Origin of the sequence: Pantoea sp. MQR6, from assembly GCF_022761075.1 — a bacterium.
Lineage (GTDB): Bacteria > Pseudomonadota > Gammaproteobacteria > Enterobacterales > Enterobacteriaceae > Pantoea > Pantoea phytostimulans.
Genome location: NZ_JAKYXB010000001.1, coordinates 2,066,471 through 2,168,610, shown reverse-complemented (window position 1 = coordinate 2,168,610; position 102,140 = coordinate 2,066,471). Strand labels below are relative to the sequence as shown.

The 102,140-nt window shown below is 51.9% G+C and carries 96 protein-coding genes, 1 tRNA gene and 1 pseudogene (1 of these 98 cut by a window edge); 63 read left to right on the top strand and 35 right to left on the bottom strand.

Annotated elements, in window-relative coordinates:
• Nucleotides 1-159: 159 nt before the first annotated feature.
• Genes MUG06_RS10205 through MUG06_RS10195 form a run of 3 tightly spaced genes read left to right on the top strand, consistent with a single transcriptional unit; the run spans nucleotide 160 to nucleotide 1,998 of the window.
• Nucleotides 160-774 (top strand): methylthioribulose 1-phosphate dehydratase, encoded by a 615-nt coding sequence (locus MUG06_RS10205; protein ID WP_215847527.1) that lies wholly within the window; start codon nucleotides 160-162, stop codon nucleotides 772-774.
• A complete protein-coding gene (gene mtnC / locus MUG06_RS10200; RefSeq protein WP_243078466.1) occupies nucleotides 771-1,454 on the top strand; it encodes an acireductone synthase in 684 nt (227 codons plus the stop codon). The genes MUG06_RS10205 and mtnC overlap by 4 nt, the downstream gene beginning before the upstream one ends.
• Before the next feature lies 1 nt (nucleotide 1,455).
• On the top strand, nucleotides 1,456-1,998 hold the full coding sequence (locus MUG06_RS10195; protein ID WP_215847525.1) for an acireductone dioxygenase: 543 nt from the start codon (nucleotides 1,456-1,458) through the stop codon (nucleotides 1,996-1,998).
• 154 nt (nucleotides 1,999-2,152) lie between these two features.
• Here the strand turns inward: MUG06_RS10195 and mtnA are convergent, their stop codons facing one another.
• Nucleotides 2,153-3,175, bottom strand: coding sequence for an S-methyl-5-thioribose-1-phosphate isomerase (gene mtnA / locus MUG06_RS10190; RefSeq protein ID WP_243078465.1), 1,023 nt, complete (start codon nucleotides 3,173-3,175; stop codon nucleotides 2,153-2,155).
• Nucleotides 3,176-3,297: 122 nt separating this feature from the next.
• Here mtnA and mtnK point away from each other — a divergent pair, with 122 nt between their 5' ends.
• The gene (gene mtnK, locus MUG06_RS10185) at nucleotides 3,298-4,497 is read left to right on the top strand and encodes an S-methyl-5-thioribose kinase (protein ID WP_243078464.1); all 1,200 of its coding nucleotides are present in this window, start codon (nucleotides 3,298-3,300) and stop codon (nucleotides 4,495-4,497) included.
• A 60-nt stretch (nucleotides 4,498-4,557) separates the two neighbouring features.
• Here the strand turns inward: mtnK and fadE are convergent, their stop codons facing one another.
• On the bottom strand, nucleotides 4,558-7,005 hold the full coding sequence (fadE, locus tag MUG06_RS10180; protein WP_243078463.1) for an acyl-CoA dehydrogenase FadE: 2,448 nt from the start codon (nucleotides 7,003-7,005) through the stop codon (nucleotides 4,558-4,560).
• Between the two features lie 253 nt (nucleotides 7,006-7,258).
• On the opposite strand from fadE, the gene lpcA reads away from it, so the two are divergent.
• Both lpcA and MUG06_RS10170 read left to right on the top strand, forming a co-directional pair.
• Complete coding sequence (gene lpcA, locus MUG06_RS10175; protein ID WP_215847521.1) at nucleotides 7,259-7,837, top strand: D-sedoheptulose 7-phosphate isomerase; 579 nt, start codon at nucleotides 7,259-7,261, stop codon at nucleotides 7,835-7,837.
• Between the two features lie 48 nt (nucleotides 7,838-7,885).
• Nucleotides 7,886-8,653: a class II glutamine amidotransferase gene (locus tag MUG06_RS10170; RefSeq protein ID WP_243078462.1), complete on the top strand. Its 768-nt coding sequence runs from the start codon at nucleotides 7,886-7,888 to the stop codon at nucleotides 8,651-8,653.
• Here the strand turns inward: MUG06_RS10170 and dpaA are convergent.
• Nucleotides 8,624-9,364, bottom strand: a complete 741-nt coding sequence (gene dpaA / locus MUG06_RS10165) for a peptidoglycan meso-diaminopimelic acid protein amidase (RefSeq protein WP_215847519.1) — start codon at nucleotides 9,362-9,364, stop codon at nucleotides 8,624-8,626. The genes MUG06_RS10170 and dpaA overlap by 30 nt on opposite strands.
• A gap of 245 nt (nucleotides 9,365-9,609) precedes the next feature.
• On the opposite strand from dpaA, the gene dinB reads away from it, so the two are divergent.
• Nucleotides 9,610-10,665, top strand: a complete 1,056-nt coding sequence (gene dinB / locus MUG06_RS10160; RefSeq protein WP_215847518.1) for a DNA polymerase IV — start codon at nucleotides 9,610-9,612, stop codon at nucleotides 10,663-10,665.
• Between the two features lie 261 nt (nucleotides 10,666-10,926).
• On the opposite strand, the gene MUG06_RS10155 is transcribed toward dinB, so the two are convergent.
• The 4 genes from MUG06_RS10155 to pepD form a co-directional block, all read right to left on the bottom strand.
• Nucleotides 10,927-11,994, bottom strand: coding sequence for a sugar ABC transporter substrate-binding protein (locus tag MUG06_RS10155; protein ID WP_243078461.1), 1,068 nt, complete (start codon nucleotides 11,992-11,994; stop codon nucleotides 10,927-10,929).
• Nucleotides 11,995-12,051: 57 nt separating this feature from the next.
• Entirely contained in the window at nucleotides 12,052-13,053 is a 1,002-nt protein-coding gene (locus tag MUG06_RS10150) for an ABC transporter permease (protein WP_215847517.1), read from the bottom strand.
• On the bottom strand, nucleotides 13,050-14,555 hold the full coding sequence (locus MUG06_RS10145; protein WP_243078460.1) for a sugar ABC transporter ATP-binding protein: 1,506 nt from the start codon (nucleotides 14,553-14,555) through the stop codon (nucleotides 13,050-13,052). The genes MUG06_RS10150 and MUG06_RS10145 overlap by 4 nt, the downstream gene beginning before the upstream one ends.
• Before the next feature lie 260 nt (nucleotides 14,556-14,815).
• The gene (pepD, locus tag MUG06_RS10140; protein ID WP_243078459.1) at nucleotides 14,816-16,273 is read right to left on the bottom strand and encodes a beta-Ala-His dipeptidase; all 1,458 of its coding nucleotides are present in this window, start codon (nucleotides 16,271-16,273) and stop codon (nucleotides 14,816-14,818) included.
• A 256-nt stretch (nucleotides 16,274-16,529) separates the two neighbouring features.
• Here pepD and gpt point away from each other — a divergent pair, with 256 nt between their 5' ends.
• The 3 genes from gpt (at nucleotide 16,530) to crl (ending at nucleotide 18,817) form a co-directional block, all read left to right on the top strand.
• Nucleotides 16,530-16,988, top strand: coding sequence for a xanthine phosphoribosyltransferase (gene gpt, locus MUG06_RS10135; protein WP_215847515.1), 459 nt, complete (start codon nucleotides 16,530-16,532; stop codon nucleotides 16,986-16,988).
• A gap of 116 nt (nucleotides 16,989-17,104) precedes the next feature.
• The gene (gene frsA / locus MUG06_RS10130) at nucleotides 17,105-18,355 is read left to right on the top strand and encodes an esterase FrsA (RefSeq protein WP_243078458.1); all 1,251 of its coding nucleotides are present in this window, start codon (nucleotides 17,105-17,107) and stop codon (nucleotides 18,353-18,355) included.
• A 60-nt stretch (nucleotides 18,356-18,415) separates the two neighbouring features.
• Nucleotides 18,416-18,817, top strand: a complete 402-nt coding sequence (crl, locus tag MUG06_RS10125; protein ID WP_215847513.1) for a sigma factor-binding protein Crl — start codon at nucleotides 18,416-18,418, stop codon at nucleotides 18,815-18,817.
• 108 nt (nucleotides 18,818-18,925) lie between these two features.
• Here the strand turns inward: crl and ompC are convergent, their stop codons facing one another.
• Nucleotides 18,926-20,047 carry a porin OmpC gene (gene ompC, locus MUG06_RS10120; protein WP_243078457.1) on the bottom strand — a complete coding sequence of 374 codons (1,122 nt, stop codon included), beginning with the start codon at nucleotides 20,045-20,047 and terminating at the stop codon, nucleotides 18,926-18,928.
• Between the two features lie 240 nt (nucleotides 20,048-20,287).
• Here ompC and proB point away from each other — a divergent pair, with 240 nt between their 5' ends.
• The 11 genes from proB (at nucleotide 20,288) to MUG06_RS10065 (ending at nucleotide 29,430) form a co-directional block, all read left to right on the top strand.
• On the top strand, nucleotides 20,288-21,391 hold the full coding sequence (proB, locus tag MUG06_RS10115; protein WP_215847511.1) for a glutamate 5-kinase: 1,104 nt from the start codon (nucleotides 20,288-20,290) through the stop codon (nucleotides 21,389-21,391).
• A 10-nt stretch (nucleotides 21,392-21,401) separates the two neighbouring features.
• On the top strand, nucleotides 21,402-22,655 hold the full coding sequence (gene proA, locus MUG06_RS10110) for a glutamate-5-semialdehyde dehydrogenase (RefSeq protein ID WP_243078456.1): 1,254 nt from the start codon (nucleotides 21,402-21,404) through the stop codon (nucleotides 22,653-22,655).
• A 360-nt stretch (nucleotides 22,656-23,015) separates the two neighbouring features.
• Nucleotides 23,016-23,747, top strand: a complete 732-nt coding sequence (locus tag MUG06_RS10105; protein WP_215847510.1) for a S24 family peptidase — start codon at nucleotides 23,016-23,018, stop codon at nucleotides 23,745-23,747.
• A gap of 425 nt (nucleotides 23,748-24,172) precedes the next feature.
• Nucleotides 24,173-24,451 carry a hypothetical protein gene (locus MUG06_RS10100; protein ID WP_215847509.1) on the top strand — a complete coding sequence of 93 codons (279 nt, stop codon included), beginning with the start codon at nucleotides 24,173-24,175 and terminating at the stop codon, nucleotides 24,449-24,451.
• Between the two features lie 200 nt (nucleotides 24,452-24,651).
• Complete coding sequence (locus tag MUG06_RS10095) at nucleotides 24,652-25,119, top strand: glycoside hydrolase family protein (RefSeq protein ID WP_243078455.1); 468 nt, start codon at nucleotides 24,652-24,654, stop codon at nucleotides 25,117-25,119.
• Nucleotides 25,116-25,463 carry a hypothetical protein gene (locus tag MUG06_RS10090; protein ID WP_243078454.1) on the top strand — a complete coding sequence of 116 codons (348 nt, stop codon included), beginning with the start codon at nucleotides 25,116-25,118 and terminating at the stop codon, nucleotides 25,461-25,463. Before MUG06_RS10095 ends, MUG06_RS10090 begins: the two co-directional genes overlap by 4 nt.
• Complete coding sequence (locus MUG06_RS10085) at nucleotides 25,460-25,753, top strand: hypothetical protein (protein ID WP_215847508.1); 294 nt, start codon at nucleotides 25,460-25,462, stop codon at nucleotides 25,751-25,753. The genes MUG06_RS10090 and MUG06_RS10085 overlap by 4 nt, the downstream gene beginning before the upstream one ends.
• Nucleotides 25,754-25,958: 205 nt before the next feature.
• The gene (locus MUG06_RS10080; protein ID WP_243078453.1) at nucleotides 25,959-27,707 is read left to right on the top strand and encodes a glycosyl hydrolase family 28-related protein; all 1,749 of its coding nucleotides are present in this window, start codon (nucleotides 25,959-25,961) and stop codon (nucleotides 27,705-27,707) included.
• A 231-nt stretch (nucleotides 27,708-27,938) separates the two neighbouring features.
• Nucleotides 27,939-28,014 (top strand) — tRNA-Thr (locus MUG06_RS10075).
• A gap of 1,026 nt (nucleotides 28,015-29,040) precedes the next feature.
• Entirely contained in the window at nucleotides 29,041-29,253 is a 213-nt protein-coding gene (locus MUG06_RS10070) for a cold-shock protein (protein ID WP_215847506.1), read from the top strand.
• Nucleotides 29,254-29,262: 9 nt separating this feature from the next.
• Nucleotides 29,263-29,430 carry a cold-shock protein gene (locus MUG06_RS10065; protein ID WP_243078532.1) on the top strand — a complete coding sequence of 56 codons (168 nt, stop codon included), beginning with the start codon at nucleotides 29,263-29,265 and terminating at the stop codon, nucleotides 29,428-29,430.
• A gap of 85 nt (nucleotides 29,431-29,515) precedes the next feature.
• Here MUG06_RS10065 and MUG06_RS10060 read toward each other — a convergent pair whose 3' ends face one another.
• The 4 genes from MUG06_RS10060 to MUG06_RS10050 all read right to left on the bottom strand — a co-directional run bounded on the left by MUG06_RS10060 (nucleotide 29,516) and on the right by MUG06_RS10050 (nucleotide 33,438).
• Nucleotides 29,516-30,034: an SRPBCC domain-containing protein gene (locus tag MUG06_RS10060; RefSeq protein WP_243078531.1), complete on the bottom strand. Its 519-nt coding sequence runs from the start codon at nucleotides 30,032-30,034 to the stop codon at nucleotides 29,516-29,518.
• Between the two features lie 314 nt (nucleotides 30,035-30,348).
• Nucleotides 30,349-31,914 (bottom strand): methyl-accepting chemotaxis protein, encoded by a 1,566-nt coding sequence (locus MUG06_RS10055; protein ID WP_243078452.1) that lies wholly within the window; start codon nucleotides 31,912-31,914, stop codon nucleotides 30,349-30,351.
• A gap of 309 nt (nucleotides 31,915-32,223) precedes the next feature.
• Entirely contained in the window at nucleotides 32,224-32,355 is a 132-nt protein-coding gene (locus MUG06_RS22805) for a hypothetical protein (protein ID WP_256449279.1), read from the bottom strand.
• A 120-nt stretch (nucleotides 32,356-32,475) separates the two neighbouring features.
• Nucleotides 32,476-33,438 (bottom strand): chemotaxis protein, encoded by a 963-nt coding sequence (locus MUG06_RS10050; protein ID WP_215847504.1) that lies wholly within the window; start codon nucleotides 33,436-33,438, stop codon nucleotides 32,476-32,478.
• A 168-nt stretch (nucleotides 33,439-33,606) separates the two neighbouring features.
• On the opposite strand from MUG06_RS10050, the gene MUG06_RS10045 reads away from it, so the two are divergent.
• Nucleotides 33,607-33,999 carry a NirD/YgiW/YdeI family stress tolerance protein gene (locus MUG06_RS10045; RefSeq protein WP_243078451.1) on the top strand — a complete coding sequence of 131 codons (393 nt, stop codon included), beginning with the start codon at nucleotides 33,607-33,609 and terminating at the stop codon, nucleotides 33,997-33,999.
• A gap of 53 nt (nucleotides 34,000-34,052) precedes the next feature.
• On the opposite strand, the gene dbpA is transcribed toward MUG06_RS10045, so the two are convergent.
• The 3 genes from dbpA to MUG06_RS10030 form a co-directional block, all read right to left on the bottom strand.
• Nucleotides 34,053-35,435: an ATP-dependent RNA helicase DbpA gene (gene dbpA, locus MUG06_RS10040; RefSeq protein WP_243078450.1), complete on the bottom strand. Its 1,383-nt coding sequence runs from the start codon at nucleotides 35,433-35,435 to the stop codon at nucleotides 34,053-34,055.
• 989 nt (nucleotides 35,436-36,424) lie between these two features.
• Nucleotides 36,425-37,798 (bottom strand): amidohydrolase, encoded by a 1,374-nt coding sequence (locus tag MUG06_RS10035; protein WP_243078449.1) that lies wholly within the window; start codon nucleotides 37,796-37,798, stop codon nucleotides 36,425-36,427.
• 88 nt (nucleotides 37,799-37,886) lie between these two features.
• Nucleotides 37,887-38,747 (bottom strand): LysR family transcriptional regulator, encoded by an 861-nt coding sequence (locus tag MUG06_RS10030; RefSeq protein ID WP_215847501.1) that lies wholly within the window; start codon nucleotides 38,745-38,747, stop codon nucleotides 37,887-37,889.
• A gap of 87 nt (nucleotides 38,748-38,834) precedes the next feature.
• Here MUG06_RS10030 and MUG06_RS10025 point away from each other — a divergent pair, with 87 nt between their 5' ends.
• From MUG06_RS10025 to yniD, 6 genes are all read left to right on the top strand, one after another.
• The gene (locus MUG06_RS10025; RefSeq protein WP_243078448.1) at nucleotides 38,835-40,001 is read left to right on the top strand and encodes a cyanate transporter; all 1,167 of its coding nucleotides are present in this window, start codon (nucleotides 38,835-38,837) and stop codon (nucleotides 39,999-40,001) included.
• Nucleotides 40,002-40,223: 222 nt separating this feature from the next.
• Nucleotides 40,224-41,879 (top strand): L-lactate permease, encoded by a 1,656-nt coding sequence (lldP, locus tag MUG06_RS10020; protein WP_243078447.1) that lies wholly within the window; start codon nucleotides 40,224-40,226, stop codon nucleotides 41,877-41,879.
• On the top strand, nucleotides 41,876-42,664 hold the full coding sequence (gene lldR / locus MUG06_RS10015; protein WP_243078446.1) for a transcriptional regulator LldR: 789 nt from the start codon (nucleotides 41,876-41,878) through the stop codon (nucleotides 42,662-42,664). The genes lldP and lldR overlap by 4 nt, the downstream gene beginning before the upstream one ends.
• On the top strand, nucleotides 42,661-43,848 hold the full coding sequence (lldD, locus tag MUG06_RS10010) for an FMN-dependent L-lactate dehydrogenase LldD (protein ID WP_215847499.1): 1,188 nt from the start codon (nucleotides 42,661-42,663) through the stop codon (nucleotides 43,846-43,848). Before lldR ends, lldD begins: the two co-directional genes overlap by 4 nt.
• A gap of 58 nt (nucleotides 43,849-43,906) precedes the next feature.
• Complete coding sequence (locus tag MUG06_RS10005) at nucleotides 43,907-44,335, top strand: OsmC family protein (RefSeq protein ID WP_215847498.1); 429 nt, start codon at nucleotides 43,907-43,909, stop codon at nucleotides 44,333-44,335.
• A gap of 125 nt (nucleotides 44,336-44,460) precedes the next feature.
• Nucleotides 44,461-44,568 carry a small membrane protein YniD gene (gene yniD, locus MUG06_RS10000; protein ID WP_243078445.1) on the top strand — a complete coding sequence of 36 codons (108 nt, stop codon included), beginning with the start codon at nucleotides 44,461-44,463 and terminating at the stop codon, nucleotides 44,566-44,568.
• A gap of 116 nt (nucleotides 44,569-44,684) precedes the next feature.
• Here the strand turns inward: yniD and MUG06_RS09995 are convergent, their stop codons facing one another.
• From MUG06_RS09995 to MUG06_RS09985, 3 genes are all read right to left on the bottom strand, one after another.
• The gene (locus MUG06_RS09995; protein WP_215847497.1) at nucleotides 44,685-44,915 is read right to left on the bottom strand and encodes a hypothetical protein; all 231 of its coding nucleotides are present in this window, start codon (nucleotides 44,913-44,915) and stop codon (nucleotides 44,685-44,687) included.
• Nucleotides 44,916-45,014: 99 nt separating this feature from the next.
• The gene (locus MUG06_RS09990) at nucleotides 45,015-45,185 is read right to left on the bottom strand and encodes a hypothetical protein (protein WP_215847496.1); all 171 of its coding nucleotides are present in this window, start codon (nucleotides 45,183-45,185) and stop codon (nucleotides 45,015-45,017) included.
• A 116-nt stretch (nucleotides 45,186-45,301) separates the two neighbouring features.
• Nucleotides 45,302-45,952 carry a type II CAAX endopeptidase family protein gene (locus MUG06_RS09985; RefSeq protein WP_215847495.1) on the bottom strand — a complete coding sequence of 217 codons (651 nt, stop codon included), beginning with the start codon at nucleotides 45,950-45,952 and terminating at the stop codon, nucleotides 45,302-45,304.
• A 218-nt stretch (nucleotides 45,953-46,170) separates the two neighbouring features.
• On the opposite strand from MUG06_RS09985, the gene MUG06_RS09980 reads away from it, so the two are divergent.
• The 3 genes from MUG06_RS09980 to MUG06_RS09970 all read left to right on the top strand — a co-directional run bounded on the left by MUG06_RS09980 (nucleotide 46,171) and on the right by MUG06_RS09970 (nucleotide 49,852).
• Nucleotides 46,171-48,774, top strand: coding sequence for an EAL domain-containing protein (locus MUG06_RS09980; protein WP_243078444.1), 2,604 nt, complete (start codon nucleotides 46,171-46,173; stop codon nucleotides 48,772-48,774).
• A 301-nt stretch (nucleotides 48,775-49,075) separates the two neighbouring features.
• A complete protein-coding gene (locus MUG06_RS09975; protein ID WP_243078443.1) occupies nucleotides 49,076-49,372 on the top strand; it encodes an I78 family peptidase inhibitor in 297 nt (98 codons plus the stop codon).
• A gap of 168 nt (nucleotides 49,373-49,540) precedes the next feature.
• Nucleotides 49,541-49,852 carry a hypothetical protein gene (locus MUG06_RS09970; protein ID WP_243078442.1) on the top strand — a complete coding sequence of 104 codons (312 nt, stop codon included), beginning with the start codon at nucleotides 49,541-49,543 and terminating at the stop codon, nucleotides 49,850-49,852.
• Nucleotides 49,853-49,867: 15 nt separating this feature from the next.
• Here the strand turns inward: MUG06_RS09970 and MUG06_RS09965 are convergent, their stop codons facing one another.
• Nucleotides 49,868-50,119 (bottom strand): biofilm development regulator YmgB/AriR family protein, encoded by a 252-nt coding sequence (locus MUG06_RS09965; RefSeq protein WP_215848328.1) that lies wholly within the window; start codon nucleotides 50,117-50,119, stop codon nucleotides 49,868-49,870.
• Nucleotides 50,120-50,555: 436 nt separating this feature from the next.
• On the opposite strand from MUG06_RS09965, the gene MUG06_RS09960 reads away from it, so the two are divergent.
• Nucleotides 50,556-51,830, top strand: a complete 1,275-nt coding sequence (locus tag MUG06_RS09960; protein ID WP_243078441.1) for a multidrug efflux MFS transporter — start codon at nucleotides 50,556-50,558, stop codon at nucleotides 51,828-51,830.
• Here the strand turns inward: MUG06_RS09960 and MUG06_RS09955 are convergent.
• Nucleotides 51,712-54,849, bottom strand: coding sequence for a beta-galactosidase (locus MUG06_RS09955; protein ID WP_243078440.1), 3,138 nt, complete (start codon nucleotides 54,847-54,849; stop codon nucleotides 51,712-51,714). The genes MUG06_RS09960 and MUG06_RS09955 overlap by 119 nt on opposite strands.
• A gap of 263 nt (nucleotides 54,850-55,112) precedes the next feature.
• Between MUG06_RS09955 and MUG06_RS09950 the strand changes: the two genes are divergently transcribed.
• From MUG06_RS09950 to MUG06_RS09935, 4 genes are all read left to right on the top strand, one after another.
• Nucleotides 55,113-55,268, top strand: a complete 156-nt coding sequence (locus MUG06_RS09950; protein ID WP_215847490.1) for a hypothetical protein — start codon at nucleotides 55,113-55,115, stop codon at nucleotides 55,266-55,268.
• Nucleotides 55,269-55,478: 210 nt separating this feature from the next.
• Nucleotides 55,479-55,733: an anti-adapter protein IraP gene (gene iraP / locus MUG06_RS09945; protein ID WP_215847489.1), complete on the top strand. Its 255-nt coding sequence runs from the start codon at nucleotides 55,479-55,481 to the stop codon at nucleotides 55,731-55,733.
• A gap of 120 nt (nucleotides 55,734-55,853) precedes the next feature.
• Nucleotides 55,854-56,156: a PsiF family protein gene (locus tag MUG06_RS09940; RefSeq protein WP_243078439.1), complete on the top strand. Its 303-nt coding sequence runs from the start codon at nucleotides 55,854-55,856 to the stop codon at nucleotides 56,154-56,156.
• A 305-nt stretch (nucleotides 56,157-56,461) separates the two neighbouring features.
• Nucleotides 56,462-57,988 (top strand): apoptosis inducing factor family protein, encoded by a 1,527-nt coding sequence (locus MUG06_RS09935; protein ID WP_243078438.1) that lies wholly within the window; start codon nucleotides 56,462-56,464, stop codon nucleotides 57,986-57,988.
• Between the two features lie 235 nt (nucleotides 57,989-58,223).
• Here the strand turns inward: MUG06_RS09935 and proC are convergent, their stop codons facing one another.
• On the bottom strand, nucleotides 58,224-59,036 hold the full coding sequence (gene proC / locus MUG06_RS09930; protein WP_215847487.1) for a pyrroline-5-carboxylate reductase: 813 nt from the start codon (nucleotides 59,034-59,036) through the stop codon (nucleotides 58,224-58,226).
• Between the two features lie 91 nt (nucleotides 59,037-59,127).
• Between proC and MUG06_RS09925 the strand changes: the two genes are divergently transcribed.
• From MUG06_RS09925 to MUG06_RS09915, 3 genes are read left to right on the top strand one after another with little or no spacing between them, the layout of a single operon-like run.
• Nucleotides 59,128-59,637 carry a hypothetical protein gene (locus MUG06_RS09925; RefSeq protein WP_243078437.1) on the top strand — a complete coding sequence of 170 codons (510 nt, stop codon included), beginning with the start codon at nucleotides 59,128-59,130 and terminating at the stop codon, nucleotides 59,635-59,637.
• Between the two features lie 9 nt (nucleotides 59,638-59,646).
• Nucleotides 59,647-60,090 carry a YetF domain-containing protein gene (locus MUG06_RS09920; RefSeq protein ID WP_243078436.1) on the top strand — a complete coding sequence of 148 codons (444 nt, stop codon included), beginning with the start codon at nucleotides 59,647-59,649 and terminating at the stop codon, nucleotides 60,088-60,090.
• 9 nt (nucleotides 60,091-60,099) lie between these two features.
• Complete coding sequence (locus MUG06_RS09915; protein WP_215847485.1) at nucleotides 60,100-60,549, top strand: YaiI/YqxD family protein; 450 nt, start codon at nucleotides 60,100-60,102, stop codon at nucleotides 60,547-60,549.
• A 2-nt stretch (nucleotides 60,550-60,551) separates the two neighbouring features.
• On the opposite strand, the gene MUG06_RS09910 is transcribed toward MUG06_RS09915, so the two are convergent.
• Entirely contained in the window at nucleotides 60,552-61,220 is a 669-nt protein-coding gene (locus MUG06_RS09910) for a DUF2076 domain-containing protein (RefSeq protein ID WP_243078435.1), read from the bottom strand.
• A gap of 284 nt (nucleotides 61,221-61,504) precedes the next feature.
• On the opposite strand from MUG06_RS09910, the gene aroL reads away from it, so the two are divergent.
• From aroL to ppnP, 7 genes are all read left to right on the top strand, one after another.
• Entirely contained in the window at nucleotides 61,505-62,029 is a 525-nt protein-coding gene (gene aroL, locus MUG06_RS09905) for a shikimate kinase AroL (RefSeq protein ID WP_215847484.1), read from the top strand.
• A gap of 116 nt (nucleotides 62,030-62,145) precedes the next feature.
• Complete coding sequence (locus MUG06_RS09900) at nucleotides 62,146-62,337, top strand: YaiA family protein (protein ID WP_215847483.1); 192 nt, start codon at nucleotides 62,146-62,148, stop codon at nucleotides 62,335-62,337.
• Between the two features lie 275 nt (nucleotides 62,338-62,612).
• Nucleotides 62,613-63,365: an IclR family transcriptional regulator gene (locus MUG06_RS09895; protein WP_243078434.1), complete on the top strand. Its 753-nt coding sequence runs from the start codon at nucleotides 62,613-62,615 to the stop codon at nucleotides 63,363-63,365.
• A gap of 197 nt (nucleotides 63,366-63,562) precedes the next feature.
• Nucleotides 63,563-65,122: an OPT/YSL family transporter gene (locus tag MUG06_RS09890; protein WP_215847481.1), complete on the top strand. Its 1,560-nt coding sequence runs from the start codon at nucleotides 63,563-63,565 to the stop codon at nucleotides 65,120-65,122.
• Nucleotides 65,123-65,136: 14 nt separating this feature from the next.
• Complete coding sequence (locus MUG06_RS09885; protein WP_243078433.1) at nucleotides 65,137-66,069, top strand: DUF1177 domain-containing protein; 933 nt, start codon at nucleotides 65,137-65,139, stop codon at nucleotides 66,067-66,069.
• 1 nt (nucleotide 66,070) lies between these two features.
• On the top strand, nucleotides 66,071-66,748 hold the full coding sequence (locus MUG06_RS09880) for an AroM family protein (protein ID WP_215847479.1): 678 nt from the start codon (nucleotides 66,071-66,073) through the stop codon (nucleotides 66,746-66,748).
• A gap of 106 nt (nucleotides 66,749-66,854) precedes the next feature.
• Entirely contained in the window at nucleotides 66,855-67,145 is a 291-nt protein-coding gene (ppnP, locus tag MUG06_RS09875; protein ID WP_009091800.1) for a pyrimidine/purine nucleoside phosphorylase, read from the top strand.
• 30 nt (nucleotides 67,146-67,175) lie between these two features.
• Here ppnP and rdgC read toward each other — a convergent pair whose 3' ends face one another.
• Nucleotides 67,176-68,087, bottom strand: a complete 912-nt coding sequence (gene rdgC, locus MUG06_RS09870; protein ID WP_243078432.1) for a recombination-associated protein RdgC — start codon at nucleotides 68,085-68,087, stop codon at nucleotides 67,176-67,178.
• A 146-nt stretch (nucleotides 68,088-68,233) separates the two neighbouring features.
• On the opposite strand from rdgC, the gene mak reads away from it, so the two are divergent.
• A complete protein-coding gene (gene mak, locus MUG06_RS09865) occupies nucleotides 68,234-69,145 on the top strand; it encodes a fructokinase (protein WP_243078431.1) in 912 nt (303 codons plus the stop codon).
• Between the two features lie 230 nt (nucleotides 69,146-69,375).
• Here mak and MUG06_RS09860 read toward each other — a convergent pair whose 3' ends face one another.
• Nucleotides 69,376-70,770, bottom strand: coding sequence for a PTS transporter subunit EIIC (locus MUG06_RS09860; protein WP_243078430.1), 1,395 nt, complete (start codon nucleotides 70,768-70,770; stop codon nucleotides 69,376-69,378).
• A 283-nt stretch (nucleotides 70,771-71,053) separates the two neighbouring features.
• On the opposite strand from MUG06_RS09860, the gene MUG06_RS09855 reads away from it, so the two are divergent.
• Nucleotides 71,054-72,253 (top strand): enolase C-terminal domain-like protein, encoded by a 1,200-nt coding sequence (locus MUG06_RS09855; protein WP_243078429.1) that lies wholly within the window; start codon nucleotides 71,054-71,056, stop codon nucleotides 72,251-72,253.
• A gap of 2 nt (nucleotides 72,254-72,255) precedes the next feature.
• Here MUG06_RS09855 and MUG06_RS09850 read toward each other — a convergent pair whose 3' ends face one another.
• Together MUG06_RS09850 and eat are read right to left on the bottom strand one after the other, a co-directional pair.
• Nucleotides 72,256-72,972 carry a GntR family transcriptional regulator gene (locus MUG06_RS09850; protein WP_243078428.1) on the bottom strand — a complete coding sequence of 239 codons (717 nt, stop codon included), beginning with the start codon at nucleotides 72,970-72,972 and terminating at the stop codon, nucleotides 72,256-72,258.
• A 153-nt stretch (nucleotides 72,973-73,125) separates the two neighbouring features.
• Complete coding sequence (gene eat / locus MUG06_RS09845; protein WP_215847476.1) at nucleotides 73,126-74,490, bottom strand: ethanolamine permease; 1,365 nt, start codon at nucleotides 74,488-74,490, stop codon at nucleotides 73,126-73,128.
• Nucleotides 74,491-74,748: 258 nt separating this feature from the next.
• Between eat and MUG06_RS09840 the strand changes: the two genes are divergently transcribed.
• Both MUG06_RS09840 and MUG06_RS09835 read left to right on the top strand, forming a co-directional pair.
• Nucleotides 74,749-75,753: a phosphotransferase gene (locus MUG06_RS09840; RefSeq protein WP_243078427.1), complete on the top strand. Its 1,005-nt coding sequence runs from the start codon at nucleotides 74,749-74,751 to the stop codon at nucleotides 75,751-75,753.
• Between the two features lie 155 nt (nucleotides 75,754-75,908).
• Complete coding sequence (locus tag MUG06_RS09835) at nucleotides 75,909-76,976, top strand: AraC family transcriptional regulator (RefSeq protein ID WP_243078426.1); 1,068 nt, start codon at nucleotides 75,909-75,911, stop codon at nucleotides 76,974-76,976.
• Here MUG06_RS09835 and MUG06_RS09830 read toward each other — a convergent pair.
• The 3 genes from MUG06_RS09830 to sbcD are packed head-to-tail and all read right to left on the bottom strand — an operon-like array spanning nucleotide 76,969 to nucleotide 82,185.
• Nucleotides 76,969-77,310, bottom strand: coding sequence for a cell envelope integrity TolA C-terminal domain-containing protein (locus MUG06_RS09830; RefSeq protein WP_243078425.1), 342 nt, complete (start codon nucleotides 77,308-77,310; stop codon nucleotides 76,969-76,971). The genes MUG06_RS09835 and MUG06_RS09830 overlap by 8 nt on opposite strands.
• 10 nt (nucleotides 77,311-77,320) lie before the next feature.
• Nucleotides 77,321-80,995: an AAA family ATPase gene (locus MUG06_RS09825; RefSeq protein ID WP_243078424.1), complete on the bottom strand. Its 3,675-nt coding sequence runs from the start codon at nucleotides 80,993-80,995 to the stop codon at nucleotides 77,321-77,323.
• Nucleotides 80,992-82,185 carry an exonuclease subunit SbcD gene (gene sbcD, locus MUG06_RS09820; RefSeq protein ID WP_243078423.1) on the bottom strand — a complete coding sequence of 398 codons (1,194 nt, stop codon included), beginning with the start codon at nucleotides 82,183-82,185 and terminating at the stop codon, nucleotides 80,992-80,994. The genes MUG06_RS09825 and sbcD overlap by 4 nt, the downstream gene beginning before the upstream one ends.
• 335 nt (nucleotides 82,186-82,520) lie before the next feature.
• Here sbcD and phoB point away from each other — a divergent pair, with 335 nt between their 5' ends.
• The 6 genes from phoB to proY all read left to right on the top strand — a co-directional run bounded on the left by phoB (nucleotide 82,521) and on the right by proY (nucleotide 89,893).
• Entirely contained in the window at nucleotides 82,521-83,210 is a 690-nt protein-coding gene (phoB, locus tag MUG06_RS09815) for a phosphate response regulator transcription factor PhoB (protein ID WP_215847472.1), read from the top strand.
• A 14-nt stretch (nucleotides 83,211-83,224) separates the two neighbouring features.
• The gene (gene phoR, locus MUG06_RS09810; protein ID WP_215847471.1) at nucleotides 83,225-84,538 is read left to right on the top strand and encodes a phosphate regulon sensor histidine kinase PhoR; all 1,314 of its coding nucleotides are present in this window, start codon (nucleotides 83,225-83,227) and stop codon (nucleotides 84,536-84,538) included.
• 18 nt (nucleotides 84,539-84,556) lie between these two features.
• A complete protein-coding gene (locus MUG06_RS09805) occupies nucleotides 84,557-85,483 on the top strand; it encodes a PstS family phosphate ABC transporter substrate-binding protein (RefSeq protein ID WP_243078422.1) in 927 nt (308 codons plus the stop codon).
• 173 nt (nucleotides 85,484-85,656) lie between these two features.
• Nucleotides 85,657-86,760, top strand: a complete 1,104-nt coding sequence (locus MUG06_RS09800) for a cobalamin-independent methionine synthase II family protein (RefSeq protein ID WP_215847470.1) — start codon at nucleotides 85,657-85,659, stop codon at nucleotides 86,758-86,760.
• A 391-nt stretch (nucleotides 86,761-87,151) separates the two neighbouring features.
• A complete protein-coding gene (brnQ, locus tag MUG06_RS09795) occupies nucleotides 87,152-88,471 on the top strand; it encodes a branched-chain amino acid transport system II carrier protein (RefSeq protein WP_215847469.1) in 1,320 nt (439 codons plus the stop codon).
• Nucleotides 88,472-88,540: 69 nt separating this feature from the next.
• Nucleotides 88,541-89,893 carry a proline-specific permease ProY gene (gene proY / locus MUG06_RS09790; protein WP_243078421.1) on the top strand — a complete coding sequence of 451 codons (1,353 nt, stop codon included), beginning with the start codon at nucleotides 88,541-88,543 and terminating at the stop codon, nucleotides 89,891-89,893.
• A gap of 753 nt (nucleotides 89,894-90,646) precedes the next feature.
• On the opposite strand, the pseudogene MUG06_RS09785 reads toward proY, so the two are convergent.
• From MUG06_RS09785 to MUG06_RS09770, 4 genes and pseudogenes are all read right to left on the bottom strand, one after another.
• A pseudogene (locus MUG06_RS09785) lies at nucleotides 90,647-90,946 on the bottom strand (histidine-type phosphatase); the annotation flags it as partial.
• Nucleotides 90,947-91,028: 82 nt separating this feature from the next.
• Nucleotides 91,029-91,841 (bottom strand): inositol monophosphatase, encoded by an 813-nt coding sequence (locus MUG06_RS09780; protein ID WP_215847466.1) that lies wholly within the window; start codon nucleotides 91,839-91,841, stop codon nucleotides 91,029-91,031.
• Nucleotides 91,842-92,027: 186 nt separating this feature from the next.
• Nucleotides 92,028-93,278 carry a mechanosensitive ion channel family protein gene (locus MUG06_RS09775; RefSeq protein ID WP_243078420.1) on the bottom strand — a complete coding sequence of 417 codons (1,251 nt, stop codon included), beginning with the start codon at nucleotides 93,276-93,278 and terminating at the stop codon, nucleotides 92,028-92,030.
• A gap of 85 nt (nucleotides 93,279-93,363) precedes the next feature.
• Nucleotides 93,364-93,945, bottom strand: coding sequence for an ACP phosphodiesterase (locus MUG06_RS09770; RefSeq protein WP_215847464.1), 582 nt, complete (start codon nucleotides 93,943-93,945; stop codon nucleotides 93,364-93,366).
• 104 nt (nucleotides 93,946-94,049) lie between these two features.
• Between MUG06_RS09770 and queA the strand changes: the two genes are divergently transcribed.
• From queA to secF, 5 genes are all read left to right on the top strand, one after another.
• Nucleotides 94,050-95,120: a tRNA preQ1(34) S-adenosylmethionine ribosyltransferase-isomerase QueA gene (gene queA / locus MUG06_RS09765; RefSeq protein WP_215847463.1), complete on the top strand. Its 1,071-nt coding sequence runs from the start codon at nucleotides 94,050-94,052 to the stop codon at nucleotides 95,118-95,120.
• A gap of 168 nt (nucleotides 95,121-95,288) precedes the next feature.
• Nucleotides 95,289-96,437: a tRNA guanosine(34) transglycosylase Tgt gene (gene tgt, locus MUG06_RS09760; RefSeq protein ID WP_215847462.1), complete on the top strand. Its 1,149-nt coding sequence runs from the start codon at nucleotides 95,289-95,291 to the stop codon at nucleotides 96,435-96,437.
• On the top strand, nucleotides 96,437-96,769 hold the full coding sequence (gene yajC / locus MUG06_RS09755; RefSeq protein WP_215847461.1) for a preprotein translocase subunit YajC: 333 nt from the start codon (nucleotides 96,437-96,439) through the stop codon (nucleotides 96,767-96,769). The genes tgt and yajC overlap by 1 nt, the downstream gene beginning before the upstream one ends.
• 25 nt (nucleotides 96,770-96,794) lie before the next feature.
• A complete protein-coding gene (gene secD / locus MUG06_RS09750; protein ID WP_215847460.1) occupies nucleotides 96,795-98,642 on the top strand; it encodes a protein translocase subunit SecD in 1,848 nt (615 codons plus the stop codon).
• Nucleotides 98,643-98,652: 10 nt separating this feature from the next.
• A complete protein-coding gene (gene secF / locus MUG06_RS09745; RefSeq protein WP_243078419.1) occupies nucleotides 98,653-99,621 on the top strand; it encodes a protein translocase subunit SecF in 969 nt (322 codons plus the stop codon).
• Between the two features lie 54 nt (nucleotides 99,622-99,675).
• Here the strand turns inward: secF and MUG06_RS09740 are convergent, their stop codons facing one another.
• Both MUG06_RS09740 and lysM read right to left on the bottom strand, forming a co-directional pair.
• Nucleotides 99,676-100,245 (bottom strand): DUF3251 domain-containing protein, encoded by a 570-nt coding sequence (locus MUG06_RS09740; protein ID WP_243078418.1) that lies wholly within the window; start codon nucleotides 100,243-100,245, stop codon nucleotides 99,676-99,678.
• A gap of 16 nt (nucleotides 100,246-100,261) precedes the next feature.
• A complete protein-coding gene (gene lysM / locus MUG06_RS09735; protein WP_215847458.1) occupies nucleotides 100,262-100,705 on the bottom strand; it encodes a peptidoglycan-binding protein LysM in 444 nt (147 codons plus the stop codon).
• A gap of 186 nt (nucleotides 100,706-100,891) precedes the next feature.
• On the opposite strand from lysM, the gene nrdR reads away from it, so the two are divergent.
• Complete coding sequence (nrdR, locus tag MUG06_RS09730; RefSeq protein WP_215848327.1) at nucleotides 100,892-101,341, top strand: transcriptional regulator NrdR; 450 nt, start codon at nucleotides 100,892-100,894, stop codon at nucleotides 101,339-101,341.
• A gap of 3 nt (nucleotides 101,342-101,344) precedes the next feature.
• Nucleotides 101,345-102,140 carry the 5' portion of a bifunctional diaminohydroxyphosphoribosylaminopyrimidine deaminase/5-amino-6-(5-phosphoribosylamino)uracil reductase RibD gene (gene ribD, locus MUG06_RS09725; protein WP_243078417.1) on the top strand. The gene runs 308 nt beyond the window's last position, so 796 of the gene's 1,104 nt are visible here — the first part of the coding sequence; the start codon lies at nucleotides 101,345-101,347; the stop codon falls past the right edge of the window.

The window sequence follows — 102,140 nt, the reverse complement described above, 5'->3', positions numbered from 1 at the left end:
TTTAGGATATCTATCCGTCATGCTTCGCGCTGCAGATGCGTTGGCTGCCTGCATTTCACCCCGGTCACTTACCTGAGTAAGCTCCCGGGGATTCATGCGTTTGCCGCCCTATTAAAATAGGTATTATCAAGGCCATAAACCCATCGCACAGGATATTGTATGTCTGACACTCAACAGCTCGATCAGCTCGTCGCCGCTTGTCACTGGATAGGCGCTAAAGGCTGGGCACCCGCGACTGGCGGTAATATGTCGGTTCGTCAGGATGAACATTTCTGTTTGCTCAGCGAATCGGGCAAAGACAAAGGTGGCCTGACGCGTGATGACTTCATCCAGGTTGAAATTGCTTCTAATCTTGCGCCTTCTGGACGCAAACCTTCTGCCGAAACCGCGTTGCACACCTTAATCTATCGACTATTTCCCGAGGCGGGCGCGGTTCTGCATACGCACACCGTTAACGCCACCGTCTTGTCTCGAGTGGAAGAGGGCGCTGCACTGCTGCTGTATGGCTACGAAATGCAAAAATCCCTGACGGGTCAGCACACGCATGAAGATACCGTGGCGATTCCGGTATTTGATAACAGCCAAGACATCGCTGCGCTGGCGTCAGAAATTGAAGATTATGCCGCCCGTTTTCCGCTGCGTTACGGCTTTTTATTACGCGGTCACGGCTTAACCTGCTGGGGCGAAAACGTCAATGAAGCACGACGTCATCTTGAAGGGTTGGAGTTTTTATTTGAATGCGAACGTCAACGTCGCCTGCTGGAGAGCAAATGATCCGCGCTATTGTCACTGATATCGAAGGCACCACCAGCGACATCCGCTTCGTGCACAACGTACTGTTTCCTTACGCCCGCCAACACTTAGCTGCCTTTATTCGCGAAAATCAGGATAACGCAGAGGTTGCTGCCGCGCTGAATGCGGTACGCATCGAAGCCGAACTGCCGGAGGCCGATCTCGCCACGATCACTGAGATCCTGTTCAGCTTTATGGATCAGGATCGTAAATCCACCGGCTTAAAAGCGCTGCAAGGGATGATCTGGCGCGCGGGTTACGTTAACGGCAGTTTTACCGGGCACCTTTACCCTGATGTTCTGCCTGCTTTAAAGGCATGGCAGCAGCAGGGTATAAAACTCTACGTATATTCTTCCGGCTCGGTTGCGGCGCAGAAATTGTTATTTGGCTACAGCGACGAAGGTGATATTACTGGCCTGTTTAGCGGTTATTTTGATACGCACGTTGGTGCCAAGCGTGAGGTTAACGCTTATCACTCTATCGCCGCCGAAATCGGCCTGCCGGCTGACCAGCTGCTGTTTCTTTCTGATATTTATCAGGAACTGGACGCAGCGGCTGAAGCCGGTTGGCAAACCCTGCAGTTGATTCGTGGCGACGCGGATAATCAAAGCCGTCATCGTCAGGTCAATAATTTTTCCCAGATTAACCCGGAGTCGATTTGAGATGAGTGCACTGACCATTTTTACTGAGAGTGAAGCCAGCCAGCCGGTATGGCACAGCACCGATGCTGAGGCAATCCGTGAACGTCTTAACGCTAAAGGTGTACGCTTTGAGCGCTGGGAAGCGGATCGCGAACTGGGTGAGAATCCTGACGCCGAAAAGGTAATTAACGCTTATCAGCATGCCATTGATCGTCTGGTCGCCGAAAAGGGTTATCAAAGTTGGGATGTCATCAGCATGCGTGCCGACAATCCCCAGAAAAGCGTGTTGCGCGAGAAGTTTCTTTCAGAGCATACCCATGGCGAAGACGAAGTGCGTTTCTTTGTTGAGGGCGCAGGATTGTTTTGCCTGCATCTGGATGGACAGATCTTGCAGATCCTGTGTGAGAAAAACGATCTGATCTCCGTTCCGGCGGGAACGCCGCACTGGTTTGATATGGGATCGTCGCCAAACTTCACTGCGATCCGTATTTTCGATAATCAGGAAGGTTGGGTAGCTAATTTTACTGGCGACAAGATTGCCGATGCTTATCCACGGCTGGATTAGCTTTTGCCTTTGCGCGTAGAGATTTGACCTCTGCGCGTTAGATGTTGGCCTCTACATACGCGGTTTTGACGTGTGTGCACTGTCCCCACCTCGGTCCCTCCCCATCAAAACGGGGAAGACCGGGAAGGGGACAAACGACCTCGCAACGCAGGAATCACTGTGGCTGAAACGCACCCAATTTTACCTGCTCTGGCGTGACCACACCGGTATTCAACACCCAACCGCTGATCAATGCAGCAGGCGTCACGTCAAATGCCGGGTTATAAACAGCCGCATTTTCGGGTGCCCATTGAACATTGCCAAAACTGCCCGCTACGCCGGTGACCTCGCTCGCCGCACGCTGTTCAATCGGAATCGCTGCGCCGTTCGGACACAAACGATCCAGCGTGGTGTGTGGCGCGGCAACATAAAATGGAATGCCATGGTAATGCGCCAGCACTGCCAAACTGTAGGTGCCAATTTTGTTCGCTACATCACCGTTCGCAGCGATGCGATCGGCACCGACCCAAATCGCATCAACCTGCTTACTGGCCATCAGGCTGGCGGCCATGGAATCGGTGATCAACTGATAGGGTATCGCCAGCTCACCCAGTTCCCATGCAGTCAACCGCCCACCCTGCAATAAAGGACGCGTTTCACCGACCCAAACATTTGCTACTTTACCTTGCTGATGCGCTCGGGCAATCACGCCCAGCGCGGTGCCTACGCCTGCGGTGGCTAATCCGCCAGTATTGCAATGTGTCAGCAAGCGGCTGCCAGGCGTGACCAACGCGCTGCCAGCGTCAGCGATATCGTCACACAGCTGCTTATCTTCTTCCACCAGACGCAGCGCTTCTTTTACAAGCGCGTCGACAAACGTCTCCTGCGCTAGCGCGAGCTTCATGCGATCAAGATTATTCATTAGGTTCACAGCGGTCGGACGCGCCGCGCGCAGGATTTCCAGCGCTTCTGCCAGCTGATCGCGCGTTTGCCCGTGCTCCGCCAGCAGCGCCAGCAGCAGCGACGCAGAAAGGCCAATCAACGGCGCACCGCGCACGCGCAAGGCATGAATATGTTCAACCAGCTGCGCCACGCTGTGCGCGGGTAGCCAGTTTTTTTGCTGCGGCAGCGCTTGCTGATCGAGGATCCAAAGCTGATTGTCACGAACCTGTAGGCTGGTGGTTTGAAGTCTCTGCATTGTCTGTGAAATCCATGTTGCGTTAATGGCGGATATTGTGCCAACATGCTTGGCGGATGTATAGACGTCTGAACGGCTTATGGCTATTTGATCCTCAAGTCTTTTGTTTATAAGGAATGGCAATGTCGCAATACCGTACCTTCACCGCTGCTGACGCTGTGGAATATGCCAAACAATTTGGCGGAGTGGACGATCCTTCTACGCTGGTCAGTGCGGAAGAGATTGGTGATGGTAACCTTAATCTGGTGTTTAAGATTTATGATAACCAAGGCAAAAGCCGCGTGGTGGTTAAGCAAGCGCTGCCCTACGTACGTTGCGTGGGAGAATCCTGGCCGTTAACGCTGGATCGTGCCCGTCTGGAAGCGCAAACGCTGGTTGAACACTATAAACATTGTCCGCAGCATACCGTTCAGATTACCCATTACGACGCAGAATTGGCCGTGATGGTGATGGAAGACCTTTCCAGTCACCGTATCTGGCGCGGCGAGCTGGTACAAGGCGTTTATTACCCGGAAGCATCGCGTCAGCTGGGTGAATATCTGGCGCAAACCCTGTTTCACACCTCTGATTTCATTTTGCATCCTCACCAGAAAAAAGCGGAGGTTGCCCGCTTTATTAACCCGGAAATGTGCGAAATCACCGAGGATCTGTTTTTCAACGATCCCTACACCGATCATGAGCGCAATAAATACCCGGAGGCGTTGGAGCCGCTGGTCGCCAGCCTGCGTCATGATGATGCGTTACGCATTGCGGTGGCGGGCCTTAAGCATCGTTTCTTTGCCAATGCTGAAGCGCTGCTGCATGGTGACATCCACAGCGGATCGATTTTTGTCGCTGACGGTAGCCTAAAAGCGATTGATGCTGAGTTTGGTTATTTCGGTCCGATTGGCTTTGATGTTGGCACCGCGTTGGGTAATTTGCTGATCAACTACTGTGGTCTGCCAGGCCTGCTGGCGCCGCGCGAAGCCGCCGATGGTCGTGAACAGCGTTTAAGCGATGTGCGCGACGTCTGGATTGCCTTCGCCCATCGCTTTCTTGAACTGGCTGAAGCCAAAACCACCGATGTTGCCATGGCATATCCAGGCTATGCGCAGGCGTTTTTACGTAAAGTATGGGCGGATACGATTGGCTACTGCGGTACCGAGCTGATTCGTCGTACTGTGGGCATGTCTCACGTTGCGGATATGAAGCTCATTAAAGATGAGGCGATGCGCACGGAGTGTATTCGTAACGCCATCACGCTGGGCCGCACGCTGATTCTGGCCGCCGATCATATTGAGGATGTGGAAGCGCTGCTGGCCCGCATTCGCCAGGCTGTCTGAAAAAGCGGATAAAAAAGGCCGACATTGCGTCGGCCTGTTAGGGAATGATTCATCGGATCATCAAGCGGCTTCGCTGGCACGACCCGGTTTCTGCTCCGCCGCTTTAGCCGGCACCGCCAACGCATCTGCAGCAAACTCATCAACGTTAATGGAGCGCAATCGACTCGCTTCGGCGCGTTTCAGCACCTCAGCTTCTTGCACATCAATTAAGCCCTGTTCCAGCGCCTGCGTTGCCAGCGCATCAAGCCGGGTAAAAGAGAGATGCTTTTTAGTCTGTTTGCATAGCCGATCGTGAATCACTTCCGCCGCCATCACATCCTGCAAGGCTTGCTCCAGCTGTCCTGCCGGATTATGTTCACTCGGCGTCAGATATTGGCCGCGACCTAAACGAGTACGCGTCGCTGACGGCAGCTGCAGCAATCTTGCGAGCTGGTGATCGAGACGATCAGAAGGCGCTGGACACTGTTTGCCGCCGGCAAAAATCACCAGGCGGAGCACGCCTGAAACTAAGCGATTCGGGAAGTTACGCAGCAGATCATCCATGGCATCTTCCGCCTGATGCAAGGCATCCTGTACGCCCCAATGCACCAGCGGCAGATCGGCTTCGTTGCGGCCCTCATCGTCATAACGTTTCAGCGTTGCGGAGGCGAGATAGAGCTGGCTCAGCACATCACCTAAACGGGCTGAAATGCGTTCGCGACGTTTCAAGCTACCGCCCAGCACTGCCATCGAAACATCTGACAGCAAAGCGAGATTAGCGCTGATGCGGTTCAGGTGCTGATAATAGCGGCGCGTTGCATCACGCGTTGGCGTGGCGCTGGTGCGGCCGCCGGTTAAACCCAACCACAAACTGCGCACGTGGTTACTGCCGACATGACCTATGTGGCTGAACAACGCGTTGTCAAAAGCACTGACATCATTGTTGGCTGCTGCTGCCATCTCTTGCAAAACATAAGGATGGCAACGAATCGCGCCCTGACCAAAAATGATCATGCTGCGCGTCAGAATATTCGCGCCTTCAACCGTAATCGCGATGGGCGCGCCCTGATAGGCACGGGCGAGAAAATTGCTGTTGCCGAGCATGATGCCTTTGCCGCCTGCAATATCCATGGCGTCGATAATGGCGCGCTGACCGCGATGGGTGCAGTGATATTTGACGATTGCAGAGAGCACCGCCGGTTTCTCGCCCTGCATAATACCGGTGGTAATCAGCGTCGCGGCTGCATCCATCACATAAGCATTTCCGGCGATCCGCGCGAGCGGCTCTTCAATTCCTTCCATTTTACCGATTGGTAATTTGAACTGGCGACGAATATGCGCATAAGCACCGGTTGCCAGCGCCACGCTTTTCAGGCTGCCGGTAGAGTTTGATGGCAATGTAATACCGCGCCCAACCGACAAGCATTCAACCAGCATCCGCCAGCCTTGTCCGGCCATTTCTGGGCCGCCGATAATAAAATCGATCGGTACGAAGATATCTTTGCCGCGTGTTGGACCATTTTGAAACGGGACGTTTAACGGGAAGTGTCGATTGCCAATTTCAACGCCTGGCGTATGGGTGGGGATCAACGCACAAGTAATACCGAGTTCTTTGGTTGCGCCCAGCAATCCTTCAGGATCGCTGAGTTTAAATGCCAGCCCCAGCACGGTGGCAATGGGGGCCAGCGTGATATAACGCTTATTCCAGGTCAGACGCATACCCAGAACGTGCTGGCCTTGCCAGTCGCCCATGCACACCACGCCGGTATCGGGAATAGCGCCTGCGTCCGAACCCGCTTCCGGGCTGGTCAGAGCAAAACAAGGGATCTCTTCACCACGCGCCAGACGCGGTAAATAGTGATCTTTCTGTTTGTCGGTGCCGTAATGTTGCAGCAGTTCACCGGGGCCAAGTGAGTTCGGAACGCCGACGGTAATGGCTAAAATGCCCGACACGCCAGCCAGTTTTTGCAGCACACGCGCTTGTGCATACGCTGAGAATTCCAGTCCGCCATACTCTTTTTTAATGATCATGGCGAAGAAGCGATGCTGTTTTAAATACGCCCAGAGTTCAGGCGGCAGATCGGCCATTTCATGGGTGATCTGAAAATCATTTGCCAGGCGGCAAGCTTCTTCAACCGGGCCATCGATAAAGGCTTGCTCGTCGGCGGTCAGACGCGGCTGCGGATAGTTGTGCAGCTTCTGCCAGTCTGGTTTACCTTGAAACAGATCGCCTTCCCACCAGGTTGTACCGGCCTCAATCGCCTCTTTCTCGGTGCGCGACATCGGTGGCATCACTTTCTGAAAACGCTGTAGCATCGGTTTGGAAAAGAGATCACGGCGCAACGCGGGCAAATTGAAAGGCAGCAGGATAATGGCTAACGGCAGCAGCAACCAAGGTGTCCAGAGCTGAGCCGCCGCCAGCGCGCCGGTCCACAGCAGCAGAATCAGGCTACTCAACCGCAGCGAAATGCGGTGATAAAACAAGGCGCTAATCAGCACCACCGTCGCAAGTATCGAAACAACCATCATAATGAACCGCCTGTAAAGTAGTAAGAGGTCTGACCTGTTATGAGTAGATCTTTAGAGCAGTTGGTTTGATTTAGCAATTCGTTTACATCGCAGTTACGACCTTCCTCACAAAATCGTTGCGCGCGGTTTTTTCCGGGCAGAAGTCCCGCCAAATTTTCGCGGGGAAAGGGGGACGGATAGGGTGCGGTGCTTTGCGCTGACCGGCCATTCCGTTAAACTTGCTGCGATAAACCTCCCTTTAAAGGACATCCCTATGTACCAGGACATTATTCGTTCAGAACTTAATGAAGCCGCCGATACGTTAAATAATTTTCTGAGCGATGAAGCCAATATCCATGCGATTCAACGCGCTGCGGTGATGCTGGCCGACAGTTTTAAAGCAGGTGGAAAAGTGTTGTCGTGCGGTAATGGTGGCTCGCATTGCGATGCGATGCATTTCGCTGAAGAGTTAACGGGCCGCTACCGCGAAAATCGTCCTGGTTATCCGGCGATTGCCATCTCTGACGTCAGCCATCTTTCCTGCGTCAGCAACGATTTTGGTTACGACTATGTGTTCTCGCGTTACATTGAAGCCGTGGGGCGTTCTGGCGATGTACTGCTGGGCCTGTCTACTTCCGGTAACTCTGCCAATATCATTAAAGCGATTGAAGCCGCGCGTGCACAAGGCATGAAAGTCATTACGCTGACCGGCAAAGATGGCGGAAAAATGGCGGGAACAGCCGATATTGAAATCCGTGTGCCGCATTTTGGCTATGCTGACCGTATTCAGGAAATTCACATAAAAGTGATTCATATCCTGATGCTGCTGATTGAAAAAGAGATGGTGAAGTAACAGCATTGCCTCCTGCTCGACGGGAGGCGTTTAACTAAGGCGGTTGCTATGTGCGAATTGCTCGGGATGAGCGCCAATGTACCAACGGATATCTGTTTCAGCTTCACCGGTCTGGTGCAGCGCGGCGGTGGAACCGGGCCACACAAAGATGGTTGGGGCATTACGTTTTACGAGGATAAAGGCTGCCGCACGTTTAAAGATCCGCTGCCCAGCTATAACTCGCCAATTGCGCGCTTAGTGCAGGAATACCCCATCAAATCCCATTCGGTGGTGGCACATATTCGTCAGGCCAATCGCGGACAGGTATCGCTGGAAAACACCCATCCGTTTACACGTGAATTATGGGGACGCAACTGGACCTACGCTCACAACGGCCAACTCAAAGGTTATCGTCAGCTGGAAACCGGCACTTTCCGTCCGGTGGGTGAAACTGACAGCGAAAAGGCTTTTTGCTGGATTCTGCATAAGCTGGCGACACGTTATCCGCGCACACCAGGTAACTGGCCTGCGGTATTTCGTTATATCGGTGAATTAGCCGGCGAGCTGCGGCAGAAAGGCGTGTTCAATATGTTGCTGTCAGACGGACGTTATTTGATGGCGTTCTGTTCCACCAATCTCTTTTGGATCACGCGCCGTGCGCCGTTTGGCCGTGCGCAGTTGCTTGATCAGGATGTTGAGGTTGATTTTCAAGAACACACTACTGCCAATGATATCGTGACGGTGATAGCGACGCAGCCGTTGACAGGAAATGAAACCTGGCACCGGATAGTGCCAGGTGAATGGGCATTATTCTGCCTTGGAGAGCGCCAGGAATGATTTGGACGCAGCTTCGGGATTGGTTATCACCGGGCTGTTGTTCATGACATATTTACCGCTGGTCACGTTAACCGTGGGTGGCTGGTGGTATTTGTCGAAATACGCATAGCCCGGTTGCAGCTCACGCCAGAAATTGGCGTAGGTTGAGTAACGATGACGCTGCATGTTGCTTTCAGTCATGCGGAACGGATAGATGCTAATGCTCACCTCTGGTTGCCCATTGCGCAGCGCCGCATCCACATAATTAAAAATTTCATCCATGTAGGCGTTGGTCATGGCGTAACAGCCAATCGATTTGCAATCACCGTGGATCATCAAATAGTTGCCGTTGTAGCCCTGATCGCGATCGTATTGGTTCGGAAAACCAATGTTAATAGCGCGATAGAAGCGGCTATCGGGCTTCAGCTGATTCAGCTTAACGTTATAAAATCCTTCCGGGCTTTTGAAATCGCCTTGACGACGTTTCGGGCCGAGGCCGCCAGAAAAATTACAGATGCGATAGGTGTCCAGTAGACGGTATTCATTACCGATTTTACCGTACAACTCTAACGTACGTTCTTCCTTGAAAATCTGGATATAAACTGGCGTGCCGAGTAACTGTTTCTTTAATTCTTTATTCACCGGCGCCAGTTGTTGAACGGGTTCAGGTGTCATTGCCATGCTGAGGGCTGGCATCAAAATCATCGCAAACAGGAGTGCGATTTTGCCCATGCTGTGTGTACCTTGACGTGAAGAAGAACAATGACGCCGAACAGCGTCTCTGCTTGCATTATCGGAAAACTCCGCTACCGCTGCGCAACATTAACATTGTCTGTTTTTTTAGCAAGACTATGTCCTGGAAAATGGCAGTTTCCTAAAGGGAATACGGCCAAAAATTTGTAAACTTTAATGCCTCGCTCAACAAATATTGCAGTTACTTTTGCCGACTGTATACTTATCCAGTATTGGAGGAGGGTATGCGCAAGATTATTCATGTTGATATGGACTGCTTTTATGCCGCGGTTGAAATGCGTGATGATCCCTCATTACGCGATATCCCTATCGCTATTGGCGGTAGCCGTGAACGCCGTGGCGTAATCAGTACCGCCAACTATCCTGCCCGAAAATATGGTGTGCGTAGCGCAATGCCTACCGGAATGGCGCTGAAATTATGCCCTCATTTACGCCTGTTACCGGGCCGCTTTGCTGCTTATAAAGAAGCATCAGCGCAAATTCGCGACATCTTCTTGCGTTATACCCCGCTCATTGAACCGCTTTCCCTGGATGAAGCCTATTTAGATGTCACCGACAGCCTGCACTGTCACGGCTCCGCTACGCTGATCGCTAAAGATATCCGCGCCACAATCTATCGTGAAACCCAGTTAACCGCGTCTGCGGGCATTGCGCCGATTAAATTTCTCGCCAAGATTGCTTCCGATTTGAATAAGCCAGACGGGCAATATGTGATTACACCGCCAGAGATGGCGGGGTTTTTATTGACATTACCGCTGGCAAAAATTCCCGGTGTGGGCAAGGTGTCCGCAAAGAAGTTGGAAGAGATGGGCCTGCATACCTGCGGCGATGTGCAGAAAGCAGATTTGGCGCAACTGTTAAAGCGGTTCGGTAAGTTTGGTCGCATTCTTTGGGAGCGCAGCAACGGCATTGATGAACGTGGCGTGGTGGTGGAGCGTGAACGCAAGTCGCTGGGCGTAGAAAGAACGCTGGCGGAGGATATTGAGAGTTGGGAAGCCTGCCTGACCATCATCGATTATCTCTATGAGGAACTGGATCGCCGTTTGACGCAGATCCGACCCGATAAATTAATCGCTCGTCAGGGCGTTAAATTAAAATTTAACGATTTCCAGCAGACGACGCAGGAACACATTTGGCCGGTGCTGAACAAGGAAGATATGATTGCGGTGGCGCGTAAAACCTGGGACGAGCGACGGGCGGGAAGAGGCGTTCGGCTGGTGGGATTGCACGTCACGCTGGTGGATCCGCAGCTTGAACGGCAGTTGCTGTTGGGTTTGTAGTTTAGGGGAATGCGCGCGCTGTCCCTCATCCTAATCTCTTTAGGTTAGGCGTCGTTTATTTCCCATCTTGGTCCCTATAAGTGCGAGGCCGTTTGTCCCCCACCTCAGTCCTCCCCCATAAATGGGGGAGGAAGATGCTGCTTTATGTGAGTATTTAAGCTGCATGTGGCAGCGTCTCCTTCCCCTGTCAAAACGGGGGAAGGCCGGGATGGGGACAAACGACCCCGGACTCAATAAGACCAGGGAGGGACAAACGACTTCTTACTTCTTATATTTCGCTTCCAGCGTGGCAAACCACGGTGCAACGAAATCGTCGTTGCTGCCCCAGCCCGGAATGATTTTGTTCAGCGAAGCCACGTTAACCGCACCTTGCTGACTGTTGAGCTGCTGCTGAGAAATCGAAGCGGCTTTAAATTCGTAAGTCGCGGGCGTTTCTTCACCGGCAATCTTCTTCGCCACCAGACGCATATTCACGGCGCCAATGGTTTTTGGATCCACCGCGAACGTTTGCACCCACGGGCTGCCTTTCTCACGCATCAACTGCAAATCCTGGTTTGAGACGTCAATGCTGTACAGCTTGATCTCGGTACGACCATTTTCCTGCAGCGCTTTGTATGCGCCCTGACTAAAGGCATCCCATGCGCCCCAAATGGCATCAATCTGACCTTTTGGATACTTCGCCAGAATAGCGCCGATTTTATTGGCGGTATCGCCCTGTACGTCCGTAGAAACCGCACCAATCGATTCCAATTGATGAATGCCCGGGTTGGCTTTCAGTAATTTTTCATACACCACCTGACGACGTTCCATTGCGGGGAATCCGGCCACCCAAAGCTTAACGATATTCGCTTTACCGTTGAAATCTTTGATTACCTGCTCCAGCGACAACTGTGCCAGAGAAGCATCATCCTGCGCTGTCACGGTAACGCCGTTAATCGGCGAATCAACCGGCGTATCGAAGACGGAAAGCTTGATGCCGGAATCAGCGATGCGCTTCACCAAACCGTTGGCATAGGGCGCTTTACCGTGCGACAGGATAATGCCGTCATATTTTTGGCTGATCGCCTGATTAACGAAATCCTGAAAACGCGCATCATCGCCATTGCTCAGAAAGGTACTGACCTTAAAGCCCAGCTTGCGACCTTCCTGAATTGCACCAGCCACAAACTGCGTGGTGTTGTCATCGGAACCCAGGTTACGGATTACTGCGATGCGGATCGGACCGTCGTGATTAGCGATAACAGCAGGAACCGGCGTCACGGTGGCGGCAAATACAGCGCTGGTATTCAGCAGGCTTACAGCCAGCAGCGAGAGCGTGATTTTTTTCATTATTGTTAACTCCAAAAGGATAAATTTAGGCCCGTTAATTCAGTAAGAATGCGCGCCTCAGCGGCGCTGCATGTAAGTCATCGCCAAGGCTAACGCCAGCACTAAGCCTTTAATGATATCCATGGCGTAATAGGGCACCGACAGCATCACTAAACCGTTTTGCAATACGCCCAGAATGACCGCACCGACCAGCGTGCCCAAGGCGTTGGGTTTACCCGAACCGGCCAGCGAAAGGCCAATCCAGGCTGCCGCAACGGCATCCATCAGATAGCCGCTACCCGCATTGACTTGGGATGAGCCGATACGTGAGGCCAGCAAAATGCCACCCAGTCCTGCCAGCAGCGAGGCAATAACGTAAGCCAGCACGCGATAGCGCGTGGTGCGAATACCGGAAAGGCGCGCCGCTTCAGGATTGCCGCCCAATGCGTACATGCGTCGCCCATGCTTAGTCAGTGACATCGCCAACTGTGCCACGACCGTCACCACTAACATGATGATCACAATGGTCGGAACCTGGCCAAGCAGGCCAAAAGCCGCGGGAATGGTGCCTTCCGCCATATCGCCGCTGGGCAACACCATGTTCTCGGTGATCGAGCCGCCAAAGCTGTAAGTCATCGCCACGCCCTGAATCACAAACAGCGTTGCCAGTGTGGCGAGCATGTCTGGAATGCGCAGAATAACGATCAGAAAAGCGTTAAACAGACCCACCAGCGTACAAAGCGCCAGGGTGATGACGATCGCTTCGGTGGTGTTGAAGCCGTACCAAACGAACAGCGAGATGACCAGCGCATTGGCCAGTGAGGCGGTTGCGCCAACAGAAAGATCAAAGCCGCCAATGGTCAACGAGATCGATACGCCAACAGCAATCACCGTCACGATCGCAATGGATCGCAAAATATTGATGATGTTATTGGGATCGAGAAAGCTGTCAGATGCCAGACCAAAGGCGGCGATCAGGATCACTACCGTCAGTAACATGCCCCACTTATAGAGGAAATCGAACAGGCGATGGCGCAGCGAAGGCGACGCGGGATTCAGGGATAGTTCTTTACTGCTCACGCTGGGGTTCCTCCGGTGGAATAAAGCAAAAGCGTCTCTTCTGTGACCTCACGCGTGTCCAGTTCTGCCACGATGCGTCCGTCCCAAAGTACACAAATGCGGTCGCATAAGCCGACCAGTTCAGAAAATTCACCCGACGCGTAGATAACACCTTTGCCTTCACGCGCCAGGCCATCAATCAGGGTAAAGAGTTCGGTTTTGGCTTTGATGTCGACACCTTTGGTCGGCTCATCAAAAATCAGTACGTCTGCGTTGTTACGCAGCCATTTACCGATAGCCACTTTTTGCTGGTTGCCGCCTGAAAGGCGACGCAGCGTTTGCGCCGGGCCGGTGGTGCGCACGTTGAGGCGGCGAATAATCTCTTCTGCCCAACGCCACGCCTGACGATGACCAAACAGGCTCCAGCGGGAAAAGCTACTGTCAGCGCTTACGCTCAGATTCATCGCGACGGATTCATCAATAAAAATCCCTTCTTTACGTCGCTCTTCCGGCACCAGCGCCATACGCTGCGACACGGAATCATAGGGCGATGTGGGTTTCCAGGCTTTGCCGTGCAGTTCACCACGCGTGATGCGGCTTTTACTGGCACCAAACAGCGCTTTGCACAGTTCGGTTTTGCCCGCGCCCGCCAGGCCTGCAATGCCAAGAATCTCGCCTTTATGCAAGCGTAGCGAAATGTCTTGCAGCAACCGCTCATCATGCAGACCTTCAATTGCCAGCAACACGGGCTGGTGCTGGCGTTCACGCCGGGCTGGATATATATCGGTGAGTTGATGACCCAACATTTTTTCGACGATTTGCTCACCGCTCAGCGTTGCCATTGGAGCGCTTTCGATCAGGCAGCCATCGCGCAGCACCGTCAGGCGATCGCAAATCGCTTTCAATTCGTGAATACGGTGGGAAATAAACACCACACCCATCCCACTGGTCTGCAAGCGGCGCACAACGTTGAACAGACGCTCGCTTTCGTGTTGGTCCAATGGCGCGGTAGGTTCGTCCAGAATCAGGAAACGGCAGTGATGCGACAACGCGCGCGCCAGCAAAATCTGCTGCTTTTCAGCAAGCGAACAGCGCTCAACCAGACGATTGACGTCAATCGCCACATCGAGCTGAGCGAGCAGGGCGCGAGCCCGTCGACGAATTTCACCCCAGCGATAAGCGTGTCCCGGCTCCGCCAGCTGATCTAACAGAATGTTCTCCGCCACGCTTAACTGCGGCACCAGCGCCACATCAACTTCCTGCTGCACCAGGTGAATACCGAGCTGTTTGGCATCACGCGGGCTGCGAATCGACACCGGCTGACCATCCAGCAAAATTTCACCGCTGTAATGGCTATGTGCGCCAGACAACACCGCCATTAACGTTGATTTTCCTGCGCCGTTGGCACCCGTCAGCGCATGAACGGAATGACCTTCACTGACAAAATCTACCTGCGTCAACGCGGCGAATCCGCCGAAGGCGATGGAGATGTTACGCATCTCAAGGCGGTTTAACACGCGCATTGAAGGAAGTCTCCATAAGAAATAACTGGCCGCATTTTTTCCTGAAGTATCAGGCGCAGCAACAGTCGAAAGCGCATAAGCTAGCACAAAATCTTATTAGCCATCCAGACATCTGGACATAATGGCGGCTATAACTGGTTGGGCGTTGTAAGCTGGTGATTTAAGGTGGGGAGACGCATTAACGCAGCGTTTTATGCTGCTTCTGACGCGCAGGCATAAAAAAACCAGGCCGTAGCCTGGTTGATTATTTTGTAACGAAATTACTTTTCTGGAATCACATTCAACAAGGTTGTCAGCAACTTCCAGTACAGGCCCACGCTTTCGATATGAACCTGTTCGTCTGGCGAGTGCGGCCCGGTGATGGTTGGCCCAATAGAAACCATATCCATGTTTGGATAGGGCTTCTTGAACAAACCACATTCCAGACCTGCATGAATCACCTGAATATTTGGCGTCTTGTCGAACAGCGCAATGTAGGTTTGACGGGTCAGCGCCATGATCGGCGAATCTGCGTCTGGCTGCCAGCCCGGATAGCCGCCTTTCGGCATCGTCTGCGCACCAGCCAATTTGCCAAGCGAGGTCAGCATCTGCACCACGTAATCGCGACCGGTATCGATCAATGAACGGATCAGGCAGTTGATTTCAGCTTTATCAGCGTCCATCGTCACTACACCAATGTTCAGTGAGGTTTCAACCACGCCAATGGCCACGTCAGAGTTGCGAATCACACCGTTTGGTGTGCTGTTCAACAAGTTCAGGAAGCGATCACGGCTGTCAGCGGTCAGCGCCTGGCCTTGATGCGCCAGCGGCTCGGTAACCAATGCAATGTTCTTCTCTTTTACGCCATGTTCGTTCTGCAGTGCAGAAAGAAAATGCGCAGCGGCCGCTTTCAGGGCATCAACCTTGTGGCTTTCAATGGCCAGCGTGGCGAAAGCTTCACGTGGGATGGCGTTACGCAAGGTGCCGCCGGTGAATTCCACCAGACGCACATCCAGCTCTGACGCATGCGAAGCCAGAAAACGCGCCAGCAGTTTGTTGGCATTGCCCAGACCTAAGTGAATGTCGGCACCGGAGTGACCGCCTTTCAGGCCCTTAAGCGTCATTTTCAGGGTTTCGAAATCTGCGGGAACTGCTTCACGCGTCAGCGGCAGCGTAGTAATGAAATCAATACCCCCCGCGCAGCCCATGTAGATCTCACCCTCTTCTTCAGAGTCGGTGTTGATCAGGATGTCCGCTTGCAACCAGTTCGGTTGCAGGCCAAATGCGCCATCCATGCCGGTTTCTTCGGTCATGGTCAGCAGCACTTCCAGCGGGCCGTGAGTCAGCGTGTTATCTGCCAATACCGCCAGCGCTGATGCCATACCAATGCCATTATCCGCACCCAGCGTGGTACCGCGCGCTTTCACCCATTCGCCATCAACATAGGGTTGAATCGGATCTTTGGTGAAGTCGTGAACGGTGTCGTTGTTTTTCTGCGGCACCATATCAAGATGCGCCTGCAGCGCGACCGGCTTGCGATTTTCCAGCCCAGCGGTGGCGGGTTTGCGAATCAGGATGTTGCCGACTGCGTCGCGTTCACACCAGAAACCTTGTTCTTTAGCCCAGCCAACGATGTAGGAGGCGAGTGCTTCCTCATGGAAAGAAGGGTGCGGAATCGAGCAGATCTTAGCGAAAATATCCCACAGCGGCTGTGGCGAAAGTTGAGACAATTCAGACACGACAAGTCTCCTGTGTCAGTGCGCCGGATGTACCAGAGGGCGCGAGTTTCCAGTGAAAGATCGCCGTCAGAGAATCTGACGAGATGGACCCGAGAATATCACTGTTTATAGTTGGGTGTGCAATCAGACGCACTAAAAACCGGCAACCAGTGCGCGGGTGCTGGTTTTTAGCGCGTCATATCCTTATAATCTCGCGCAACCTTTTCCCCGTTGCATATTTTTTAAGCCAATCCTGTTGGCTGGGAACCTATTTATTATGAGCGAAAAATACGTCGTTACCTGGGACATGCTGCAGATTCATGCCCGTAAACTGGCTCAGCGCCTGCTTCCTGTTGAACAGTGGACAGGCATTATCGCGGTCAGCCGTGGTGGTCTGGTACCGGCTTCGCTGCTGGCGCGTGAATTGGGTATTCGCTATGTCGATACCGTCTGTATCTCAAGCTACGACCACGATCATCAGCGCGAAATGAAAGTTCTGAAGCGTGCTGAAGGTGATGGTGAAGGCTTTATCATCATTGACGATTTGGTTGATACCGGCGGCACCGCTCAGGCGATTCGCGACATGTATCCCAAAGCGCGTTTCTGCACCATCTTTGCTAAACCTGCCGGTCGTGAACTGGTGGACGACTATATTGTCGACATCCCACAAAATACCTGGATTGAGCAGCCGTGGGACATGGGCGTGGTTTATGTGCCGCCGATTGTCAAAGGCTGATTGATTTACCACAAACAACGCCCGGTTTTCCGGGCGTTGTGCTTTCTTCGCCTCGCACCTTGTTATGCCGTGCAGTACACTTAGCCATCGCCGCGTTTACCGCAGGAGAAAGTTGTATGCCGAGCAACAACCTAAGCGAAGAGCTGTTCAAGCCACGCTTCAAACACCCCGAAACCTCTTCACTGGTTCGCCGTCAACATCACGCCACGCGTGCTGTGCATTCCACCCTTGATGGTAACAGTCAGCGCGGCTGGTATCGCATGCTCAATAAACTGATGTGGACATGGCGCGGCCTGACGCCGCAAGAGATCAGCGAAGTGCTGGCGCGTATCGCCATCAGCAACGTCGAACACACGAATGAGAGCTTGCTGGATACGGTGATTGGCTATCGCAGCGGCAACTGGAATTACGAGTGGTGTAAACAGGCTGCACAGTGGCAGCAAAAAGCGCAGGAAACTGAAGATGACGATCAGCTGGCGGGTAAACACTGGCTGCACGCTGCACATCTCTATAGCCTTGCCGCCTATCCTTATATAAAGGGTGATGAATTAGCCGATCAGGCCCAAGTCCTGGCCAATCGCGCTTACGAAGAAGCGACGCAACGGCTTCCCGGTGAACTGAAGGCGCTGACATTTCCAATAAGTGGTGGCAGCCCGGTGAACGGCTTTCTGCACATGCCGCCTGGTGTTCAGGCACCGTATCCGACTGTGCTGTTTTGTGGTGCGCTGGATTCACTGCAAAGCGATCACTACCGCCTGTTTCATGATTATCTCGCCCCACGTGGTATTGCGATGTTGACCATTGATGTGCCATCGGTGGGGTATTCGGTGAAATGGACGCTGAATCAGGACACCAGCTTTTTGCACCAGCAAGTGCTGCGCGAGCTGCAAAACGTGCCTTGGGTTGATCATACCCGCGTAGCGGCGTTTGGATATCGCTTTGGTGCCAATGTGGCGGTGCGGCTGGCGTATCTCGAAGCATCGCGGTTGCGTGCGGTAGCGTGTCTTGGGCCCATAGTGCACAGTTTATTTACGCAGCCGGCGCTGCAAAATGAAGTACCAGACATGTACATGGATATGCTCGCCAGTCGCCTGGGGATGTCATCCACATCTGATAGCGCGCTGCGCACTGAATTGAACCGCTATTCGCTGAAAACCCAAGGTTTACTGGGCCGACGCACACCTACGCCAATGCTGGCAGGTTACTGGTCAAAAGATCTCTTCAGCCCAGAAGAAGAGGCAAAATTGATCGCGAATTCATCTTCTGATGGAAAAGCGATGTTGATTCCCGTCACGCCGATGATGGCCAGCTTTGATCGCGCGCTTAATGAAATTTGCGACTGGCTTGAGAAGCGGTTAAAAAGGTAACTGGCAAAATTTACAGTATTTGCTACAACTACTAGCGGTCAAAACTAATGGAGATTTAGCATGACGTTACCGAGTGGTCATCCCCGCAGTCGCCTGCTTAAGCGTTTTACCGAGCTGGGACCGTACATCCGCGAAGGAAAATGCGAAGAAACGCGTTTCTTTTTCGACTGCCTGGCTGCCTGCGTCAATGTGAAACCGGCACCGGAACTGCGTGAATTTTGGGGCTGGTGGATGGAATTAGAAGCCCACGCCGATCACTTTACCTATGTCTATCATATCGGCCTGTTCGATAAAGAAGGTGACTGGTCTGTGACGACGATTAAAGGCAAAGAAAACACGCAACGAGTGGAAGAAACTTTGCGTAATTTCCACACTCGCCTGAAAGCGATGTTGAAAGACCACGAGTTGGGTCTGGAACCGGCCAGCGGTTTTGATGAGAAACCCGTGAAATTAAGTGCCTGATGCGGGATGAATGAGAGAAGGGCGAGCTGAATAGCTCGCCCTTTTTTTATGCCATTTTCACACTACGCGGGGTGCATAACAGCCCAAGGCATCGGCTTCGACAAAAGCTTAGAATTGGTAAGTCACACCCACGGCAACGATGTCGTCATTGTTGATGGAGAGCGCGTTATCGTCATCCAGTTGGTTGATTTTATAATCAACAAAAGCTGACATGTTTTTATTGAAATAGTAGGTTGCGCCCACATCGATATATTTCACTAAATCGACATCACCGATGCCGTTTTCAATCTCTTTGCCTTTGGTTTGCACGTAACCAATGGAAGGACGCAGGCCGAAATCAAACTGATACTGCGCCACCAATTCAATGTTTTGCGCTTTGTTTGCGGCACCCGCAACCGATAAACCGGTATCACGGTTCGTTCCGCTAATGGGCGTCATGTTACGGGTTTCGGTGTAAATAGCGGCGAGGTAAACGCTGTTGGCATCATATTTAACGCCAGCGCCCCATGAATCTGCTTTATCACCACTGCCGTAAGCGCGGGCTTGCTGTTGGTTAGTGCGGTCGGATGAGGTGATGGCACTCATTAAGCTCACGCCACTGTCGCCCAGCGAATAACCCAACGAAGCCCCGTAGCCGTCGCCATTCTGGCGAGCCGTATCTGTTGCGCTACCGCGCGCGTTCGCGCTGCCAGCATCATTTTTACCCTGATATTGCAGGGCGAAGCGCAGACCATCAACCAAACCAAAGAAGTTGTTGTTACGGTAAGTCGCTACGCCAGTGGCGCGTTGAGTCAGGAAGTTATCGGAACGCGCGGTTCCGTCACCCCCAAATTCGGGGAACACATCGGTCCAGGCTTCAACGTCATAGAGCACGCCATAGTTGCGGCCATAATCAACCGAGCCGTAATCAGCGAATTTCAGACCAGCAAAACCCAGTCGTGTTTTGTTGCCGCTGTTGGCATCGCTGCCTTCTGAGTTATTAACGTTGTATTGGTATTCCCACTGGCCATAACCGGTCATCAGATCGTTGATCTGCGTTTGTCCTTTAAAACCAATACGCACATAGGATTTATCGCCGTTTGAGCTGTCGTTATCGCTCATATAGTGTTCGGCTTTAACCTTGCCGTAGAAATCCAGTTTGTTACCTGACTTATTAAAAACCTCAGCGGCCTGTGCGGTAAAAGAGAGAGCCAGAGCAGAGACGATCAGTGCCAGTGTACTTTTCTTCATTTTGCTATCAATCCCGGTTATTAAAATTTTCTTGCTGTGAAAGGTTTTGTAAAACAGGGACTTTTTACCGATAAGTGATGAAAGTTTTATGACACTTTTCCGGTTTTCTTGTTAATCACGAACAAGTGGTCTACGCCATTGCCCGGGGATATTTGTGCTTTTCCCCCACTGGCTGTTGGCTTCCTCAACGACTCCTGTTAAAACGTCCTTTCGCATAAATTTTTCACTACGGCAGGAAATATGAGTGGTAGTCAGACCCTCGTGGTCAAATTGGGAACCAGCGTTCTTACCGGCGGATCGCGCCGGTTGAATCGAGCGCACATGGTGGAATTGGTTCGTCAGTGTGCGCAGCAGCATGCAGCGGGCCACCGCATTGTGATTGTCACTTCTGGCGCGATGGCTGCCGGACGTGAACATCTTGGTTATCCCGACCTGCCGCCTACCATCGCCTCAAAGCAGCTGCTGGCTGCGGTGGGGCAGAGCCGTTTGATTCAACTGTGGGAACAGCTGTTCTCTATTTATGGCATCCATATTGGTCAGATGTTGCTGACTCGCGCGGACATGGAAGATCGTGAGCGTTTTCTTAATGCTCGCGATATGTTGCGCGCACTGCTGGATAACCATATCGTGCCGGTCATCAATGAAAACGACGCGGTCGCCACCACAGAAATCAAAGTGGGCGATAACGATAATTTGTCTGCGCTGGCGGCGATGCTGGGCGGCGCAGATAAACTGCTGCTGTTGACCGATCAAGAAGGATTGTTCACGGCCGATCCGCGCAATAATCCGCAGGCTGAATTGATCAGCGATGTGCATGTTATTGATGATGCACTGCGTTCGCTGGCCGGTGGCAGCGTGTCGGGGTTAGGAACGGGCGGAATGTCGACCAAGCTTCAGGCTGCTGACGTTGCCTGTCGCGCGGGGATTGATGTGATCATCGCCGCTGGCAGCCGCAGCGGTGTCATCGCTGATGTGATAGATGGCAAGCCGGTCGGTACCCTGTTCCATGCCCAACAATCTCCGTTGGAAAACCGTAAGCGCTGGATCTTTGGTGCGCCGCCTGCTGGTGAAATCACCGTGGATGATGGTGCGCTCTCCGCTATTCTTGAGCGCGGCAGTTCCCTATTGCCTAAGGGCATTCGTGACATTCAGGGTAACTTTTCACGTGGCGAAGTGATCCGCATTCGCAGCCTGCAGGGGCGCGATATCGCACATGGCGTTTCGCGCTACAACAGCGATGCGATACGTATGATTGCCGGGCATCACAGCCAGCAGATCAGTGAAATTCTGGGTTATGAATATGGCCCGGTGGCGGTTCACCGCGACGATATGATTGTCAGTTAAGGAGCGGACAATGCTAGAAGAAATGGGAAAAGCGGCGCGTGCCGCAGCTTATAAGCTGGCCGATCTGTCGACCGCTGAAAAAAATCAGGTGCTGATGACCATCGCGGATCGTCTGGAAGCGGAAAGCGCTGACATTCTGGCAGCCAATGAATCTGATCTGGCCGATGCTCGCCAGAATGGCATGAGCGCCGCGCTGCTTGATCGCCTGACGCTTAATCCTCAGCGTCTGAACAGCATTGCAAATGATGTACGCCAGGTGTGCCAGCTAGCCGATCCGGTAGGGCAGCTGATGGATGGCGGTCAACTTGACAGCGGCTTGCGCATTGAACGTCGCCGCGTGCCGTTAGGCGTGGTGGGCGTGATATATGAAGCGCGTCCGAACGTGACGGTAGATGTGGCCAGCCTCTGTTTAAAAACCGGCAATGCAGCGATTCTGCGCGGCGGGAAAGAAACCTGGCGTACTAATGCTGCCACGGTTCGCGTAATCCAAAACGCGTTGCAGCAGCACGGTTTACCGGCTGCAGCAGTCCAGGCGATCGAAAATCCTGATCGTGAGTTGGTTAATCAGCTACTGAAGCTGGATCGCTATGTAGACATGCTGATTCCACGCGGCGGAGCGGGCTTGCATAAACTGTGTCGTGAAAACTCCACTATCCCGGTGATTACGGGCGGCATTGGCGTTTGTCATATTTATATTGATGAAACCATGGAGATTGAGCCAGCGCTTGACGTGATTGTTAATGCCAAAAAGCAGCGGCCAAGCGCCTGTAATTCACTGGAAACGCTGTTGGTGGATCGCGCGATTGCCGATCGCTTCTTGCCTGCATTCACTGCCCGCATGGCGCAAGAAGATATCCCACTGCACGCTGATGAAAACGTGTTTGCGCAATTACAGCAAGGTCCGGCGCGCGTCACAACGATTCAGCCAGGCAATTATGATGATGAATGGTTATCACTGGATTTGAACGTCAAGCTGGTGGCTGATATGGATGAAGCGATTGATCACATCCGCACTCACGGCACGCAGCACTCCGACGCCATTCTGACGCGCAGTACTAAAAACGCGACACGCTTTGTGAAGCAGGTGGATTCCTCAGCGGTGTACGTTAACGCCAGCACCCGATTCACCGATGGCGGACAGTTTGGACTTGGCGCAGAAGTTGCGGTTAGCACACAGAAACTGCACGCTCGCGGACCGATGGGTTTAGAAGCATTAACCACCTATAAATGGATTGCCTGGGGCGACGACACGCTGCGTGCCTAACATCCATTTTTCTTAACAAAACGGGAGTCTTTTCAGGCTCCCGTTTTTTTTATGCCTTCATTTTCGATCCAGCTATTTGTAGAGCTTTAGTAACTAAAAATTATTTTATCGATTAAGCGCGTCCAGTGAGGGATGAACAGCGGATGAATTTTACGCAATTCCTTACGGAACATTCTTGAAAGCCCCGGTGGTAGCGGCTGTTAAGTGATATTTTTTGGCGCGCTCAAAGGTGAAGGAGATAATGATAATTAGAAATGCTTGAGAAACCGGTTAGGTAGTAAACGGACGGTAATATAAAATGAACTGGTAGCAATAATGAAAATAACATCCAGTACCTCTTCAATGGCTGATTATTAACTGATGGTTAAAAAAGAAAGTACGAGACAAGCTTTCACCGCCAGGCTCATCGCCGCTTGCGAAAGCGCTGGCATTGTCGGACACGGACGAAACAAACAGGTTGCTAAGGCGTTAAAAGAGCAGGGCTGTCAAATATCAACGCCGGGGGTGTGGAAGTGGTTTAACGCGCAGTCAGTGCCGGATAACGGCAATTTGCTGGCACTCAGCCGTCTGCTTGGGGTCAGGGTTGAGTGGTTACAGTTTGGCATGGAACAGGCGCCTGAACCGCCGTCGTTAAGCGCGTGGGCTAGCCATAAAAATGTTTTCCGAGTAGACAGCCTCGATATTGGTCAAAAAACGGCGGCAGGTATTCAGGCCCGGGATGAATTTGTCGAGACAATTCACGCGATCGAATACGGTCAGGATGAGGCGCGGGTGTTATTCAATGGGCGCCCAGCTGAGAATATTCGGCTGATCGCTGTTAATAACGACTCAATGGCGGATACCTTTGCCCCGCGCGATCAGCTGTTTGTTGATATCAGCGTGCGCAGGTTCGACGGTGATGGTATCTACATTTTTACGTTGGATGACCAGCTGTACCTGAAAAGGCTTCAGCTACAGCATCGCAAAATTGCTGTTATTTCAGACAATAAGCGCTACGAGACTTGGTATCTCAACCGTGACGAAGTCGAAAGCCTAAAAGTGTTGGCAAAAGTCATCATGAGTCAGGCAAGGCAATATCAAATTTTGGGCTAGCCAGACTCTCAAACCCGCTTTTCCAATAAGACGTCGAAAAAAATAATCGACATAAATTCAAAAATTTAACCAATAGTAAATAAAAAATTAACTGTCAGTGTTTGATAAAGCATAAGAACCTGTTAATAATTTGAGCATGGACGAACGAAGTTGTTTTCTCAGGGATGAGCCGCTCTTAAACAATTGAGGCGCTGCACAAGCGCGAATCATACCACCCAAAAGTCAGTGAACTTTGGGATGGGGTGGATGCGCAAAATGCAGCGTCGTCAGATGCCGTCTGTTTCCCTTACCTTGCCTTCCACCTGACTGTTTATTCAGTCAGGTGGTAAGCGTGTGAGCGTTAACAGCGGTATTCGGGCCCGTTCGGTACGCCGAAAGCTCGCGCCTGCCACCCCATCGCCAAAGACTCATTCACAGGAGGAGTTATGGCGATTATCCACTATGGCAAAAGCGTTTTTACGGGCAATGCACGCACTCGTCGCCATCGGCGACGCCAACCTCTCAGCCGTCTGAAGCAGAGTATCGACCAGGCGCTGAATTACGAACCTGAAACCCTTTCCCTTCGACGCGCAGAACAGATATGTCAGCGTCAGGTTACACCTCGCGTGGACCGCGCAATCACTGCGCCGCGTTCGCAAAACCAAGAAACACCTTCTTTTGATAATTGCTGCCTGCCGCACGTTCATCTCTACGCCGTCCGCTGAGCAGTAAAAATCTCATCCTTTGAACACCCGGCTCCTGCCATTTTCCAGTTTTCGCTGGACGCAATTTTTTTCCCTACTCTTCAGTTCCTCTGCAGCTTCAGCACTATCTGCTGCTGCGCTTACTTTGGTACTGATCAGTGGTTGTTATGTGTTTAGTTTCGCAGGGCCTGAGTTGCCTGTGCCGTCATTGAGGAGTTTTTATGAGTCAGATTATTGCAGTGCTGAATTTTGAGGAAGGCTACGTGGATACCCCTTATTTCGACACGCTCGGTTTTCCGACTGTCGCCGGGGGAATTCGCATCGGGCCAAAAGGTGCATCACTCAGTAACTATGCGTTTCGTGTGCCGCGCCGCGTAGGTGATGTGTGGAAGCAGTGCATCCTGGAAAACAAAATTCAGGAAATGCAGGCACGTGAGCCGATCAAGCGCGCTTTAGCAAATTGCAACGAGGCGCGAACAGATGTGTTGCTAAGCATGGCGTATCAATTGGGGGTAGATGGCGTCAGTCAGTTCAAAAATATGCTTAACGCCATTGCTGAAGAGAACTTTGCTGAGGCGGCTAACGCCATGCTTACCAGCTTGTGGGCACGTCAAACTCCAGGACGCGCACGTCGTCATGCTGAAGTGATGCGTACCGGCACTTATGACGTCTACAGGGGGCTGCTATGAAATGGTTACTTTTTCTTATCGCCGTGCTCTCAGTCATTATCATCGTCTTGCTTTTACAACGTTTTACCACCCTTCAGTTTGTTTCACATGCACGGCTGTTATTTAAAACCTGGTCGGTTTGGCTGGCTTCGCTTGGCTCAATGCTCAGTGCCTGGGTGCAATCTTTTCCGTCATCGGCGCTGGATGCATGGAACACCTTGCCGGAAGACGTTAAGTCGATTCTTCCCCATAACTATCTCGGTCTTATCGGCGCTTTCATGGTGGCGATGGGGGTTATTGCGCAATTTGTTCGTCAAAAAACATTGCTGAATGAGAAGCGTCAGGTGGAGGGGATCAAATCATGACTTTTCTTTCCACATTGCTGGGCGGCGGTTGGCACTGGTTAGCTGCGCTGGGCGCGATTATCGCTGCGCTAGGTGCCAGCTATTTTGGCGGTAAGAAAATCGGCAAGGTGCAGCAAAAAGCAAAATCCGATGTCGACAGCGCGCATAAAGAAGCCGAGCGCGTGGCAGATATTGCCCATCAACAACAACAGAACCGTGAGGAGGCGAACCGTGTGGAAACTGAAAACAGTAACCTTGATGACGCTGCTGCTCGCGACAAGTTGCAGCAGTCGAAATACAACCAACCCTGAGCCGGTGGCCATCACCGACTCTGCCTGCGTGCTTTTTTCCCCCCATTCATACCCACGGTGACGATGCTCAGAAAATAGACATCCGAACCGTACGCGCCATCAATACCCACAACGACATGTGGGACACCTTATGCGGCCAAGCGGCCAAATCGAAGTAACTCGCTGATAAACAGCGTTTAATCTAAAACATCCTGAGGAGGATACCATGATCGAAGTTAACTCTTTTGCAGAACTGCGTACCACGGCTCCGACCAAATCTGGTGATGTAGCGATTTTAAAACGTTACTACGACAAAGACTCCACTTTCCGTGGCGGCGGCGATTTCGTCGGCTTTACCGGCACCACCACATTGATAGATGATGGCGGCACGGTGGCGGTGGGAAGCGGTTTCTACTGGAAGCGTGCAATTAACGATCCTACGGAAGTGAACATTCTACACTTTGGTGCCAAAGGCGATGGGACAACGGATGATACCGACGCCTTTAACCGTATGTTGACCTGGACGCAGACATACAACACCAATATAAAGGATCTCCCGGTTCGTTTTCCTGGTGGTAAGTTTTTAATTTCGCCCATTGATCTCAGCGCCTCAGAAATTGCCTTTTTTGGCTTGTTGGGTGATGACCTGGAGTTGGGATCGCTTCCGCGCACGACCATTGTTTCAAATAAAAGTGCCAGTCCAGTGTTCAAGGTAAAGGCGCGCCGCACAGCCATCAAAGGCATTACCTGGAATGGTCAGGCCAGCGCAGATATTACTACCAACAAAAGCACCATCACCGCCGAGATGTGCAGCAACGTGCAACCGTTCTTCGAAAATACCTGTATAGAAGGAGAGACGGTCAATATCAGCTGTTTCCGCGCGCAGGGTACCGGCGGCACCGTCATCAAAATTCTCGATACGCTCGACAGCAAGTTTGACCAGATCTATTCGCTGAATACCTATTCGCGCGTTTTTGATGTGGGCTGGTCAAACTCGCCGAACGGTGTTTGGGATCACTCAACCGCGATTGAATTAAGCAACGCCAATTTCCAGACCGGTTATGGTGACGCCACGCTGTATATGCCACGCGTCACGCAGGGGATTATGCGCAATGTGTGGATTGAACATACGCGTAACCCGGGCGATCTCTCTGATGGCGGCTGGACGATCGATACGTTAAACATTGAGGACTGTAGCTCTGCTTTCAACCTCAACAATGCGCGTGTTGTGATGCGTCAGATTAACCTGCAATCCGGTGCAAAAATCAGTAATGACCTGGTCGCCGGTAAATGGTTATCCACCTTTGAATATGGTTTCCGCCGCGATGAAAGCTTCGGCAGCTATATGACGGGTTCGCTGCGTGCAGGGTATTTCAGTGGCTATAAAGTCACGAATAACACCGCGACGGATAACTGGTATCGACTCGGCCAGTTCTTTTTCCCCAACGCAAATCAGCAATGGGTGATAGAGCTGATTGGTAAAGCGGATGCCACTACGCCTTCAGGCACTGCAGGATCGCCGGTGAATCTCTCCGGTACCGGTAAAACCTGGATTAATTTGCAACGACTGGAAACCGTGTGGGCTGATGCTTGCCACATGGGGCAGCCAGCAGTGCAGGATATCCGCTATGGCCGGGTTGGAACAACGTATGCAGTGGTATGGGTGAAGCTGAAAGCCAACAGCGGTGACACCATGTTTAACCTCAAAAATACGGGGCCGACGCGCTTTGATACGGGCTCCTGCTCGCTGTTCCAGTCTGATCTTTCTGTAGTGACCGATACCACTACAATGGGCACGTTGAAACCGGCGGCACGCTTCGGTTTGCATAATGGATTGGCCGGTATTGGTGCCAATGAGAAAGGTGTACTTACGCTCGCGACGACCGCGGGTACACCGACGAATAAAACGACGCCAACGGGCTTTGTGTTGGTCAATATCAACGGCGTTGACCGCAAGGTCGCTTACTACGATTGATGATCGGCACGTTTTTGGCGAGGCTGCGGCCTCGCCTTTTTTGCTTTGTGCGCTTGATGTGGCCTGAGAGGGAAATCCCAAACACTAACGAAAGGACTTTCGTCATATAGAACAAGGCTTTCCAGGCAAAATCCCTTGCAAATGGCGATAAAAACGGCACTCGCGCTGTTTCGGTCTTGACTCAATTTGTGATTTTTTCTAACGTAACGCCCCGCAGTATCCCACCACAATGCCGGTATAGCTCAGTTGGTAGAGCAGCGCACTCGTAACGCGAAGGTCGCAGGTTCGATTCCTGTTTCCGGCACCACGTTTTATCCTTCCGTATTGATCATGCAATATTGGATTGTCGATACACATCCTTCCTTATTTATTTTTTTTCGCTTTTATAAGTTATTATTTAGTGGGTTGACGGAATCATTAGACGTTATTCATTACCATTCAATTTTTCATGGGTTTAATTATTTTCTTATTTTGGTAGGGATATTTATTTTAATGTCGTTATCATAACCATTTGTGTGTCATTATTTAATTTGCGCATTACTTATTTTCTTGTAACATACTTATTTAATAAGGCTTTTTATCTGCAAATTAACTCGATCTTGTCAATGTCAGAGTAGAGAATGAATACACTGCCGATCCGCCTCTGGTGCAGTCATTCATTAGGGATTTCGCTTTCTTTAATAATGCAAATGACAAGGGTTTTCATTATTTTTTAATTAAAGTGCAGGATAATAATTTGTTGCCTGTTTACTCTTATGGAAATCAAAAAAGAGCAGGGCACATCTATTTTAGCAAGCAAGCTAGCTAAGGTGGGTTTTTATCTGACAGCGCCAAACACCACAGTAAAGAGGGTGAGAAGTAGATTAAGCACATCATAAATGCGCCAGATCGCTAAGCCACATCACCAATCCCTCCAAAAGATCAGGCGAAGCGTAATGCATTACCTTTCTTCTATACCGTCACTGAAACCTGTATGACAAAAACGCTCAACTGTGCTCGGTAGCCTGAGTTTTATTGCCTTTTTTATCGAGTCGTTTGAGAGAAACCTCTTTTTTTGCCGCCGAATTGACTCTTTTTATGAGGGTGCGATTCACGCCTCGGTTTTTCAGACAATAGATTTAAGTTAAGAAAGCGCTTGCATCACTTCGCTCAATATGAGCTAATGCATCCGTCGGTTTGATTGACAGACACTATCAAAGTAAGTACCCAAAGCAGTTCTCATCTCTAAGTTTGTCGTGAGACATCCCTTCTTTTTGAGTCTTCTCTTACGTTCTGATTAAAATCTGTTCTCAGGCCATTTACGCCGGAAGGCTCAAATATTAAGGAATTAAACATGTCTAACAAAATCCGCGGCACCGTAAAATGGTTCAACGCAGAGAAAGGTTTCGGTTTCATCTCTCCAGCAGACGGCAGCAAGGACGTATTCGTCCATTTCTCTGCTATCCAGGGTACTGATTTCCGTTCACTGGATGAAGGTCAACAAGTTGAGTTTACAGTAGAAAATGGCGCTAAAGGCCCATCTGCTGCAAACGTTGTTGGTCTCTAAGGACTTAAAATTACTCGTTTTAAATGTCTACACTGTAATGGCTCACAGTACCGCACATCACACTTTGATGTGACGAGAGCCAACCCGCATGGAGCGAAATGCATTTTCTGCAAATCTGTCGTTGTTCAAATTAACACGGCAAGGATTGCATATCAGAGCAGGCCTTACGCCCTCTGAGAAAGGCTAAGTGAGCTTTATAGCGTTGTTGCATAAACGATAATTTGAAAGGCTGCCGATTGGCGGCCTTTTTAGTTTTTGGATTTTATAACACGCGATTCGCTAGAGCTGCATTAACCAGTCCATCCAACCAATCCTGATGTCCATTGATCATCGGATTCGGCTTTGCCTTCGCTAACGCTACTGCTGGTTTACCCTTTTGGGTTTCCTGCGTCAGGATACGTACGCGATTGCCAGGTAAATCCTCAATTAGCCAGGCGTGCAACACATCTAAACGTTCATCACTGCCTTCTTCTCCCGCCCAACCATGCCAGGAAATACGAGCAGCTTCGCCCTGTGCAGGCGCGACATATTCTGTGACGCGAGCCTCAACTGGAAAACCAAAGGTTTCAAAATAGAAGCGGACATCTTGTTCCAGTTCGGGGCCTTTATCGTCATAAAAACGCGCATTTGCTGAGTTTTGATAATAAGTCGGCCATACAGCAGGCTTGCTCAACAGCGGCCAAATATCCTGAGTTGTCAGATTTGCTACGATCATTTCATTAGAGCAAAAATTGTCGGTAAAACCGGGTAAAAAGCCATCTGGCCAGTTAATCGCATGCATTTTCATTAAATAATTCTCTGCTGTAGTGGGTAATCTGCTCATAAGAAAGCAGTTAAATCGTGGGAACGATAATGGCAGTTGCAAAGTTATAAGACTAATCGCCATTTATTATTTTAGTTATCACGTGAGGTGATATTAATAATGCGATGTTGACTGACAAAACAGAGCAAAGTCGTGCCAGAAAGCACGATGTGGATGAGTGAAGTGGAATAGAACGTCAGGCGTAGAAGGTAGTTTGTAAGTGATACGCGTTAGAAGTAAAAAATATCCCGGCAAGTTCGACCTGCCGGGAAAAAAAAGAAAGCGTAGTGGAATTAATTTAACGACATCTTTCCTACTTTAAATACGCTCATCGCTTGTGCCATCCGCTCAGCCTGATCTTGCAGCGCCTGCGATGCGGCAGAAGCTTCCTGCACCAGCGCGGCATTCTGCTGCGTTACTGCTTCCATCTGGGTAATCGCCAGATTGATTTCGCTGATACCGCTGCTTTGCTCGCTGCTGGCAATCGTAATTTCACTCATGATATTCGCCACGCTCTTCACGCTGTTGACCACTTCGCCGATGGTTGATCCGGCATGCGTCACCAACTTGCTGCCCTCATCAACTTTCGCCACTGAGTCTTCGATCAGAACTTTAATCTCTTTAGCGGCAGAAGCAGAACGCTGCGCCAGATTACGTACTTCTGTAGCAACTACGGCAAAACCGCGTCCCTGTTCACCAGCGCGAGCCGCTTCCACGGCGGCATTCAGCGACAGAATATTGGTCTGGAAGGCGATGGAATCAATCACGCTGATGATGTCGACAATCTTTTTGGACGACAGCGCAATCGCTTCCATTTTTTCAATAACTTGCCCCATCACTTCACCGCCTTCGCGCGCCACGCTTGAAGTGGACGCAACCAGCTGATTGGCTTCACGCGCGTTTTCGGCATTGTGTTTGACGGTGGAGGTTATTTGCTCCATCGCTGAAGCGGTTTCTTCCAGCGAACTGGCCTGTTGCTCGGTACGCGTCGAAAGATCAAGGTTCCCGCTGGAAATTTGATTTGAAGCGACGGCAATGGTGTCAGAGCCGGTACGAACTTCGGTAACGATGGAAAGCAGATTGTCATTCATGCGCTGCAGCGCCTGCATCAGCACGCCAGTTTCATCACGCGTAGTCACCTGAATTTTCGAGCTAAGATCGCCTGCTGCAACACTTTCCGCTACGCTAACGGCCGCAACCAAAGGACGTACGATTGAGCGAGTAAGGAAAAAGCCGAGCAGAATCGCGGCCACAATGGCCAGCGCTGAGAAGATCAAGGTGATGGTAATCGCCGAAGAGCCATTTTCGACAATACTTTGTCCTTCAGCACGCAGCTGTCCATCTTGTGAATTGGCAAACTTTATCGCATCGTCGAGAAACTTATTCTGCGTCGGCGTCATGGATTTGAGTGCATATGTGCTGGCAGCTTCAAAATCACCGGCTTTTATCAAGGCGATCAAATCACCTTTCACTTTTTCAAATGCTTCGGCAGAGGCGAGCATGCCAGCAATTTTCTTTTTACCAATCTCAGTAACTTGAATATCAGCAATTTTCTTCATGGCGACATTGGTACGCTGGGTCGCTTCATCCAGTTGACCATAGCGCTTAACGTTATAATCAGGATGGGTCGTATCGATCACCATGCCGCGCAGGTATTTGATCTGATCGTTGACGCCATCGCGCACATCAAATGCCAAGCGCACTTTCACATAACGATCGTCGACGATCGAGGCGATGCCACTTTTAATACTGTTAATTTTTGTGATAGATGTCACGCAAATCACAATCAATAGCGCGACGACAATGCCAAAGGCGGCGGCGAGCCGGATGCCAACCTTCATATTCTTAATACTGAACATGTCTTCTTTCCCCGTTTTTCTTATTAAAATACAGTTATTCCAACAGTTAATATTTACTGCTTCTCCGCTCACAGCCCGACATTGCGCGTAGCTTTACAGGTGCAAGGTGAAATGGTGATCCAGCGCACACAGTTATCGGAGTTAAAAACGTTAACTTTAATATTTTTGATGGAATTCAAGCGGAAGCAGGCAGGGAAAAAGGATTAATGCACAGTGCTAATGATTTTTTAAAAGGTTAACCCGTAGAAATGACAAAGCGGGTCGTCAAACGTTGTTGGCGACCTCGCAAGCAGCTAGATAACAAACAAATTAGAAAATGAAAACCAGCAGGCTACCCCAAAAGAGCGCGCTAAAGGCAATGATCGCCAGCCAGCTAAGCTGACGTAAACGACCACGAAGGAAACCACTTGATTGCTGAACAGGTAACGTTTCGCTGCGCATAATTTTTTTCCAAGGTTGGTAAAAAAGAAGCCGCCAAACAGCGGCAAAAAAGTGCTGAGTCTGAATCAAGCGACACTGGCTATTCGATACTTAAATCGCCTTCCGCTGCTTTGATTTACCTTAACGAGCCGCTTCCAGCACGTTGAAGATCACGTCTGATAATTCATTCAGCTCGAACTTGGCCACATAACCGTCTGCGCCAACTTTGCGCACGTGATCTTCATTGGCGCTACCGGAAAGTGAAGAGTGAATCACTACCGGAAGATGCTTGAGGATTGGGTCACGTTTGATGTTACGCGTCAGGGTGAAGCCATCCATTTCAGGCATTTCAAGGTCGGTCAGCACCAGCGCGATTTTATCGTGGATCGATTCCCCTGCCGCTTGCGCCTCTTGACTCATCTGCTTGATTTTTTCCCACGCATCCAGACCGGTGTTGTACATCAGCGCCGGAATGCCCATGCTTTTCAGCCCTTGTTCCAGCAGCTGGCGCGCCACTTTAGAATCTTCAGCAACAATCGCCACTGCACCCGGCTGATATTTAAATGCACGCGGTCTGGCGGCTTCCGGCTCTACACCGCGCACTGACGGAATGATGTCATACAAAATTTGCTCAACATCCAGCACCATCGCCAGATTATTGCTTTGCTTGTCATTATCCAGCGAGGCGATGCTGGTGATATTACGTCCGCCGATGCCCGCTTCGGCGGTATGCACTTGACTCCAGTCGAGACGCACGATGTTATCGACTGACTCCACCGCGAACGCTTGCGTATTACGCGCATATTCTGTCACCAGCAGCAGATTCAGTCCCGTTTCCGGTACGCAACCCGCTACCGCAGGTAAATCGATAACCGGAATAAACTGACCGCGAATACTGGCCATGCCAAGCAGCGGCGATTTCATACCTGCTGCTTTGGTAATTGTCGGCATCGGCACGATTTCGCGCAGCTTAAAAACGTTAATCCCGAACAGCTCGGATTTTCCTTTTAGCTGATCTGAGCCTAAGCGAAACAGCAGCAGCTCAAATTTATTCGATAACGCGAGGTTCGCTCTCTCATCTATCTCTTTTTGAAAATTATCCATTGTTGCCTCTGCATCAGCGCAGGTAAGGAAAGGGGTGTGATGAAGTTATCGGCAGCGACGTGAAAAAGGTGAGGGCAAGAGAGGCGAAATAAAACGCGGTCTGATAATTGTGCCAGGATTAACAGTGAATTGAAAAAATGGATAACCTTTCTGAATAAGGAGCGCGTAATGAAAAAAGTCATTTTAACGACACTGTTAGTTATGTTGAGTTCGGGTGTTTACGCTGAAAAGGGCGGCTTTGAGGGCGGCGAAGCGCCACAACCTCAATCGAAGCAGGATGCAGGTTATAAAGGTTCTGAGGATACCGGGCAGACGCACATCAATCAGATTCGTGATTTTCGGCAGGACGGTTACGTCACGCTTGAGGGTTACATTCTGAAGAAAGAGCAGGGCGATAACTATCAGTTCCGCGACAGCACCGGAACCATCACTATTGTGGCACCGGAAAAAGCGTTCAAAGGTAAGAAGTATGCTGCGGACGATCAGGTTCGCATCAGCGGTAGAGTGCACGGTAAAGGTGAAAATACCACCTTGCACGCCACAGAAATTGAAGAACCTTAACAGTGATTGGGCGAGGTTTCGCCTCGCCCAGCATGCCTGGATGCGTTAGTAAATCAATCTTTCAACAGGATCGCGCGGCAGGCTTTGCCTTTGATTTTGCCTTGCTTGAGTTTGACCAATGCCGATTTCGCCTGAGCCGCTTCAATAGCGACATAAGCGTGCGTTGGGGTCAGATCGATCTTACCAATTTGGTCAGCGCGGTAGCCCGCTTCACCCGTTAATGCCCCCAGTATATCTCCCGGACGAATTTTGGCTTTGCGGCCGCCATCAATGCACAACGTCATCATTGCGGCGGGTAACGCTTTGCTGCTGCCTTTTTTCAGCGTGCTGGCAGAGACCCACGGCAGCGACTTCTGTAAAAAATCTTCCAGCGCGTGCGCGCGAGCCATTTCATCGGCGGCGACAAAACTCACAGCAGCACCTTCTTCACCCGCACGTGCGGTACGGCCAATGCGGTGTAAATGCACTTCGGGATCCCACGCCAGTTGGTAATTCACTACCAGCGCCAGCGACTTAATATCCAGGCCACGCGCTGCTACGTCAGTAGCAACCAACACGCGTCCGCTGCCGTTGGAGAAGCGGATGAGTACGCGTTCACGGTCGCGCTGTTCCAGATCGCCATGCAGCGGCAAGGCGCTGATGTCACGATCGTTAAGGGCTGCCGCAACATCATCGCATTCGCGTTTGGTGTTACAAAAGACCACACAGGATGAGGGCTGGCGTTCGCTGAGTAGCGCAATCAGCAGTGATAGCTTTTCGTTGTGGCTGGCTTCAATAAACTGTTGATCAATGGAGGGCAGTTCACTGACTTCTTCTGTTACCACGCTCAGAGCATCGCGCTGAAACCGGGTGCTAATGGCGGCGATTCCTTCAGGCCAGGTCGCAGAGAACAGCAGCGTTTGACGCGATGCTGGTGTAGCTTTAATGATGGTTTCCATATCATCACGGAACCCCATTTCCAGCATACGATCCGCTTCATCCAACACCAGCGTGCGCAGATTCTCAAGCTTTAACGTTTCACGTTTGAGGTGATCAAGAATACGGCCCGGCGTGCCGACCACAATATGCGGAGCGTGAATCAATGAATCGCGCTGAGCGCTCATCGGCTGGCCACCGCACAGCGTCAAAATTTTGATATTACGCGTGAAGCGCGCCAGTTGACGCAACACATTGCTAACCTGATCCGCTAATTCACGCGTTGGGCACAGGATCAGCGCCTGCGTCTGGAACTGTGCGCTGTCGATATGTTGTAGCAAACCAATGCCAAAGGCTGCGGTTTTACCGCTGCCGGTTTTCGCCTGCGCACGCACGTCGCGACCCTGCAAAATGGCGGGCAGCGTGGCGGCCTGAACCGGCGTCATGCTGGTGTAGCCCATCTCGCGCAGGTTATCGAGTTGGCTTTCGGGAAGCGAATTGAGGGTTGAAAAAGCAGTCACGGCGCGGCCTCTGAGGCTAAAAAAGTAGGGCATTATTGCGCGCGCAAGTCTGGCAGAAAGCGCGTCCAACAGCAACGGCAACCTCGTAGGTTAAGGCTGTGAATCTTTTAACGTGCAGGGCATTAGGAATAACCTGAAGTTTTTCGAAAATGGTTGGTAAATTTTAATCAGTTAAGCGTTAAATTTCGATAATGGTCTGGAGCGAAGAAAAAATAAGGCCATAAATAACTTTATAACATGCCGATTTGAAAAGTTTATTCCTATGTTAATCAGATAAATCCTTTTTATTTACTCCAGTAATACAATTAATCATTAAAAAATTACCCTTAAGTTGCCGATAAAAATCTTAAGACAATTGCTTTATATTTAGCGCGCCATACATCTATTACAACGACCGTTAGAGGGTTTTTCATTGAGTAATAGTCTCCAGGGATCACATGAAGATGTACTTAAAATAGTGGGCCGCGCCGTGTTGACGCTGCACGTTCATGGGGAAAGCTTATCAGCTGATAAGATTGCTTCAATGATCGGGTGTTATGCGGAAGATGAGCCCTGTGATCAGGAAGATCGTCGTTTATATGCGTTGGCAATGGAATTAATGTCAAAAGGTTGCAAAGCTAAAAGCGTGTAACGCTGCTGCTTTGTCTGTCTGATTAAAGCCTCCTGCGGGAGGCTTTGTCATTTTTACCCGTCATACTTCGCGCTGCAGCTGCGTTGGCTGCACGTGCTCACCCCGGTCACTTACCGGCGTAAGCTCCCGGGGACTCACACGCTTGCCGCCTTGCTGCAACACGAATTATTTAGGGTATCTGAGCGTCATGCTTCGCGCTGCAGCTGCGTTGGCTGCACGTGCTCACCCCGGTCACTTACCGGCGTAAGCTCCCGGGGACTCACACGCTTGCCGCCTTGCTGCAACACGAATTATTTAGGGTATCTGAGCGTCATACCCGTCATACTTCGCGTTGTAACTGCGTTGAGCATTGGAGCAATTAAACGTGTTGCAGTGCGAACACCGCTTTGCCGCGTGAGAAGGTGGCAACCACTGGCGAGATGCGCGAAACGGCTTCAGCTGAGCAGCTCGCGGCAACTATCATCATATTGGCGTCATCACCTTGCTGTGGCCATTGACGTTGACCTTCTGCTGACAGCGGCAGCAAATCATTGGTCGCAATCGCCAGTGCACGCGTCAGTGAAAACTCATCCGAACCACGATAGAGCTGCGCATAGAGATTGGCTTTTTCCAACATACTGCCGGTGCCAAACGGCGACCAGTGATCGACCACGCTGTCGGTGCCGGTCATCACCTTAACACCCGCTGTCTGCAACTGCGGAATCGGCATGGTCAGCTTGCCAATCGGCAGCGTCGACGCCACGCTAAATTGCTGCTCAACCAACCCTTGAATCATTTTATCCAGCTCAGCGCCTTCCAGCGTCGCCAGCGCAAAGCCGTGACTGATGGTCACTTTGCCTTTCAGCGCCGGGTTCTTTGCCACGGTATCGATCATATAGCGAATCGCCGCAACGCCGGCTGGCGAGGTTTCATGCAGGTGGATATCCACGCCGCGTTGGAAATCGAGCGCGATCTGGAACATCGCATCCAGCGACTTTTCCATCGCGCCATCGACATTCGTCGGATCCAGTCCGCCGACATACTGCACGCCGTGCTGCATCGCTTCACGCATCAATCCATCGACCTGCGAATGCAATAAACCGTGCTGCGGAAATGCCACGATTTCGCAGGGAAATTCAGGGTGCTTCGCCAGCGCGGTTTGGAGATGCTCCAGGCTTTTCAGACCGCTGACCGGGTCGATATTGCAATGGCTGCGTGCCTGAGTCGAACCCTTGGATTGCAACAAGGCAATCAGACTTTCTGCTCGCGCGACTGAGGTGGGCAGTAACTGCGGGATCAACACCTGCTCACGGGCTATCATATCCATAATGGTTTTGCCCTGACGTGGACGCGGTGCCTGCCACGGGCCGCCATAAAATGTTTTATCGAGATGGATATGCATATCGTGAGTGGAGGGCAGCAGCAGCGCACCTTGCGCATCCCAGGCCGTCAGTGAAGCGTCACCCTGACCGGCTGGGTGTAACTGATCAAATTTACCATCACGAATGCTGATGTCATACAGCCCAGTTTTAGTCGCAACGATCTCTTCGCCTTCACGCTCAAAGCCTTCTTCAAGGCGAACATTCCGCAGTAAATAGTGATCGGTACTGGGCAAAGCAGCTGGCGAGTGAGATGTCGTATTGGCGGCAAAACTGGTCTGGCTCATGCCAGCAGCCAGCAAACTCCCTGCGGCTGCCCAGCGTGCGCCGTTACCAAGAAATTCACGACGGCTTGAAGAAGGGGAAATAGTCATCAGAGGCTCCTGCAAAAAAGAGAATCTTAATCTGACAAAAGCTGGCGGCGGCCGCTGCGCTATTTTCCACTGCTGGCTATTTGAAAAATCACTGCCAGCTCAGCTGGCCGAAATCGACCAAAGCCTGCGCCAGTTGATACTGCAAATTCTCTTCGGGATGACGGCAAAACAGCGCCAGCTCAAAAATATCGATCTCCGGCAAACCCTGTTCGCGCCCTAGCACCCGATGTTCGGGTAAGCGACAGCTGGCGGGCAACAGGGTTAACCCCAAGCCTTGTGCGCTCGCTGCCGCCAAAGCAACCAGACTCGCGCTGCTATAACCAATACGCCAACTGCGGTCCATCGCATCCAGCGTCTGGCACATCTCTTCACGGTACAAACCCTGCTGAGGAAACAGCACCAGCGGCACTGGCGTTTGTTCAAAACAGGGATAGGCGGCGCTGTCGAGCCAGAGCAAGGGTTCCGGGCGCGCCGCCAGTGGACGTTCGCCGTAAGGCTGTTTGATCAGCATGATGTCCAGCTCCTCACGCTGCCACGCACGGCGCAATTCAACGTGCATGCCGCTCATCACATCGAGTCGTAAATGCGGATGTTGACGACTGAAAGCGGCTAACAATCCTGCGGTAGGTGCGGCAAAATCTTCCGGCACACCAAGACGTAGCACGCCGTCACGCCATTTGTCGCTTAATACGTCATGCGCTTCGCCGTTCAGCGCAATGATGCGCCGGGCATAGCCCAGCAGCTTTTCACCTTCTTCGGTAATCTGCACCTGATGCGAAGAGCGTTCCAGTAACGCTTTACCTACCATTTCTTCCAGCCGCCGCACTTGCTGACTCACAGTGGATTGCGACAAATGCACACGATCGGCAGCGCGGGTAAAGCTGGTGGTTTCGCAAACGGCAACAAAACTTAACAACTGTTGAGGCGTAAACATCGGCTGTCGATTCATTTTCCCACTATCAATTAGAGCAATATTTAATTTCCAAATAGTAACCAGCGCTGTCAGGCTGGCAATCTTTAATTATTTGAGTTGTGGATGAAACGACAGACAGAAATGATGATGCTTATCGCGTTGGTATTGGCGGGCCTGAATATGCGCCCTTTAATGACCTCGGTGAGTCCGTTGCTCGGCCAGTTACGTCAGACCATTGGGCTGACGCCATTAGCCGCGTCTTTACTGCCCGCTATACCCATGATGATGATGGGAGCGATTGCGCTGTTAAGCGCACCCTTAATGCAGCGCATCGCTGTCCGTAAATTGCTGACAGGCGGATTGATGTTACTGAGTTTGGCGACATTCAGCCGCCTGTTTATCGCTCAGGGCAGTCTATTAGTCTTTAGCACCATTCCGGGTGGATTAGGCATTGGTGTGGTGCAAATGGCGATGCCGGGATTGATTCGCCAACGCTTTGGTGAGCGCAGCGCAGCGATTACGGGATTATGGGCTGGAGCGTTGATGGGCGGTGGCGGCCTGGCTGCCGCCTTAACGCCGTGGCTGAGCGCACAGATGGGGTGGCAAGGTGCGTTAAGCAGTTGGGCGATACCGACGCTGTGCGCGATGCTGTTGTGGCTGTTTATTCCCACTGCCGCGCCGGAGAAATCTACGCAGCGGGCAATACCTGCACTGTGGCGCAAAACGCGGGCGTGGACGCTGGCGCTGAGCTTTGGGTTGGTCAATGGCGGATATGCCATCTGCGTCGCGTGGCTGCCCGATTTCTATCATCAACAGGGCTGGAGCGCGCAGGCGGGCGGCAGCTTGCTTGCTATGATGATCAGCTGTCAGGTGGCCGGGGCATTGTTGCTACCGCTGCTGGCTCGCGGAGCCGATCGTCGGCCATTATTACTGCTGGCATTGGGCATGCAGTTCTGCGGCATGATGGGATTTCTGTTTGCCCCGCAGGCCGCACCGTGGATCTGGGCAGGCGTAGCGGGATTCGGTCTGGGCGGCGCCTTTCCGTTAGCCTTGGTACTGGCGCTGGATCATCTGTCTCATCCCCATGCGGGGGCACGTCTGGTGGCATTTATGCAAGGCGTGGGATTCATTATCGCAGGGTGTATGCCGTTTATCGCCGGACAGTTGCATACATTAACCCACAGCTTTGCCAGCGTTTGGTTGATGCAAGGTGCGGTGACGCTGCTGTTGATTGTGTTAAACCTCTGTTTCCATCCACGCAGTTATCCGCACGCTTTCCCAGAAAAGTAATTTTTTGGTCCTACCAATTAAGCCGAAAAATTTTCCTGCTTCACAGAACAGGAAAATTCACGGCTTTTTTATTGCCTGAAGTTAACAAAACATTAACCATCTGTTGCCAATAAGCCTCAGCATCTTAAATGTGGTCTGACCAAAAAAGATGTTAAAGAGGCTAGCGTGCGCGCCCTACAACCTATGCGCACGATTTTCTGGCTTTCCTCTGGAGATACCCGCATGCAGATGTGGCAACAAAATTATGATCCGCTCGGCAATATTTGGCTATCTAGCCTGGTTGCGCTGATCCCGATTCTGTTTTTCTTTTTCGCGCTGATAAAACTGAAGCTGAAAGGCTATGTCGCCGCGACCATCACCGTGGGTCTGGCGCTGCTGGTGGCGCTGTTTCTTTATCGTATGCCAATCGGGCAAGCGTTAGCGTCGGTGGGATATGGCTTTTTATATGGTCTGTGGCCGATTGCGTGGATCATTGTTGCAGCAGTATTCGTCTACAAAATTTCGGTAAAAACCGGGCAGTTTGACATTATTCGCGCCTCGATCTTATCGATCACGCCAGATCAACGGCTGCAAATGCTGATTGTCGGTTTCTCGTTTGGCGCGTTTTTAGAAGGCGCTGCAGGTTTTGGCGCGCCGGTTGCGATCACCGCTGCGCTACTGGTCGGCCTGGGATTTAATCCGCTGTATGCCGCCGGTTTATGCCTGATCGTTAACACCGCGCCGGTGGCATTTGGCGCGATGGGAATTCCAATTATTGTTGCCGGGCAAGTTACCGGACTGGACAGTTTCGCCATCGGGCAAATGGCCGGCCGTCAATTGCCGTTACTGACCATCATCGTTCTGTTCTGGATTATGGCGATCATGGATGGTTGGCGTGGCGTCAAAGAAACCTGGCCTGCGGTGCTGGTGGCGGGCGGATCCTTTGCGATTGCTCAGTTTCTTAGCTCTAACTTCCTTGGCCCGGAACTGCCAGACATCATCTCTTCGCTGGCGTCGCTGGTCTGTTTAACCTTGTTCCTGCGTCGCTGGAAGCCGGTTCGCATCTTTCGTTTTAACGATGTTGGCGCATCGATGGTTGATCAGGATCTGACCCGCAAAAAATACAGCGCTGGGCAGGTGATCCGCGCCTGGATGCCTTTCCTGTTTCTCACCGCGACCGTAACGTTGTGGAGCATTCCGCCCTTCAAAGCGCTGTTTGTCAAAGGCGGGGCGCTAGCGGATTGGGTCTTCAGCGTGCCGGTGCCGCTGCTGAATGCGCTGGTGGAACGCATGCCACCGGTAGTGAACAGTGCCACGCCCTATCCGGCAATCTTTAAATTCGACATCATTTCTGCCACCGGCACCGCCATTTTGCTGGCAGCGATTGTGGCGATTGCTTACCTGCGCATGAAGCCGAAAGCGGCTATTCAGACGTTCGGCGAGACCTTAAAAGAGTTGGCGTTACCGATTTACTCGATTGGCATGGTGCTGGCGTTTGCTTTTATCTCCAACTATTCCGGCCTGTCGGCCACGCTGGCCTTAGCGCTGGCGCATACGGGGCAAGCCTTTACCTTTTTCTCTCCGTTTTTGGGTTGGTTGGGTGTCTTCCTTACCGGATCGGATACCTCCTCAAATGCGCTATTCGCCGCATTACAAGCCACTACCGCGCAACAGATTGGCGTTTCAGATGTGTTGCTGGTTGCCGCCAACACCACTGGTGGCGTCACCGGGAAGATGATTTCTCCTCAATCGATCGCCATCGCCTGCGCCGCAGTGGGCCTGGTCGGTAAAGAGTCCGATCTGTTCCGCTTTACGGTTAAACACAGCCTCATCTTTACCTGCATGGTAGGCGTCATTACCACGCTGCAGGCTTACATCTTCCCGTGGATGATTCCATGACTGCGAACTCGCCGCCGCTGGCGGCCCATCTGGTGGTACGGCTAAAGGCGTATATCAGTGAACATCAGCTGGAACCCGGCATGCGTCTGCCTGCCGAGCGGCAGTTATCTGCCGAACTGGGCGTTTCGCGATCATCTCTGCGTGAGGCGATCCAGCAGCTGATCAGCAGCGGTATGTTGATCAGCCGACGCGGCGGGGGAACCTGGCTGCGTCAGCAGCTTGCGCCGTGGTCGGAACAGCGCATCGTTGCGCCTATTCGCCAGTTACTGGCGGACGATCCCGATTACCGTTATGACATTCTCGAAGCGCGTCACGCGATTGAAGCCAGCACGGCCTGGCATGCGGCATTACGCGCGACAGAATCCGACAAAGAGAAGCTGCAATATGCGTTTGACGCCACGCTCAAAATGACCGAAAGCGACGATCCCGATCTCGCAGCACAAGCTGACGTACGCTTTCATCTGGCGATTGCGGAGGCTTCGCATAACGTGGTGCTGCTACAAACCATGCGCGGCTTTTTTGACTTGTTGCAATCATCGGTGATGCAAAGCCGCCAGCGGATGTATATCCAGCCGGTGATTTTCGCCCGTCTGACTGAACAACATCAGGCCATTCTCAACGCCATTCTCGCCGGTGACGCTGAAGCGGCGCGGCAAGCGGCGATGCAGCATCTCGGCTTTGTTCATACCACGATGAAGGGCCTGCACGAAGATGAAGCGCGGCAGGCTCGCATAACCCGCTTGCCGGGCAACGAATTCAGCAACCGTAAGGAAAACGACTCATGATCATCTCTGCTGCCAGTGACTATCGCGCCGCCGCGCAACGTATTCTGCCGCCGTTCCTGTTTCACTATCTTGATGGCGGCGCTTATGCCGAACACACGCTGCGCCGCAATGTGGACGATCTGGCTGACGTTGCGCTAAGACAGCGCATTTTAAAAAACATGTCTGATCTCAGCCTTGAAACCAAATTGTTCAATGAAACGTTGTCGATGCCGGTCGCGCTGGCACCGGTGGGTTTATGCGGCATGTATGCACGGCGTGGAGAAGTGCAGGCCGCCCGCGCTGCGGCGCTGAAAGGCATTCCCTTTACCTTATCGACCGTTTCCGTCTGCCCAATTGAAGAGGTGGCACCGGCAATTAATCGTCCGATGTGGTTCCAGCTCTATGTGCTGCGCGATCGTGGCTTTATGCGTAACGCGTTGGAGCGAGCCAAAGCTGCAGGTTGTTCCACGCTGGTGTTCACCGTGGATATGCCAACACCGGGCGCACGCTACCGTGATGCGCATTCGGGCATGAGCGGCAACCATGCGGCGCTGCGTCGCTACTGGCAAGCCGTGACGCACCCACAATGGGCGTGGGATGTCGGCATGCAGGGGCGTCCGCACGATCTCGGGAATATTTCTACCTATCTCGGCAAACCCACCGGCCTGGAAGATTATATCGGCTGGCTGGCGAACAACTTTGATCCCTCTATTTCATGGAAGGATCTGGAGTGGATTCGTGAATTCTGGGATGGCCCGATGGTGATTAAAGGGATACTTGACCCCGAAGATGCGCGTGATGCGGTGCGCTTTGGCGCGGATGGCATTGTGGTGTCTAACCATGGCGGACGCCAGCTTGATGGCGTGCTCTCCTCGGCGCGTGCGCTGCCTGCTATCGCCGATGCGGTAAAAGGTGACATCGCGATTCTGGCCGATAGCGGCATCCGCAGTGGTCTTGATGTGGTGCGCATGATTGCGTTAGGCGCAGATACCGTACTGCTGGGCCGCGCCTTTATCTATGCGCTGGCAACACACGGACAGCGCGGCGTGGAGAATCTGCTCAACCTGATTGAGAAAGAGATGCGGGTAGCGATGACGCTGACCGGCGCAAAATCGATCGGTGAAATTACCCGCGATTCACTGGTGCAGGCCAATGCGCTGCTCAATGAGCAAGTCATACCTGCTCGCCCGCGTGCGGTGAGCTGATCCGGCGAAATCGAATGTATTGTCTATACTTACCCTCTTTACCAACAGGAGGAATGACATGACCATTCATAAGAAAGGTTCGGCGCATTGGGAAGGCGATATCAAGGGAAAAGGGACTGTAAGCACTGAGAGTGGCGTGCTGAGCCAGCAACCTTATGGTTTCAAAACCCGTTTTGAAGGTGAAAAAGGCACGAATCCAGAAGAGCTAATCGGTGCTGCACACGCAGCGTGTTTCTCTATGGCTTTATCGCTGATGTTAGGCGAAGCAGGTTTTCCGCCGAAAAGCATTGATACCACGGCGGATGTTTCTCTTGATAAGAAAGGTGAAGGTTTTGCGATCACCAAGGTGGCGCTGACCAGCACCATCGAACTGCCAGGCATTGATAACGCAACATTTGATGAAATCATCAATAAAGCTAAAGCGGGCTGCCCAGTTTCACAGGTTCTGAATGCTGAGATTACTCTCGACTACACCCTGAATAACTAAGCCTGTAACGCGGGTCGCCTTTTAACGGCGTGAGCGTTATGCTAAATCAGCGCGGTCCTGATACTGACCGTAACAGATGCGCCTTTGGGCGCATCTTTTGCTTTCTGGCTGAGAGGAAAATAAAGGTGGCGCGATATTTGGCTGCGAAGAAGTATTGGAAAATGGTGCTGGTTCTGCTTTGTATCTGCGGTGCGTTAATGCTGATTCGTTGGGCAGCGATGATATGGGCCTAAAATCATGGGTTTGTAACCATAAACTGGGCGTATTAGTGATGGTTGTCTTGCTGCTCGAACTCATTCATTACTTACTGACAGCATCCTGGCTGCCGTGGGAATGGCAGTAATCCTCTCTACACATATTCCGTTTCGCGACGCTTAGTACGGACGTCACTGCGTGCAATGCGATACGCCTTATTGGGATCGCCCGCCACAAATTCAAATGTCGGTGAGTAATAAAAAGGCAGCCAGCCGCCGTAGCCGCTTTCCCACTCCCAGCGAACGGGGCACGGCCACAATATGCCGTCATACAAAATGTAATAGACCCAGCGTCCGTTTGGACGACGGGGGCGTGATGTTTTCATGGGATTCACAACGATAATAGTGAACAATAGCTTATATTTTGTACGCTAAAGCGCCACCTTGCAACTTAACGGCTGCGCTTTGTTATTTTTGGCCCTGCATTAACGATGCACTTCACCACAAAGCAGGACCACATTAGGCCGTACTTTATGAATGCGATTTGCCATCTGTTCGCAATCGATTTTTGTTGGATAAATCCGTTCCGATACCGGTAAAGCATCACAGGCATCATGGCCGCAAGCACTGACTAACAATACAAATCCTATCAACATGGCTCGACTCCTTTACACGGTCTGGTGGTCCGGACTGTGGTGCTTAATATCCCTTTTACTGTTCCAGTATAGACAAACGTGTCGACGAGGCATTATCACCCTGAGCGGTGAAAGCGTTAACCTGAGAAATACCAGGCAGGAAGCAGCGCGATAAGATTGTTTAGCGTGTGCAGGAAAATGGGCAGCGCCAGGCTGTTGCTGCGCAGGCGGGCGTAACATAATAACAGCGAAAACAGTGTCAGCGCGATAATGGTTTCCCAGTGAACATACTGAGTGTGCATCATGGCGAACAGCAGTGAAGTCAGCAACATGCAGGCAAAGCGACTGCGTGGTGCCCACAGCAAAAATGCCTGTAACAGAAATCCACGAAACAGGACTTCCTCAAACACCGGTGCTAACAGCACCGCCGTCAGCAACAAAATCAGCAGCGAATTACGTCCTTGCTGCGCCTGCTCAACCAGCCAACCTTCCGGCTGCAAAAATTGGGTTTGCGCCGCCATTAAAATAAACAGTACGCCAATAAACAGCAGCGTTTGCAGCGGACGTAATTCGCCCAGCGGCAGGTCGCTACGACGTTGACAATAGAAGCGATAAAGCGGATAGATCACGGCAAATTCAAACAGGCAGAGCACCGGCACCAATAAGCCGTCATTACGCAGCACGCCATAATTAGGAAACAGCGTGATAAGCATAGTCACGAGGTAATAGACCACAAAGCTGCCGACGTAAAACAGCGTCAGCGCCACTCTGTCGGAATTGGTGTTCATAAGCGACCCAGCCAGCGAAGGTTAGCGCATAGTAACAACGCGCCTGATCGCTGTCGAGTCACCCAACAAGACAATATTTGTACGCAAATTTACCTTATTAGGCTAAACCGCAAGCACACCGAGCCGATAACTGAGGAAATGAATTCGGGTAAGTCAGCATAGTTTGCTGTCAGGCAGAATCCCGAACCGAACTTTTCGCTTTGTTGTGAGCTTTCTTAATGACTTTTGTACCTCAGCAACCGCAGCTGCGTCCTTTTATAAACGGAGCAGAAGATCGCACTGTTCGCTTTACGCGGCGGAGTCTACGCACGCTTACACTGCTGTTGTTCGGCGTATTGCTTCTTTCCATGCTGATGGTGCTGACCATTGCCCAGCATCAAAACAAGTTATCTGTTGAACACGATCAGATATTGATGCAGCAAGCGTGGGAAGGGCGTAAAGAGGCGATGATAACTGACATCCGCGATTACGCTTTCTGGGGCGAAGCCTGGCGTAATCTGCACATCACGATGAATAGAGTCTGGGCCTTCGATGAAGAGAACTTCGGTCCGGGTTTGTATGAGGAATACCATTATGAAGGCGTTTTTGTTGTCGATGGCAACGATCACACCACCTATTCAGTCATCGACGGTAAGCTGAGTTCTGTTTCGCTGGAAGCCTGGATAGGAAAAAGCAGCCGGATGCTGATTGCCCACGCACGCTTATTGAATAATGCGGCGGTAGCACGCAATGCACTGGTGAATGGACAGCCGGCTATTATCGTCGCCGCGCCAATCACCACCGGTAAAGTGCCCGGCTTGCCGCAAAAAGCGGGGCCACCATCAGTGATGGTTTTCGTCAATATGTTCACGCCTGCCAAGCTAAAAGCGTTAGGCGACACGCTTGGCGTAAGTAGTCCGCGTTTTGCCAAAAACGAAGTCGATGCCAAAATTGAGCCGCGAATGGTGGAAGAGGTGCCGGGTGGCGAGCCGCTAGTCTTACGCTGGACGCCAAAAATGCCCGGCATGGGGTTGATCTGGTTTCTGCTACCGTTGCTGTTAATCATGGGCATCATCATCGCGTGGATTACTCGTCGGGTAAGCCGCCATGCGCTTCACAACGCAATATTATCCGATCGCCGATTCGCCATGTTAGCGGTCAGCCAGCAGGAGTTGGCAAGCAGCGAGGCGCGTTTTCGTGACCTGGCAGAAGCGGCTTCAGACTGGATTTGGGAAACCGATGAAGAAGGGCGGCTGATCTATTTGTCGTCTCGCTTCAACACCGTAACCGGCCACGAAATTAGCGTTTGGCTAGGAAGACACCTCGACCATTTGCTGACCCATCCCAGCCACTCTTTAGTGACCTGGCTGATGCGTCAGGAAGCGGAACCCCAGCAAATGCCGCTGCGTTGCCAGTTTATGTCGGCACAGGGCGATCGTCGTATTGGTCAGTTGGTGGCTAAAACGGTCTGGCACAATGGCAGATGCATCGGTTTTCGCGGCACGGTCTCTGACATTACTCAAGGCATGGAAGCGGAAGCGCGCATTCAGTTCTTGTCACGTCATGATGTGTTAACCGGGTTGCCAAACCGGCTTCAGTTGCAAGAGTATCTCACCAGCCATCTTGAACAATTCAACATGGATATTCCGCTCACCATCATCAGTATCGATCTGGATCAGTTCAAACCGATCAATGAAACCTGGGGCCACGCTGCGGGTGATCTGGTTTTGAATCAGATGGCACAGCGCATTAAAAATTGTATAGGACCCCATGAGCTGACTGCGCGACTCGGCGGTGATGAGTTTGTCGTGATTTTACGCGAAGGGGATCGTGACAAAGTTGATGAACGCTGTGCGCAGCTGCTGCATGAAGTTCAGCAGCCAATTACGACCGGCCAGCACGTTCACTATTTAACCGCCAGCATGGGTATTGCCTGTGCACCGCAGGATGCTGCCCATCCTGAAGCGTTGCTGCGGATGTCTGACATCGCGCTAAATGAAGCCCGCGAATCGGGGCGCAATCAATGGGTTTGGTACGCCAATGAAATGGCTAACTTGCGCGAAAGTAAGCGCGATATGGCGCGCCGCATTGAGCGAGCGCTGAAAAATGATGAATTTCGTTTGCATTATCAACCGCGTTATCAACTCTCTGGCGGACAACTGGCAGGCGCAGAAGCGCTTATTCGCTGGCAAACTGCGCCTGATCAATGGATCACGCCGGATCGATTTATTCCGCTGGCAGAAGAGAATGGTTTAATCGCCACGATCAGCGATTGGGTATTGAAGCAAGCCTGTGAAGATGCGTTGGCGTGGGGTGGCGACCGTTATGTTTCCGTTAACATTTCGCCCATTGAGTTTCGTACCACCGATTTAGTGCAGCGGGTAGCCAATGTGTTAAAAGCGAGTGGGTTGCCCGCAACGCGGCTGGAACTGGAAATAACTGAAAACGTCACTTTCGAACATCCGCAGCAAGCGCTAGAAGTGATGCAGGGATTGCGTTCGTTAGGCGTACGTTTAACCGTAGATGATTTTGGTACGGGCTATGCCGCGCTGGGTTATTTAAAAACCTTTCCGTTTAACGGCTTGAAAATTGACCGTTCGTGGATGAAAGATTTTCCGGAATCGCAGCAGGCGCAATCGGTGGTCGCTGGCATTATCGCGCTGGCGCGTGCTTTTGCACTCACCATCACCGCCGAAGGCATTGAAACAGAAGCGCAACTGAATCAGCTTAAAATACTGTCATGTGAAGAAGGGCAAGGCTATTTTCTTGGCCGCCCGATGCCACTCGCAGCCTTCAGCACGCTTCTGGAGAGAACAACCCAGAACAACCGGGAGCAGGCTTAACGAACTTTAATGGCGACAAACGTCATCAAGGCAGCGAAGCCAATAAAGATTGCAAGTTCCATAATGATTACCTCAGAAAAGTCTTAAGTAATTTTAGCGGCTGGGTGATCTGTTTTTAGACTGCAAGTGCGATTTTTCTGAAAATATGTGATCCCGGCCGCTTAAATTTTTACGACTTATCTTTCCTTACCGCTTTCATTTTTTTAAAGAACGCGACAAGTCTGCTGGTCAAGATTTTCGCTTGCGGGCACGCTTTGCTACTCTTTGGTTCAGGGTTAACACGTCCAAGAGGAGATCAAACGTGAATCATTATGGAAAAGCGCTGGTTGTGATGGGCTTCTTTGCCTTAACGGCATGCCAGTCAGCCAGTAAACCCGAAACCGCTGCGGTGGCTCAAGATCCAGAAAGCGATCTTTGCGGTGCTTCACAGTATCAAGACTATGTCGGCAAGCCGTTATCTTCGTTGAATAGCCAACGATTCGATCATCAGGTTCGCGCCATTCCCTACAACTCGGCGGTAACCATGGATTTCAAACTCAATCGCCTGAATTTTATGGCAGACAAGAGTGGCAACATTAGTCGGGTTTACTGCGGCTAAAGCGTGAAAAATATCGGGTATTGTCATAAAGCTGTCATGGCTGCGGGCGAGGATAGCTCCGCACGATAGAGATTTCCTCGTCACTCTCGTTATGCAATGCTCGTCTTGTTTATTCCCGCTCCGGCGGGAATTTTTTTATCCGATTTCATGTCGGTAGAAGAGGCGAATGTGAAAAAAATCATCCTGCCATTAATGCTGTTAGCAAGTCCGCTGGCGATGGCCGCCAGCGACGCTGCGTGGCAGCAAAGTAAAGTGGATATGCAGCAAGCCTGTCTCAAGGCCAGCACCCTCAAGCAGGTGAGCGTAGTCGGAAAGGCAATTGAGTATGACGACAGCGTCGGCTACAGCGCCTTGCTGCTTCAGGGACGTTATCCGCAACAGCACATGAATAATCAGCGTGGGCGCGAGTTGTGTCTCTATCAACGCAGCAGCGGTAAAGCCAGCGTCAGCGAAGCGGATACCCTTCGCGGCGTGAAATAATCTGCCAGCGGCGACTTACTCTTGTGGCCGCGTTTCAATTAACTGCGCCAGTAAAGTACGATAATTTTGCAGGCGCTTTTCGTCCCCTTCAAACTCCAGCTTATCGATAACGCGCGCAATAATTGCTTTATTAGTGGCAGGTTGTCCGGCTTCCATTAATTCACGCAGGATGGCAGCCAGCAGATCGGATTCTGGCGGCGCGTTCCAGTCAGGGCTGTTGAAATAGTCGGTGATAGCACGGCTGGCGCTGTTTGGTTGCACTCTCATCATCCACCTCCGCTAAGACAACGCCATGCACATCACGATAGGGCGCGATGCGCATAAACGCGGTTTTACGTCTTGGGTTCTCAGGATCGCAGGGACATTGGCGTCACCCGGTATGAGAACGTCGCGCTGGCAAGAATAGCCGACGCACCGCACGAGACTGGCGGTTTTTTAAACATAGAACTGTCATGCGTAATTGTCAGTAACAGCCTGAAATATTTTTTCATAGTGATGACTGCGGCATTAATAGTCAGAAGAGTGAATGATTGTTTTTGCACATAATCTCTCTAAGAAAACAGACAGGAAGAAAATATGCACGAGGCAGATTCGCAAATCTTAGGGGAAAACCGCGTTTTGCATTACGTGCCATGTTTTGCCGCTCAGCACGGTTAAGCCGTTGTTAAACTGGCTCCTCATATCTCCTGCAAGTCACCTGATCATGCCCCGCTCATTAGAACCCTGGAAAATAAACCTGATTTCGGTCTGGTTTGGTTGTTTTTTCACTGGACTGGCGATCAGCCAGATCATTCCTTTTCTGCCACTCTATATCGAACAGCTCGGTATCAAAGATGCGGATTCACTGAGTTTGTGGTCAGGTTTGACATTCAGCATCACGTTTGTGGTATCCGCCGCCGTTGCGCCACTGTGGGGGAGTTTGGCGGATCGTAAAGGACGCAAACTGATGCTGCTGCGCGCCGCGTTTGGCATGGGTTTGGTGATTCTGCTACAGGCATTTGTGACACAGGCGTGGCAGCTTTTGCTGTTGCGTGCCTTGATGGGGCTGACTTCAGGTTACATTCCTAATGCAATGGCGCTGGTGGCGGCACAGGTGCCGCGCGAGCGCAGCGGCTGGGCGTTGAGTTGTGTCTCAACCGGTCAAATTGGCGGTGTGATCCTTGGGCCGCTGATTGGCGGATTGCTGGCGGATTGGGTGGGCCTGCGCCTGGTTTTTATCATCACCGCCGTGCTGTTAATGATCAGCTTTTTTGTCACGTTATTTCTCATTAAAGAGACCGGCTACATACCCATCAGTAAAAAGGACAAGCTCAACGCCCGGCAGGTTTTTGCCACGCTGGATAATCCTAAGTTGATGCTCTGCTTGTTCTTCACCACCATGGTTATTCAAATGTGTAACGGGTCGGTGAACCCGATCTTAACGTTGTTTGTTCGCGAACTGGCCCCTGGCGCAGAAAACATCGCTTTTCTCAGCGGCTTCATCGCCGCGCTGCCCGGCATTTCCGCTTTGCTCTCTGCTCCGCGTTTAGGACGACTCGGCGATCGCATCGGCACGCAGCGTATCCTGCTCGCGACGATGGTGATTTCGCTGCTGCTGTTTATCGGCATGTCGTTTGTCACCAACGCGACGCAGTTGGGCATATTGCGCTTTCTGCTTGGTTTTGCCGATGGCGCAATGATGCCTGCGGTGCAGACGCTGTTGGTACGTCATTCCCGCGACAACATCACCGGCCGCATCTTCGGTTATAACCAATCTTTTATGTATCTGGGCAATGTGGCCGGGCCGATGCTCGGCGCAGCGGTGTCCGCGCTGGCCGGTTATCGTTGGGTTTTCTTTGCCACCGCCATGGTGGTATTGATTAATGTGATTTTCCTGCGTCGTTTTTACCGTCGGCCAAAAACCCATTTACCGCAGCCTGTTGACGAAACGTCAGAACATAGTGCCAGCGTTGCTGAGTCAGCAAAAACTCGGGGCTAACGCTGGGGCTCCAGGAATCGTCACCGCCCAAGCCCATATGCGCAGCATCCAAATGCAGCCAACAGCCGGTTTCAGGTTGTAGCAGATGGCGATGTGAAGCCTCACGCAATTGCTCAAGGCTAAAGCGGCTCAGCGAGAAAGCAAAATCGCCGTTCATTTGCCAACTGCCGGCATTGAGCTGCCGCGTGCCACCGCGCAAGCCATTTTCGCTGGGAAACACATAGGGCGTATAAAGAGAGTCTACAGGCAGCTGCCAGCGCGAGAACTGTGCGGCGAGCTGGCGATCGGGATAATTCTCATGCGGGCCCAAACCCAGCCATTCCACTTTTTCAGCCATCTGACTCAATTGACAACGCAAACCGATGCGGGCAGGCGAGGGCAAACCGGGGGCCTGCTGCACAGAAACGCTGACCTGCATCTCACCATGGGCATTAATGTGATAACGCTTGTGGCTGATAAAAGCGATCTGCCCATTGGCGCGCCAGCTGTGTAGCGTGTCGATTTGCACCGCATCTTTTAGCGCGTCGATCTGCATAGATTCGATGCTGCTTTCCATTTGGTCATAGCCCGCCGATTTCCACCGCTCAACCCACGCATTCGGGTCAACGCGATCGGCTTCGCTGGTGCCAATATCATTATCCAGCGGCGCGCGAATAAAGCAGTCACGCAGCGGCGACAGCAGCGTCTCTTCCTCATTCACAAACCATTGCACCAGCTCGCCACTACGACGTGAAAAATGCCAGCGCTGCTGCTGGTGGCTGACAGAGACCAGATCGTGATTAAATTCCAGCTCTGGCGGATAACCGATGTCATCTGACGTTGGCAAATTCAGCGCCGCTGGCAATGGCCATTGATCCCATGCCACGCGCCAGCCGGCATCGGCCCAGCTTGTTGCGTTGATCTGATGCACCGCGACATTCAGCCAACATTCACCGCGCAAATCGTCAGGTGGGGTGATTTCAATGCGTTGTTGACCTTGCGGCGGGATCGCTAAGGCAATATCGCCCTCAGCCACAACTTTGCCGGCCTGTTCAATGCGCCACAGAAGCTGTTCGTTATCGCTGTGGCGAAACAGATATTCACTGCTTACGGTGAAGGCGAAAGGATTGTTCGCCTCCGCGGCGAACTGGAAAAACTGCTGAGCACGCTGCGCTTCGAACAGCGCGGGATGCGGGGTACGGTCGGCAAAAACCAAACCGTTCATGCAGAACTGGCGATCATTCGGTTTGTCGCCAAAATCACCGCCGTAGGCTTGCCAAGACTGGCCTTGATCATCGTAGCGCGTCAAACTTTGATCAACCCAATCCCAAACGAAGCCGCCTTGTAGCCGAGGAAACTCGCGGAAGGCTTGCCAGTATTTAGCGAATCCGCCCAAGCTGTTGCCCATGGCGTGCGCGTATTCGCACAAGATCAGCGGTCGCGTTTCGCCCGGCAGGCTAATCCACTTTTTCAGTGACCATTTCGGCACCGCCGGGAAAGGTTGATCCTGATCGACGCGCGCATACATGGGGCAAATAATGTCTGTTGCCGCCGTGTCGGCACCGCCGCCTTCGTATTGCACTGGACGCGTTGGGTCCGCGCTTTTTACCCAGCGATAGAGCGCATCATGTGTACTGCCGTGACCCGCTTCATTGCCCAGTGACCAAATAATGATGCTGCAATGGTTACGATCGCGCTGCACCATGCGCGTAACACGTTCGCTATAGGCAGCGAACCAACGCGGATCGTCAGACAAGCGATTCATCGGCTGCATGCCGTGGGTTTCAATATTGGCTTCATCAACCACATACAAACCGTAGCGATCGCACAATCGATACCACAATGGATGATTAGGATAGTGAGAGCAGCGTACAGCGTTGAAGTTGTGCTGCTTCATCAGTTCGATATCGCGGCGCATGGACGCTTCGTCAATGACCTGGCCAGTAACCGGATGATGTTCATGACGGTTAGTGCCGCGAATCAACAGCGGCTTGCCGTTCAGACACAGCAGGCCATTATCAAGGGTGACAGAGCGAAAGCCGACATCATACGCTTCCACATCCAGCACCTGATCGTTCTCATCCAGTAACGCTAACGTGGCGCGATAAAGGTGCGGCGTTTCGGCGCTCCATAAGCGCGGCTGATCAACCCGCAAGCGCAGCAGGGCGCGTTCGGGATAATGTCCACGCTCATCAATGATCGCGCTGCCCAGCGCTTGCACACATTGAGCGATTTGCTGTTCGCCCTGCCACAGCGTCAGACGCAGGTGATAATCTTCATGCGATGCCAACGGCAGGGCGACTTTTACCTGCGCGCAAAGGGTGGCGCTAAAGAACTCCGGGCTGAGTTGCGTTTCAAGCTGCACATCTGCCAGATGCACTTCAGACTTATGCAGCAAAGTGACATCGCGGAAAATGCCGCTCATGCGCCACATATCCTGATCTTCCAGATAGCTGCCGTCACTCCAGCGCAGCACCATCACCGCAAGGCGATTTTTACCAGACTGTAGCGCAGAGCTGAGATCAAATTCAGCAGGCAACCGACTGTCCTGCGAATAACCTATCCATTTTCCGTTGCACCAGAGGTGAAAAGCAGAATTTACGCCATCGAAGATGATGCGCGTTTGTCCCGCGCCATGCCACTCGTCGTTAAGATTGAATGTGAGCGAATAGCATCCCGTTGGATTCTCTTTAGGAACATAAGGAGGATTGACGGGAATGGGATACTGCACATTGGTATAGATGGGCGCATCGTAGCCATGCATTTGCCAGTTAGCAGGAACCGGTAACGTTTTTGCATCCGCCAGATCCTGTAGCAACCAGCTCTGCGGAACTGCTTCTGGTTGGCTGAAATAGCTGAATGTCCATTGCCCATTGAGGTTTTGCATGGCGAGAGAGGGAAGGTCATCGCGTGCAGCCAGTTCATGACGCCAGCCAGAAAAGGGGGGGTGAGCATCCAGTCGATGCAGCGAGGTCACCACCGGATTCTCCCAATCACGGCGGGCAATGATTTCACCAAAAGCAGCTTGAGCAATCGACATGATAATATCCTGTAAATGTATTGCGCTCACAATGCGTAAAATTGCGCTCACTGTAAAGCGCTTCTCATAACGATTTAAGCAAAGTTCTGCCGTTTTGGATGCGTATTCCCTTTGTAGGATGTTGGCTTTTTGTCGTTTTACTGCCAGTAATTCGTTAAGCCTGGTCAGCAAAGATTAATAGTGGCGGGAGTCAGAGTATTCTCTCTTGTCGGCATTTCAGCGCGCTCATACACTCAGCCCGTTTTCTCCATCTTGAGGTTGATATGGTACGAATTGTTAAGCTGGCTGCTGTTGTGGCATTGGTTACCGCGTTGAGCGGATGTATTTTCCCACCACCAGGCGGCGGGGGCGGTTGGGGCGGCGGACATGGTGGTGGTCACGGCGGCGGCCCAGGTCGCGGTTTTGTCGATCCACGCTAATGTGTAAATAGAGCACCTTTAACCGCGAGCGAAACGTTTAACTTGCTGCTTTATTATTAAGCAAACGTTTCGCTCCTTATCTATTAAGAAAATAAATTTTTGTTTTGATATTTTTTTATTTTAACGCGCTAAGAAAACAGTGAAAAAAGCGCTTTTTTTTTAATCTGACGGGTGATAAGTTCAGCGTTTCCTTATCATTGAGGCAACAGCATGAAATACCTTATTGCTGAATTACTGGATAAGCTCGCGGAAAAAGAAGAAGCGTCTAAAGAGCTGGTTGCGCAAATTGAAGCGTTGGAAATTGTGGTGACGGCGATGCTGCGTAAGATGGAGCTTGATCAGCAAAAGTCGATTGCCGCCGGTATTGAAAGCGCAATGTTCAGTGCCGGTGTTGATGCTTCTGATGAAAACGCCGTTTTGTTGCGTAATTACGTCGACAAGTTGCTTAAACATCCGCGTATATAATGCCAAACAGCATACCCTGTTGCCTATTTTGCGATCTTCTCATCATTATTATTTAAAAACCCTCCGCTTTGCTTATCTCCTGCCAGACTTATCAAGTCTACTCACAATGGAGCAACGATAATGAAAGGCTGTTTGATGGCGATGGTAACGGCAGGCTTATTGATGAGCGCGGCTGCCAGCGCGGCAGAAAAAACGCCGCAGCAGGAAAAAATGACAATGTGTAATCAACACGCCAGTTCGCAAGATCTCAAAGGCGATGCCCGTAAAACCTTTATGAGCGATTGTCTGAAAAAAGAGAGTAAGTTATCCAGCATGACGCCACAGCAAATGAAAATGAAATCCTGTAATAATGACGCTGGGGATAAAAAACTGGCGGGTGAAGCACGCAAAACGTATATGAGTCAGTGTTTGAAAAAGAGTTAATCGGTACGATCTTTTTCAAGCGTGTCGCCTTGCTGCGACGCGAATTGATTGAGTCATAAAAACAGCGGCTGCCTGGGTAGCCGTTTTTTATTTTGAAAAAGCGTATTCCTCTGCTACGTCATTCGCCACGTATTAATTACATACTTCGTTAAAAATCCATTATAAACAAATAATTAGCCGCTGATTTTTATATTCAGACAATGGCTCGCTGAATTTTTTGCCACACTTACTGTTTGTAGGGTATTACGCAGCGGTTCGCTTACGACTGCGTAATTAATAATGAAAACAGCGAAAGGAGCCATGTCGTGAATTATCAATTTATTGTCGCCTTGAAAGATCTGCCGCAACGTCAGCCGACTAAAAAGAAATTAGGTGAAACCGAAGTGCTGCTGATTCGTGACGGAGAGAATGTTCACGCTTATCAAGCCAAATGTCCTCATGCTGGCGCACCGTTAGAGCAAGGTGCCCTCTGCGGCGACAAGCTGGTTTGCCCATGGCATAAAGCGGTGTTTAACATTGCGGACGGCAAAATGTGTGATCCCCTGGCGCTCGCCGATCTCAAGCAATATCCGCTGCGCATTGAGAATGGCCAAGTCTTAGTCAATCCCAAAGCGATGTCGCCAGCCGCTCCGATTGGCAGCGGCGCAGCGTCGCCGGTCTATGTGGTATTGGGGGGAGGAGCTGCCGGCAGCGCTGCGCTCTGGACGTTGCGTCATGAAGGTTTCAAAGGGCGCGTGGTGTTAGTGGAGCGCGAAGAGGACGCGCCTTATGATCGGACTGCGCTGACCAAATTTGTGCCCTCGGGGAAAATGGATATCAACGAGGTGCCTCAACTGCTCAAGGGCGATGTACTGGAGCATATCGAGCGCATTCACGCCAACGTTGCGCGTATCGACAGCAAACAGCAGCGTCTGATTTTTAGTGAGGGCGGCGAACTCAGCTTCGATAAGCTGTTGATTGCCAGTGGTGGCGTTCCGGTTAAACCCGATTTGCCCGGCAATGATTTAGCCGGTGTGCATCTGCTCCGTAGTCGGCGCCAGACAGACACGCTGCTGAAAGAGGTGGATGAAAGCCAGCAAATTGTGATTATCGGCAATAATTTTATCGGTATGGAGTTGGCTTCGGCGTTACGCAACCGCGACATCGATGTAACGGTGTTGGCTCGTCATTCTGTTCCTTTTGCCAAAACGTTTGGTGAAGAGATCGGGAACTATTTCTATAACCTGCATAAATCCAACGGCGTGAAATTTATTGAAGGCGAAATAGCGTCGCTGGAAGGTGAGCATCACGTCACCGGTCTGCGTTTGAAAGACGGTAAAATTATTGCCGCTGATGTGGTGTTATTTGCCACCGGTATCAAACCTGCCACCTCATTTATTCATGATTTACCGCTACAGGAAGATGGCAGCCTGCAAACCGATGACCAATTACGGGTGGCAGAAAATATCTGGGTGGCGGGTGACATCGCAACCTATCCTTCGGCACAAGGCCCGCTGCGTATTGAGCACTATCGCGTGGCGCATCAGCAAGGCCGTATTGCGGCCAAAAATATGCTGGATTACGCCATCGTATACGACCGTGTTCCGTTCTTTTGGACCACGCAATTTGCCACCCGCTATGATTACGTGGGTCATGCTGAAGAGTGGGATGAATATAAATTGGTTGGCTCGCTTGAAGACAAACACTTCATGGCCTTTTACGGGAAGCAGGGGCAATTAGCGGCGGTGAGTTCATGTGGCATGTATACGTTATCGGCGAAATTCGTTGCGCTTATGCAGCAACCGATGACGATGCAGGAAGGGTTGGCGTTGCTGGAAGAGAGTCACTCGTAGCGTGAAATGGGTTAACGTCCAAAACGTGCGTTTCAGAGGGTGATGACACGCTATTGCGTAAAGACGGCATAAATTCGTCTATGGAGCCTTGGCTTTCGCATCCAGGTGGATGCTTTTTCCCACAGCGTGCCGTCTCCAATTTTATATGGAGACGGCGCGATTGGGTGATGCAACTTCACTGGGCTGCGCGCCCTGCTGACACCACATATCAAAAGGTTTACGGCGGTTTAAAACGCTATCCGCGGCTCAACTTTTCAGACTTCGCCATGCATTGCTGCATCGCTTCGATAACGGCAGCGCGGAAACCTTTCTCTTCCAGCACTTTTACCGCTTCTATGGTGGTACCGCCGGGTGAGCAGACCATATCTTTTAGCTCGCCTGGATGTTTACCGGTTTCTAATACCATCTGTGCAGAACCTTTCACAGCTTGTGCCGCAAACTGATACGCCTGCGCGCGCGGCATTCCGCCGAGCACGGCAGCATCGGCCATCGCTTCAATAAACATGAAAACATAAGCAGGCGCCGATCCGCTCACGCCCACCACAGAATGGATCAAATATTCGTTAACGACCTCGGCTTTGCCGAAGCTTTCAAAGATCGCGACCACTTCATCTGTCTCTGATTGTTCAACCAGCACATTTGGCGTTACAGACGTCATGCCTTCACTGACCAAAGAGGGCGTATTAGGCATGGCGCGAATGATTTTACGGTCGTAACCGAGCACAGATGCCAGCGAATCCAGCGTCACACCTGCGGCAATGGAAACCACCAGCGCATCCTTTTTCAATTGTCCTGCCAGGTCCTTTAGCACTTTAAGAATCACGTTGGGCTTCACGGCGCCAAACAAAATGTCGACTTCGCGTGCCAGCGCTTCAGCGCTCTCAGCCGCGTTAATGCCCTGTTGTTCGGCCAGCGCCTGGTTGGTTTCCGGTTTACGGTCAAATATCCAGATATTAGACGGCGCAATTTTCCCGCTGTTCACCAGCCCGCCAATAATAGCTTTCGCCATGTTGCCACCGCCGATAAACCCGATTTTCTTCTCTAACATCGCCGTCTCCTTAGGAAATATTCGATTTTCTTAGCGTGTTAGCTTACTTCAGCCAGGATTAATAACAAGTCAGCCGCAGAGAGAAGAGACGATGTCGAACGATGAACAGCGCAGTAGAGACTATCCAGTAAAAGAGGACATGCTGTGGCAACGCCTTGAATGGCACATCCAGCGTTTCGGGTATGCCGTGTTGGTGTTGATTGTTATTGCAGGAGCCTGCGGCGCTTTTTCAAAGGGATTCCTCAGTGAGCAGCAGGTAAGCAGCATTGATAAACGTTTGCAGGTCGAATATGAGCGATTTGGTCGCCGCGACAGCAACATGGATATTTCCTTTCACCTGCATCAACTGGAGGGCGATCACTATCAAATCACCCTGAGCGGTGAGCAACTCGGCGATCTGCCGATTCAGACGCTTCAACCTCAACCTGATGAAGCGTGGAGCAGCGCCAATACATTGATTTTGCGCTGGCAAAGACGTGCTGGTCAGCAAGATGCTACGGTTTGGTTAACTGTTCAGCCACAAAGTTATGGGCGACTGCCGCTCACGGTACAATTCGACGATCACAGCCAGGTAAAAGTGACTTCACTGGTTTATCCCTAGGAGAGCGACATGGAAACAGTATTGCGCGCGGCGAGTATGTATTTGCTGCTGATGGTAGTGCTAAAAGTGGCCGGACGACGCACTTTGATGGAAATGACCTCCTTCGATCTGATTTTGCTGTTGATCATCAGTGAAGCTACCCAGCAGGCGTTATTGGGGGATGATTTCTCGATCACCGGTGCATCAATTACCATCATCACGCTGATTGTGATTGATATTATGTTTGGGATGTTGAAAACATGGTTTCCCCGCGTCGAAATGTTGATCGACGGAACGTCATTGATTCTGGTTGAGGAGGGGAAATTACTTTCCCAGCGTGCCCGAAAAGCGGGAATCAGTGAAGACGACATTCTGCAAAGCGCACGCAGTTCGCAAGGACTGGAGCGGCTGGATCAAATAAAATTTGCCATTCTGGAGAAGAACGGCAAGATCTCCATCATTCCCCGAGAATAAGGAACTGCGATGTCTATTTGGGTCGATGCCGACGCTTGTCCGAATGTCATAAAAGAAGTGCTGTACCGCGCGGCGGACAGAACCCAAACCACCGTGACGTTTGTTGCAAATCAGTTTTTGCGCGTACCACCGTCGCCCTATTTGCGCACACTTCAAGTGCCCGCCGGTTTTGACGTGGCGGATAATGAAATCGTGAGACGCGCAGAGCCAGGCGATTTGGTGATCACGGCTGATATTCCGCTGGCCGCAGAGATTATTGAAAAAGGTGCTGCAGCGCTGAATCCACGCGGTGAGCGTTATTCAGAAGCAACGATTCGTGAACGGCTGACTATGCGTGATTTCATGGATACGATGCGCGCCAGCGGTGTGCAGACCGGCGGCCCAGCGGCGATGAGTCCGCGTGACCGCCAACAGTTTGCGAATGAGCTGGATAGCTGGCTCAGGCAGCAAAAACGCTGAGATTAGACGAAGCTGTCGTCGTCGAAATCATCGCCGCCAACGTCATTAAAATCATTGTTGTCGGCGAAGTTGTTATCCCAGCCACTGTTTTGATCAAGGAATGATTGCTGATCGCCTCCGTTAAAGGTATCGAGATTGTTGTTCACGTCCGGCAATGGCGGCTCGTTGATGATGTTCACAATCTCCTCTGGCTGAGAATGGTGGAACATGCTGGTCAACATGTCTGCCATTACCACACCCCCCGCCACGCCCACTGCGGTTTGTAACGCGCCGCCGAGAAAACCGGTGCCGCGTGCTGCCGGTGCATTGGCATATTGCGGTGGCTGCTGTTGTGGCGCGTTGTTCCAGACTGGCGGCTGCTGTTGTGCAGGGGGTTCCTGGCGTGAATGCCCGCCAAATAATCCTGAAAGGAACCCACCGCTGCTCTGCTGGGGCTGCTGTTGCTGTTGAGCAACACGATTTTCCAATTCAGTGACGCGCTCATTCAGCTTTTTCAGCGCCGCTTCCTGAATCAAAATCGCCTGCGCCATGTAATAAGGTGCGCCTGGCTGTTCCTGTAGATGTTGCTTAATCAGTTGTTCAGCGGCGGCATCGCGCGCTGTGGTTTGACTTTCAGCCTGTTTTAAACGGCTAAACAGCCCATCAATAAGTTGTTGCTCTTCGCGTTGCATGATGACTCTCCTGTTGCGACTCTTATAAGTATATGAGGGCCAGCATGGTTAAAGTAAAATGACGGTCAGTAAGTAAATGTTGCGAAGGTAAGGGTTGAGTGCTCATGCACAAAACGTGCATCAACTATTCTAACGATTTCAAAAGATTATTCTCAATCTCCTGCATCTACCACGCAATTGATGCTTGATAGGTGGAGGTGATAATAAAATACGGTTATTATGCGTCGCATTATTGAGCTGAACGCACAGCCGCTCTGGGCTGCCACGGCGGAGGAACTGCCCTGATGTCACTACCCATCTTTCTGATTGGCGCACGCGGTTGCGGCAAGACCACCGTTGGCGAAGCACTGTCGCAGGCGCTGGGCTACGCTTTCTGCGACACCGATCATCACTTGCAGCTTGTTACACAGCGCAGCGTAACGGAAATGGTGGCGGAAGAGGGTTGGGAAGGTTTCCGTGCACGCGAAAGTGAATCACTCAAAGCGGTTACCGCACCCGGCACGATTATCGCCACTGGCGGCGGCATGGTGTTAGCGGAAGCGAATCGCCGCTTTATGCGCGAAAATGGCCGGGTTATCTGGTTAAGCGCACCGCCCGAAGTGTTGGCTGAACGCCTGGAAAACCAGCCAGAAGCGGGGCAGCGTCCAACGCTAACGGGCCGCCCAATTGCGGAAGAGATGAGCGATGTATTACGTGAACGCGCGCATCTTTATCGCGCCGCCGCACATCATGAAGTGAACGCCATGCAACTGCCCGAATCTGTTGTTGAGGAGATTTTGCAATCACTTTCACTGGCACGCGCGAGCTGATCTAACCCTCAGATTTTTCCCTGTTTTAGTTACCTTTGCTCTCATTTGACTATACTTGCTTTCTGACAGGCAATTGCCTGTCTTGTGGAATGCTATTTAGCCAAGAGGGACTGATTATGCCAACAAGACCACCGTATCCACGCGAAGCGCGTATTGTGCCCGTCGATAAAGGCGCAGAAGACAGCAAGGTAACCTGGTATGAATTGCGTGCCGACCATCCCACACCCAATACGCTCATTAGCGAACATAAATCGGAAGCTGAAGCGCAAGACGCTAAAGACCGTTATGAAGATGTGGAAAAAGAGTAAGGCAATTCCACTGGCAAGGATGCCAGTCAACTGTTTCCTCTCGTCATTGCCCTCTGCGTATTTACTTTAATTTCTCGTATTTCTCATTTATTACTGCATCCTGTCCTGCTTTTTACCTTCAATACCCTATAAAACGCCTGTGATTAAACGTCAGACACGTTATTAAACTGCCTAAAATTTGCCCTGAGGTTAATTTAAGCTTGACCGATTAAGCGTCACGTTTTACTTTCGCTGCATCGAAACAGGAACTCTGTTCCATATAGTGAAACTGCTAAATGACCACACTCGAAAACGCATCCGCCGTACTTAAATTGTTTCAGCGTAAAGGCATTACGCAGGGACATGCCGGGCTGACGTTTACAGACGTGGTCGATGCGCTAACGCTGCCGAAAAGCACCGTATCGCGTTTGCTGGCAACCATGGAAAGTCAGGGTTTGCTGGAACGCGATCCCGAAACGCGTAGTTTTCACATTGGGCGCGTCTTGCTGGCGGCAGCAGGACATTATCTCTCTGCACCGCTGGTTGATAGCGTTTCGCCAGCGATGGTGCGCCTTGCCGCCAATACGGGCTGCATGGGATATGTCTCTAAGCTGGACAGACAAGAAGTGCTGGTAATGCGCATGTTCCACGGCCGCCACTTTACGCAATTAGTCACTCCGCCGGGCAGCCGCATGCCTGCCGTCGCCACGTCGACTGGTCGGGCGTTGTTATCGCTATTAAGCGATGAAGATGTGAAGGCGTATTATCAGGATAACTGGCAAAACGTTTCGCCCAATTCTCCGCAGAATGTTGAGGCGCTGTGCGAAACCCTGGCTGAGATCCGCCAGCAGGGCTGGTCGCTGGCACGTAATGAAACGTTGTCTGGAATCAGTTCGTTATCAGTCATTGTTAACAATAAACATCATGGCGAATCGGTGGCGCTCTGCCTGTCGTTTCTGTCGCAGGATGCTGAGCCGGGATACCCGCCAGCACTATTAGACGCGTTACGCGCAACGGCTGCAGAGATGGCCGATAAATATGGCGCGTAACCTCTAAATGATTTTATCGGCGTAATATTTCGCCACACCGGGAAAACTCAGGCCTTCGGGCCTGTTTACTTCACTTTACCCAGCGTATTTTGCGCTGCAGGTAAATCAAGGATGAAATTTAAAAAATGACGTAAGCGAGCCTTTTGGCTCGTGAAGCGTTATTTCATTTCGTCTGGGTATTCATTGGCGGGGACAATATGGAAAGGGTAAATCCTGTAAAACAGGTTGGCGTTGCTCTGGTTTTAATTTTACTTTCAATAGCGGGGGCGATAATTGGCATTCAGCTAATTACCACCATCGGCGTAACACCTAACACTTCTATTATTGGCGCGCTCTTTGCGATGTTATTAGCGCGTATTCCTCTGCAAGCTTTCCGGCGTTATCGTTCGATTGAAATACAAAACCTGGCGCAAACGGCTATTTCCTCTGCCACCTTTGGTGCGGCAAACAGTTTATTAATGCCCATTGCTGTTCCGTGGGCGTTAGGTGAACCTCAATTAGTCTTTCCATTATTTTGTGGCGTCAGCGCTGCGATGTTACTGGATGCCTATTTACTCTATCGCTTATTTGATACGCGCGTATTTCCAGCCAGTAATGCATGGCCACCGGGTGTTGCCGCAGCTGAAGCGATCAAAGCGGGCGATCGCGGTGGACGTCAGGCGTGGTTATTGGTGGTCGGCATTGTAGGTGGCATCGTCGGCTCCATGTTGAAGATTCCTATGTCTGCTTTTGGCACCGCGTTTATCGGCAATATATGGGCGCTGAGCATGTTAGGAATCGGTTTCCTGATTCGGGCCTATGCGCAACCGATTGCCGGCATTGATATCAATGCGCTTTATATTCCCCACGGTGTCATGGTGGGTGCCGGTTTAGTGGCGTTGATTCAGGTAGCGATGGTAATTCGCAGCCGTAAACAGGATTCGCTGGTGGTCAGTCGTAACGGCAGCGAAGTGAAACGCGCGCTGGGTCTCGGCGGCGTCGGCTATCTTTTAATTTCAGCCCTGCTGGCGCTGGCAGGCGGATTGTGGAGCGAAATGAGTATCGGCATGCTGCTGCTGTTTATTCTCTACGCCGCGTTTGCCGCTTTTGTACATGAATTGATTGTCGGCATTGCCGCGATGCATTCAGGTTGGTTCCCGGCCTTTGCCGTGGCGTTGATTACCCTGATTGTCGGTATTTTGCTTGGCTTCCCGCCGCTGGCGCTCTGCCTGCTGTGCGGCTTTACGGCGGCTACCGGCCCGGCTTTTGCAGACATGGGTTACGACCTGAAAGCGGGCTTTATCCTGCGCGGTAACGGCGCGGATATGCAGCAAGAATTATGGGGACGTCGCATTCAGTTGATCGCCGCAATGATCGCCTTTGTCGTCTCGATTCCACTGGTGTGGTATGCGCACACAATTTTCTTTGCTGAGAACCTGCTACCGCCGGTCGCACGCGTTTACGCAAAAACTATTCAGGCCGGAGCCGAACCTGGCATTGCGGGTAATTTGCTGATGTGGGCCATTCCCGGCGCGATTATTCAATTCATTGGTGGACCGAAGCGCCAGCTCGGCGTTCTGCTTGCCACTGGTTTATTAATTAATAACGCGATGGCGGGTTGGGCGGTAGTGGTGGGTATTGCTTTGCGTATTGTCATTATTCGCGTCTGGGGCGAGCGCGGTCGTTCGCCGATGGAAGTCATGGCGGCGGGCTTTATCGCCGGTGACGCTCTGTACAGCTTCTTTCATTCGCTGTTTGCCAGTAGCAGTAAAAAATAACTAAGGGATCGACGATGAGTTTGCAGCAGACTTTGCAGGTATTTGAATTATTCGACAGCGCGTTTGTGGATGGGCAGCAGGTCGTGGATCTGTTTGCTGATTATCCGGGTGTTCGCGCTACATTCAAACGCGTTAGCGGTCCGAAAGGGCGCACCGACTTCGTAAGAGTCGATATTCCCGGCAGCAACGGCAAAGCCAACGGCGGCCATGCGCCTACACTGGGCATTATTGGACGTCTGGGGGGGATCGGTGCGCGTCCAACGCGTATCGGCTTGGTGTCTGATGCCGACGGCGCTATAGCGGCCATCACCAGCGCCCTGAAGCTGGCACAAATGCAAACCAAAGGCGACGTGCTGGCGGGCGATGTGATCATCACTACGCATATTTGCCCGGATGCGCCAACGCGTCCGCATGAGCCCGTCGATTTCATGGATTCACCGATTGACGACGTCACCATGAATGACAATGAAGTGGTTGAGGGCGTGGATGCGATTCTGTCGATCGATACCACCAAAGGTAACCGCATCATCAATCACAAAGGTTATGCGTTATCGCCAACGGTGAAAGAGGGCTACATTTTGCGCGTTTCCGACGATCTGCTGCGCATTATGGAAATGACCAGTGGCCGCCCTGCAGTGACGTTTCCGATCACCACGCAAGACATCACGCCTTACGGCAACGGCATTTACCATTTGAACAGCATTTTGCAGCCCTCCACCGCGACCGATGTTCCGGTAGTCGGTGTAGCGATTACCGCTGAATCGGTGGTGCCAGGTTGCGGAACGGGCGCGAGCCATGAAGTGGATATCGCGGCGGCGGCGAAATTTGCCGTTGAAGTAGCGAAAGAGTTCGGGCGCGAAACCTGTCACTTCTATGACGCAGACGAGTACGCCCGTTTGCTCGCGTTATACGGCAGCCTAAGCCATCTACGTAACCGGAATCCATAATATGAATAAATCCCTGGTCACGCTGACCATTGGTCAGTCACCGCGCAGTGATATTCTGCCGCTGCTGCTGGAGCATCTGCCTGCCGATCACATTGATCATGTAGGCTTGCTGGATGGTATGAGCGTTGCGGAGATTGAAGCGCAGTTCGCGGCTGAACCTGGCGACAGCATTTTGGTGTCGCGCTTGCGGAATGGTCAACAGGTGCGACTCGCTGCGCCGAAGGTTGAGCAGGGATTACAGCAAAAGATAGATGCGCTGGAAGAAGCGGGTTACGACACTATTCTGCTGTTGTGCACCGGTGAATTCGGCACGCTAAAGGCGCAACGCGCATTACTGCTGGAGCCAGATCGCATCATTCCGCCGCTGATAAAATCGATTGTTCATCAGCATCAGGTAGGCATTGTGGTGCCGGTTAAAGAGCAAATTCGTGAGCAGGCCAACAAATGGCGTCATCTTAATAAGCCACCTTGTTTCGCTGTCGCCAGCCCCTATTTAGCCGATGAATCTACACTGCAAGCCGCAGCGGAGGCGTTGCTGGCGCAGGGAGCAGAAGTGGTGGTACTGGATTGTATTGGTTATCACCAGCACCATCGCGACTTCTTGCAGAAGAAGTTGAGTATTCCGGTGTTGCTTTCAAACGTGCTGGTGGCGAAGTTGGCGGCAGAGCTGATCGTCTGAGGTTTAGTGAGATCACACTCTGCTACATCGCTGGTTTTTTCACGTGACAGATCAGCGAGTTCCCTTCTACACTGCCAGACACCTAAATGTGCTGTGAGGAAGTATTATGCTCAACGTAAGTGAGTATTTTGACGGAAAAGTTAAATCCATCGGTTTTGACAGTGCGAGCACAGGTCGTGCCAGCGTTGGTGTAATGGCCGAAGGCGAATATACATTTGGCACCGGCCAACCCGAAGAGATGACTGTGGTCAGCGGATCATTGAAAGTGTTGCTGCCTGGCGAGACTGAGTGGAAATGGTTTGAAGCGGGTTCGGTGTTTAACGTACCGGGCCACAGCGAGTTTCATCTACAGGTGGGTGAGCCGAGTTCTTATCTCTGTCGCTATCTGAAAGACTAAATAAATGGCCGCACGATGCGGCCATTATTTTTAGCGCTGCGATTCTCCGCCCAGCGCTTCCACCAGATTACTGGTAAGCGCGGCGAGTTCGCTGGTCATCAGGATAAAGTCAGCGTCGAAGCGCTGAGCAAAATCTTCACGATCGATATCGTCGTTTTGATCGCGTAGCGTGTCGCTGAACTTCAGGCGTTTTACCGAACCATCGTCCGACAGCACAAACTGGATGCGTTCCTGCCAATCCAGCGCCAGTTTAGTCACCAGCTTTCCGGCTTCAATGTGGTTAGCGATTTCATCACACACCAGATCTTGTTTCTTGCAGCGGATTACGCCGCCATCTTCCAGAATCGCTTTTAACTCCGCTTCATCCATTAGCGCAAAACCGGCGGGCAGATCGCCTGAGCGTACCCATTCAGTCAGTGTCAGCTCAATCGGACTTTCTAACGTCAGCGGCACTACCGGCAATGAACCGAGGCTTTTGCGCAGCAAAGCGAGCATATCTTCCGCTTTTTTGGCGCTGGCGCAGTCAACCATGATCAGGTTGTTTACGGTGTCGATCCACATATAGGTCTGGCTGAAACGGCTGAAAGCACGGGGGAGCAAACTGTGCAGCACTTCATCTTTCAGCGAATCTTTTTCGGTCTTTTTCAGCTTGCGGCTCTGTTCTGCTTCCAGCTTGTCGATTTTGGCTTCCAGCGCCTGTTTAACGACGGGCGAAGGCAGCATTTTCTCTTCTTTACGGGCGCAGATCACAATCTGCCCGTTATTCTCATGAGTCAGTGCATCACTGCGATTGCCCATCGGCGGCACCCAGCCGGTTTTGCTCATATCCTGGCTGCCACACGGCGAAAAAGTAAAGGCGTCGAGCTGTTTTTCCATCTCGTCTGCGGACAACGGAATGTCACGATTCAGACGATAAACCATCATATTTTTAAACCACAACATCAGGATTCCTTACCGTGGCGCGATCGGGCGCACAAGTCTAACAGAGTCAGCGCGCATGATAGCGAAACATAGGATTGGTTTCATTGCCTTTCCGGTAAGCGCCCTCTACTGTATCTCTCACCTGAACGAATAATGAGGAATAAACCGTGCGTATAGGCATTGATTTGGGTGGAACAAAAATTGAAGTTATCGCCTTGTCTAATGAAGGCCAGGAGTTGTTTCGCCATCGCATTAATACCCCGCGAGACGACTACCAAGCCACGGTACAGGCAATTGTTGACTTAGTGCTATTGGCAGAAGAGAAAACCGGTCAAACCGGCACCGTAGGATTAGGTATTCCCGGCACGATTTCGCCGTATAGCCAGCGCGTAAAAAATGCCAATTCCACCTGGCTTAATGGGCAACCGCTGGATAAAGATTTAGCCGAGGCGCTGAATCGTGAAGTGCGCATCGCTAACGACGCGAATTGTCTGGCCGTTTCTGAAGCCGTGGATGGCGCGGGCGCAGGCAAATCGCTGGTGTTTGCAGTGATCATTGGTACCGGTTCGGGTGCCGGTGTCGCCATCAAGGGTGAATCACGCATTGGCGGCAATGGGAATGCGGGCGAGTGGGGACATAATCCGCTGCCGTGGATGGATGCCGATGAATTACGTTATCGCGAAGAAGTACCGTGCTATTGCGGGTTGCAAGGGTGTATTGAAACCTTTGTGTCAGGCACCGGTTTTGCCATTGATTATCAGCGCCTGAGTGGTGTGTCGCGTAAAGGGGCTGAAATTATTCAGTTACTGGAGCAGCAGGATCCGGTTGCTGAGCTGGCGATGAGTCGCTACGAAATGCGCTTGGCGAAGTCGCTGGCGCAGGTGGTGAATTTGCTTGATCCCGATGTCATTGTGTTAGGCGGCGGCATGAGCAATGTTGATCGCCTATATCACACGTTGCCCGCGTTGATGAAGAAGTGGGTATTTGGCGGAGAGTGTGAAACACCGGTGCTGAAAGCCATGCATGGTGATTCGAGTGGTGTGCGGGGAGCCGCTTGGTTATGGCCGCTGAAGGGCTGATATTGGCGTTAAGTGCCAAGGGTGTTTCAGGCGGCACGGGCGGTTGTTTCCTAAAGACGGCGTAACCCGTTCCCTGCAGCCTCGTCCGCCATTTCCTTATGGCGGACGCTTTACGGCCACAACTCGCCAGCACCCATTTATCCATTGTGCCGTTGTCAAAACAGCAACATCAACGCTCGGATCAGCCCTGGCTTCCATGCAAGCTTAAAGCAACGAACGCCCTACACATCTTACTGTGACTTTTGCGAAGCGATGTGTAATGACTCGCTCTTTCCGACTAACAAGAGGGTTAATGAGTAGGAAAGTACCAGCGCTATTCCCACGCCAGATAAAGCGAACATGAAGTAAGGGCCAATATAAGCGGGCAAACTGAAAATGCTTGAAAGGATATACCCATATAAACGCACACCGAAAAAACCGACGAAGGCAGAGGCAACGGAGCTGGCTATGGTGGCGGCAATAAACGCTTTTTTGTAGCGCGTAAGCACGCCAAACAGCGCGGGTTCAGTTATGCCCAGCAAGGCGGAAATAGCCGCTGAAAGCGTGACGGTTTTATCCTGGCGATCTTTATTGAGGGTCCAAATGGCGAAGGTAGCACCTGCAATCGACATATTGGCCATAAACATCATGGGCATCAGCATGTCATAGCCGCGATCGCTGAAATTTTGCAGGGCAATGGGCGTCATAGCGTGATGCATACCGGTTAACACCGCCAGCGGGCGAATAGCCCCAACAATAATTCCGGCAAAACTGGATGAAACGCCAAATAATCCCTCAATAAACCATGCCAGACCTTTGCCCAGCCAAATGCCGATCGGGCCGATAATCACTAATGCGGCGAGTGCGGCAAGAAATAGCGTAAGCGTTGGCGTGAATACCGTTTTCAACACATCCGGCATGATTCTGTCCACGCCGCGATGAATATAACTCAACGCCAGAATGGAAAAAATCACGGGAATGACGCTCGATGCGTAATTAAATATTGAGACCGGCACAGCATTCAAAAACCAAAATGCGGTGACGGCACCTTCCTGATGAGTTGCCAGCGCTTTTGCCGCGTCTGTTAAAGAGGGATACATCAAACAGGCCGCTACCGCAGCTGCAAGGTATTCATTGGTTTTAAATATTTTTGCCGCAGAAACCGCCAGGAAAAAGGGCAGGAAATAAAAGACGCCGCTGGCGATGAGATCGATTACGATAACCGTATCGCTTTTCGCTGAAACCACGTTAAGCGCAACCAGTCCGGCTAATAAGCCTTTGATCATACCTGCACCCGCAATGGCCGGAACAATCGGGCCAAACACACCCGAAACGGTATCCATGAACAGAGAGACGAGACTTTTGCGTGTTTTATCCTGCGGTTTTTTATTCACCGCTTCTGGTTTCAGTACGGCAATTAATTGCTCATGCCAGCTATTCACCTTTGGGCCAACAATAATTTGAAATTGATCGCTTTGCATCTGCGCGCCTAATACGCCCGGCAATTTTTTAATCGCTGCATGATCGACTTTATTCTCATCAAGCAGATCGAAGCGTAAACGCGTCATGCAATGCCAAACCTTATTAATATTATCCTGCCCACCGACTAGCTGAATAATCGTATTCACAATTTCTTGCGTACCCATAAAAACTCCTGCGGACAGAGGTTATTGTTTTAATTAGCGAGGAAATGGTAATGAATGGGTGTTAACAAAACAAACCAATAAAACATGAGTAAGCTCACACTTTGCAGCAATGAAAGGGCTTAACAAGGCTGTTTGACTAAATTGGTTCGTTTTTTTAACAAAAAAATAAAAGAAAACTGACCAAAATAAAGTTAAAAAAACGTTTTGCTTCAGAGCAATTTCGAGGTGAAGATATTTGCCTGAATATTTTATTTCCTTTGATAAAAAAGCAGGAGCTCATGCTGTGACCCCAACGATTATTGAAAATATCGAGTGTTTCATTACTCGTCCGGATCGCCATAATCTGGTGACTGTGCGCGTTACAACCAATAAAGGCGTAACAGGTCATGGCTGTGCTACGTTTCAACAGCGTCCGTTGGCCGTAAAAACGTTAGTTGATGAGTATTTACATCCGCTGCTAATCGGGCGTGACGCTAATAATATTGAAGACCTCTGGCAAATGATGAACGTTAATGCCTACTGGCGTAACGGTCCGATCATGAATAATGCGATTTCCGGTGTCGATATGGCGTTGTGGGACATCAAAGGTCAGCTGGCAGATATGCCGCTTTATCAGTTACTGGGCGGAAAATCACGCGATGCGATTGCCGCCTATTCCCACGCCAGCGGGGAAACGCTGGAAGCCTTGTTTCACTCAGTAGATGAATTACTGGCGCAAGGTTATCGCCATATTCGTTGTCAGTTGGGCTTCTATGGCGGCACGCCAGAAGCGTTGCATTCGCCACAAGATGCGACACAGGGCGCTTACTATTCTCAGCAAGAGTACATGACCAACACCGTTGAGATGTTTCGTGCGCTGCGCGAGAAATATGGTAACAAGCTGGAAATTTTGCATGATGTGCATGAGCGACTGTTTCCGCAGCAGGCGGTGCAGCTGGCTAAACAGCTGGAGCCTTTCCAGCCTTATTTTATTGAAGATATTTTGCCGCCGCAGCAGTGCGCCTGGCTGGAACAGGTGCGTCAGCAAAGCAGCATTCCCTTGGCATTAGGGGAGTTATTTAATAATCCGGCAGAATGGCATGATCTGATTATTAATCGCCGCATCGATTTTATTCGCTGTCATATTTCGCAAATTGGCGGCATCACACCGGCAATAAAACTGGCGATATTATGTCAGGCTTTTGGGGTTCGTCTGGCATGGCACGGACCGGGCGATATGACGCCGATCGGCGTGGCGGTGAATACCCATCTCAATATTCATTTTCATAACGCGGCAATTCAGGAGTTTATTCCACGCTCAGCGTTAACTGACGCCGTATTCCCCGGCGCGCCAGAGGTGAAGCAGGGTTATGTTTATCCGCCACAACAAGCGGGGATTGGCGTCACCTTCAATGCTGAACGGGCGGCACAGCATCCGCTGGTTTATCGTCCCCATGAATGGACGCAAAGCCGCTTGCCTGACGGCACAATTCACACACCTTAAACTCAGCGATTTTCCTGACGATACTCAAGATTATTGTGATTAAAAGGGGTGAGGTAAGTGCAGGTGAAATTGATATCGGTAATGTCGCTAATTTCATAAACGCGCCCGCCCTGCAACATGCCCCGGTTGATGATGTGCATCGCCGGGCTGCCTTTTTTACAGCCTAACAACGCGGCCTGTTCACGACTGATACAGATTGCGCGATAGCTGGTGAGCATATGTGAAATGGTATAGCCCTTGCTCAGCACATATTTTTGCATTGAGCGTTCAGTGACCTCGCGGGTGAGATCGGGAAACAGTGACACCGGGAGACGTGAATGCTCAATCTGTACAGCGACATCATCAACATAGCGCAAGCGGCAGAAGGCCCAAATAAAAGTCTCGTCATCAATGTCGAATATCTTCTGTTCATCGCTGTCGGGTCGGCGCTTGTGCAAACTGATGAGGCGGAAGTGAATTTGGTCAAAGCGTTTTTCGGTGATCGAGTTATAGACCAGTGGATTGCTGCGCACTGACGCATTAATCCAGATGCCCGAACCCTGAACAATGCGTACGGCGCCAATGCTAACCAGTTTTTCCAGTGCCTGACGGATAGTGAAGCGTGACACGCTATACTCTTCGGCCAACTGGCGTTCGGGTGGGAGTTTACGCGGCCCGTCAGCGTCGGACTGATAAATCTTGCTAAGCAGATCCTGGGTCACGAACTCTTTTTTCTTCATCTACATTCCTGCTGCGCGTCACGTGTTGGCTTGGCAGGAATCATATCACTCGCAAGCAAAGCGTTAATAGCAAAGGCCGATTTAGCCAAATCGTCTGGTCACGACTGAATAAACCGGCCTCGAGTACCTCTTTAACCCAGGTAACGCGTTAACTTATTCTCCCACTAGCATGCTGTCTTGTGGTGCGCTGTCGCGTTGTGATTTAGTCGCCAGGAAATAAAGATATCCCACTGCCATAAATGCCACGAACAGCGCGCCGATCACCGGGTTAAACCACAACATCGCCAACAGGCATACCACTGAAAGCACCAATGCAATGCCAGGGACAATCGGATAACCCGGCGCACGGAAACTGCGTTCCATTTCCGGTGCCGTTCGGCGCAGCTTGAACAGGCTAAGCATGCTCATGATGTACATCACAATGGCGCCAAACACCGCCATCGTGATCATCGCGGCGGTCAGCGTCATGCCTTGCAGATTAATAAAGCCATCACTGTAAATTGCAGCGATACCAATTAAACCGCCCGCGATAATGGCGCGATGTGGCGTCTGAAAGCGTGAGAGTTTCGCCAGACCTGGCGGTAAATAACCGGCGCGGGCCAAAGCAAAGAACTGGCGAGAATAGCCAAGAATAATACCGTGGAAGCTGGCAATCAGACCAAACAGGCCAATCCACACCAGCATGTGCATCCAGTTAGAGTTTTCACCCACAATCATTTTCATGGCTTGCGGCAGCGGATCGTTGATACCTGATAACGTGCGCCAGTCGCCCGCGCCGCCGGCTAACACCATCACACCAATCGCCAGCACCACCAAGGTCAGGATGCCAGTAATGTAGGCTTTCGGGATGGTGCGCTTAGGATCTTTGGCTTCTTCTGCCGCCATCGCCGCGCCTTCAATGGCGAGGAAAAACCAGATGGCAAAAGGAATTGCCGCGAAAATACCGGAAAGCGCAGGCATGCCAAAGCTGTCGCTACCCGCCCAGCCGTGAGACGTAAAATTGGTCAGGCTAAAGCCCGGCGAGACCACGCCCATAAACACCAGCAGTTCCATCACCGCCAGTATCGTGACCACCAATTCGAACATCGCGGCCAACTTCACGCCGAGAATATTCAGCGTCATGAAAACAATATAGGCACCGACCGCCGCTGTTTTAGGATTAAGATCGGGATATTGCACGTTGAGATAAGCGCCAATTGCCATCGCAATCGCCGGGGGTGCAAAAACAAATTCAATCAAGGTCGCCAGGCCAGCAATCATTCCGCCCGTTTCACCAAAGGCGCGGCGGCTATAAGCAAACGGGCCACCGGCGTGGGGAATGGCGGTGGTCAGTTCGGTAAAGCTGAAAATAAAGCAGGTGTAGAGGGTGGCAATCAGCGCGGTAGTGATTAAAAAGCCCAAGGTGCCCGCCACGCCCCAACCGTAACTCCAGCCAAAATATTCGCCTGAAATGACCAGGCCAACTGCGATTCCCCAAAGATGCAGGGCACCTAATGTGGGTTTGAGCTTGCTCGTCATAATGTTATCCCCGTCGTTGTTGGTGCTAAGCGGCATGGACACCGCGATTTAATCGTTTGCGCTACAGTGAAGGGATAATGCCGCTGCCTGGGTGATAAAGACTTGACGCGGGCGCGGTGAGTTTTGTCCTCCACGGTCAACTTAGAGGCAAAAACGGTGCCAGATGCACGCTGCGGTCAACTTTAGGTGGCCTGCGGTCAAGCAGTTGCGGAGCTGGCGTCCCATGCTGATAACACGCAAGCTACTGGAGCCGAACTGATGAGTGCTAAACAATATGACAGTCTGACTGATTCCCAACTGACCGCGCTGGCGCAGCAGGCGCTAAGCCGCTATCCCGCTGCGCTTCAGGGCGAGCTGAGCTTGCTGTGTCGCTCCGAAAACGCCACTTTTCTGTTAAAAGCGGCGGGAAAGCGCTACGCGCTGCGCCTGCATCGTGGCAATTATCATCAGAAAGCTGACATCGTCAGTGAATTGCTGTGGCTGGATGCGCTGCGGGAAACCGGCATCGTGGTGCCGGAAGCGGTAGCGGATAATGAAGGGGAAAAAGTGTTGACGCTGTTGCTGCCCGAAGGTGGCGCGCGTCACGTGGTGTTATTTCACTGGATCGAAGGCGAGATGCCCACCACCGATGTCGATCCCAAAGCCTTTCAGCAGTTGGGCAATATCACCGCACGACTGCATCAGCACAGTAAAAGCTGGCAGAAACCCGCCGGATTCCAACGTATCATTTGGGATCACCACACCATGACCAGTGCGCAAAGTCATTGGGGACGCTGGCAAGACGCGCCAGCGCTCGATCCTGCGGATCATGGCGTGGTTGAAGAGGCGATAGATCGTGTGGGCCAGCAGTTAGACACTTTCGGTAAAGGCGCGGATCGTTACGGTTTGATCCATGCGGATCTTCGCCTGACTAACCTGCTGCTGCACAAAGGCGAAACGCGGGTGATCGATTTTGATGATTGCGGCCTCGGCTGGTATCTGCATGATCTGGCCGCCGCGATCAGCTTTGTTGAGCACCATCCTCGCGCCGGAGAGTGGGTTGAGAATTGGATCCGCGGCTATGAGCAGGTGGCGCACATCAGCGATAAAGAGATGGCGATGGTACCGACCTTGCTGATCCAGCGCCGTATCCAGCTTACCGCATGGGTAGGATCGCATGCTGAAACTGAAATGGCGCAGAGTTTGGGGCCACAATGGGCTGCGCATTCTGTCCGTCTTTGCCGCCGCTATCTGGAAACTGAACAGCTGCCGGTCGGCGCGTAATGCACCAGCGGTGAGCGCATATGCGCTGCCGCGGTGCCTCGCTTCGTTTCTTTTACGCGTGCTTTACGTTAAAGGTGTGATATCGCGCCATCCTGAGCTGGTATGAAAATTGCTGCACAGAAAGAGAGATCACTAATCTACTTTCTGAGGCGACCATGAACCCGACGATGATGAGACAGCCCGACGCGTTTGCCGCACTCTCGGCGGCGGGGTCGGGCAATCATGGCGTGCTGGCGGCGGCAGCTACCGGCCTCAGCGACTTTATTCATACTCGCGGCGGCGATGTAGATCGCATATTTGGCATTAGCGGCATCGATCCTGAACGGCTCGCCAGTCCGACGCTGAGTCTGGGGCTGGTCAACTATTGTCGCGTGATGGAAGAGGCGGCGCGTCACTCTGCGTTTGATAACTTCGGTTTGCACTACGGCAAGCAGTTTAAACCGCAGTCATTAGGCTTGATTGGTTACATCGGGTTGTGCTCGGCCACACTGGAGCAGGCGCTACACAATGTAGTGAATGCTTTTCCCTGGCATCAACACGATACCTTGACCCGGCTGGTGGACAAAGGCGACAGCTGGCGGCTCGATTATCAGGTGCGCCACGGCGCAATCCTGACGCGACGTCAGGACGCCGAATTAACCTTGGGCATGTTCATGAACCTGATTCGTCACGTTGCCGGTAAAAACTGGGCGCCGCGCGAAGTGCATTTCGAACATCCACGTCCAGAGCAGTGGCATGAGCACTGCAAAGTGTTTGATGCGCCGGTGTGGTTCGATCAACCGTTTAATTCGCTGGTGATCGCCAAGCGCGATTTGATGCGCAGCATGCCAGAAAGCGATCCGATGTTATTGATGGTGATGCAGGATGCGATTCGACGTTTAAACAGCGCGGCCTCACAGCAGAGTATTGTTGAGCAAACGCGTTCGCAGGTTAATCTTTCGCTGATGCAGGGCGAACCGGTGCTGGAAGAGATAGCGGATAAACTGGGATTATCAGGCGCATCGTTACAGCGGCGCTTGCGCGAAGAGGGAATAAGTTTTACTGCGCTGGTGGATAAAGTGCGTTGCGAAATGGCGACACACTATTTACAGCAGAAGCAGCTGCCCATCTCAGAGATGGCGCTGCTGCTGGGATATTCAGAAGTCAGCGCTTTTTCACGCGCTTTCCGCCGCTGGTTTGGCATCAGCCCACGCCAGTGGCGGCAGGATCTACAGGTTAGTTAGCGTCGGTTTGAGGAAAAATAATCTCCAAACCTTCAGGCGCGTTTTTAGGCGGTAAAGGTAAATTGCGCATGCTGCTGACGGTTTGCCAGGATTTCAGGCACAGCGCTTCATCGCCTTCAGTGCGCAACACATTGTATCGGCCATCTGGACGACGTTGTGCCGTCACTTTGCAGGTTTTGCCCGCATATTTCGTGCTATCGCCGAAGTTCTGAATCAATGCGCTATTCACCTGTTGCAGATACGCATTAACCTCTGGATCCGTTCCCGTGGCCGCTTTTTGACTGCATCCCGCCAGCAGCGCAACACAGGCGCTGCAAATGATCCATTTCGTCATTCTCATCTCCTCACGGGCTGGGCAAATCGAGTTTGCTGTAGCCCAGACCATTCATTTTCTGCACTTTTATCTGCACCGGAATACGCTCTTTCATCGCCTCGACGTGACTGATCACACCAATGGTTTTGCCGCTGGCGTTGAGCGCATCCAGCGCATCCAGCGCGGTATCCAGCGTTTCGGCGTCCAGCGTACCGAAGCCTTCATCAAGAAACAAAGATTCGATACGCGTTTTATGACTCACCAAATCGGACAGCGCCAGCGCCAGCGCCAGGCTTACCAGGAAGCTTTCGCCGCCAGAAAGCGTGCGCGTGTCACGGGCAGTGTCGGCTTGCCAGGTATCGACAACGTCCAGTTCCAGTAGATCCAGCGCGCGGCGTTGCAGCAGATAACGCCCGTGTAAGCGATCCAACTGACGATTGGCCAGCGCCACCAGATGATCAAGCGTCAGCCCTTGGGCGAACCGGCGGAATTTGTCGCCGCTGGCCGAGCCTATCAAGTCGTTGAGCAAGCTCCACTGCGCCAGCGCGACGTCGTCTTGTTCAATCTGCTGCATCAATTCTTGCTGCTGAGCGCGCAACGTTGCATCGCTAAGTAACTGCTGCTGCGCCTGTCCTTGCTGACTGGCGTTTTCGCGGAGTGCCAGCCGTAGATTTTCTAGCTGCTCACTTAATGCCTCAGCAGATGTCGGCATATTCTCTGGCTTCGCCTGTTGATGCGCGGCAAAACGCTGCTGCACTTCCGCCAGTCGCGCCCGTTGCTGCTGCTGTTGCTGATCCAACTGTTGCAGGTGATGACGCAACTGCTGCGCAACCTGTTCTTCCAGCAAGGCCGCGCGCAGGCTGGCTTCATCGCTAAAGGCGGCGGCGCTCAAGGCGCTGTTGAACGCCTGCTCGGCATCGGCCAGGCGCGTTGCCAGCGAGGTTAACTGGGTATCCATCACCGTCAGCTGTCCGCCCAGGCTGCTGACTTGGGTTTGCGCTTGCTGCCAGCGGCTTAAGCTTTGCGCCAGCTGTGACTCTTTTTGTTGCAGCGTCGCCTGCATCTGCTGGCGCGCAGACGACACATCGCGATCGCCAAACAGTGAAGTGCGCCGTTGGCGCTGTGCGTCAAGCTGCGAGGTAATCAGCGTGAGCTGTTGTTGCTGAGTGTTAAGGCGTTGCTGCTCGCTTTCAAGCTGCTGCTGAAGAGCGTTGACCTGGTTTTCAGCGCGCGTCAACTGCGGTTGCAGTGTGGCGAGCCGCTGCTCGCTCTTTTGCCACTGCTGCCAACGCTGCTGCTGAGCCGCTAACCAATTTTCACGTTCTTCCGGCGACGGCGACGTTAGCGCGGCATCGGTCAGTTGCTGTTGTAGCGCATCGTTAAGCTGCTGCCAGTTAGCGTGTTCCTGCCGTTGACGCTGCTGCACGCCTTCCAGCGTTTGCTGCTGATTTTTTAAGGTTTGCTCAGCCAGTTGCTGCGCCTGCTGATGTTGCTGTAAAGCCTGCTGTTGCTGAATGTAGCGCTCTTTCGCGGTCTGGCGTGTGCGCTCAGCGGCGTCCTGCGCCTGAAGCAGTTGATATAGCCGGGTTTCCTGCTCGCTTTGCTGCTGCTGCCAGCGCGTTAAATCAGCCTGATCGTTAAGCGTGAAGGTAAGTGCCAGCTCACTGCTCAGTGCTTGCCACTGCTGAGTAAGGGTTTCATTCTGACGGGTAAAATCAGCGATTTCTTCGCGCAGCGTTTGCTGCTGAAGGGTGAACTGATTTAGCTGCTCTTTTTTGCTGGTTCCCGCTTCTCGTAACGCCTCGACCTGAACTTTAAGCGCCGCCAGCCGCTGCTGGTTTTCGCTGATTTCCAGTTGGGTGTAAGCCTCAACTGCCGGATGGGTGCAAGAACCGCACAGCGGGCAGGGCTGATCGGCCTCAAGGCGTGCGCGGTAATCAGCGAGATCGGCAATATGCTGTTCCAGCGCGCAAATCTTCTCGACATCTGTTAGCTGCTGATTTTCACGCTTCCAGTCATCACGCAGCTTTTGCAGTTCAGCTTCGCCCTGCTGGTGCGCTTTTTCCAGCGCAACAAGGCGCTGCTGACGTACATTAAGCTGCTGTTGCAGCGGTTGCCACTGCGAGGCGATAAGCGTCAAGTTCTGTCGCTTATCACGGCTGTTTTGCAGTTGCGTAAGGGAATGACGCACCGTTTCAGGCGGATCGTTTTGCTGTAGCGAAGTTAGTACTTGCTCCGCCTGTACCACTACTTGTAAAGCCTGCTGTTCGGCTTGTTGCAGCGGTGCTGCCTGTTGCGCTTGTTGGCTAAACTGCTGCTGCTGCTGGGCTAACTGCTGCTGCAACTGTTGATGCTGCTGGGTTAATTCAGCCAGCACGATTTCACGCTGGGTTAACTGGGCAAACCGTTCCTGCCACAGCGACAGCGATGCGCCCCATTGCGCCACATCCGCCAACTGCGCGCAAATCACCTGCTGAGCGGCTTGCTCTTTTTGCAACGTCTCAAATTGCGCATTTTCACGCGACAGCGCTTGCTGTGCCTGCTCGCAGACGCGTTGTTGCCGATCCTTTTCACCTTGCTGCTGCTGTGCTTGTTGATGCAGCGTGGCGATTTGCTGATCGAGTGGAATCACCTGTTCCGTTAACAGAGTTTCCTGCTGCTGCTGCACGTGCAACGTCTGTTCGCGCACCTGCTGCGCGTCGGTGTAGGCAAGTTGTTCACGTTGTTGAGTCGCAAGAGACTCCTGATGCTGCTGCGAAAGCTGCTGTTGAGCCTGCAGCACGTCACGCTGTTCGCGCTGTAATTCGTCACGCTGTTGCAGTTTGCCGCGCAGCTTCTCTGCCGGTTCGCTGCGAGCCAGCCGCTGACGATCGACCTCGGCGGCTTGCCACGCCTGTTCTGCCTGTTGCAAGGCGTCAGCGATCTGCCGCACATCAGTACTGAACTGCTGCGCCTGCTGCTGCCATTGCTGCTGTTGATGGGCATTATCATATTGCGCGGTTAGCGTCTGCTCCGCTTCGGTAAGTGAAGCGATTTGCTGCTGTAACGCCGCTCGCGTTTCGGTATCAAGCAGCGCCATACCGCCCGCTCGGCTGCGCAGCAGCGCTAAGGCATTTTTTGACTCTTTATGACGTTCAAAGATTGCCATGGAAATCAGGCCATAAATCTCTGTGCCGGTGAGTTCTTCCAGCAGTTCAGCCCGTTCGCCTGATTTGGCGTTAAGAAAAGCAGCAAACTGGCCTTGTGATAGCATCATTGAACGCGTGAAGCGTTCGAAATCGAGGCCGGAAAGCGTTTCGATCAGCTTTAGCTTGTCGCTGACTTTGTCTGCGACAATCTGATCGTCGGCACAGCGTGCCAGTTCCACGCGTGGTGCCTGCAACTTGCCATCCGCCGTGCCGCGTGCGCGGTTCTGGCTCCAGAAGGCGCGCCAGGCTTCGCCTTTGATTTCAAATTCAACTTCCGCCAGACATTCAGCGCAGTCGCGCGTCATCAACGCATTTTGTGTTTGTGAGATGGCACCAAGACGCGGCGTTTGGTGATACAGCGCCAGGCAAATGGCGTCCAGCAAGGTGGTTTTACCCGCGCCGGTTGCGCCGGTAATGGCAAATAATCCATTGCTGGCAAAAGGTTCTGCACGGAAGTCGATAAACCACTCACCGCGTAACGCGTTGAGGTTTTTAAAACGTAGCGTGAGGATCTTCATGTGTTCTCCTCAATGTCAGCCAGCGTGCTGCGGAACAGCGTATTGAGCTGCTGGAGTTGTGCTTCATCCATGTCGCTGTCCAGGGCTAAGCGGCGAGCAAATACCTCTTCTACTTTCAGTTCGCTCAGCGTTTCGTTCTCAAGCCGCGCAAGGCTGTGCTGGCGCAGTTCACGGCTGCGGCGCAACAGCAGCACCTCAACCGGCAATTCAGCGGTCAGCGCTTCAACCCGACGCTGCAAATCACTGAGATATTCCTGCGTCGTGACTTCAATATCCAGCCACACCGGTTTCTCATCCTGATAGGTTTGATATTCGGCAAGCTGCTGCTCAATTTGCGCCAGCGAGCCTTTGAGCATCTGCATCGGCTGAAACTGCGGCACCGTAAGCGGTGTGACGCTTTGCAGACCATGGGGGGCAAATTCAAGCAGGAAAACGCTTTTTTCCGTGCCTAATTCATCAAAACTCAGCGGAATGGGGGAGCCGCTGTAGCGAATATGTTCACTGTTGGCCACGCGCTGCGCACGATGAATGTGGCCCAGTGCGATGTAATCGGCGGCAGGGAAAGCGGAAGCCGGGAATGCATCTAACGTCCCGATATAGATATCGCGCACTGACTCGCTTTTGCTCACGCCAATCGTGGTGAGATGGCCTGTGGCGATAATCGGCAAGGACAATGCATGCGCCTGGGCGGCGACAAAACTGCGCTGATAGTGGGCGGAAATAGCGTCCAGCAGGTTAACCTGTTTTTCGCGGCCTGATTGACCTGCACGGCTGCGCATGATGTCACGCGGACGCAGATAGGGAATGGCGCACAGCAGCGCGCCCGGTTCGCCCTTACGGTTGTTCAGCACCAGCACTTCGTCGATCGGTGTCGCAATAACGCGGGTATTCAGGCAGGCAAGCAGCTCGCGTGACTCATTCAGTGTGGCCACCGAATCGTGATTACCTGCCAATATCACTAACTGGCAGCCGCTGGGCTGTAGCGCCACCACAAAGCGGTTAAACATTTCACGTGCATAGCTTGGCGGTGTACCGGTATCAAACAAGTCACCGGCGACGATCAAGGCATCGACCTGATGTTGCTCAATCTGTGCCAGTAGCCATTCAAGGAAAGCCTGATGCTCAGCTGCCCGGCTTTTATTGTAAAAGAACTGCCCCAAATGCCAGTCCGCGGTATGAATGATGCGCATAGAACTCCCTGCTAAAATCAAATGCCCGGCGATTATACCTCATACTTCAAGCTGCAGATGCGTTGGCTGCGCGTGCGTGCTCCGGGCTCTTATCCGCTTGCCGCCTCCCTGCAGCTCGAATTATTTCGGCTATCAATTTATAAATGCTGCCTGCTTAAATAAATTTTCACGTCTGGCCTCAGCGCTTAACGCAAATCATAAAATGTTATGTCGCTGTCAACGTTCGGTATTAAAGCCTGATTTAACAGGGTATGTTTTTCATAAAAGTGTCACAAAACTGACGCATAATGGCGCCGCGAACATCAGTGACAGCCGTCATATCAGCAGGAGTAATAATGGCTAAGCGCATTTTGGTTGTGGAAGACGAAGCCCCAATCCGTGAAATGTTGTGTTTTGTTCTGGAGCAGAACGATTATCAGCCAATCGAGGCGGAAGATTATGACAGCGCGGTCGGTAAACTGATTGAACCCTGGCCCGATTTGATTCTGTTGGACTGGATGTTACCCGGCGGCAGCGGTATTCAGTTTATCAAGCACCTTAAACGCGAAGCGATGACGCGTGATATACCGGTGATGATGCTGACCGCTCGAGGCGAAGAAGAAGACCGCGTGCGCGGTCTGGAAGTGGGCGCGGACGATTACATCACCAAGCCGTTTTCACCGAAAGAGTTAATGGCACGTATTAAAGCGGTGATGCGCCGTATTTCACCGATGGCGGTGGAAGAGGTGATTGAGATTCAGGGCTTGAGTCTGGATCCTTCCTCACATCGCGTAATGTCGGAAAGCACGCCGTTGGAAATGGGCCCGACCGAATATAAATTATTGCACTTCTTTATGACGCACCCGGAACGCGTTTACAGCCGTGAACAGCTGTTGAACCACGTTTGGGGCACCAATGTGTATGTCGAAGATCGTACCGTTGATGTGCATATTCGCCGTTTGCGCAAAGCGCTGGAACTCTCTGGCCACGATCGCATGGTTCAAACCGTTCGCGGAACAGGTTATCGTTTCTCTGCCCGCTACTAAACGGAGCCTTACCCGTGCTGGAACGCCTCTCCTGGAAGAGATTATTGTCGGAACTGGTGCTGGCGTCTTTGCCCGCGCTGATTCTTGGCCTGCTGTTCGGCTACTTGCCGTGGCTACTGCTGCTCAGCGTGTTGGGCGTATTGCTGTGGCATTTCCATAACCTGATGCGTTTATCGCATTGGTTATGGCTGGATCGCACCATGACGCCACCGACCGGGCGCGCCAGCTGGGAACCGTTGTTCTACGGTTTGTATCAAATGCAGCTGCGTAACCGGCGGCGGCGGCGAGAGCTAGGCAATCTGATCAAGCGTTTCCGCAGCGGGGCAGAGTCGCTACCGGACGCCGTTATTCTCACCACCGAAGAGGGCACCATTTTCTGGTGTAACGGCCTGGCGCAGCAGCATCTTGGCTTACGCTGGCCAGAAGATAATGGTCAGAACATCCTGAACCTGCTGCGTTATCCTGAATTCTCCCGCTATATTCGCCAGCGCGATTTTGATAAGCCGCTGACCCAAGTGCTGAATAATCAGCATCACATGGAATTCCGCGTCATGCCCTACAGCGAAGGACAATGGCTGCTAGTGGCGCGTGACGTCACGCAAATGCACCAGCTGGAAGGGGCAAGGCGCAACTTCTTTGCCAATGTCAGCCATGAACTGCGCACGCCGTTAACGGTGCTGCAAGGGTATCTGGAGATGATGAACGATGCGGTGATGAACGAAAAGTCGCGGAGCAAAGCGCTGCACACCATGTCGGAGCAAACGCGCCGCATGGACAGTTTAGTGAAGCAGCTTCTGACTTTGTCACGCATTGAAGCCGCACCCGCCATTGATCTAAAAGAGAAAGTCGATGTGCCAATGATGTTAAAGCTGCTGCAACATGAGGCTGAAACGCTGAGCGGCGGGCGGCATGAAATTCATTTCCATACCGATCCCCACTTGAAAGTCTTTGGCAACGATGAACAACTGCGCAGCGCCATTTCCAATCTGGTTTACAACGCCGTTAATCATACGCCGGAAGGCACACGCATTGATATCAGCTGGCTGCGCAGCCGGCAGGGCGCAATCTTTAAAGTCTGCGATAACGGGCCAGGTATCGCGCCAGAACATTTGCCGCGTCTGACCGAGCGTTTTTATCGGGTCGATAAAGCCCGCTCGCGAGCAACAGGCGGCAGCGGCTTGGGCTTAGCTATCGTTAAGCATGCGCTGAGCCACCAAAACGCGCGGCTGGAGATCACCAGTATTCCTCATCAGGAAACCTGCTTTACCTTTACGCTGGCACCGAGGTTGATTGTCAGCATCGGGATGCAGGAGAATGCAGTTCATTAACGGTTAATGGACGTCCTCATGCGTGCGCTTCTTTACTCTCTTCTTTTGTTGCTGCCTGCCATAACGCAGGCACAATCGATTACGCTTTCCGGCAATTTAAGCAGCGTAGGATCGGACACGCTGGGCTACCTGATGACATTGTGGGGCGAGGACTTTAGCCGTCAGGCACCGGGAGTCAATGTGCAGGTGCAGGCGTCCGGTTCTTCCACTGCACCCACCGCATTAGCCGCGGGTGCTGCTCAACTGGGCGCAATGAGCCGCCCAATGCAGGTAGATGAACGTCAGGCATTTGAAGCGCACTACGGTTATCCGCCACTGGCGGTACCGGTAGCCATGGATGCTTTGGTGGTGGTGGTGAATCAGCGCAATCCGTTGCAGCAGATTGAGCCGCGTCAGCTCGACGCGATTTTCTCTATCACCCGACTGTGCGGCGCAACCGCCACGCCCGCTCGCTGGGGCGATCTCGGACTGCAACAAGCGGATTGGATAAAGCGAAATTTGCAGCGTTACGGCAGAAATTCCGCTTCCGGTACATGGGGGTTCTTTAAACAGCAGGCGCTGTGCAATGGCGATTTCCGTAGCGACGTGGCAGAGTTTCCCGGTTCAGCTGCGGTGGTGCAAGCCGTTGCAGGCAACCCGCGAAGCATTGGCTATGCCAGCTTCGGCTTTCATCTCAGCGGTGTAAAAATGTTGTCGGTCGTCAACGCAGAGGGTGACGCGGTAGCGCCGGATGCGAACACCATTCGCAGCGGTCAATATCCGTGGGCGCGCCCGCTTTATCTTTATGTGAACAAAGCGCCAGGTAAACCTTTGCCTCCACTTGTCGCGGCTTTTTTACAACAGGTGCTGTCGCCACAAGGCCAGCGTCGTGTAAGCGAGGCTGGTTATCTTCCTCTTTCAGATAAGCAAATCGCGCAGGCGCGCGCTGCGCTTGAAAATAATTAACCTGATTATCGCTCAACATGAATTTCTTTCACGTTAACTGAAATTTCTTCTATTGCAGATGAAGGGTTCGCATGTCACTCTTTGGTTAGACATATAGCCATCCAGATGGCCAAAAATAACCAAGCGAAATTATTCCCTGCCGCAATTATGTGTCAGGTGAGTCAGAGGTGATCATGCAACAACATACAGCCCCGTTCCGTGCCGATACCGTGGGTAGTTTCCTGCGTCCTGCAGCCATTAAACAGGCGCGTGAGCAGTTTGCTGCAGGCGAAATTGATGCAGTTGAACTGCGCCGTGTAGAAGATGAAGCGATTCGCGATGTTGTGGCTAAGCAGCGCGAAAATGGCCTGAAAGTGGTCACTGACGGCGAGTTTCGTCGTGCATGGTGGCACTTCGACTTTTTCTACGGTTTGGAAGGTGTCGAGCGCTATGAAGCGGATCAAGGCATCCAGTTCAACGGCGTGCAGACCAAAGCGCATGGTGTGAAAGTGGTCGGCAAACTGGGTTTTGCTCATCATCCGATGCTGGAACATTTCCGCTTCCTGCAAAGCGTAGCCGGTGACGCAGTGCCGAAAATGACCATTCCAAGCCCGAGCGTGCTGCACTTCCGCGGTGGCCGTAAAATGATTGATGCCAACGTCTATCCCGATTTAGCGGAATACTTTGACGATCTTGCACAGACTTATAAAGACGCCATCAAAGCCTTTTACGACGCGGGCTGCCGTTTTCTGCAGTTGGATGATACCGTTTGGGCATATCTCTGTTCAGAAGATCAGAAAAGCCAAATCCGTGAGCGCGGTGATGATCCTGAAGAGTTGGCGCGTATTTATGCACGCGTCCTGAACAAAGCGTTGGAAGGTAAACCTGACGATTTAACGATCGGACTGCATGTCTGTCGCGGCAACTTCCGTTCAACCTGGATCTCAGAAGGCGGCTATGAGCCAGTGGCTGAAATCTTATTTGGCTCCGTGAATGTTGATGAATTTTTCCTGGAATATGATAACGAGCGTTCTGGTGGTTTCGAGCCGCTGCGTTTTATCAAGCCTGGCCATCAACAAGTGGTGCTTGGCTTAGTCACCACTAAAAACGGCGAGCTGGAAGATCCAGAACAGGTGAAAGCGCGTCTGTCGGAGGCGGCAAAGTTTGTCAGCCTTGATCAGATCTGCCTCAGCCCGCAATGTGGTTTTGCCTCGACTGAAGAAGGCAACAGCCTGAGCGAAGAGCAGCAGTGGCAGAAGATTCGCCTGGTGGTCGAAATCGCTAATCAGGTGTGGTAAGGCTGTAAAGTTGTGCAGACAGGCGCGTAAAACGCGCCTTTTGTGCATCTAAGAATCGGTTAATGCTGAAACTTCCCACGGCTTGAGGAAAAAATAAGCACATCATCTTATGTGCTTAGGCTAAATATCGAAGCTATTCTCTAGCTTTGCCTTAAATTGCATGATTAACGTCTGGTTTCCCGATCCCGTATTGCCTTTCTCCGCTATAAACGTTTTACTTAGCGCCGTTGTCGATCCATCCCTCCGTGAACAGAATAAAAGCCGCTTAAATCACCTGCGCTTTACCTCACGACGAGCATAATGCGCTGACATTGGCTAGCAAGTCGTTGTTTTGACGCAGCGAGGGGACAACGCAAACTCAACTTCCACCGCAACATCAGTGACAGGCCGTATGACACATCGTTTAACTCCGAAAGACATTCTCGCGCTGGGCTTCATGACGTTTGCCCTGTTTGTTGGCGCGGGCAATATTATATTTCCGCCGATGGTTGGTATTCAGTCTGGTGAACATGTCTGGATTGCCGCGCTTGGTTTCCTTATTACCGCTGTAGGTTTGCCGGTGATCACCGTTGTTGCGCTCGCGCGCGTCGGCGGCGGCATTGATGCGCTCAGCTCGCCGATCGGCAAAGTGGCGGGTCTGGTGCTGGCGACCGTGTGCTATCTGGCGGTTGGCCCGCTGTTTGCCACGCCGCGCACCGCAACCGTCTCCTTTGAAATCGGCATTGCGCCGCTGACAGGTGACGGCCCGCTGCCGCTGTTTATCTATAGCCTGATCTATTTTGCCTTAGTGATCGGCGTTTCGCTCTATCCGGGTAAATTGCTGGATACCGTTGGCCATTTCCTCGCACCGCTGAAAATTATAGCGCTGACCTTGCTGGGCCTGGCTGCGCTGCTGTGGCCAGCAGGCGATATCATTCCCGCAACGGTAGATTATCAACGTGCGGCTTTCTCAAGCGGCTTCGTTAATGGTTACTTGACGATGGATACGCTGGGTGCGCTGGTGTTCGGTATTGTTATCGTCAATGCGGCGCGTTCACGTGGCGTAGAAAGCGCTGCCTTACTGACGCGTTACACCATCCTGGCTGGCCTGATTGCCGGTGTTGGCCTGACGCTGGTTTACCTCAGCCTGTTCAAACTGGGTTCAGGAAGCGGTGCGCTGGTTGATCAAAATGCCAACGGTGCGGCTATTCTGCATGCTTATGTCCAGCAGACTTTCGGCGGTATGGGTAGCCTCTTCCTGGCTGTACTGATTTTCGTTGCCTGTATGGTGACAGCCGTTGGTCTGACTTGTGCGTGTGCAGAATTTTTTGCACAACACTTGCCGCTGTCGTATAAAACGCTGGTGTTTGTGCTGGGCCTGTTCTCAATGGTGGTGTCGAATCTTGGTCTTAGCCATTTGATTCAGATTTCGATTCCGGTGCTGACAGCTATTTATCCGCCATGCATCGTGCTGGTCGTGCTGAGCTTCACCCTGAACTGGTGGAACAAAAACAGCCGTATCATCGCGCCGACCATGTTGGTTAGCCTGCTGTTCGGTATTGTTGATGCTATCAAAACCACCGAGTTCAAAGCGCTGCTGCCTGCCTTCAGCCAACACTTGCCGCTGGCAGATCAGGGACTTTCCTGGTTGCCACCGTCGTTAGTGATGCTGCTGATTGCGGCGGTGGTCGATCGGGTGAAAGGGCGCGAACAGGTTAGCGTTCACTCGTAACGGTAAACAGTTTTTTCTCTAACCACGGGCTTGCCCGTGGTTTTTTCATTTTCACAGGTACAGGTTGTTATGCAAGAAACCAATAAGCTCAAACGCGGACTGAGCACGCGCCATATCCGTTTTATGGCGCTGGGATCGGCGATTGGAACCGGGCTGTTTTACGGTTCTGCTGATGCTATCAAAATGGCGGGACCGAGCGTTTTGCTCGCTTACATTATCGGTGGCGCAGTGGCTTACATCATCATGCGTGCGCTGGGTGAGATGTCGGTGAACAATCCACAGGCCAGCTCTTTTTCTCGCTATGCCCAAGATTACCTTGGCCCTTTAGCCGGGTATATCACCGGCTGGACCTACTGTTTTGAGATCCTGATCGTCGCTATTGCCGATGTCACCGCTTTCGGTATCTACATGGGCGTCTGGTTTCCCGATGTCCCACACTGGATTTGGGTATTGAGTGTGGTGCTGATTATCGGTGCCGTGAATCTGATGAGCGTTAAGGTGTTTGGCGAAGTCGAGTTTTGGTTCTCTTTTTTCAAAGTCGCCACCATTATCGTGATGATTTTGGCCGGTTTTGGCATGATTATCTGGGGGCTTGGCAACGGCGGACAGCCCACCGGTATCCACAATCTGTGGACCAATGGCGGCTTCTTCGCTCACGGTATTGTTGGCATGTTGCTGTCGCTACAAATGGTGATGTTTGCCTACGGCGGCATTGAAATTATTGGGATTACAGCGGGTGAAGCCAAAGATCCGGCCATTTCAATTCCCCGTGCTATTAACTCTGTTCCCATGCGTATTCTGGTCTTCTACGTCGGTACGCTGTTTGTCATCATGTCGATTTACCCCTGGAATCAGGTCGGCACTTCCGGGAGCCCATTTGTATTAACCTTCCAGCATCTTGGTATTGCTGCAGCGGCTTCAATCTTGAATTTCGTGGTGTTGACCGCGTCGCTGTCAGCGATTAATAGTGATGTCTTTGGCGTGGGACGCATGCTGCATGGCATGGCACAGCAGGGCCATGCACCGAAGATCTTTATGAAAGTCTCTGCTCGCGGTATTCCATGGGTCACGGTGGTGGTCATGATGTTTGCCATGCTGATTGCGGTGTACCTTAATTACCTGATGCCCGAAAAAGTCTTCCTGGTGATTGCTTCACTGGCAACGTTTGCCACGGTTTGGGTATGGATCATGATCCTGCTGTCGCAGATCGCTTTCCGTCGCAAAATCGGTAAAGAAGCGGCCAGCAAACTGAATTTTGCGCTACCCGGTGGAAGCTGGACAGCCGGTGTGGGCGTGGCGTTTTTAGTGTTTATTATCGGCCTGATTGGTTATTTCCCGGATACGCGTATCTCGCTGTATGTCGGTATGGTGTGGATCGTTGTACTGCTGCTCGGTTATAAACTGGTGCGTAAGCAGGCTTGATCGCGAGAGAGCCTCTCTTCATGAGGGGCTCTCTTTCTATCTGTTAAATAGCTTAACAGGTGGGTGTCAGTAATTAGGCTGGCAATGAATAAATCCGGTGAAGTGTAAGTTTAGCGGGCGTTAAATCGCTTTTAAAAAATCGAATAATACCCGGCCAACTCATCCGCGAAAACAGATGGATTATTATTAAAACGGATTCAGCAAAGCGTTAAAAAATTTATTGATGTATTTTTTATATTTAAATATTATTTATCTTTTAATTTCAATAGGTTGATTAATTTAATTGTATTACTGTGTGAATAAATAAAAGCGGCGAAACTATTCGCCGAAAAAAAATCAAAAAAAATAAAGAGAGTAATTCAAAGGGATGATTGACAGCGCTATCCTAATACAAAAATATAGTGCCGAACAGTCTCTGTAATGAAATGAGAATTGTGCTATTTGCTGATTTTTTAATTAATCATGGTACGTGAACTATTTATTTATTTTACCCTGTTATTTATTAGCATTCAGAACCGAAGTATCGTAATTAATGGGGTATATTTATTTATAATACAGCGCCTTAGAGAATGCCTCTGCGCTGAATTGATAAGGTTAAAGCGTACTGGCCGGCGTTATTCTACAGTTTGTCTGATGCCGTGTCGTTGCGCCGTGTATAACACGTCATTACTGAGGTCGTCTTTGGCTGTGAGAAGCCGCAATAACGGAGTGATTTGCGCCGTGGCCGGGAAAGGCATCCTCAACCAATGATTATGCGATGGCGCGGGTGCGTTGAAGTGAGCTGGCGGGCGCATATGTCTCATCAGGCGTTGGGCAGCCCGTGCTGAGCAGCCCTAAATGACGATAATGTTCGCCTTGCCAGTGTCCTTTATTCACCACCGCGCTGTAGTCATGCCCGGATAATTCACCGTCGGCGAAACTCCACGTCGTCCGGGCCGTGGCCGCTTCTGTGTCCTGGCGATTACCCCGCATAGGAGGGCGAACGCCATGACGACTCAGCTTTACCTCTTTTTCTAACTGATACTGTTCCTCTACGTGTAGCGGGGGAGTCACCCGCCGCCGCGAGCAAAATACCCCTGCTCGCCAGCGGAAAAAGTGGGCAGCCATCTTAGGCGCCTGTGCCTGCCTGGCGTATTTAGTCGAGCAGGGCGCTATTATCGACCAATGCTTTGATTTGCTGATAAATAGCCGCATTGGCTAACAATACTGGATTACCCTTTTTCAACCCGTCGTTGCGCAAATAATCATTGGTTACACCGCCTGCTTCACGCATTAAAACGATACCTGGCAAGCTATCCCATGGATTCATGTGCGCTTCGTAATAGCCGATTAGCCGTCCTGCAGCCGCCCAGGCACTGGTTAAAGCGCCAGAGCCGATGCGAATAAACATTCCACCCTGAGCGGTTAACCCCGTAATCAGCGAGGTGACGCTTTCTGAGGGAACGCGGCTGGAATTACTTAAACCGAGCAAACCTTCATTTAAATGCTGGGCGTTATGAGCATGAATCCGGGTTTCATTCATCCATGCACCTTGTCCCTGACGGGCATGAAACAGCTCCTGATGATTGGGATCGCACACCACACCGATCACCGCTTCGCCTTCGCATAACACGGCCAGCGAAACGCACCAGTTATGCAGCCCATTAATGAAACAGGCGGTACCATCAATGGGATCAACCACCCAAACATAGGTGGCACCTTGCGTATTACCGCCACTTTCTTCGCCGATCACCGCGTCGTCCGGGTAACGTTCAGCGATCAGCGTTTTGATCAGGTCTTCCACGTTGCGGTCGGCTTCGCTGACGACGTCCTGGAGATCCCTCTTGTGTTCCACCACTAATTTTTGGCGCTGTTGATACCAGGAATAAGCACGGCTGGCAGCCGCACGGGCAATTTCGCAGGCATAACGGTAGCGCGCGTCTGTTTCAGAAGTCGAAGCGGATGACATCTTTCCCTCTTATGATTTTGAGACATATCGAACGGAAGAAACGCCTGAGCAGGCGGTCTGGCTGTGTGATCGACTTAACAAAAGTTAAGAAAGGCTTCATTAAGCCGCAGATAGCCACCGATGGCAAGAAGGGGAGAAGTGCGTCCGCACGCTTTTTACCGCATACGGACTTTTTCGAGAAGGCAATTAAGCGTTAGCTTTACCAATCATACGCATATCATTGCCGGTTGGCGCCTGATGAACGCGCAGACCGAAGGTCGGCAGCACAGCGAAAACATGGTCAAAAATATCTGACTGAATATTTTCATACTCTTGCCAAATCGTGGTGTTGGTAAAAACATAAATTTCCACCGGCAAACCGTCCTGGCCTGGTGCCAGCTGGCGCACCATTAGCGTCATGCCTTTATGAATTTGCGGATGCGTTTTCAACCAGCTTTCAAGCCAGACTCGGAAAGTGCCAACATTCGTCAGACGACGACCATTCAGTGGCGAGGTGAGATCGCAACCTAGCTGTGCGTTATAGGAAATCAATTCCTGCGTTTTACTTTCCAGATAAGGTGACAACAGAAGCGCGCTTTTCAGCGATTGCACATCATCCTGCTCGAGAAAGCGGATGCTGGTGGTATCAATGTGAATGCTGCGCTTGATGCGGCGTCCGCCTGATTCTGACATACCGCGCCAGTTTTTGAACGAATCAGAAATCAACGCGTAGGTTGGAATGGTAACAATGGTGTTATCCCAGTTACGCACTTTCACCGTGGTCAGGCTAATGTCGATAACGGCACCGTCAGCACCATATTTCGGCATCTCCAGCCAGTCATTCAGCTTCAGCATGTTATTCGCAGAGAGCTGGATGCCCGCCACTAATCCCAGAATCGGATCTTTAAACACCAGCATCAGCACCGCGGTCATGGCACCTAAACCCGTGATTAGCACGCCCGGCGATTTGCCTAACAGCAGCGAAATTACCATGATAATCATCAAAATAGCGGCGATAAGCTTCAGAGTTTGAATAATGCCGCGTACGGGAATCTGCTGCGCTAGCGCGCTGTTGCTGCTTAACTGCTGCAAAATATCCACCAGCGAGAAGAACATCAGCAGCGCAAAAATCATCATCCAGACTTGTGCCACCACAATAATGGCGGTGTAAACCTGCTCGCTGTTATGCAAGAAGAGTTCAGTTTGCAGTTTGAATAACACGCCTTGCATCAGCCAGACAAAACGGCTGAACAGGCGATTATGAATCATGGCTTTTGGCCACTGGCGGCTGCTTTTTTCAGCATGGTTACGTAGCAACGGCATCAGCGTGCGATGAAGGATGACGTGGGTAATAACAGAGATAAGAATAATTGTCGCCAGCACAATTAACAGTGCGACGGTATCGGTGTAATGCTGGAGGCCAGCTTCTTTGAGCCAGCTGATAATATGTTGCTGCATGATTTTCCCTGGTGAAGCGCAAATAAAGTCGCCGCAGAGATTACGGTGCTCAGCCCAGGAACGTTATACGGATTGGTCTCGAATTCTAAAGTTGCCGCTGGTGTGCCAGCGCCATCAGGCGCGGATAAAACTGAAAGAAAAGTTTCTCTAGCGCCGGATAGTGATCGACAAAATCCTGATAGGAGTCGCGCAGGGCAGCTAAGCGTGGACGCCGGCTCGCCATGCCATGCAGCACGCGTTCAAGCCTTGCGGGCTGCGCATAATGCTCAAACCAGCGTTCACGCCACATTACGGCGTTCAGCGATTTAAACTCATCAGGCGTGGACGCCAGCTGCGGCATAATCTCTTTTTCTGCGATGGCAGAAAATTGCGCCAGCGACAGCGTGGTATGAAACGTGGTCCAGTGACGCGCCAGAAAATGATCCCAAATCACGTCCAGAGTAATTGGCGCAACGCGATAGGTTTCGGGGCGAAACAGCTGACGCGCTTCACGGACTTCTGGCAGCGAATCGGTCATGACGTCTAGACGACGGTGCATAAGAATGCCGTCAGCGACCGGCGTTGGCCAGTGCTGATGCGGGTTTCCGCGAACGAAATCAGCCATCAGATTGCCGAGTAACGAGCTGTCGGCGAGCTGGGCGAGGTGAAGATGAGCAAGAAAGTTCATGGGCGCATTATAGGCTGAACTGCCTTTGCGCAGCCAGTTGTTCAGAATTGGTCGATTTTCCGCTAAACTGTGCCGCCTGTTTTTGCCTGAGAAAGAAGTCTTGCATGCGTGTCGCCGATTTTGCTTTTGAATTGCCCGAATCTCTTATCGCCCATTACCCGCAGGCGCAGCGCAGCGGTTGCCGTTTGCTGTCGCTGGATGGCCAAAGTGGCGCACTAACGCACGGCGTATTTACGGATGTGCTGGATAAGCTCAACCCCGGTGATCTGCTGGTATTCAACAATACCCGCGTGATTCCTGCACGTGTCTTTGGTCGCAAAGCCAGCGGGGGCAAAATCGAAATGCTGGTAGAGCGCATGCTCGACGACAAGCGCGTGCTGGCACATGTACGCGCCTCAAAAGCGCCTAAACCGGGCGCAGAGTTGCTGCTGGGCGATGACGAAAGCGTAAAAGCCACTATGGTGGCACGCCATGATGCGCTGTTTGAGATCGTCTTTGAAGATGACCGCGCCGTGCTGGACATTCTTAACAGCGTCGGGCATATGCCGCTGCCGCCTTATATCGATCGTCCTGATGAAGAGGCAGACCGTGAACTTTATCAAACGGTTTACAGCGAACGTCCGGGTGCGGTAGCAGCGCCAACCGCCGGTTTGCATTTTGACGAACCGCTGCTTCAGGCGCTGAAAGAGAAGGGCGTTGAAATGGCTTTCGTTACGTTACATGTCGGCGCGGGAACCTTCCAGCCGGTGCGCGTTGAAACTATTGAAGAGCATCATATGCACGCCGAATACGCCGAAGTACCGCAAGAAGTGGTAGATGCGGTGCTGGCGTGTAAAGCGCGCGGCAATAGAGTTGTGGCGGTAGGCACGACTTCAGTGCGTTCGTTGGAGAGTGCGGCGAAAGCCAGCCAGGAGGCATTGATTGCCCCTTTCTTTGACGACACCCAAATTTTTATCTATCCGGGCTATCACTATCAGGTGATCGACGCGTTGATCACCAATTTCCATCTGCCCGAATCGACCCTGATTATGCTGGTTTCGGCCTTTGCCGGCTATCAGCACACCATGGCAGCGTATCAAGCTGCTGTGGCTGAGCAATATCGTTTCTTCAGTTATGGCGATGCGATGTTTATCAGCAAAAACCCGCAGGCACCGCAAGAGATCGTCGGCGCCTGATTATATTAGCGATAACCTAAATAATTCGAATTGCCTGAAAGCGGCAAACGCGTTCATCCCAATGAGCTTACTCTGGTCAGTGATTCGGGTGGACAAGAGCAGCCAACGCGCAGGCAGTTTGAAGTATGACGGTTATAAGCATCGGACTGTTTCTCCGATGGAGGCTTTGTGAAATTTGAACTTGATACCACAGACGGGCGCGCGCGCCGTGGCCGTCTGATTTTTGATCGCGGTGTGGTAGAAACCCCGGCGTTTATGCCAGTCGGGACTTACGGCACAGTAAAAGGAATGACGCCGGAAGAAGTGCAAGAAACCGGCGCTCAGATCATTCTGGGCAATACCTTCCATCTCTGGCTGCGTCCGGGTCAGGAGATCATGAAACTGCATGGCGATCTGCACGATTTTATGCAGTGGAAAGGCCCAATCCTGACCGATTCCGGCGGGTTCCAGGTCTTTAGCCTTGGCGACATCCGTAAAATCACGGAAGCGGGTGTTCATTTCCGCAACCCGATCAATGGCGATGCAATTTTCCTCGATCCTGAAAAATCGATGGAGATTCAACATGACCTTGGTTCTGATGTCGTGATGATCTTTGATGAATGTACGCCATATCCTGCTGATTGGGACTACGCCAAGCGTTCAATGGAAATGTCTTTGCGCTGGGCAAAACGCAGCCGCGACCGCTTCGACAGCCTGGGTAATAAAAATGCGCTGTTTGGCATTATTCAGGGATCTGTTTACGAAGATTTACGAGATGTCTCGGTGAAAGGTCTGGTAGAGATTGGCTTTGATGGGTACGCTGTGGGCGGCCTGGCGGTGGGTGAGCCTAAAGAGGACATGCACCGTATTCTTGAGCACGTTTGTCCGCAAATTCCGCACGATAAGCCGCGTTATTTGATGGGCGTCGGCAAGCCTGAAGATTTGGTGGAAGGCGTTCGTCGCGGTGTCGATATGTTCGATTGCGTCATGCCAACGCGTAATGCGCGTAATGGTCATCTGTTTGTGACCGACGGCGTGGTAAAAATTCGTAATGCCAAGCACAAAGATGATGTTTCGCCACTGGATGCAGAGTGTGATTGTTACACTTGTCGCAATTACAGCCGTGCGTACTTGCATCATCTCGATCGTTGTAACGAAATACTGGGCGCGCGACTGAATACTATTCACAATCTGCGCTATTACCAGCGCCTGATGGCGGGTTTACGCCAAGCCATCGAAGAGGGTAAATTAGAGCGCTTTGTTAACGAGTTCTACCAACGGACGGGCAAAGAAGTTCCGCCTTTAACGTCTGACAATTCATCAATGAGGGAAATTTAATGAGCTTTTTCATTTCTGACGCCGTGGCCGCAGCAGGCGCACCGTCTCAGGGAAGTCCGTATTCTCTGGTGATCATGCTGGTGGTATTTGGCCTGATTTTCTATTTCATGATCCTGCGTCCTCAGCAGAAACGTGCAAAAGAGCACAAGAAGCTGATGGATTCTATCTCTAAGGGTGATGAAGTACTGACTAGCGGTGGTTTAGTGGGCCGCGTGACGAAAGTATCAGAAACCGGTTACGTTTCTATCGCGTTGAATGAAACGAATGAAGTGGTTGTTAAACGTGATTTCGTGGCTGCCGTCCTGCCGAAAGGTACTATGAAGGCGCTGTAATTTTTATTTCCCTAAGGGAACTGCCGTGTTAAATCGTTATCCTTTGTGGAAGTACATCATGCTGGTCGTCGTCATTGCTGTCGGCCTGCTATACGCACTTCCCAACCTGTATGGTGAGGATCCGGCCGTTCAAATCACTGGTGCGCGCGGAAGCGCCGCCAGTGAGCAAACGTTGGATCAGATTCAGTCCGCATTAAAACAAGATAATATTCAGAGCAAATCCGTTGCGCTGGAAAATGGCGCTATCACGGCACGCTTTGCTAACACTGACGTGCAGTTACGCGCCCGTGAAACCATCCTGAAAGCGCTTGGCGAGAACTATGTTGTTGCGTTAAACCTTGCCCCTGCTACGCCACGTTGGCTCTCTCTGCTTTCAGCAGAGCCCATGAAACTTGGCCTTGATCTGCGCGGTGGCGTGCACTTCCTGATGGAAGTGGATATGGATACCGCATTAGGCAAACTGCAAGAGCAGAACGCCGACACGCTGCGTAGCGACCTGCGCACAAAAAACATTCCTTATACTACTGTCAATAAAATCGCTAATTACGGTGTGGAAATTCGTTTCCGCGACGCGGCAAGCCGCGATGCTGCCGTCTCTTGGTTAAGCTCACGTCATCAGGATCTGGTGATCAACAGCAGCGGGGCGGATTCATTGCGCGCCACCATGAGCGATGCACGTCTCAGCGAAGCCCGTGAATATGCTGTTCAGCAGAACATTACTATCCTGCGTAATCGTGTGAACCAACTGGGTGTTGCCGAGCCGCTGGTACAGCGTCAAGGTTCTGATCGCATCGTGGTTGAGCTGCCAGGTATTCAGGACACTGCGCGAGCCAAAGAAATTTTGGGTGCAACCGCAACGCTGGAATTCCGCGTAGTGAACACCAGCGTGGATCCAAGTGCGGCGGCTAGCGGACGTGTACCGGGTGATTCAGAAGTTAAAGACATGCGTGATGGCCAGCCAGTTGTGCTGTACAAGCGCGTGATTCTTACGGGTGACCACATCACTGATTCGACGTCGAGCATGGATGAATACAACCAGCCTCAGGTGAATATTTCACTGGATGGCGCGGGCGGTAACATCATGTCCAACTTCACCAAGGACAACATCGGTAAACCGATGGCGACCTTGTTCGTGGAGTACAAAGACAGCGGCAGAAAAGATGCAAACGGGCGTTCCATTCTGGTGAAGCAGGAAGAGGTGATTAACGTCGCTAATATCCAGTCTCGCTTGGGTAATAGCTTCCGTATCACGGGTATCAACAACCCGAACGAAGCACGTCAGCTCTCGCTGCTGCTGCGCGCCGGTGCGTTGATCGCGCCGATTCAGATTGTTGAAGAGCGCACTATCGGTCCAACCATGGGTCAGCAAAATATTACCCAAGGTCTGGAAGCCTGCTTGTGGGGCCTGCTTGCCTCCATTCTGTTTATGGTGGTGTTCTACAAGAAATTCGGCTTGATTGCGACCAGCGCACTGTTGGTTAACCTGGTGTTGATTGTCGGCATTATGTCGCTGTTGCCGGGTGCAACGTTAACCATGCCAGGCATTGCCGGTATCGTGTTGACGCTGGCGGTGGCCGTTGATGCCAACGTTCTGATAAACGAACGTATTAAAGAAGAGCTGCGTAATGGGCGTTCCGTTCAGCAGGCAATTCATGAAGGTTATAAAGGCGCCTTCTCAAGTATTGTCGATGCCAACGTAACGACGCTGATCAAAGTTATCATTCTTTACGCGGTCGGTACCGGTTCGATCAAAGGTTTTGCAATTACCACAGCAATTGGTATTGCCACCTCCATGTTCACCGCGATTGTTGGAACCCGTGCCATTGTTAACCTGGTTTACGGTGGCAAACGCATCAACAAGCTGTCTATTTGAGGAGTGCGTTGTGGCACAGGATTATTCTATTGAGCAGTTGAACCACGGCCGTAAAGTCGTTGACTTTATGCGCTGGGATACGCTGGCCTTCATCATTTCGGGGCTACTGATTGTTGCCGCGATTGCCATTGTCGGCGTGCGTGGTTTCAACTGGGGTCTCGATTTTACCGGCGGTACGGTTATTGAGATCAGCCTTGAGAAACCCGCCGATCTCGAGGTGCTGCGTGGCGATTTGGTGAAAGCGAGCTTTGATGAGCCGCTGGTGCAGAACTTCGGTAGCAGCCGTGACGTGATGGTGCGTATGGCGCCCGTTTCAGGCCCGGCGGGCACTGAGTTAGGTAACAAAGTGGTCTCGGTAATCAACCAAACCACGCAGCAAAGCGCCACCGTGAAGCGTATCGAATTCGTTGGCCCAAGTGTGGGTAGCGATTTAGCGCAAGCGGGTGCGATGGCGCTGCTTTCGGCCCTGATCGCGATTCTGATCTATATCGGTATTCGCTTTGAGTGGCGTTTGGCGCTGGGCACCGTGCTAGCGCTGGCGCATGACGTGATCATTACCTGCGGCCTGCTGGCGCTGTTCCACATCGAAATCGACCTGACCATTGTCGCGTCGCTGATGTCGGTAATTGGTTACTCACTCAACGATAAAATCGTGGTTTCTGACCGTATCCGTGAGAACTTCCGCAAAATTCGTCGCGGCTCTTCTTACGACATCACTAACGTGTCGCTGACCCAAACGCTGAGCCGTACCTTGATCACCTCGCTGACGACGCTGGCGATGATCCTGATCCTGTTCATCTTTGGTGGTGCGTTGCTGAAAGGCTTCTCGCTGACCATGTTGATCGGTGTGACGATTGGTACCGTTTCGTCGATTTATGTCTCTTCAGCGCTGGCGTTGAAGCTGGGCATGAAACGCGAACATATGCTGGTACAGAAAGTAGAGAAAGAGGGCGCCGATCAGCCTTCAATTCTGCCGTAATTCTGGCAAATAAAATGAAATGGGCTGCCAACTGGCAGCCCATTTTTTTTGCGCTTACTGCGCAGCAGAGACGGTTGGGGCGGCGCTTTCTCCCACCACATCGTGTACGCGGATATAACCCAGTTGATCAGGCGTTATCCCACTCAAACGCAATGGCACGCTAACCGACGTTTGCGGCAACAGCGCGGCTGGCACGTCAATGGTTTGATTAAGGCTGTCAGCGTTGAGCGGTTTTCCGCTAGCCGGATCCAATTCACCCCAGACAACCGTGGCGCGCAGAGCGGGGATCGGCTGATCGCCGGTGGCACGGATGTTCAGATTCGCGCGTGAACCATTCGCTTCACCTTCAACCCGAGACAGCGACAAGCGGAGCGTACCGAGCTGCGTCTGGAGTTCTACCGGCGTATTCGCTTGCGGAACTAACCATGCGCCTTGCTGTGAGTGGCTATTGAGTTGCCCCTGAATTTCCAGCGCGCTGGCCTGTGAGGTCAAATGCTGCATCTGCTGATTGAGCTGGCTCACTTCCTGATGCAGCTTATTCACTTTAGGCGTAGAAGGCGTGCTGCTACAGCCGCTGAGAAATACCAGTGACATCGCCATCGGCGCCCAAACCGTCCTGATCATAATTTATCCTTGTCAGTTATTTCGGAATTCGTAAAACCTGGCCTGGATAGATCTTATCAGGATGCGACAGCATTGGCTTGTTCGCTTCGAAAATCTTGTTGTATTCATTAGGATTTCCGTAAACCTGTTTGGAAATCGCGCTCAAGGTGTCACCTTTCTTCACGGTATAAAGCTCCGCTTCAGGTGCGCTGTCGCTTACGGTAACCTTATCTTCAACTTTGGTGATACCCGCTACGTTTCCGGCTGCTACCAGGATTTTTTCTTTCAGCTCCTGAGTAATGCCATCACCGGTTACGGTAACGGTATCGCCATTGACCTGCACATTGACTTTATCGCTGTCCGGTAATCCTAATTTGTTGATATGGTCCTGAAGTTTTTTGTTTTGGTCGTCATCGTGACCGCCGCTCACCGCATCCCACAACTTTTCACCAGCCTCTTTCACAAAATTAAACAAACCCATAAAACCTCCGATTGTTAGTAGACTTGTGCTGCAAGGCAGCTTTATAAGCGTAGTGGTTTTTCAATAACTAAGGTGCACGCGTTGTCTGGCTGTGAGCCAGGCGATGGAAAGGCACGGGAATAGATTTTGTTGAAATGCAGTTCGCGCTACACTGTATGGCCCATTTATCTCGCGTCAGGTAACGTCATGCATTGCCCATTCTGCTCCGCTGTGGACACCAAAGTGATTGATTCTCGTCTGGTTAGTGAAGGATCGTCGGTGCGTCGCCGTCGTCAGTGTTTGGTGTGCCATGAGCGTTTCACCACATTTGAAGTGGCCGAATTGGTCATGCCGCGTGTAGTGAAAAGCAACGACGTGCGTGAACCCTTTAATGAAGACAAGCTCAGCAGCGGCATGATGAAGGCGCTGGAAAAACGGCCCGTTAGCGCTGATGCCGTCGAGAGTGCAGTCAACCATATCAAAACCCAACTGCGTGCCACTGGCGAACGGGAAATCCCCAGCAAAATGATTGGCGCATTAGTGATGGATGAGCTGAGAAAGCTCGATAAAGTGGCCTACATTCGTTTTGCTTCGGTGTATCGCAGTTTTGAGGATATTCGTGATTTTGGCGAAGAGATCGCCCGCTTACAGGATTAAACCATGACCGATGAACGCTATATGGCGCGTGCGCTGGAACTGGCGCGGCGCGGTCGTTTTACCACGACACCGAATCCCAATGTAGGGTGCGTTATTGTCCGTGATGGTGAAGTCGTGGGTGAAGGCTGGCATCAACGAGCCGGTGAACCCCATGCTGAAGTCCATGCGTTGCGCATGGCCGGTGATCGCGCTCGCGGCGCGACAGCTTACGTCACGCTAGAACCTTGCAGCCATCATGGCCGTACGCCACCTTGTTGCGATGCGCTGATTGCCGCAGGCGTCAGCCGCGTGGTGGCAGCGATGCAAGATCCGAATCCGCAGGTGGCAGGGCGCGGTTTACATCGCTTGAGCCAGGCGGGAATTGACGTCAGCCACGGTCTGATGATGAGCGAAGCCGAAGCGCTCAATCGCGGTTTCCTGAAACGCATGCGCACCGGTTTTCCGTGGGTGCAACTCAAATTAGGCGCTTCGCTGGATGGCCGCACCGCGATGGCGAGCGGTGAAAGCCAATGGATTACGTCTGCCGCAGCAAGGCGCGATGTGCAAAGACTGCGAGCGCAAAGCTCCGCTATTCTCAGCAGCAGCGCCACCGTGTTAGCGGATGATCCGTCACTGACGGTGCGTTGGTCAGAACTGAATGCAGATACCCAGTCATTACTGGATGAAAGTACACTACGTCAGCCGATACGCGTGATCGTGGATAGTCAAAATCGCGTTACACCGCACCACAAGTTGATTACGCAGCCGGGCGAAACGTGGCTGATGCGCCAAACGGCCGATCAGCAAACCTGGCCCGAAG

Coding starts and splice junctions, on each gene's coding strand:
- MUG06_RS10205 (WP_215847527.1), top strand. CDS start 160: ATGTCTGACACTCAACAGCTCGATCAGCTCGTCGCCGCTTGTCACTGG.
- mtnC (WP_243078466.1), top strand. CDS start 771: ATGATCCGCGCTATTGTCACTGATATCGAAGGCACCACCAGCGACATC.
- MUG06_RS10195 (WP_215847525.1), top strand. CDS start 1,456: ATGAGTGCACTGACCATTTTTACTGAGAGTGAAGCCAGCCAGCCGGTA.
- mtnA (WP_243078465.1), bottom strand. CDS start 3,175: ATGCAGAGACTTCAAACCACCAGCCTACAGGTTCGTGACAATCAGCTT.
- mtnK (WP_243078464.1), top strand. CDS start 3,298: ATGTCGCAATACCGTACCTTCACCGCTGCTGACGCTGTGGAATATGCC.
- fadE (WP_243078463.1), bottom strand. CDS start 7,005: ATGATGGTTGTTTCGATACTTGCGACGGTGGTGCTGATTAGCGCCTTG.
- lpcA (WP_215847521.1), top strand. CDS start 7,259: ATGTACCAGGACATTATTCGTTCAGAACTTAATGAAGCCGCCGATACG.
- MUG06_RS10170 (WP_243078462.1), top strand. CDS start 7,886: ATGTGCGAATTGCTCGGGATGAGCGCCAATGTACCAACGGATATCTGT.
- dpaA (WP_215847519.1), bottom strand. CDS start 9,364: ATGGGCAAAATCGCACTCCTGTTTGCGATGATTTTGATGCCAGCCCTC.
- dinB (WP_215847518.1), top strand. CDS start 9,610: ATGCGCAAGATTATTCATGTTGATATGGACTGCTTTTATGCCGCGGTT.
- MUG06_RS10155 (WP_243078461.1), bottom strand. CDS start 11,994: ATGAAAAAAATCACGCTCTCGCTGCTGGCTGTAAGCCTGCTGAATACC.
- MUG06_RS10145 (WP_243078460.1), bottom strand. CDS start 14,555: ATGCGCGTGTTAAACCGCCTTGAGATGCGTAACATCTCCATCGCCTTC.
- gpt (WP_215847515.1), top strand. CDS start 16,530: ATGAGCGAAAAATACGTCGTTACCTGGGACATGCTGCAGATTCATGCC.
- frsA (WP_243078458.1), top strand. CDS start 17,105: ATGCCGAGCAACAACCTAAGCGAAGAGCTGTTCAAGCCACGCTTCAAA.
- crl (WP_215847513.1), top strand. CDS start 18,416: ATGACGTTACCGAGTGGTCATCCCCGCAGTCGCCTGCTTAAGCGTTTT.
- ompC (WP_243078457.1), bottom strand. CDS start 20,047: ATGAAGAAAAGTACACTGGCACTGATCGTCTCTGCTCTGGCTCTCTCT.
- proB (WP_215847511.1), top strand. CDS start 20,288: ATGAGTGGTAGTCAGACCCTCGTGGTCAAATTGGGAACCAGCGTTCTT.
- proA (WP_243078456.1), top strand. CDS start 21,402: ATGCTAGAAGAAATGGGAAAAGCGGCGCGTGCCGCAGCTTATAAGCTG.
- MUG06_RS10105 (WP_215847510.1), top strand. CDS start 23,016: ATGGTTAAAAAAGAAAGTACGAGACAAGCTTTCACCGCCAGGCTCATC.
- MUG06_RS10100 (WP_215847509.1), top strand. CDS start 24,173: ATGGCGATTATCCACTATGGCAAAAGCGTTTTTACGGGCAATGCACGC.
- MUG06_RS10095 (WP_243078455.1), top strand. CDS start 24,652: ATGAGTCAGATTATTGCAGTGCTGAATTTTGAGGAAGGCTACGTGGAT.
- MUG06_RS10090 (WP_243078454.1), top strand. CDS start 25,116: ATGAAATGGTTACTTTTTCTTATCGCCGTGCTCTCAGTCATTATCATC.
- MUG06_RS10085 (WP_215847508.1), top strand. CDS start 25,460: ATGACTTTTCTTTCCACATTGCTGGGCGGCGGTTGGCACTGGTTAGCT.
- MUG06_RS10080 (WP_243078453.1), top strand. CDS start 25,959: ATGATCGAAGTTAACTCTTTTGCAGAACTGCGTACCACGGCTCCGACC.
- MUG06_RS10070 (WP_215847506.1), top strand. CDS start 29,041: ATGTCTAACAAAATCCGCGGCACCGTAAAATGGTTCAACGCAGAGAAA.
- MUG06_RS10060 (WP_243078531.1), bottom strand. CDS start 30,034: ATGCATGCGATTAACTGGCCAGATGGCTTTTTACCCGGTTTTACCGAC.
- MUG06_RS10055 (WP_243078452.1), bottom strand. CDS start 31,914: ATGTTCAGTATTAAGAATATGAAGGTTGGCATCCGGCTCGCCGCCGCC.
- MUG06_RS22805 (WP_256449279.1), bottom strand. CDS start 32,355: ATGCGCAGCGAAACGTTACCTGTTCAGCAATCAAGTGGTTTCCTTCGT.
- MUG06_RS10050 (WP_215847504.1), bottom strand. CDS start 33,438: ATGGATAATTTTCAAAAAGAGATAGATGAGAGAGCGAACCTCGCGTTA.
- MUG06_RS10045 (WP_243078451.1), top strand. CDS start 33,607: ATGAAAAAAGTCATTTTAACGACACTGTTAGTTATGTTGAGTTCGGGT.
- MUG06_RS10035 (WP_243078449.1), bottom strand. CDS start 37,798: ATGACTATTTCCCCTTCTTCAAGCCGTCGTGAATTTCTTGGTAACGGC.
- MUG06_RS10030 (WP_215847501.1), bottom strand. CDS start 38,747: ATGAATCGACAGCCGATGTTTACGCCTCAACAGTTGTTAAGTTTTGTT.
- MUG06_RS10025 (WP_243078448.1), top strand. CDS start 38,835: ATGAAACGACAGACAGAAATGATGATGCTTATCGCGTTGGTATTGGCG.
- lldP (WP_243078447.1), top strand. CDS start 40,224: ATGCAGATGTGGCAACAAAATTATGATCCGCTCGGCAATATTTGGCTA.
- lldR (WP_243078446.1), top strand. CDS start 41,876: ATGACTGCGAACTCGCCGCCGCTGGCGGCCCATCTGGTGGTACGGCTA.
- lldD (WP_215847499.1), top strand. CDS start 42,661: ATGATCATCTCTGCTGCCAGTGACTATCGCGCCGCCGCGCAACGTATT.
- MUG06_RS10005 (WP_215847498.1), top strand. CDS start 43,907: ATGACCATTCATAAGAAAGGTTCGGCGCATTGGGAAGGCGATATCAAG.
- MUG06_RS09995 (WP_215847497.1), bottom strand. CDS start 44,915: ATGAAAACATCACGCCCCCGTCGTCCAAACGGACGCTGGGTCTATTAC.
- MUG06_RS09990 (WP_215847496.1), bottom strand. CDS start 45,185: ATGTTGATAGGATTTGTATTGTTAGTCAGTGCTTGCGGCCATGATGCC.
- MUG06_RS09985 (WP_215847495.1), bottom strand. CDS start 45,952: ATGAACACCAATTCCGACAGAGTGGCGCTGACGCTGTTTTACGTCGGC.
- MUG06_RS09980 (WP_243078444.1), top strand. CDS start 46,171: ATGACTTTTGTACCTCAGCAACCGCAGCTGCGTCCTTTTATAAACGGA.
- MUG06_RS09965 (WP_215848328.1), bottom strand. CDS start 50,119: ATGAGAGTGCAACCAAACAGCGCCAGCCGTGCTATCACCGACTATTTC.
- MUG06_RS09960 (WP_243078441.1), top strand. CDS start 50,556: ATGCCCCGCTCATTAGAACCCTGGAAAATAAACCTGATTTCGGTCTGG.
- MUG06_RS09955 (WP_243078440.1), bottom strand. CDS start 54,849: ATGTCGATTGCTCAAGCTGCTTTTGGTGAAATCATTGCCCGCCGTGAT.
- MUG06_RS09950 (WP_215847490.1), top strand. CDS start 55,113: ATGGTACGAATTGTTAAGCTGGCTGCTGTTGTGGCATTGGTTACCGCG.
- iraP (WP_215847489.1), top strand. CDS start 55,479: ATGAAATACCTTATTGCTGAATTACTGGATAAGCTCGCGGAAAAAGAA.
- MUG06_RS09940 (WP_243078439.1), top strand. CDS start 55,854: ATGAAAGGCTGTTTGATGGCGATGGTAACGGCAGGCTTATTGATGAGC.
- proC (WP_215847487.1), bottom strand. CDS start 59,036: ATGTTAGAGAAGAAAATCGGGTTTATCGGCGGTGGCAACATGGCGAAA.
- MUG06_RS09925 (WP_243078437.1), top strand. CDS start 59,128: ATGTCGAACGATGAACAGCGCAGTAGAGACTATCCAGTAAAAGAGGAC.
- MUG06_RS09920 (WP_243078436.1), top strand. CDS start 59,647: ATGGAAACAGTATTGCGCGCGGCGAGTATGTATTTGCTGCTGATGGTA.
- MUG06_RS09915 (WP_215847485.1), top strand. CDS start 60,100: ATGTCTATTTGGGTCGATGCCGACGCTTGTCCGAATGTCATAAAAGAA.
- MUG06_RS09910 (WP_243078435.1), bottom strand. CDS start 61,220: ATGCAACGCGAAGAGCAACAACTTATTGATGGGCTGTTTAGCCGTTTA.
- aroL (WP_215847484.1), top strand. CDS start 61,505: ATGTCACTACCCATCTTTCTGATTGGCGCACGCGGTTGCGGCAAGACC.
- MUG06_RS09900 (WP_215847483.1), top strand. CDS start 62,146: ATGCCAACAAGACCACCGTATCCACGCGAAGCGCGTATTGTGCCCGTC.
- MUG06_RS09895 (WP_243078434.1), top strand. CDS start 62,613: ATGACCACACTCGAAAACGCATCCGCCGTACTTAAATTGTTTCAGCGT.
- MUG06_RS09890 (WP_215847481.1), top strand. CDS start 63,563: ATGGAAAGGGTAAATCCTGTAAAACAGGTTGGCGTTGCTCTGGTTTTA.
- MUG06_RS09885 (WP_243078433.1), top strand. CDS start 65,137: ATGAGTTTGCAGCAGACTTTGCAGGTATTTGAATTATTCGACAGCGCG.
- MUG06_RS09880 (WP_215847479.1), top strand. CDS start 66,071: ATGAATAAATCCCTGGTCACGCTGACCATTGGTCAGTCACCGCGCAGT.
- ppnP (WP_009091800.1), top strand. CDS start 66,855: ATGCTCAACGTAAGTGAGTATTTTGACGGAAAAGTTAAATCCATCGGT.
- rdgC (WP_243078432.1), bottom strand. CDS start 68,087: ATGTTGTGGTTTAAAAATATGATGGTTTATCGTCTGAATCGTGACATT.
- MUG06_RS09860 (WP_243078430.1), bottom strand. CDS start 70,770: ATGGGTACGCAAGAAATTGTGAATACGATTATTCAGCTAGTCGGTGGG.
- MUG06_RS09850 (WP_243078428.1), bottom strand. CDS start 72,972: ATGAAGAAAAAAGAGTTCGTGACCCAGGATCTGCTTAGCAAGATTTAT.
- eat (WP_215847476.1), bottom strand. CDS start 74,490: ATGACGAGCAAGCTCAAACCCACATTAGGTGCCCTGCATCTTTGGGGA.
- MUG06_RS09840 (WP_243078427.1), top strand. CDS start 74,749: ATGAGTGCTAAACAATATGACAGTCTGACTGATTCCCAACTGACCGCG.
- MUG06_RS09835 (WP_243078426.1), top strand. CDS start 75,909: ATGAACCCGACGATGATGAGACAGCCCGACGCGTTTGCCGCACTCTCG.
- MUG06_RS09830 (WP_243078425.1), bottom strand. CDS start 77,310: ATGACGAAATGGATCATTTGCAGCGCCTGTGTTGCGCTGCTGGCGGGA.
- MUG06_RS09825 (WP_243078424.1), bottom strand. CDS start 80,995: ATGAAGATCCTCACGCTACGTTTTAAAAACCTCAACGCGTTACGCGGT.
- sbcD (WP_243078423.1), bottom strand. CDS start 82,185: ATGCGCATCATTCATACCGCGGACTGGCATTTGGGGCAGTTCTTTTAC.
- phoB (WP_215847472.1), top strand. CDS start 82,521: ATGGCTAAGCGCATTTTGGTTGTGGAAGACGAAGCCCCAATCCGTGAA.
- MUG06_RS09805 (WP_243078422.1), top strand. CDS start 84,557: ATGCGTGCGCTTCTTTACTCTCTTCTTTTGTTGCTGCCTGCCATAACG.
- MUG06_RS09800 (WP_215847470.1), top strand. CDS start 85,657: ATGCAACAACATACAGCCCCGTTCCGTGCCGATACCGTGGGTAGTTTC.
- brnQ (WP_215847469.1), top strand. CDS start 87,152: ATGACACATCGTTTAACTCCGAAAGACATTCTCGCGCTGGGCTTCATG.
- proY (WP_243078421.1), top strand. CDS start 88,541: ATGCAAGAAACCAATAAGCTCAAACGCGGACTGAGCACGCGCCATATC.
- MUG06_RS09780 (WP_215847466.1), bottom strand. CDS start 91,841: ATGTCATCCGCTTCGACTTCTGAAACAGACGCGCGCTACCGTTATGCC.
- MUG06_RS09775 (WP_243078420.1), bottom strand. CDS start 93,278: ATGCAGCAACATATTATCAGCTGGCTCAAAGAAGCTGGCCTCCAGCAT.
- MUG06_RS09770 (WP_215847464.1), bottom strand. CDS start 93,945: ATGAACTTTCTTGCTCATCTTCACCTCGCCCAGCTCGCCGACAGCTCG.
- queA (WP_215847463.1), top strand. CDS start 94,050: ATGCGTGTCGCCGATTTTGCTTTTGAATTGCCCGAATCTCTTATCGCC.
- yajC (WP_215847461.1), top strand. CDS start 96,437: ATGAGCTTTTTCATTTCTGACGCCGTGGCCGCAGCAGGCGCACCGTCT.
- MUG06_RS09740 (WP_243078418.1), bottom strand. CDS start 100,245: ATGATCAGGACGGTTTGGGCGCCGATGGCGATGTCACTGGTATTTCTC.
- lysM (WP_215847458.1), bottom strand. CDS start 100,705: ATGGGTTTGTTTAATTTTGTGAAAGAGGCTGGTGAAAAGTTGTGGGAT.
- nrdR (WP_215848327.1), top strand. CDS start 100,892: ATGCATTGCCCATTCTGCTCCGCTGTGGACACCAAAGTGATTGATTCT.